The sequence below is a fragment of the Cryobacterium sp. TMS1-13-1 genome (assembly GCF_004403125.1).
In the GTDB taxonomy this organism is placed as follows: domain Bacteria; phylum Actinomycetota; class Actinomycetes; order Actinomycetales; family Microbacteriaceae; genus Cryobacterium; species Cryobacterium levicorallinum.
Window position 1 is genome coordinate 340,776 of sequence record NZ_SOGX01000010.1, and the last position, 113,207, is coordinate 453,982.

The 113,207-nt window shown below is 62.5% G+C and carries 109 protein-coding genes, 2 tRNA genes and 7 pseudogenes (2 of these 118 cut by a window edge); 71 read left to right on the forward strand and 47 right to left on the reverse strand.

What is annotated here, in order from left to right; translation table 11 throughout:
• From E3T31_RS10915 to E3T31_RS10935, 5 genes are all read left to right on the forward strand, one after another.
• A protein-coding gene (locus E3T31_RS10915) for a site-specific integrase (RefSeq protein ID WP_134468733.1) crosses the window boundary here: on the forward strand, positions 1–143 show its 3' portion. The gene continues 1,129 nt to the left of window position 1, outside the view; only the last 143 of its 1,272 coding nucleotides appear in the window; its start codon lies beyond the left edge, outside the window; the stop codon is at positions 141–143.
• A 121-nt stretch (positions 144–264) separates the two neighbouring features.
• Positions 265–339 (forward strand) — tRNA-OTHER (locus E3T31_RS10920).
• A 171-nt stretch (positions 340–510) separates the two neighbouring features.
• Positions 511–747, forward strand: coding sequence for a helix-turn-helix domain-containing protein (locus tag E3T31_RS10925; protein WP_134469262.1), 237 nt, complete (start codon positions 511–513; stop codon positions 745–747).
• 119 nt (positions 748–866) lie between these two features.
• A complete protein-coding gene (locus E3T31_RS10930) occupies positions 867–1,934 on the forward strand; it encodes a site-specific integrase (RefSeq protein ID WP_166788481.1) in 1,068 nt (355 codons plus the stop codon).
• Between the two features lie 363 nt (positions 1,935–2,297).
• On the forward strand, positions 2,298–3,125 hold the full coding sequence (locus E3T31_RS10935; RefSeq protein WP_134468735.1) for a GIY-YIG nuclease family protein: 828 nt from the start codon (positions 2,298–2,300) through the stop codon (positions 3,123–3,125).
• Between the two features lie 698 nt (positions 3,126–3,823).
• Here the strand turns inward: E3T31_RS10935 and E3T31_RS10940 are convergent.
• A complete protein-coding gene (locus E3T31_RS10940) occupies positions 3,824–4,231 on the reverse strand; it encodes a hypothetical protein (RefSeq protein WP_134468736.1) in 408 nt (135 codons plus the stop codon).
• Between the two features lie 42 nt (positions 4,232–4,273).
• Between E3T31_RS10940 and E3T31_RS10945 the strand changes: the two genes are divergently transcribed.
• The gene (locus tag E3T31_RS10945; RefSeq protein WP_370304479.1) at positions 4,274–4,684 is read left to right on the forward strand and encodes a thioredoxin family protein; all 411 of its coding nucleotides are present in this window, start codon (positions 4,274–4,276) and stop codon (positions 4,682–4,684) included.
• 289 nt (positions 4,685–4,973) lie between these two features.
• Here E3T31_RS10945 and E3T31_RS10950 read toward each other — a convergent pair whose 3' ends face one another.
• Positions 4,974–5,312, reverse strand: coding sequence for a hypothetical protein (locus E3T31_RS10950; protein WP_134468737.1), 339 nt, complete (start codon positions 5,310–5,312; stop codon positions 4,974–4,976).
• Between the two features lie 469 nt (positions 5,313–5,781).
• On the opposite strand from E3T31_RS10950, the gene E3T31_RS10955 reads away from it, so the two are divergent.
• The 3 genes from E3T31_RS10955 to E3T31_RS10965 all read left to right on the forward strand — a co-directional run bounded on the left by E3T31_RS10955 (position 5,782) and on the right by E3T31_RS10965 (position 8,337).
• Positions 5,782–6,660 (forward strand): hypothetical protein, encoded by an 879-nt coding sequence (locus E3T31_RS10955; protein WP_134468738.1) that lies wholly within the window; start codon positions 5,782–5,784, stop codon positions 6,658–6,660.
• Positions 6,661–7,168: 508 nt separating this feature from the next.
• Positions 7,169–7,555, forward strand: coding sequence for a hypothetical protein (locus E3T31_RS10960; RefSeq protein WP_166788451.1), 387 nt, complete (start codon positions 7,169–7,171; stop codon positions 7,553–7,555).
• 215 nt (positions 7,556–7,770) lie between these two features.
• On the forward strand, positions 7,771–8,337 hold the full coding sequence (locus E3T31_RS10965) for a DDE-type integrase/transposase/recombinase (protein ID WP_134468740.1): 567 nt from the start codon (positions 7,771–7,773) through the stop codon (positions 8,335–8,337).
• Here the strand turns inward: E3T31_RS10965 and E3T31_RS10970 are convergent.
• The 3 genes from E3T31_RS10970 to E3T31_RS10980 all read right to left on the reverse strand — a co-directional run bounded on the left by E3T31_RS10970 (position 8,276) and on the right by E3T31_RS10980 (position 11,277).
• Complete coding sequence (locus tag E3T31_RS10970; protein ID WP_134468741.1) at positions 8,276–9,829, reverse strand: IS1634 family transposase; 1,554 nt, start codon at positions 9,827–9,829, stop codon at positions 8,276–8,278. The two genes, E3T31_RS10965 and E3T31_RS10970, sit on opposite strands and share 62 nt — an antisense overlap.
• A gap of 283 nt (positions 9,830–10,112) precedes the next feature.
• On the reverse strand, positions 10,113–10,583 hold the full coding sequence (gene cynS, locus E3T31_RS10975; RefSeq protein WP_134468742.1) for a cyanase: 471 nt from the start codon (positions 10,581–10,583) through the stop codon (positions 10,113–10,115).
• 34 nt (positions 10,584–10,617) lie between these two features.
• Positions 10,618–11,277 carry a carbonic anhydrase gene (locus E3T31_RS10980; protein ID WP_134468743.1) on the reverse strand — a complete coding sequence of 220 codons (660 nt, stop codon included), beginning with the start codon at positions 11,275–11,277 and terminating at the stop codon, positions 10,618–10,620.
• A gap of 111 nt (positions 11,278–11,388) precedes the next feature.
• On the opposite strand from E3T31_RS10980, the gene cynR reads away from it, so the two are divergent.
• On the forward strand, positions 11,389–12,264 hold the full coding sequence (gene cynR, locus E3T31_RS10985) for a transcriptional regulator CynR (protein WP_134468744.1): 876 nt from the start codon (positions 11,389–11,391) through the stop codon (positions 12,262–12,264).
• 696 nt (positions 12,265–12,960) lie between these two features.
• Complete coding sequence (locus E3T31_RS17985; protein ID WP_206750316.1) at positions 12,961–14,259, forward strand: hypothetical protein; 1,299 nt, start codon at positions 12,961–12,963, stop codon at positions 14,257–14,259.
• 126 nt (positions 14,260–14,385) lie between these two features.
• Here E3T31_RS17985 and E3T31_RS17990 read toward each other — a convergent pair whose 3' ends face one another.
• The gene (locus tag E3T31_RS17990) at positions 14,386–15,081 is read right to left on the reverse strand and encodes a hypothetical protein (protein ID WP_174844874.1); all 696 of its coding nucleotides are present in this window, start codon (positions 15,079–15,081) and stop codon (positions 14,386–14,388) included.
• 231 nt (positions 15,082–15,312) lie between these two features.
• A complete protein-coding gene (locus E3T31_RS11000; protein WP_134468745.1) occupies positions 15,313–16,230 on the reverse strand; it encodes a LysR family transcriptional regulator in 918 nt (305 codons plus the stop codon).
• A 72-nt stretch (positions 16,231–16,302) separates the two neighbouring features.
• On the opposite strand from E3T31_RS11000, the gene hisD reads away from it, so the two are divergent.
• From hisD to E3T31_RS18725, 6 genes are all read left to right on the forward strand, one after another.
• Positions 16,303–17,640, forward strand: a complete 1,338-nt coding sequence (gene hisD / locus E3T31_RS11005; protein WP_134468746.1) for a histidinol dehydrogenase — start codon at positions 16,303–16,305, stop codon at positions 17,638–17,640.
• 83 nt (positions 17,641–17,723) lie between these two features.
• On the forward strand, positions 17,724–18,524 hold the full coding sequence (locus tag E3T31_RS11010; RefSeq protein WP_134468747.1) for an ABC transporter substrate-binding protein: 801 nt from the start codon (positions 17,724–17,726) through the stop codon (positions 18,522–18,524).
• Positions 18,525–18,613: 89 nt separating this feature from the next.
• The gene (locus E3T31_RS11015; RefSeq protein ID WP_134468748.1) at positions 18,614–19,267 is read left to right on the forward strand and encodes an amino acid ABC transporter permease; all 654 of its coding nucleotides are present in this window, start codon (positions 18,614–18,616) and stop codon (positions 19,265–19,267) included.
• A gap of 58 nt (positions 19,268–19,325) precedes the next feature.
• The gene (locus E3T31_RS11020) at positions 19,326–20,093 is read left to right on the forward strand and encodes an amino acid ABC transporter ATP-binding protein (RefSeq protein WP_134469266.1); all 768 of its coding nucleotides are present in this window, start codon (positions 19,326–19,328) and stop codon (positions 20,091–20,093) included.
• 8 nt (positions 20,094–20,101) lie between these two features.
• Positions 20,102–20,995, forward strand: a complete 894-nt coding sequence (locus tag E3T31_RS11025) for an acetamidase/formamidase family protein (protein ID WP_134468749.1) — start codon at positions 20,102–20,104, stop codon at positions 20,993–20,995.
• Positions 20,996–21,230: 235 nt separating this feature from the next.
• Positions 21,231–21,449, forward strand: coding sequence for a VOC family protein (locus E3T31_RS18725; RefSeq protein ID WP_370304600.1), 219 nt, complete (start codon positions 21,231–21,233; stop codon positions 21,447–21,449).
• Positions 21,450–21,808: 359 nt separating this feature from the next.
• Here the strand turns inward: E3T31_RS18725 and E3T31_RS11030 are convergent, their stop codons facing one another.
• Entirely contained in the window at positions 21,809–22,210 is a 402-nt protein-coding gene (locus tag E3T31_RS11030) for a hypothetical protein (protein WP_134468750.1), read from the reverse strand.
• 599 nt (positions 22,211–22,809) lie between these two features.
• Between E3T31_RS11030 and E3T31_RS11035 the strand changes: the two genes are divergently transcribed.
• Together E3T31_RS11035 and E3T31_RS11040 are read left to right on the forward strand one after the other, a co-directional pair.
• Complete coding sequence (locus E3T31_RS11035; RefSeq protein ID WP_134468751.1) at positions 22,810–23,163, forward strand: helix-turn-helix transcriptional regulator; 354 nt, start codon at positions 22,810–22,812, stop codon at positions 23,161–23,163.
• Entirely contained in the window at positions 23,160–23,846 is a 687-nt protein-coding gene (locus E3T31_RS11040) for a cation transporter (protein ID WP_134468752.1), read from the forward strand. Before E3T31_RS11035 ends, E3T31_RS11040 begins: the two co-directional genes overlap by 4 nt.
• 6 nt (positions 23,847–23,852) lie before the next feature.
• On the opposite strand, the pseudogene E3T31_RS11045 reads toward E3T31_RS11040, so the two are convergent.
• A pseudogene (locus E3T31_RS11045) lies at positions 23,853–24,383 on the reverse strand (SCO6880 family protein); the annotation flags it as partial.
• Positions 24,384–24,385: 2 nt separating this feature from the next.
• Positions 24,386–24,826 (reverse strand): annotated as a pseudogene (locus E3T31_RS11050) (conjugal transfer protein TrbL); the annotation flags it as partial.
• On the opposite strand from E3T31_RS11050, the gene E3T31_RS11055 reads away from it, so the two are divergent.
• The gene (locus tag E3T31_RS11055) at positions 24,825–25,127 is read left to right on the forward strand and encodes an XRE family transcriptional regulator (protein WP_134468753.1); all 303 of its coding nucleotides are present in this window, start codon (positions 24,825–24,827) and stop codon (positions 25,125–25,127) included. The pseudogene E3T31_RS11050 and the gene E3T31_RS11055 sit on opposite strands and share 2 nt — an antisense overlap.
• A 268-nt stretch (positions 25,128–25,395) precedes the next feature.
• Here E3T31_RS11055 and E3T31_RS11060 read toward each other — a convergent pair whose 3' ends face one another.
• Positions 25,396–25,626: a hypothetical protein gene (locus E3T31_RS11060; protein WP_134468754.1), complete on the reverse strand. Its 231-nt coding sequence runs from the start codon at positions 25,624–25,626 to the stop codon at positions 25,396–25,398.
• Positions 25,627–25,733: 107 nt separating this feature from the next.
• Between E3T31_RS11060 and E3T31_RS11065 the strand changes: the two genes are divergently transcribed.
• On the forward strand, positions 25,734–26,477 hold the full coding sequence (locus tag E3T31_RS11065) for a hypothetical protein (protein WP_134468755.1): 744 nt from the start codon (positions 25,734–25,736) through the stop codon (positions 26,475–26,477).
• A gap of 36 nt (positions 26,478–26,513) precedes the next feature.
• On the opposite strand, the pseudogene E3T31_RS11070 reads toward E3T31_RS11065, so the two are convergent.
• Positions 26,514–26,732: pseudogene (locus E3T31_RS11070) on the reverse strand (transposase); the annotation flags it as partial.
• Positions 26,733–27,192: 460 nt separating this feature from the next.
• On the opposite strand from E3T31_RS11070, the gene E3T31_RS11075 reads away from it, so the two are divergent.
• From E3T31_RS11075 to E3T31_RS18060, 3 genes and pseudogenes are all read left to right on the forward strand, one after another.
• Positions 27,193–27,450: a helix-turn-helix domain-containing protein gene (locus E3T31_RS11075; protein ID WP_134468757.1), complete on the forward strand. Its 258-nt coding sequence runs from the start codon at positions 27,193–27,195 to the stop codon at positions 27,448–27,450.
• A complete protein-coding gene (locus tag E3T31_RS11080) occupies positions 27,443–28,273 on the forward strand; it encodes a type II toxin-antitoxin system HipA family toxin (protein WP_198417004.1) in 831 nt (276 codons plus the stop codon). The genes E3T31_RS11075 and E3T31_RS11080 overlap by 8 nt, the downstream gene beginning before the upstream one ends.
• A 15-nt stretch (positions 28,274–28,288) precedes the next feature.
• Positions 28,289–28,687 (forward strand): annotated as a pseudogene (locus E3T31_RS18060) (HipA domain-containing protein); the annotation flags it as partial.
• Positions 28,688–29,251: 564 nt separating this feature from the next.
• On the opposite strand, the gene E3T31_RS11085 reads toward E3T31_RS18060, so the two are convergent.
• Both E3T31_RS11085 and E3T31_RS11090 read right to left on the reverse strand, forming a co-directional pair.
• Entirely contained in the window at positions 29,252–29,656 is a 405-nt protein-coding gene (locus E3T31_RS11085; protein ID WP_134469268.1) for a nuclear transport factor 2 family protein, read from the reverse strand.
• Between the two features lie 2 nt (positions 29,657–29,658).
• Positions 29,659–31,233: a cytosine permease gene (locus E3T31_RS11090; RefSeq protein WP_134468758.1), complete on the reverse strand. Its 1,575-nt coding sequence runs from the start codon at positions 31,231–31,233 to the stop codon at positions 29,659–29,661.
• A 97-nt stretch (positions 31,234–31,330) separates the two neighbouring features.
• Between E3T31_RS11090 and E3T31_RS11095 the strand changes: the two genes are divergently transcribed.
• From E3T31_RS11095 to E3T31_RS11115, 5 genes are all read left to right on the forward strand, one after another.
• Positions 31,331–31,999 carry a cyclase family protein gene (locus E3T31_RS11095; protein WP_134468759.1) on the forward strand — a complete coding sequence of 223 codons (669 nt, stop codon included), beginning with the start codon at positions 31,331–31,333 and terminating at the stop codon, positions 31,997–31,999.
• A gap of 70 nt (positions 32,000–32,069) precedes the next feature.
• Positions 32,070–33,008, forward strand: a complete 939-nt coding sequence (gene speB, locus E3T31_RS11100) for an agmatinase (protein WP_134468760.1) — start codon at positions 32,070–32,072, stop codon at positions 33,006–33,008.
• A gap of 112 nt (positions 33,009–33,120) precedes the next feature.
• A complete protein-coding gene (locus E3T31_RS11105) occupies positions 33,121–33,705 on the forward strand; it encodes a cupin domain-containing protein (protein ID WP_134468761.1) in 585 nt (194 codons plus the stop codon).
• A gap of 205 nt (positions 33,706–33,910) precedes the next feature.
• Complete coding sequence (locus E3T31_RS11110; protein WP_134468762.1) at positions 33,911–34,210, forward strand: hypothetical protein; 300 nt, start codon at positions 33,911–33,913, stop codon at positions 34,208–34,210.
• Between the two features lie 16 nt (positions 34,211–34,226).
• Positions 34,227–34,688, forward strand: a complete 462-nt coding sequence (locus E3T31_RS11115) for an SRPBCC domain-containing protein (protein WP_166788482.1) — start codon at positions 34,227–34,229, stop codon at positions 34,686–34,688.
• Between the two features lie 287 nt (positions 34,689–34,975).
• Here the strand turns inward: E3T31_RS11115 and E3T31_RS11120 are convergent, their stop codons facing one another.
• The gene (locus E3T31_RS11120; protein ID WP_134468764.1) at positions 34,976–35,494 is read right to left on the reverse strand and encodes a PLP-dependent transferase; all 519 of its coding nucleotides are present in this window, start codon (positions 35,492–35,494) and stop codon (positions 34,976–34,978) included.
• Positions 35,495–35,759: 265 nt separating this feature from the next.
• Here E3T31_RS11120 and E3T31_RS11125 point away from each other — a divergent pair, with 265 nt between their 5' ends.
• The 5 genes from E3T31_RS11125 (at position 35,760) to E3T31_RS11145 (ending at position 39,692) form a co-directional block, all read left to right on the forward strand.
• Complete coding sequence (locus tag E3T31_RS11125) at positions 35,760–36,347, forward strand: phosphatase PAP2 family protein (protein ID WP_166788483.1); 588 nt, start codon at positions 35,760–35,762, stop codon at positions 36,345–36,347.
• Positions 36,337–37,011, forward strand: a complete 675-nt coding sequence (locus E3T31_RS11130) for a response regulator transcription factor (protein WP_134468766.1) — start codon at positions 36,337–36,339, stop codon at positions 37,009–37,011. The genes E3T31_RS11125 and E3T31_RS11130 overlap by 11 nt, the downstream gene beginning before the upstream one ends.
• Complete coding sequence (locus tag E3T31_RS11135; protein ID WP_134468767.1) at positions 37,008–38,021, forward strand: sensor histidine kinase KdpD; 1,014 nt, start codon at positions 37,008–37,010, stop codon at positions 38,019–38,021. Before E3T31_RS11130 ends, E3T31_RS11135 begins: the two co-directional genes overlap by 4 nt.
• 135 nt (positions 38,022–38,156) lie before the next feature.
• A complete protein-coding gene (locus E3T31_RS11140) occupies positions 38,157–38,960 on the forward strand; it encodes a hypothetical protein (RefSeq protein ID WP_134468768.1) in 804 nt (267 codons plus the stop codon).
• A gap of 63 nt (positions 38,961–39,023) precedes the next feature.
• Positions 39,024–39,692, forward strand: a complete 669-nt coding sequence (locus E3T31_RS11145) for a DedA family protein (RefSeq protein WP_134468769.1) — start codon at positions 39,024–39,026, stop codon at positions 39,690–39,692.
• A gap of 35 nt (positions 39,693–39,727) precedes the next feature.
• Here the strand turns inward: E3T31_RS11145 and E3T31_RS11150 are convergent, their stop codons facing one another.
• Together E3T31_RS11150 and E3T31_RS11155 are read right to left on the reverse strand one after the other, a co-directional pair.
• Positions 39,728–42,226: a glycosyltransferase gene (locus E3T31_RS11150; RefSeq protein ID WP_134468770.1), complete on the reverse strand. Its 2,499-nt coding sequence runs from the start codon at positions 42,224–42,226 to the stop codon at positions 39,728–39,730.
• 350 nt (positions 42,227–42,576) lie between these two features.
• Positions 42,577–42,852: a hypothetical protein gene (locus E3T31_RS11155; protein ID WP_134468771.1), complete on the reverse strand. Its 276-nt coding sequence runs from the start codon at positions 42,850–42,852 to the stop codon at positions 42,577–42,579.
• Positions 42,853–43,045: 193 nt separating this feature from the next.
• Between E3T31_RS11155 and E3T31_RS11160 the strand changes: the two genes are divergently transcribed.
• From E3T31_RS11160 to E3T31_RS11170, 3 genes are all read left to right on the forward strand, one after another.
• Positions 43,046–45,565, forward strand: a complete 2,520-nt coding sequence (locus tag E3T31_RS11160; RefSeq protein ID WP_241977839.1) for a glycosyltransferase — start codon at positions 43,046–43,048, stop codon at positions 45,563–45,565.
• Between the two features lie 76 nt (positions 45,566–45,641).
• Positions 45,642–46,346: a response regulator transcription factor gene (locus E3T31_RS11165; RefSeq protein WP_134468772.1), complete on the forward strand. Its 705-nt coding sequence runs from the start codon at positions 45,642–45,644 to the stop codon at positions 46,344–46,346.
• A 229-nt stretch (positions 46,347–46,575) separates the two neighbouring features.
• Positions 46,576–47,730: a cell wall metabolism sensor histidine kinase WalK gene (locus E3T31_RS11170; RefSeq protein ID WP_166788484.1), complete on the forward strand. Its 1,155-nt coding sequence runs from the start codon at positions 46,576–46,578 to the stop codon at positions 47,728–47,730.
• Positions 47,731–47,758: 28 nt separating this feature from the next.
• On the opposite strand, the gene E3T31_RS11175 is transcribed toward E3T31_RS11170, so the two are convergent.
• Positions 47,759–49,006, reverse strand: a complete 1,248-nt coding sequence (locus tag E3T31_RS11175) for an acyltransferase (RefSeq protein WP_134468774.1) — start codon at positions 49,004–49,006, stop codon at positions 47,759–47,761.
• A gap of 142 nt (positions 49,007–49,148) precedes the next feature.
• Here E3T31_RS11175 and E3T31_RS11180 point away from each other — a divergent pair, with 142 nt between their 5' ends.
• The 7 genes from E3T31_RS11180 to E3T31_RS11210 all read left to right on the forward strand — a co-directional run bounded on the left by E3T31_RS11180 (position 49,149) and on the right by E3T31_RS11210 (position 54,388).
• Positions 49,149–49,883: an ABC transporter ATP-binding protein gene (locus E3T31_RS11180; protein WP_134468775.1), complete on the forward strand. Its 735-nt coding sequence runs from the start codon at positions 49,149–49,151 to the stop codon at positions 49,881–49,883.
• Complete coding sequence (locus E3T31_RS11185; protein WP_134468776.1) at positions 49,880–50,782, forward strand: ABC transporter permease; 903 nt, start codon at positions 49,880–49,882, stop codon at positions 50,780–50,782. Before E3T31_RS11180 ends, E3T31_RS11185 begins: the two co-directional genes overlap by 4 nt.
• Positions 50,775–51,746 (forward strand): ABC transporter permease, encoded by a 972-nt coding sequence (locus E3T31_RS11190; protein WP_134468777.1) that lies wholly within the window; start codon positions 50,775–50,777, stop codon positions 51,744–51,746. The genes E3T31_RS11185 and E3T31_RS11190 overlap by 8 nt, the downstream gene beginning before the upstream one ends.
• Positions 51,743–52,309, forward strand: a complete 567-nt coding sequence (locus tag E3T31_RS11195; RefSeq protein ID WP_134468778.1) for a hypothetical protein — start codon at positions 51,743–51,745, stop codon at positions 52,307–52,309. The genes E3T31_RS11190 and E3T31_RS11195 overlap by 4 nt, the downstream gene beginning before the upstream one ends.
• A 45-nt stretch (positions 52,310–52,354) precedes the next feature.
• The gene (locus E3T31_RS11200) at positions 52,355–53,035 is read left to right on the forward strand and encodes a response regulator transcription factor (RefSeq protein WP_134468779.1); all 681 of its coding nucleotides are present in this window, start codon (positions 52,355–52,357) and stop codon (positions 53,033–53,035) included.
• Entirely contained in the window at positions 53,035–53,982 is a 948-nt protein-coding gene (locus tag E3T31_RS11205; protein WP_134468780.1) for a cell wall metabolism sensor histidine kinase WalK, read from the forward strand. Before E3T31_RS11200 ends, E3T31_RS11205 begins: the two co-directional genes overlap by 1 nt.
• 103 nt (positions 53,983–54,085) lie before the next feature.
• Complete coding sequence (locus tag E3T31_RS11210) at positions 54,086–54,388, forward strand: hypothetical protein (RefSeq protein WP_134468781.1); 303 nt, start codon at positions 54,086–54,088, stop codon at positions 54,386–54,388.
• A gap of 514 nt (positions 54,389–54,902) precedes the next feature.
• Here the strand turns inward: E3T31_RS11210 and E3T31_RS11215 are convergent.
• The 3 genes and pseudogenes from E3T31_RS11215 to E3T31_RS11225 form a co-directional block, all read right to left on the reverse strand.
• Positions 54,903–55,697 (reverse strand): annotated as a pseudogene (locus tag E3T31_RS11215) (AAA family ATPase).
• A 2-nt stretch (positions 55,698–55,699) separates the two neighbouring features.
• The gene (locus E3T31_RS11220; RefSeq protein WP_134468782.1) at positions 55,700–56,311 is read right to left on the reverse strand and encodes a helix-turn-helix domain-containing protein; all 612 of its coding nucleotides are present in this window, start codon (positions 56,309–56,311) and stop codon (positions 55,700–55,702) included.
• A 6-nt stretch (positions 56,312–56,317) separates the two neighbouring features.
• Positions 56,318–56,914, reverse strand: a complete 597-nt coding sequence (locus E3T31_RS11225) for a recombinase family protein (protein ID WP_134468783.1) — start codon at positions 56,912–56,914, stop codon at positions 56,318–56,320.
• Positions 56,915–57,187: 273 nt separating this feature from the next.
• Between E3T31_RS11225 and E3T31_RS11230 the strand changes: the two genes are divergently transcribed.
• Positions 57,188–57,505, forward strand: coding sequence for a hypothetical protein (locus E3T31_RS11230; protein WP_174844875.1), 318 nt, complete (start codon positions 57,188–57,190; stop codon positions 57,503–57,505).
• Between the two features lie 262 nt (positions 57,506–57,767).
• Here the strand turns inward: E3T31_RS11230 and E3T31_RS11235 are convergent, their stop codons facing one another.
• Positions 57,768–58,448, reverse strand: coding sequence for a hypothetical protein (locus tag E3T31_RS11235; RefSeq protein WP_134468784.1), 681 nt, complete (start codon positions 58,446–58,448; stop codon positions 57,768–57,770).
• Positions 58,449–58,997: 549 nt separating this feature from the next.
• On the opposite strand from E3T31_RS11235, the gene E3T31_RS18730 reads away from it, so the two are divergent.
• Entirely contained in the window at positions 58,998–59,375 is a 378-nt protein-coding gene (locus E3T31_RS18730) for a type IV toxin-antitoxin system AbiEi family antitoxin domain-containing protein (RefSeq protein ID WP_370304601.1), read from the forward strand.
• Between the two features lie 146 nt (positions 59,376–59,521).
• Here the strand turns inward: E3T31_RS18730 and E3T31_RS11245 are convergent, their stop codons facing one another.
• Positions 59,522–60,349, reverse strand: coding sequence for an SDR family oxidoreductase (locus E3T31_RS11245; RefSeq protein WP_198417007.1), 828 nt, complete (start codon positions 60,347–60,349; stop codon positions 59,522–59,524).
• Between the two features lie 343 nt (positions 60,350–60,692).
• On the opposite strand from E3T31_RS11245, the gene E3T31_RS11250 reads away from it, so the two are divergent.
• Positions 60,693–61,367 (forward strand): haloacid dehalogenase type II, encoded by a 675-nt coding sequence (locus tag E3T31_RS11250; protein WP_134468786.1) that lies wholly within the window; start codon positions 60,693–60,695, stop codon positions 61,365–61,367.
• Between the two features lie 111 nt (positions 61,368–61,478).
• A complete protein-coding gene (locus E3T31_RS18735; protein ID WP_134469275.1) occupies positions 61,479–61,826 on the forward strand; it encodes a HipA N-terminal domain-containing protein in 348 nt (115 codons plus the stop codon).
• Here E3T31_RS18735 and fdhA read toward each other — a convergent pair.
• The 3 genes and pseudogenes from fdhA to E3T31_RS11270 form a co-directional block, all read right to left on the reverse strand.
• Positions 61,743–62,953: pseudogene (fdhA, locus tag E3T31_RS11260) on the reverse strand (formaldehyde dehydrogenase, glutathione-independent); the annotation flags it as partial. The gene E3T31_RS18735 and the pseudogene fdhA sit on opposite strands and share 84 nt — an antisense overlap.
• Positions 62,954–63,093: 140 nt before the next feature.
• Complete coding sequence (locus tag E3T31_RS11265; RefSeq protein ID WP_134468787.1) at positions 63,094–64,509, reverse strand: ferredoxin reductase; 1,416 nt, start codon at positions 64,507–64,509, stop codon at positions 63,094–63,096.
• On the reverse strand, positions 64,506–65,810 hold the full coding sequence (locus tag E3T31_RS11270; RefSeq protein ID WP_134468788.1) for an SRPBCC family protein: 1,305 nt from the start codon (positions 65,808–65,810) through the stop codon (positions 64,506–64,508). Before E3T31_RS11270 ends, E3T31_RS11265 begins: the two co-directional genes overlap by 4 nt.
• A 157-nt stretch (positions 65,811–65,967) precedes the next feature.
• On the opposite strand from E3T31_RS11270, the gene E3T31_RS11275 reads away from it, so the two are divergent.
• Positions 65,968–66,900 (forward strand): LysR family transcriptional regulator, encoded by a 933-nt coding sequence (locus tag E3T31_RS11275; protein ID WP_134468789.1) that lies wholly within the window; start codon positions 65,968–65,970, stop codon positions 66,898–66,900.
• A gap of 202 nt (positions 66,901–67,102) precedes the next feature.
• Here E3T31_RS11275 and E3T31_RS11280 read toward each other — a convergent pair whose 3' ends face one another.
• The 8 genes from E3T31_RS11280 to purU form a co-directional block, all read right to left on the reverse strand.
• Positions 67,103–68,083, reverse strand: coding sequence for an ABC transporter substrate-binding protein (locus E3T31_RS11280; protein ID WP_198417008.1), 981 nt, complete (start codon positions 68,081–68,083; stop codon positions 67,103–67,105).
• A 65-nt stretch (positions 68,084–68,148) separates the two neighbouring features.
• A complete protein-coding gene (locus E3T31_RS11285) occupies positions 68,149–70,194 on the reverse strand; it encodes a proline/glycine betaine ABC transporter permease (protein WP_134468790.1) in 2,046 nt (681 codons plus the stop codon).
• Positions 70,194–71,228, reverse strand: coding sequence for a glycine betaine/L-proline ABC transporter ATP-binding protein (locus E3T31_RS11290; RefSeq protein WP_134468791.1), 1,035 nt, complete (start codon positions 71,226–71,228; stop codon positions 70,194–70,196). Before E3T31_RS11290 ends, E3T31_RS11285 begins: the two co-directional genes overlap by 1 nt.
• A complete protein-coding gene (locus tag E3T31_RS11295; protein WP_134469279.1) occupies positions 71,225–72,715 on the reverse strand; it encodes an aldehyde dehydrogenase family protein in 1,491 nt (496 codons plus the stop codon). Before E3T31_RS11295 ends, E3T31_RS11290 begins: the two co-directional genes overlap by 4 nt.
• 62 nt (positions 72,716–72,777) lie before the next feature.
• A complete protein-coding gene (gene betA / locus E3T31_RS11300; RefSeq protein WP_134468792.1) occupies positions 72,778–74,475 on the reverse strand; it encodes a choline dehydrogenase in 1,698 nt (565 codons plus the stop codon).
• 494 nt (positions 74,476–74,969) lie between these two features.
• Positions 74,970–75,413, reverse strand: coding sequence for a hypothetical protein (locus E3T31_RS11305; protein WP_134468793.1), 444 nt, complete (start codon positions 75,411–75,413; stop codon positions 74,970–74,972).
• Positions 75,414–75,772: 359 nt separating this feature from the next.
• Positions 75,773–78,265, reverse strand: a complete 2,493-nt coding sequence (locus E3T31_RS11310; protein ID WP_134468794.1) for an FAD-dependent oxidoreductase — start codon at positions 78,263–78,265, stop codon at positions 75,773–75,775.
• A gap of 56 nt (positions 78,266–78,321) precedes the next feature.
• Entirely contained in the window at positions 78,322–79,236 is a 915-nt protein-coding gene (purU, locus tag E3T31_RS11315) for a formyltetrahydrofolate deformylase (RefSeq protein ID WP_134468795.1), read from the reverse strand.
• Between the two features lie 120 nt (positions 79,237–79,356).
• Between purU and E3T31_RS11320 the strand changes: the two genes are divergently transcribed.
• Positions 79,357–80,040 (forward strand): GntR family transcriptional regulator, encoded by a 684-nt coding sequence (locus E3T31_RS11320; protein WP_134468796.1) that lies wholly within the window; start codon positions 79,357–79,359, stop codon positions 80,038–80,040.
• 26 nt (positions 80,041–80,066) lie between these two features.
• Here the strand turns inward: E3T31_RS11320 and E3T31_RS11325 are convergent, their stop codons facing one another.
• The gene (locus tag E3T31_RS11325) at positions 80,067–80,729 is read right to left on the reverse strand and encodes a GntR family transcriptional regulator (RefSeq protein WP_134468797.1); all 663 of its coding nucleotides are present in this window, start codon (positions 80,727–80,729) and stop codon (positions 80,067–80,069) included.
• Between the two features lie 133 nt (positions 80,730–80,862).
• Between E3T31_RS11325 and glyA the strand changes: the two genes are divergently transcribed.
• Genes glyA through E3T31_RS11355 form a run of 6 tightly spaced genes read left to right on the forward strand, consistent with a single transcriptional unit; the run spans position 80,863 to position 88,752 of the window.
• Positions 80,863–82,191, forward strand: a complete 1,329-nt coding sequence (glyA, locus tag E3T31_RS11330) for a serine hydroxymethyltransferase (RefSeq protein WP_134468798.1) — start codon at positions 80,863–80,865, stop codon at positions 82,189–82,191.
• Positions 82,188–83,408, forward strand: a complete 1,221-nt coding sequence (locus E3T31_RS11335) for a sarcosine oxidase subunit beta family protein (RefSeq protein ID WP_134468799.1) — start codon at positions 82,188–82,190, stop codon at positions 83,406–83,408. The genes glyA and E3T31_RS11335 overlap by 4 nt, the downstream gene beginning before the upstream one ends.
• Positions 83,409–83,440: 32 nt before the next feature.
• The gene (locus E3T31_RS11340) at positions 83,441–83,788 is read left to right on the forward strand and encodes a sarcosine oxidase subunit delta (RefSeq protein ID WP_134468800.1); all 348 of its coding nucleotides are present in this window, start codon (positions 83,441–83,443) and stop codon (positions 83,786–83,788) included.
• A complete protein-coding gene (locus E3T31_RS11345; RefSeq protein ID WP_134468801.1) occupies positions 83,785–86,733 on the forward strand; it encodes a 2Fe-2S iron-sulfur cluster-binding protein in 2,949 nt (982 codons plus the stop codon). The genes E3T31_RS11340 and E3T31_RS11345 overlap by 4 nt, the downstream gene beginning before the upstream one ends.
• Complete coding sequence (locus tag E3T31_RS11350; RefSeq protein ID WP_134468802.1) at positions 86,726–87,388, forward strand: sarcosine oxidase subunit gamma; 663 nt, start codon at positions 86,726–86,728, stop codon at positions 87,386–87,388. The genes E3T31_RS11345 and E3T31_RS11350 overlap by 8 nt, the downstream gene beginning before the upstream one ends.
• Positions 87,379–88,752 (forward strand): L-serine ammonia-lyase, encoded by a 1,374-nt coding sequence (locus E3T31_RS11355; protein WP_134468803.1) that lies wholly within the window; start codon positions 87,379–87,381, stop codon positions 88,750–88,752. Before E3T31_RS11350 ends, E3T31_RS11355 begins: the two co-directional genes overlap by 10 nt.
• 911 nt (positions 88,753–89,663) lie before the next feature.
• Here the strand turns inward: E3T31_RS11355 and E3T31_RS11365 are convergent.
• The 3 genes from E3T31_RS11365 to E3T31_RS11375 are packed head-to-tail and all read right to left on the reverse strand — an operon-like array spanning position 89,664 to position 90,821.
• Positions 89,664–89,924, reverse strand: coding sequence for a Txe/YoeB family addiction module toxin (locus E3T31_RS11365; protein WP_134468804.1), 261 nt, complete (start codon positions 89,922–89,924; stop codon positions 89,664–89,666).
• On the reverse strand, positions 89,921–90,181 hold the full coding sequence (locus tag E3T31_RS11370; protein ID WP_134468805.1) for a type II toxin-antitoxin system Phd/YefM family antitoxin: 261 nt from the start codon (positions 90,179–90,181) through the stop codon (positions 89,921–89,923). The genes E3T31_RS11365 and E3T31_RS11370 overlap by 4 nt, the downstream gene beginning before the upstream one ends.
• Positions 90,105–90,821 carry a GNAT family N-acetyltransferase gene (locus E3T31_RS11375; RefSeq protein ID WP_241977852.1) on the reverse strand — a complete coding sequence of 239 codons (717 nt, stop codon included), beginning with the start codon at positions 90,819–90,821 and terminating at the stop codon, positions 90,105–90,107. The genes E3T31_RS11370 and E3T31_RS11375 overlap by 77 nt, the downstream gene beginning before the upstream one ends.
• 205 nt (positions 90,822–91,026) lie before the next feature.
• Between E3T31_RS11375 and E3T31_RS11380 the strand changes: the two genes are divergently transcribed.
• Positions 91,027–91,287, forward strand: a complete 261-nt coding sequence (locus tag E3T31_RS11380) for a hypothetical protein (protein ID WP_134468806.1) — start codon at positions 91,027–91,029, stop codon at positions 91,285–91,287.
• Positions 91,288–92,074: 787 nt separating this feature from the next.
• Here the strand turns inward: E3T31_RS11380 and E3T31_RS11385 are convergent.
• A complete protein-coding gene (locus tag E3T31_RS11385; RefSeq protein ID WP_134468807.1) occupies positions 92,075–92,479 on the reverse strand; it encodes a MerR family transcriptional regulator in 405 nt (134 codons plus the stop codon).
• A 54-nt stretch (positions 92,480–92,533) separates the two neighbouring features.
• Between E3T31_RS11385 and E3T31_RS11390 the strand changes: the two genes are divergently transcribed.
• Together E3T31_RS11390 and E3T31_RS11395 are read left to right on the forward strand one after the other, a co-directional pair.
• Positions 92,534–92,833, forward strand: coding sequence for a thioredoxin family protein (locus E3T31_RS11390; protein ID WP_134468808.1), 300 nt, complete (start codon positions 92,534–92,536; stop codon positions 92,831–92,833).
• The gene (locus E3T31_RS11395) at positions 92,830–94,191 is read left to right on the forward strand and encodes an NAD(P)/FAD-dependent oxidoreductase (RefSeq protein WP_241977853.1); all 1,362 of its coding nucleotides are present in this window, start codon (positions 92,830–92,832) and stop codon (positions 94,189–94,191) included. The genes E3T31_RS11390 and E3T31_RS11395 overlap by 4 nt, the downstream gene beginning before the upstream one ends.
• A 212-nt stretch (positions 94,192–94,403) precedes the next feature.
• Here the strand turns inward: E3T31_RS11395 and E3T31_RS18565 are convergent, their stop codons facing one another.
• Positions 94,404–94,958, reverse strand: coding sequence for a TetR/AcrR family transcriptional regulator (locus E3T31_RS18565; protein WP_134468809.1), 555 nt, complete (start codon positions 94,956–94,958; stop codon positions 94,404–94,406).
• A 71-nt stretch (positions 94,959–95,029) separates the two neighbouring features.
• Here E3T31_RS18565 and E3T31_RS11405 point away from each other — a divergent pair, with 71 nt between their 5' ends.
• From E3T31_RS11405 to E3T31_RS11440, 9 genes and pseudogenes are all read left to right on the forward strand, one after another.
• The gene (locus E3T31_RS11405) at positions 95,030–95,386 is read left to right on the forward strand and encodes a DsrE family protein (RefSeq protein WP_134468810.1); all 357 of its coding nucleotides are present in this window, start codon (positions 95,030–95,032) and stop codon (positions 95,384–95,386) included.
• Positions 95,387–95,420: 34 nt separating this feature from the next.
• Positions 95,421–95,714: a putative quinol monooxygenase gene (locus E3T31_RS11410; protein WP_134468811.1), complete on the forward strand. Its 294-nt coding sequence runs from the start codon at positions 95,421–95,423 to the stop codon at positions 95,712–95,714.
• A gap of 551 nt (positions 95,715–96,265) precedes the next feature.
• Positions 96,266–96,727: pseudogene (locus E3T31_RS11415) on the forward strand (recombinase family protein); the annotation flags it as partial.
• A gap of 142 nt (positions 96,728–96,869) precedes the next feature.
• Positions 96,870–97,262 carry an alpha/beta fold hydrolase gene (locus E3T31_RS17845; protein WP_166788452.1) on the forward strand — a complete coding sequence of 131 codons (393 nt, stop codon included), beginning with the start codon at positions 96,870–96,872 and terminating at the stop codon, positions 97,260–97,262.
• Positions 97,263–97,441: 179 nt separating this feature from the next.
• Complete coding sequence (locus E3T31_RS11420) at positions 97,442–98,383, forward strand: endonuclease/exonuclease/phosphatase family protein (protein ID WP_134468812.1); 942 nt, start codon at positions 97,442–97,444, stop codon at positions 98,381–98,383.
• A gap of 230 nt (positions 98,384–98,613) precedes the next feature.
• Positions 98,614–98,916, forward strand: coding sequence for a hypothetical protein (locus tag E3T31_RS11425; RefSeq protein WP_134468813.1), 303 nt, complete (start codon positions 98,614–98,616; stop codon positions 98,914–98,916).
• A gap of 263 nt (positions 98,917–99,179) precedes the next feature.
• Entirely contained in the window at positions 99,180–99,680 is a 501-nt protein-coding gene (locus tag E3T31_RS11430) for a hypothetical protein (protein ID WP_134468814.1), read from the forward strand.
• A 111-nt stretch (positions 99,681–99,791) separates the two neighbouring features.
• Positions 99,792–101,669, forward strand: coding sequence for a bifunctional 3'-5' exonuclease/DNA polymerase (locus E3T31_RS11435; RefSeq protein WP_241977854.1), 1,878 nt, complete (start codon positions 99,792–99,794; stop codon positions 101,667–101,669).
• Positions 101,670–102,286: 617 nt separating this feature from the next.
• The gene (locus E3T31_RS11440; RefSeq protein ID WP_134468815.1) at positions 102,287–102,808 is read left to right on the forward strand and encodes a DUF3145 domain-containing protein; all 522 of its coding nucleotides are present in this window, start codon (positions 102,287–102,289) and stop codon (positions 102,806–102,808) included.
• Between the two features lie 151 nt (positions 102,809–102,959).
• Here E3T31_RS11440 and E3T31_RS11445 read toward each other — a convergent pair whose 3' ends face one another.
• The 6 genes from E3T31_RS11445 to aceE all read right to left on the reverse strand — a co-directional run bounded on the left by E3T31_RS11445 (position 102,960) and on the right by aceE (position 110,593).
• On the reverse strand, positions 102,960–104,195 hold the full coding sequence (locus E3T31_RS11445; RefSeq protein ID WP_134468816.1) for a beta-ketoacyl synthase: 1,236 nt from the start codon (positions 104,193–104,195) through the stop codon (positions 102,960–102,962).
• 104 nt (positions 104,196–104,299) lie between these two features.
• Complete coding sequence (locus tag E3T31_RS11450) at positions 104,300–104,548, reverse strand: acyl carrier protein (RefSeq protein ID WP_092108059.1); 249 nt, start codon at positions 104,546–104,548, stop codon at positions 104,300–104,302.
• A gap of 59 nt (positions 104,549–104,607) precedes the next feature.
• Positions 104,608–105,612, reverse strand: a complete 1,005-nt coding sequence (locus E3T31_RS11455; RefSeq protein WP_134468817.1) for a beta-ketoacyl-ACP synthase III — start codon at positions 105,610–105,612, stop codon at positions 104,608–104,610.
• 17 nt (positions 105,613–105,629) lie between these two features.
• Positions 105,630–106,550: an ACP S-malonyltransferase gene (locus tag E3T31_RS11460; protein ID WP_134468818.1), complete on the reverse strand. Its 921-nt coding sequence runs from the start codon at positions 106,548–106,550 to the stop codon at positions 105,630–105,632.
• Positions 106,551–106,658: 108 nt separating this feature from the next.
• The gene (locus E3T31_RS11465) at positions 106,659–107,861 is read right to left on the reverse strand and encodes a CdaR family transcriptional regulator (protein ID WP_241977855.1); all 1,203 of its coding nucleotides are present in this window, start codon (positions 107,859–107,861) and stop codon (positions 106,659–106,661) included.
• A 5-nt stretch (positions 107,862–107,866) separates the two neighbouring features.
• On the reverse strand, positions 107,867–110,593 hold the full coding sequence (aceE, locus tag E3T31_RS11470; protein WP_134468819.1) for a pyruvate dehydrogenase (acetyl-transferring), homodimeric type: 2,727 nt from the start codon (positions 110,591–110,593) through the stop codon (positions 107,867–107,869).
• A gap of 265 nt (positions 110,594–110,858) precedes the next feature.
• Between aceE and E3T31_RS11475 the strand changes: the two genes are divergently transcribed.
• The 3 genes from E3T31_RS11475 (at position 110,859) to E3T31_RS11485 (ending at position 111,763) form a co-directional block, all read left to right on the forward strand.
• The gene (locus E3T31_RS11475; protein WP_092448732.1) at positions 110,859–111,329 is read left to right on the forward strand and encodes a peroxiredoxin; all 471 of its coding nucleotides are present in this window, start codon (positions 110,859–110,861) and stop codon (positions 111,327–111,329) included.
• Positions 111,330–111,368: 39 nt separating this feature from the next.
• A tRNA-Val gene (locus E3T31_RS11480) sits at positions 111,369–111,441 on the forward strand.
• 85 nt (positions 111,442–111,526) lie between these two features.
• Complete coding sequence (locus tag E3T31_RS11485; protein WP_166788453.1) at positions 111,527–111,763, forward strand: hypothetical protein; 237 nt, start codon at positions 111,527–111,529, stop codon at positions 111,761–111,763.
• A gap of 114 nt (positions 111,764–111,877) precedes the next feature.
• Here the strand turns inward: E3T31_RS11485 and E3T31_RS11490 are convergent, their stop codons facing one another.
• Positions 111,878–113,207, reverse strand: partial view of a PA domain-containing protein gene (locus E3T31_RS11490; RefSeq protein ID WP_134468821.1) — the 3' portion only. 542 nt of this gene lie beyond the right edge of the window; 1,330 of the gene's 1,872 nt are visible here — the last part of the coding sequence; the start codon falls outside the window, past its right edge; the stop codon is at positions 111,878–111,880.

A 113,207-nucleotide genomic window follows, 5' to 3' on the forward strand; every position in this document is an offset into this window, starting at 1 on the left:
ACATGCTTATTAGCGGCGCGCCTCTCGCCTCTGTAAGCGTTGCGGCCGGGCACCACAGTCAAGCGTTCACTGAACGCGTCTACGGCGGAAACCGTGACGTGATCGGCGATGGACTCGCCGCATTCGTGAGCGAGTCACCGTAGAAGGTTGGACACCTATGCGGACACCTAAGGTCCGCACACCCAGCAACAATGGGCTGCAAAATTATCCATCGAATCAAACGAACGCTGCGTAATTACGGGGTTCAACTACATCCAGCGACAAGGGGCGACAACCAGCATCTTTGTGAGCAGCGGACTCATAATCCGTCGGTCCCGGGTTCAAGTCCCGGTCGCCCTACTGTAATTTAGATCTGATCAGGGTTTCTTGTCTGTACCGAAAGGGCAAGACTAGATGCACTATCCGTTTATTGGTCTTTTATTCAAAAATATCCGCCACCTCCGGCCTCTAGTAGAGAAGGTACACGACCCGGTTCGAGTCATCTGGAATGACCTCGATCACCTATGGGTTATGGACAGCGAACGAAACTCCGGACTCGGCCTCGAGCCAGTTTTAACGACAAGCGAGCTCGCCGAGTACCTCGGCGTGCGGACGCAAGCGATCTACGATCTGCGAACCGACGGGCGTGGCCCCTCGGGCATTCGCGTGGGCCGGGAGATCCGCTTCCGTGTTTCCGACGTGGTGCGGTGGCTCGACGGGCTGCACGAGCCAGACACTTCCGTCGTCGACGAGGGAGCCAAGGGCTAATGGCCGGACGACCACGTCTGCCAGTCAGCACGTTCGGTGCCATCACGACTCAGCAAGTCGGACCGGGGATCTTCCGAGCGATTACTCGCTTCCGGGACTGGGATGGTCAAACGCGGAGGGTGACGGCGACCGGCCCGAGTCGTAACGCTGCGCAGTCATCCCTGAAGGCAGAACTAGCGGCCCGCTTGCGAGCGGGCGGTAGCGGCGACTCGCTGACCGCGAGCTCACCATTTCTGCTGCTCGCGGAGGCGTGGCTGGAGGACGTGATGCTCGATGTCGACCGTTCCCAGGGCACGAAGGACACCTATCAACGTCAGTTGCGCGTACTTGTGCTGCCCTACTTCGAGAACTTTGCGATTCGGGAGGTGACCGTCGGTCGTATAGAGCTCTTCCTCAGGGAGCAGCGAGTGCAGTCGTATGCGCGAGCAAAGCACTCTCGAACAATCCTGGGCATGATTCTGGCGTTTGCAACGCGGCGGGAGATCATTCCGCGAAATCCCATGAAGGAGACCTCGCGTATGAAGAGCCCGCCGCACACGCCGAAGGCGCTCACCCCCGACCAGATTGCCGCGATCCGCCTCGCAGCCCGTGAATGGCGCACGGAGGAGGGCAGGATGGGTCCGCGGTCTGATGGCCAGGTGCGCGACATCATCGAGGTGATGCTGGGCACCGCCACACGCATCGGAGAAGTGCTCGCCATTCGGCAGTGCGACGTCGACCTGGACGCGGACCCGCCGCGGGTGCACATCAACGGCACGCTCGTCGTGCACAACAAAGCCGGAGTGCACCGTCAGGAGCATCCCAAAACCCACGAGTCGAACCGGATCATCGGCATGCCGCAGTTCGCGGCCGAGGTTATCCGCCAGCGTTTGGCACTGCTCGATCCGGAGGATGCGGAGCACCTGATTTTCTACTCGAGGGTGGGCACCCCACTCGCGCCATACAACGTCAGGCGCACGTTCCGGGAGATACTCCGAAATGCCGGGCTTGACGGTCTGAACATCACTCCGCACTCGTTCCGACGAACGGGCGCGACGTTGCTCGCCAACGAGCTTGGCATGCAGGCGGCGGCCGACATGCTCGGGCACACGTCTACGTCGACGACGAAGGCGCACTATGCGGAGCCGGACCGCACTGTGAAGTCGGGGCCGGCGGAGGTGATGCAGCGGTTGGCTCCGCCACGTTAGGGGTTTTAGAAGAGAAACCCCCGACGGGAACCACCAACGAGATGGGTCGAAGATTGTGGCTACGACCAAATCCACGAGCTATCCATCCGCTCGCTTGTCGACGCTAAAGCGAGCAGGCGCTGTGACTATTTCGGGCCCAAAGATGCTCACCGCGCAGAAGCATTCTTCCCGGCGCAATACTGCTGCGCCCGAGTTTCCCGCCTTGTCGCGTGACCGCGTGATGGCCGCTTGAGAGTACCTTCACGCGACAACCATGGCACCCGCATCAGCCCGCAGCAAGAAGGTTTTGGCGCAGGGCGGGCTGGCCGTCAATCGAAGGCCAGCCTCATGTGCCCATGCGCCTGGCAGCATTAGCCTCTTATTATGGATCCGATCTTGCTCGCAACGCTGCTACCGCCAGACTTCGATCCGATCCAGTGCAAGCTTCACTGCGCGGTTTACAACGGTGAGGAATTTCCGATCGACGTCCTCGGTAACGACTCTGGTGAATGGCAACGGTGGAACTCGTGGCGCAATGTCAACGACGACTTCAATCGACACTTCATTTTCTCGCTCGCGCAGGACAGACATGACCCGACGCTTTGGCTGTTTGGTGGGATCTGGGAAGTCGTGGGGCGCCGTCCCGATCCGCGGCAACATTCGTACGACGTCGTCCTTCGAGAGGACCTCATGGGTCCGTTCATCAAGAGGCTTTATGTACGCTTGGCACTCGCGGGTCGCAACCGACGCCGGAACATGGGGGCGTGTCTAAACGACATGACCGTTTCGATGATTACTGAGGAGCCGTTCGACGGTGATCCGTTCCCGGGGCACGACCGCATCAATCACTCGCTAGCGGAGATCCAGGCGATAGTGAAGCAAGGGCGACCTGACTGGCGGATCGCCTTGGAGCAGATGAAGGGCGTCTACGTCATCCACGACGAGGCAACGGGCGAGCCCTACGTTGGCTCGGCGTATGGCGACACAGGGATCTGGCAACGCTGGTCCCACTACGCCCGCACGCTCCATGGTGACAACGTCGGCTTGAAGGTCCACCTCGCCGCGAAGGGCGAAGACTACTTCCGAAAGACGATGCGGTTCGCTCTGCTGGAGTTTTGGTCGATGCGAACCGACGACCAGCACGTAATTGACCGCGAGACCTATTGGAAGGAAGTCCTGATCTCCAGGTCGCTAGGCCACAACAGGAACTAGGACTTTCGCGACTTTGAGTCGACGCAAGGATCGCGACATAGTCGTCGAGTTGCCATCGATGCTGCACAACCATCACTGCATGCGAGTGTCCTCCCGGATTGTCATAGGACACACCATGGCGGAGTGACTGTCAGGCCAGTACGGAGGCCAGGCGTGCAGCCACGGAAATGAATCAACTTCTTGCGAAAGGCAAGGCGTAGGCGGCGCGTCTGTCAGTCGTTGAACGCCGACGGTACTTTCCCGACGTAACCAACTGTGTGACTGCACGGAAGCCGGTCCGCTTGCGGACGTCTGATGACTGCTCGCCTACTGCGCTGACCGTATTCCCGAGCGAACGCCTCCCGACGAAGCCCCCGTCTCGTTGCGGGTAGCGGGAGGCGTCGCGCCACTGCTAGGTTGCGTTCGTGCAAGCACCTAACTCAATCCCCGCAGTCGCCGAGCCCACGGTGATCTTCGTGATCAACCGGGAATGGTCCCCCGAGGCAAACGCGAGAGCCACGTACGATGCGACCCGCATGTACTGGCGCGTGGGCGCGGACACTCGGCAACGTGCGGTCTACGCGCTCGGTGTCGCAGGCGGTGTTGTCCGAGGCGCATATCGAATCCAATCCTGGCATTCCGGTGACGAAGAGGGACGGTGGGGCTTCGATGGAGTGCCTGCGCCGCGGCCGTGTGCATCCGCTCGGTTGCGACGTCTCTCACAGCGTGACCGTGCGCTGGGCCAGGCGCGTTGACCGCGGCGCGACCCAGATGTCGTCTCGGCGGGGCGTCGGCCGGGTAGGCGCCGGCTCCAGTACAGATTTAAGCGGATGCCACCGCAATAGCGACACGTACCGGTAGATCCTGCTGTAGGTCAGCGCGTACGGAGAGCCGTCATGCTCGATGATGTGGTCGGTCCGGCCGTCCGGGATACGGTCGTAGACGTACCCATTCTCGAGGGCGGCATCGGTCGTGGCCTCGCCGAGATCCCGGGGCTGCAGGTAGTCGAACGCAGCGGATGCTCCGCTTCGGTCGATCAGGCCGAGCACCGCGTCGGCCTCAGCTCCTTGGAGGAAGACGACGCTGATCCATCGAGATGTGCGGTTCTTCGATTCGTACCCAGGCATGCGTCGCTCCAATCACGATTCGCTTCGTCAGGGAGGTGCGCAGTGGGCTACGCGGCAGGGGACTGCGGTGACAGAATTGGGAAAGAGGTTCCGCGCCGGTCGTTCGATTCGGATCTGGATGCCCTGCAGAGAAAGAAACCCATGGCGACAATTGAGCTGCTCCACATCGCAGACTGTCCGAATTCGGAAGAAACCCTTCACCGCCTGCAGCGCGCGGTCGCGAACACGATGTTCTCGAACACATCAGTCACGTCGACGCTCATCGATTCTGCCGAGACGGCCGCACGATTGCCTTTTGCCGGATCGCCAACGATCCTCGTCAACGGTGTGGATCTCTTCCCGACGGACGGTCGCACCAGCGACCTCGCGTGCCGGATCTATCTCACCCCGAACGGCATGGCCGGATCTCCGACCCAGCAACAAATCGAAGCGGCGCTCGCCGCTCATGGATAACGCCACAGCACTCACGTGTTCCTGTTGCGGTCGCGTCTATCCGCGCCGCCGGTTACACGCCCTCAGCGACAACGTCTACATCTGCCGCCGATGCGGACTGTGGGTCGCACTCCGATTCACGTCCGATCCTCTCGGGTACGATCCGGACTGACCGACTTCACCGGGATCACAATTGCCTATTTGTGGCAGCTCGGCCCGCAATCAAATCTCAGTCGAGGCTCGTTGAAGGACATTCGACCATTGATTAGCCCATCGGGAGTGACCGCGCGTAGAAGCTGTTGGAGTGGACTTAGTCTGCCTCAACTCGTTCGGGTTCCTCCTCTTCGTCGCGTTGTTCGCCGTCCGCGCGCCGCCGGAGCGCTCCCTCGGCAATTCTGATGGCAAGCTTGTCCTTCACCGATCTAGCGCGGCCGAAGGTCTCGCTGCCGAAATCCATGGCTGCGCCGACGCCGTCAGTACATGTCTCAAGAACCTTGTCCCTGACCTCGCCCGCTGCGGCTCCCCATCGTCTGGCCTCTAACGACTGACGTCCACCCTCGATACCGAGGCGACCGTTGAAGTCGACGACACCGCTTGCGACTTGGTTGGTCGAATTCACAACTGCCCTGGACGCGGTCGGGTGCAGCATTACCTTGCGTTGGCGGCAGAAGCGGCCGCATCCATGCGCGCCAACAATGGCTCTGTGCTTCGGACAACGAGTGCCAACCGATTCTGGCGGGCAGCTCTGACAGCAAGGCCATGCCGGTCGAGCTCATCCGGAGAAGGATCCAGACACGATCGACTTCGAGCACAGCGAGTGCATCCCGCAGTTGGAAGCACCGCGCCAGGACCGCAAGCTATTCTTGAACCTTGGCCTCGGCGTCTTTGGGCCGCTCGAACGTGCAGCGAGGGACCGGGTGACCGTCGCGTTTGACTTGGGCATGGTCCTTCCACACCTCGTAGACGCACTTCGCCCGAGGTATTGTCGGTCGGATTGGGCTAGTGCGTTTGCGCCCCAACTGGATTCGGTGGGCTAGCCTCTAAATTGTCCTTGACTTTGCTGACTCGCCGTATCTCGCGGCGGCCGCTCAAGGGCTTTCTACGGGGGCGCTCAGCACATGCAATTTTCATTGAATCTAGTGGACTGGGACGTTGTCAGCTCAATTGCCGCAACCATCGCGACACTGCTAGCAACCGTCGGTATCGCCATCGCGTGGCAGGCCACAAACACTGCACGCCAGTCTGCCAATGTTGACAGGCGCACATATCTCGACGGCATGTTCGACAACATGATTGCCCGTATCGATGAATTCGATACGGCAGGGCTCGCCTACTGGGATATGGAGCCAGTCGAATCAAATATCAGGGCTGGAAACTATTCAACTACCCAGCAGAACGACACTTACCCGGTCTTTCACAACGCCTTCTCTCACGCACGGTCTTCTATTGAGCGAGTCTTCATGACTGGCCTAGGCGACCTGAAATCAAGATCAATCAACCATCTCGACGGCGACCTAGCGATTCTCAGAGCAGCTCTATGGGCCACCTACCACTGCCAGATCAATTTCTCTCCGAGAGAATGCAAATCGCGCTTTGACTCCAAAGGCACTGGAATATCGGATCAGACGTGGGAGAGCGCATGGGAAGAAGTCCGGCACTTCCTTGAATCCGATGGACAGCTTTCCGAAGAATCGGGGCTTTTGGAACGAGCCCGTTCGATGGCGGAAAAGAGTGAGCACATGGAAAACAATCCGCGTCAAACCCGGCTTCAACTTGCTGATCGAGTCTTGCGAATCGCACGGCAATCAGTTCGACAGGAGTATCGGGCCCTCACGGGTATACACGCGCCATGGCACGCACGGGAGGCCAAGATATCGAGTCTGTCCTATCGGCCAGACGAGCCCACGAAGCCCGGCAGTTGGACGCGCCTGTGGTCAGGATTTTCCAGGATACTTCCTCGCAGAAAGAAAGGTGTGAACGTGCAACAGGTCGGTTAGACAGGCGTAGCACGACCAGAGAAGCAACTCTTGTTGGTGCTGTCTCTTCAGCGCCTAACGGGCATATAGTGTGCCCGTAGATCACGCGACACAGTTTCATGATCGTGCAGGGTGCAGGGTGCAGTCACCCTGCACACAGCGCCTTGAGCCGGTGGTGTCGACGCTCTTTGAGAAGCAGTCTGTGTGCGCTGGCAGTTTCAAGCGGTCAATGCGAGAACGGCAGCGTTGAAGACCTCATGAGGAGTCTGCCAGTTCAATGCTAGGCGTGGTCGGTTGTTGAGCTCGGTCACGATCTCGTCGAGTCGGGTAGTGTTCGTCAGCTTGAAATCCGTGCTCTTTGGCAGGTTTTGGCGGAGCAGTCCGTGGTGTTTTCGTTGGTGCCCCCTCTCTGTCAACCTTGTGTAAGGCACCGGGATCGTCCCGAATAGTGTCGTAGAGGGCGGGGAAGAAGTTTCTCTTGACGAACGCAGTAATGACAGGAGTCAGCTCGACCGGGCAGGCTGTAGGGATGGAAGATGTTCCCGATCCCCAGGTTCCCGAGCGTGCTCGGCGGCGAACCTACACCGCCAAGTACAAACGAGACATTCTGACCGAGTACGAGAGCTTGAACCGGCAGGGCCGCGGGGCGCTGCTCCGCCGGGAAAAGCTGTATACCTCCTTGGTCAGTTCGTGGCGTGATCAGCGCGACAAGGGGGTGCTGGCTGCTTTGGCGCGGCCGGCGGGAGCGCCGCCGGCGAGTACGGCGGAGAAGGACGCGGCCCGGCTGCGGAAAGAGAATCTCCGGCTGTCGGGCGAGTTGGATACGGCGAGGCAGGTGATCGCGATCCAGGGAAAACTCTCGGCTCTGTTGGATCAACTCTCGACCAACAGCAGCGAGACGAACACCGAGAAATAATCGACGCCACCATCACCGCCCTTGTCCCGCTCGTGGGCACGCGGGACGCGTGCCTAGCCGTGGGCCGGTCCAGGGCGACGCACTACCGCCAACACCCGCGGTCACCACGGCCGCCGTCATCGCCGCGACCCCGGCCACAGCCGGCGAAGCAGCCGCGGGCACTGACCGAACTGGAGTGCGCCGCTGTTCTGGAGGTTCTCCGGTCCGAGCGGTTCGTGGACAAGGCGCCGGCGGAGATCCAGGCGATTCTCCTCGACGAGGGCACCTACCTCTGCTCCGTGGCGACGATGTATCGCCTGCTCCGCGCCCACGGCGAGAACGGTGAGCGTCGTGCTCAGGCCGAGCACCCGGCGCGCATTAAGTCCGAACTGATCGCGACGGGACCCAACATGACTTGGTCGTGGGACATTACGAAGTTGAAGGGTCCGGCCAAATGGTCGTACTTTCACTTGTATACGATTATCGACATTTACTCGCGGTACGTCGTCGGCTGGATGGTCGCGACTCGGGAGTCCGCCGAGCTGGCTGAGCGGCTCCTGTTCGACACGATCCAGAAGCAAAAGATTCGCCGAGACCAGCTGACGATCCACTCTGACAACGGCTCCTCGATGGCGTCGAAACCCGTCGCGTTCCTGCTCGCGGACCTGGGCGTGACCAAGTCGCACTCCCGCCCGCATACGAGTAATGACAATCCATTTTCGGATTATCCCGCGTCGGTGATTATGCCGAGTACGAATTTGCGTGGGCATGTTTGGGCTGGTCAGGAGGCTGCAGCAGCCTGACCTGCTCGGCATAATCACGTCGTCGTTGATGCTTACTCTGTACAGATTTTTCGTTCAGAGGAGGCAGAAATGAAGACACGAAAGTCGGCAGTGGACCTCGGTCCACTTTCGATATATGCGGAGGGGTTTCGGGAGTATCTGCAAGGCCGCGGTTACGCGCCGGACTCGACTCGGTGGAGGCTTCGACACGCTTGCCAAACACCTCGGTCTCCAACGCGAGGCGGGCGTCATCATCGACGGTGAATGTGAGCTGATGCGTGGCCGGCGTGGTGCCGGTTAGCTCCCAGGTCAGGACGCGGCGAACCCAGTAGTCGTGGGTGATCGACCGGATCTCCTCGGCGACTTGCTCGGTGCTGCGCCGGGTTTTCCCGCGCGCCAGCGTCGCGGCGAGTTCGGTCAGGAGCACCTCGGCTTTGCTGAGGGTTTGCACGAATCCGACGGCTTGTTTGTCGTGCAGGGTCGGGGAGTGCGTGAGAATCACCCGGCGTTCAGAGCCATAAACGGTTCGGCGGGTCTCGACCGCGCTCAGCCCGCCGAATCGGTCCTGATCGACGATGCGGCGGTCGTTCGCGGGCAGGGTAAGCAGATCAGCAACGACGGATGGTGGGATGGAACCCACGAAGGAGAGGCCGGTGGCGGTGATGCGAGCGAAGATGCTCAGGGAGTTTTGGCCGGCGTCGAAGACGACCGTCATCTCCGCTGGCGCCGCCCGGCCAGCCTGCGCGGCCAGGGCCGTGTGGCGGGCGCTGAGGAGGTCGATCATCAGCGGGAACTGGGTCACGTCGGTCCGGTTTCCGGGGTAGGCGTGGGCGACCAGAGGCACGCCGCCGTCACGGGTGACGACCAGACCCAGACCGACCAGGCGCAGGTCGGTGCGTTTCTGCTTCGCTTTGCCACGCTGAGCGATGGGCGCCTTGTCGTTGGCGGAATCGATATAGGTCGCGAAGTTGGTCATATCCAACGTCAACGCTGAGATGTTCAGGCTGAACGTGGTGATCATCGCCACCGCGAGTCGCTGCTCAATCTCGGCGAGCTGGTCCTCGGTGACTTTGTGCAGCGCGTCCCAGAACCGGCGATGATCCAACACGCTCGCCGGGACCTTCGTGAATCGGTCCGCGGCAGTGCTTTTCCACCAGTCCGCGAAGCCCAGTTCCGACGTCGGGGCGACAACCCGGTTCAGCGCAGCCAGCGCCAGATAGGTCCCCACCGACGTTCCAGCGTCACTGCGGCGCGCGCCGACGACATCGTCGATGATCCCGGCCACGTCGAGGCGGTTCAGAATCTCCCAGACCGCGGCCGTGTCTCCGAAGCCGAGGTGCTGCGACTTCGACGGCAACGATTCGGCCTCACGGGCATCATGCAACGCCTCGATATCGGCCGCCGACCCCAGATAGCGGTCGGAGACCATCTTGGGCTTGCCGTCGACACGGGCCATCTCCCGCAGGTACCAGTACGGCTTCCCGTTGATCGTTTCCTTATACAAACTAGCCATACTTTAGGTCAGACGCTCTCAAGGACCAAAAGTCACGCCACCACGCCGAAGAACGCCAGACCAGCACTGGAATTGACTTCAGCGCAATCTGGCGTTCCGGAAATAGCTAGGAAGCTCCCGCTAGGCGTGCAGGCGCAGGCGCAGACGATCTGCGATCTGCGTATCGACGGACGTGGGCCCTCCGGCAGGTTCGTTGGGCGGAGTACATGATTGGTTCTTGCCTGCGAGGCTGTTACAGGGGATAGGCGACGGCCCCGATCGCGAGGCCGCCGCCAGGCCTGGTTTAGAAGGGTTTGGTGGGCAAGTATTTTCCGTCGAGGGTGATCACGGCACGTGAACCGCCTTCGGGGTCTTCAACTTTCTTAATGTCTAGTTTGAAGTTGATGGCGCTGATGATGCCGTCACCGAACTGTTCGTGGACCAGGGCCTTCAAAGTGGAGCCGTAAACGTGCATCATTTCGTAAAACCGGTAAACGGTGGGGTCGGTCGGGATACCGCCGGGGTTGCTGCCGCGCAGCGGAATTGTCTGCAGCAGCATTGCGGCGTCCTTGCCCAGACCCAGCCGCTCAGCGACGATTTCCGCAGCGGTTTCGGGCAACGGATGCTGACCGAGCAGGGCGGCGGTGACGAAGACAAGGCTCAGGCCAGTGCCATCGGTCAGTTCCTGCCAGGAGAGGTCCTTGCGCATCTTGGCGTCGATGATGGCGGCGGTCAGTTCCTCGCGCGGAGCCTGGGTGTTCTGGGAATGAATCATGGTGTTTTCCTTTTCTTATGGTGATATGGGGTGGTTAGGCGGCCAGGCCGGAGACGGCTGGCGTGGCATGGTCCTGCGTATTGCCCGCAAGTGGGACAAAGTGGCCGGTGCCACCGTGCAGGGTGTCCATGGAGCCGGTTTCGATGTCGTAGACCCAGCCGTGGAGGGTTAGCCGGTTCTGATCCAGAGCCAAGGCGACGGAGGGATGGGTCCTGATGTTGGTCAGCTGGGCGATGACGTTGCCGCGGACCATGGCCTTCAACGACTCCTGGGCCGATCCGTGGGTGCGGGCAGCGTTGACGGCCTTCGCCGCGTCGGCGTGGGCAAGCCAGTTGGCCACAGCCGGCAAGTGGTCCAGGTTCGTGTCGGTCGCGATGGCAGTCATCGCTCCACAGTCGGAATGGCCACAGATGATGATGTCCGTGACGCCCAGGACGGCGACCGCGTACTCGACTGTCGCGGAGACACCACCGGGCTCCGGGCCGTACGCGGGCACAATGTTGCCGGCGTTGCGGATCACGAACAGGTCACCCGGTTCCTGTTGGGTCAGCAGCTCTGGCACGACCCGGCTATCCGAGCAAGCAATGAACAAGGCCTTCGGGTTCTGGGCGGTGGCCAGCTCCTTGAAGAGTTCGGAACGCGCAGGAAAGGCCTCTCGTTGGAATTTCAGAAAGCCTTCAATGATGTCGTGCATGGGCTGTCTCCTCGACGTTTTGGGGATGAGTCAAGGATGACGGACAGTCTCTATAGTGTCCAAGACCTCTTTATGATGGATTCGATAAGTAATTTCTATAGTTAGAGAATCATGATATTGCGCCACATTCGTTACCTGGCCGCGGTCGCGGAACACCAAAACTTCACTCGCGCGGCCGAGGCGCTCCATGTCTCCCAACCGACGCTGTCGCAACAGATCAAGCAACTGGAGAACTCGTTGCACGTCCAGCTCTTGGATCGCTCCGGACGGACCGTGCGGCTGACAGACGCTGGCGAGACCTTTTTGCGCTATACCCGCCGCGCCCTGCGTGACCTTGACGCCGGAACCCGGGCCATCCACGACGTGCAGGACCTGAGCCGTGGATCGCTCCGGTTGGCGATGACTCCCACTTTCACCGCATACCTGATCGGCCCACTGGTCGAACGCTTCGGCACCCGCTATCCCGGCATCACCCTGAGCCTGCAGGAGATGACCCAGGACCGCATCGAGGTGGCACTGGCCGAGGATACCCTCGATCTCGGCATCGCATTTGCCGAGGTGCGTTCGTCCGAGATTGAGGCCCAAGCGTTGTTCGTCGAAACCCTCGGCTTGGTTGTCGGCAACAACCACCCCCATGCCGGACAGCAGGCACCCATGACCCTGCGGGAGTTGGAACAGGAGCAGCTTGTGCTGCTCAGAAGCGATTTTGCGACTCGGGGCCACATCGACGGGTACTTCCGGAACCACGGGGTTGCCCCGCGCATCGCGATCGAAGTTGACTCCGTCAGCGCGATCATGGAAATCGTTCGCCGCGGCCAGCTCGCCACCATGCTGCCCGAAGCCATTGCCCGCGAACAGCACGGGCTCAACCCGGTTGCCGTACTGCCGGCCATTCCACACCGCACCGCAGCCCTGCTCAGACGAAAAGGCGCGTACATGAGCGCAACCAGCCGGGCCTTCACCGAGCTGATATCGACGTGGAGCTAGCCGCCTGACCCTGCCGCGGCCAACGCAGCTACCCTCAATTCACCTGTTTGACATCACCCATGCGTTGCATAACCAACGAGGGTGATGGGTAGCGCGAATCATCGTCGCGGGGGTTCTGCCGGTATCTACGCTCGCCTGGGCTCACCTGTTGGGGAACGCATCCGGGCGGCGAACCACACAAGTAGATGGTGACTTGACTCACACACTTATATTCATCGTTTATTGCTCCGAGACCCACCGAGTCCGGCCGAGATGTTGAGATAATGGTGACGACATCTCACGCAAGAAGCTCCTGATCACACCGAGATTAGTCGAGATCAACCGAGGCTTGAGTTCGCACGTGATCTTCGTAGAAAAGGTCTCGGCGCAAACCGTCGGTCCCGGGTTCAAGTCGCGGCCGCCCTACTGTAATTATGATCTGCTCAGGGTTTCTTGTCTTTACTGAAAGGGCGCGACTTGATACACCCATTGTTTATTCCAAAATTCCCGACCTTCGGGGGTTCCCATAGAGAAGGTGCACGACCCGGTTCGAGTCATCTGGGATGATCTCGATCCATTCGGCCTCGGCGTCGTGGGCGCTGAGGAGGTTTCAGTCTGCCATCGCTGTTTCACCACCCCGGCCTGAGCCGCTTCCGTCTCGTGCACTATTGCAATCTGCGTCGACGCAGCATCCTGTTCGCTGCCCGGAAGCGCGCGATGGGCTCGGTCGACCTGATAGTTGGTGCGCGCGAGGTCGTGGCCGACCTTCTCGGCGACGAACTCTTCGCCGTCGCGTTCGACCTGGAAGATGCGCACCTAGCCTTCGGCGACGACGACGTGGCCTTTGGTAAAACGGGGTGCCCGGTCCGCGGTGGCGCGGTAGGCGACGAGATTGTAAAGCGTCTGCTCGATGGCGGTAGTGCGATACAAGCTGCGGAATCTGTCCGGCCTGTTTCGTCTTCGATTCGAATGAAAATCAACTGTTTGCACGCACGCGCCTTTCCCGCCTGTCCTGGACGGCTACGTCCGCGACGGGCCAGCGGTGGGCGACGCTTCGAGGTCGGTGTTGCCGCGCGCAATAGACTCGGGAAGATGCGGCAACAAGGGAGACGAATGAGCGAGCTGGAGCATCACGTTCGGGCACTGTGGACGTTGTTTGAGCCGATCCACGCGGTGACGTATTTCTCCCCGGAGGCGAGGGAGGCGTTCGCGGATATCGGACTCACCCGTTACTGGGACGGATACTTCGCCGGTCGCGCCGCCCCGCTCGGGGCGGTGACGGCTGCTCCGGTGGTGGCGATTTTCAGTGGGTTCGCTCCGTTCTTGGTCGAGCGGGTGCTGCCGGCTGTGTGGTCGACGGTGACCGTAGAGCGGGTCCTCGACGCGCGGTCGCGGGGTGCAGCAGCGACGTTGCGAAACCTCGTGCCCGACGAACGATCTGTCGCCGAAGCGGCTGACGTACTTGCCGAAATAGCGGCTCGTGTCGACACCATTGGTCGACCTCTCGCGGCGGCGAACAGCGCGCTGGCGGTGGAGGCAGATCCGTATCGCCGGCTCTGGCAGGCCGCGGCCACGCTTCGCGAGCATCGCGGTGACGGTCATGTTATGGCACTGGTGGAGGGCGGGATCGCGGGCATCAGTACTATCGTGTTGCGCAGCGCTGTGGATATCGACGCGACGAGTGTGCGGAAGGCGCGTGGCTGGACAGAGGAAGAGTGGGCTGTCGAAGTCGAAGAGCTCATGACTCGTGGGCTGCTGACCGGCCAGGGCGAGATCAGCGAGAATGGCAGGGTGGCAGTGGAGCGCGCCGAGAACATGACCAACCAGCTGGCGGTCGGTCCGTGGCGCGGATTGAACGACGCTGAGATCGCACGTATCGCCCGAACGCTCGCGCCCATCGCGAGAGTGTGCCAAACGGTTTTTCCGTTTCCAAACCCGATCGGGATGCCCCGGCCCTGGGATCCGAATCTCGACCCGAACGCGTCCGCCGTCCCGGTGTCGCCGCGGGCGAGTTGAATGATTCCCCTGTGATATCGAGCAAGCCAACCGCGCCTCAGTAATTTGCCTGAAAGTGCGACGTCGGAGGTCCCGCTTGCGGGCCTGGATTGTGCTCGTTGGCGACGGAATACATCTGACGTATGACTACACCAGCCGGCGGGACGTGACCCCGGACTCGCGCTGCCTGGCCACGTGCTCAACGACAAACTGCACGAAATCTTCGTCGCGATCACCGATGACCACGTCCTCGACGGCGTCGGCCGGCGGTTCGCCCGGCCAAGCTGTCTGCCGAGTGGGTCGGTCGCGTTCCAGCCGAGTGCCCGAGATCGCGACCCAGTCGCTGAGCAAGTTCCAATTGATCGGATGCGGCGGCTCCGTCATGCGTGGCCCGTCAAGATCCTCTAACGAGATTTCTCGAAAGGCGTCATCGTGATCCTCGGATGCCCACTCGACGAGTGCCCCTGACATCGCAAGTTCACCGCCCCGAACTGGTGTGAGCCGATTCAGCCTCGTCTCAACTTCGGGACCAATGTCGGTGTCCGAGATGAAGCGATGGGTGCGGTCGACCTGATAGTTGGTGCGCGCGAGATCGTCGCCGATCTTCTTGGCGACAAAGCTGTCGCCTTTGGCGAAGCGGATTAGAGCCCGTTCGGCGGTGGCGCGGTAGGCGACGAGGCCATGGAACGTGGGCTCGAGCGCGGTGAAGCTGCCGCAGTATTCGCGGCGGAAGTGCGGCTGGCCGACGCGCACGTAGAAACGAATGTCGCCGTTCTCGGTGACCGAGTGCTGCGGGTCGGATGCGATGAAGCCGGACAGTGATTGCTGGGTGTGAAGTGTCATGGGACTTGGCCTCCTGTGGTTCGGGCGGACCATCTGGATCCGCGCTCTATAGAAGGTGCCAAGGGCTCCGCAGCCGTCGTGGGCGAACGAGACAGGTTTTGGCAGCGAAGAAGCCGACGCTTTGTGCAGAACCGGGCCCGCACTGCGCAACCGGCGGTTCTGTCGCTCGAGCTCGAGCAGTGGCGCGCACGCGCACTGGCAAGCCCAGCGCTTAGCAGGCCCTAGCCCGACTCAGGCCGGCTGCTGCACGATCTGCATCCGCGCTAGCAACGTCTTCTCGGCGAGCTCGGCGATCTTCAGTGTGGCGGGTGACAGATAGGTCGATTCCCGCTGGGCTAGCGCGATCGTGTCGTAGAGCGGTTCCTTGAAGGGAACCAGGTGGATATTCTTTGGAAACGATGAGCCCTCAGTGATGGTGCGGCACACGATGGTGTCCGCTGCCCCGGTCGATACCAGGCTCAGGGCCGTCTCCACGTGTTCCACCTCCATGACCGGGTCGATCGACAGCCCGCGCATCTGCGCCCGCTCCAGAATCTGCTTGCGCGTGGGATCGGTCCAGCCGGCGTAGGCGTCGTAGAGCACCAGCTGCGACTGTGCCATTTCGTCCATGGTCATCGGCCCCAGGGCCGGATCGCGCGTGGCCGACGCGTAGAGCACTTCGTCTTGGAACAGGGGCTTGATCAGCAACCCGGTCTCGAGCACGGGCAGCACTACCAGTCCGGCCTCGAGCTCGCCGCTGGCAATCGATTCCGCCACCAGGGCAGAATTCAGCCCGATCAGCCGCACTTTCACCTGGGGGTAGAGCACGTGGAAGCGCTGCACGAGGTCGGAGAGATCGTAGTAGCCTGCGTTGCGCAGCACGCCGAACGTGCACACCCCGCTCTCCAGTGCCGCCATCGAGCGCAGCGCCTCAAGCCCGTTGTCAATCGAGCGCACCGACTGCTCGGCGTGCCGCCGCAACTCGTCGGCCGCCGCCGTGGCGATCAGCCGCCGCCCGCCCCGAATGAACAAGCTCAGGCCCACAATCTCCTCTAGCCGGCGGATGAGTTCGGAGATCGACGCCTGGCTCGTGCCCAGATCGTTGGCCGCCGCGGTGAACGAGCCCAGTGTGTAGGCGGCCAGGAAGGCGCGCAGCTGAACGATTGTCATAGGGTAATCCTATAGTTTTGATCGTTTTATATCGGGTTGTGCGATAGCACGCGTATAACTTAGGTTTCGACTATGCAAATTAACGAGGCCGACAAGAAACACATCACGGGCACCTTCACCGTTCTCAAAGAACCGGCAATCGGCGGTGTTCCCGCCCAGCGTCTGCCCGAGGTGATCAAAACCGTCTCGGAGATGCTCAGCACCATCGAGAAGAACGGCATCGACGCCGTCATCAAGTACTCCCAGCAGCTCGACAAGTGGGAGGGCGCCGACATCGAGATCAGCCAGGCTGAGCTCGCCCGCACCGGCGACCAGCTCACTCCCGAGCTGCGCGAAGCCCTCGCGGCCGGCGCCGAACGCACCCGCGTGTTCGCCCTGGAACAGCGCAAGCACCTCACCGACTTCGAGATTGAGATCCTCCCCGGCGTCATCGCCGGCCAGAAGTACATTCCGGTTCCCCGCGTCGGCGCCTACCTCCCGGCCGGCCGCTTTCCCATTCTCGCCAGCGCCTTCATGACCGTCGGAGTGGCCAAGGCCGCCGGCGTGCAGAGCGTCATCGCCTGTTCCCCGCCCATGAGCCCCACCGCAGCACACCCCGCCGTGCTGCACTCCGCCTACCTTTCCGGCGTCGACCGCGCGTTTGCCGTCGGCGGCGTGCAGGCCCTGGCCGCCATGGCGTTCGGCCTGCTCGGCGAGCAGCCCGCCGACATCCTGGTCGGCGCCGGCAACGCCTACGTGACCGAAGCCAAACGCCAGCTGTTCGGCCGCGTGGGGATCGACCTGCTCGCCGGCCCCTCCGAGGTGGCGGTCATCGCCGACGACACAGCGGATGCCGAACTGGTCGCGGCCGACCTGCTGGGCCAGGCCGAGCATGGCCCGCAGTCCCCGGCGTGCCTGGTGACCACCTCCCGCCAGCTCGGCGAAGATGTCATCCGCCACATCGAGCGGATGCTCGAAACGCTGGCTACCAAGCACATCGCCGGCCCGGCCTGGCGCGACTTCGGCACCGTCTACGTGGCCGAGAACAAGGAGACCGCCGTCGAGCTGATGGACATGCTCGCGCCGGAGCATCTGGAAATCCAGACAGCCGATTACGACTACTATCAGGAAAGCCTTTCGAACTACGGTTCGCTGTTCCTTGGGGAATGGTCAACGGTTGCCTATTCCGACAAGGGAATCTCTGGAACAAACCATGTACTACCCACGGGTCGGGGTGCCCGTTCATCGGCCGGACTCTCGGTATCACGCTTTCTCAAGCCGCTCACCTGGCAGCGCGTCGAGAAGGCCGCTACCCCCATGCTGGCCAACCACGTCGCAACCATCTCAGCTTTCGAGGGGATGGAAGCACACAAGGCAACGGCCACCCTGCGGCTCGATCGCCTGGCGAGCTCGGTGCCGAGCCTCGTCTGAGGCCGCCACTGGCGGCCGCAGGCATCCGCTTTTCTCTTACCCGCACAGCACCGCACACACAGCAATCGAAAGATGGAAATCCAATGAATCCCTTCGCTAAACGCCTCAAGGTTCTGGTACCGATGGCACTGATCGGCGTACTCGCCCTCACCTCGTGTGCCGCTGACACAACGGATGCCGGTGCCGACGATGCAACGCGCACCATCACCATCGCCACGTCCAACGACGCGCCGTTCTCGTTCACCGACGCCACCACCGGTGAGCTCTCGGGCATTGACGGTGAGATGTTCCTCGCCATCGCCGAGCAGCAGGGCTGGAACGTGGAGGTCTTCGTGACCGACTTCAACACGCTCATTCCCGCACTGATGGCCGACAAGGCCGACGTGATCGTGGACGCCATGTACATCACAGACGCCCGCAAGGAACAGATCAACTTCACCGACCCGTGGTACATGCAGGGTGAGGGACTGCTGGTTCCGGCCGACAGTACCGTGAAGAACCGCGACGACGTGGCCGGCCTCGTGCTTGGCGCCCAGACCGGCACCGTGTTCCTCGACCTCATCGACACCCTGGGCGGCAGCGAGACCCAGTACTTCGACAGCCAGGCGGCGCTCATCACCGCCGTGGAGAACGGCCAGATCGACGCGGCCTTCACCGACAGTGCCGTACTCGCCTACAGCCTGGTGCAGAAGCCCAACCCGAAGATCAAGCTCGTCTCGCCCTACGAAGCGTACTTCCCGGGCACCATCGGCGCCGGACTGCGCATGGAAGACACCGAGCTGCTCGCAGACATCAACGCGGGCCTGGCCGACCTGAAGGCCACCCCGCAGTACCTCGAAATCCTGCAGAAGTACGGACTCGGCGAAGACAACCTCACGGAGTAGATACCGCTTCACCCGTGCTGGCCGTTCCGACTGAAAAGTCGGGGCGGCCAGCTCCGAACGTGGATCACCCTTCAAGTTAGGCGCACCAAATGGAATTCATCACCGACACGCTCGCCGTGTTCCCCGCCCTGTTCGGCGCGGTACCGATTGTTCTGCAGCTCGCTGCCGGAGCCATGGTGCTTGCCCTCGTACTCGGGCTGCTCACCGCCCTGGCGCGCATATCGCAGTTCAAGGTGTTGCGGGCCGTCGCGGTGTTCTTCGTGGAGGTGATTCGCGGTACCCCGCTGCTCGTGCAGCTGGTCTACATCTTCTTCGTGCTGCCGAGCATCGGCATCGCCATCGACCCGGTGCCCGCGGGCATTCTCGGGCTCGGCATCAACTACGCCGCCTACCTCTCTGAGGTGTTCCGTTCGGCCATTCTCTCTGTGGAGGCCGGGCAGACCGAGGCAGCGCTCTCGCTCGGCTACACGCCCACCAAGGCGCTCTGGCGCGTGGTTATACCGCAGTCGTTCGTGGTCTCGCTCGGCCCCATCGGCAACTACTTCATCGCCATGGTCAAAGATACGGCCCTCACCTCGGTGATCGCCGTCACCGAGATTCTCAAGACCGCGAACATTTTGAATAGCCAGACTTTTCAGACCACGGAAATCTACACTGCAGCGGCGATTCTCTACCTCATGCTCAGCCTTCCGCTTTCTCGAATTGTCGTACTCCTGGAACGAAAGGCGCGGTCTCGTGGCTGACAACATCATCAATGTGCAGGAAGTGCACAAGACCTTCGTCTCCGAAGACAAGCAGTCCCTGTGGGATCGTTTTCGCGGCCGCACGCACGAAGCCCGCCGGGTGGAAGTGCTTAAGGGGGTCAACCTTCAGGTGACCCAGAGCGAGACCGTGGTCATCCTCGGTTCCAGCGGCTCGGGCAAGAGCACGCTGCTGCGCTGCATCAACAAACTCGAGACCATCGATTCCGGCCGCATCTACGTGCACGGCCACCTGGTGGGCTACCGCGAACAGAACGGCGAGCTCGTCGCCGAGCGCGCCTCGATCACCGCCAAGAAGCGCACCGACGTGGGCATGGTGTTTCAGCACTTCAACCTCTTTCTCAACAAAACCGCGCTGGGCAACGTCATGGCGCCCCTGCGCGATGTGAAGAAAATGTCGGCAGCGGATGCCCGCACCAAGGCCGTGCACCACCTCGAGATGGTGGGGCTCGGCGACAAACTCGACAACTACCCCACCAAGCTCTCCGGCGGTCAGAAGCAGCGCGTGGCCATTGCCCGCGCCCTGGCCATGGAACCGGCCGTGATGCTCTTCGACGAGCCAACCTCGGCGCTCGACCCCGAACTGGTGGGTGAGGTGCTCGCGGTGATCAAGCGCATCGCCGAGGAGGGCACCACCATGGTGATCGTCACCCACGAGATGCAGTTCGCCCGCGAGATCGCCACCCGCATCGTGGTGATGGACCAGGGCCTCATCGTGGAAGAGGGCCCGCCCGAGACGATCTTCACCAATCCCCAGCACGACAAGACCCGGGCCCTGCTGAGCCGGTCGCAGACTTCCCCCAACTGAGCACGCCCATGCGTGTGTTCCGCGACCAGATCTACGCGCTCTCCCCCGAGCGGGCACTGTCGAACACGGTCAGCGCCGGTGAGGTGTTCTCCTGCGTCACGCTCGACGCGTCCGGCAACCAGATCGCCGAGGGCAGGAACCACGCCGACCTCGACCCCGCCCGGGTTTTTCCCGTGAACGGAGCCCTGGGCCTTGCAGAAGTGCGGGTGGGCGATGCCGTGGGTATCAGCATCCGCTCGATCACGGCGTCGCCGTGGGGCCACACCTGGACCCGGCCGGGCCTCGGTGTGAACGCGCCACCGGAGTCCCACGTGCGGCGGCTGTCGTCGCAGCACCCCATCATCGACTGGGGTTCGGGGGCGCCGATCAGCGTGCCACCGCAGCTACACATTGGCACCATCGGGCTCCTGCCCGACACGGAGCGGCTGCCGCGCACCCTGGGACGCTACGGCGGCAACCTCGACTCTGTGCTGGCGCGGGCCGGTTCCACCGTGTGGATCACAGCGCAGGTGCCCGGCGGTGGCCTCTTTCTGGGCGATGTGCACGCGGCCATGGGCGACGCCGAGGTGTGCGGCACCGGCATCGAGGTTGCGGCCGAGGTGGAGCTCAGCGTGAGCGTGCAAACCGACTGGGCGCCGCGCTTCGCCACGATTGACAGCGACGAAAAGTACTCCATCATCGTGACCGGCGACACCTTCGACGACGCCCTCAGCCGCGGCGTGGGCGAATGCACCCGCCTGCTCGCTGCACACGCCGGCATGAGCACCGCCGACGCATACCTGGCTGTGGGACTGCTGCTCGAAGTGCGCGTGTGCCAGGTGGTGAACCCCCGCCGTAGCTTGGCGCTCTCGCTCCTGGGTGGAGCGGATGCTGCGCTCGGCCCGCCGTCCGCCGCGCGTTAACTCGGTGCCGTCACGGTCTCAGTCACAGCACCGCAACACCTTCGGTGCTCATCGGATCGGATTGGTGGAGCGAGCGGCTGAAGACGCGGGGCGCACATTGGCCAGCGCGAGGTGCCGGGGACTGTTCCGACCGACCTGGAGGCCAAGGTATTCATGCGTGCATGAGCCTCGAGCGATCTACGGGGATACCGGGCCGATCGCCGCGATGATTTTCAGCTGCACGGATCCGCCGGCGGTGGCCCGGTTCTGGAACTCGGCGCTGGACTGGACCTTGGATGAGTCCACCCACGAGCTGGCGCGGCTGAGGTGGGCCGCGGGGGCGGTCCATCTAGATTTCGTTCGCGTGCCTGAGATTACCGTGTGGCCCCGCGTTCACCTCGACCTGCGCCGTAGCTCGGTGATGACCAAGCGGCCGAGGTGCCTCGGTTACGAACGCTGGGCGCGGCCGATGTAGATATTGGGCAGGCCGACGTGCCGTGTGCGGTGCACACTGACCCCGCGGGCGACGAGATCTGAATCCTCACGCCGGGGTTTCCACGTGTTGGGCGCGCGCATCAGGGCTTCGATTTCCCGGCGGTTCGCGCGGAGCGCCGTTGTGCGGGACCTGCCTCGCCGGCCTTGGGTAGATAGGCGCCCGATCGCGCTTCGTCCCGCTCGGCATGCCAGAGCGTGCGGGTGGCGAGGGACGTGGCCTTCTGCGCATCCGCTTCGATCCTTGCCGCCTCGCGCCGTTGGGCCCGGCGGTCGCGGCGCAGCTCGCCGCGCGGTTCGACCAGCGCGGCTGTGTGTGCATCCGCTCGGTTGCGGTGTCTTTCACAGCGTGACCGTGCGCTCGGCCTGGCGCGTCGACCTCGGGGCGGCCCAGACGTCGTCTCGATGGGGAGCCGGCCGTGCCGACTGCATTTCAGATTCAAGCGGATGCCACCGCACCGGCGAAACGTACCGGTACGTCGTGCTGTAGGTCAGCGCGTACGGAGAGCCGTCATGCTCGATGATGTGGTCGGTCCGGCCGGCCGGGATGCGGTCGTAGACGTACTCATTATCGAGGGCGGCATCGGTTGTCGCCTCGCCGAGATCCCGTGGCTGCAGGTAATCGAAGGCAGCGGATGCTCCGCTCCGGTCGATCAGGTCGACCACAGCGTCGGCCTCAGCTCCTTGCAGGAAGACGACACTGATCCATCGAGCTGTGTGGTTCCTCGATTCGTACCCAGGCATGCGCGACTCCAATCACGATTTGGTTCGTCTTGGAGGTGCGCAGGGGACTACGCGGCACGGGACTGCGGTGACAGAATTGTGTACAGCGGCGTCGTGCCCGTCCGAGGGATCCCGATGCCCCCTTCGGAGGAAGAAACTCACGGCGACAATCGAGCTGCTTCACATCGCAGACTGTCCGAACTCGGAAGAACCCCTTCACCGCCTGCAGTGCGCGGTCGCGAACACGATGTCCTCGAACACATCAGTCAAGTCGACGCTGATGGATGCCGAGACGGCCGCACGTTTGCCCTTAGCCGGATCGCCGACGATCCTCGTCGACGGAATCGATCTCTTCCCCACAGGCGGCCGCACCAGCGCCCTCGCCTGCCGGAGCTCCGACCCAGCAGCAAATCGAAGCAGCGCTCGGGGCTCATGGATGACGCCTCAGAAATCACCTGCTCGTGTTGCGGTCGAATCTATCTGCGCCGCAGGATGCACGCACTCAGTGACACCGTCTTCATCTGCCGCCGATGCGGACTGTGGGTCGCGCTGCGGCTGCGGCCCGATCCGGTTGGGCACGATCAGGCCTAACTGGTCAGCTCCTGCTGTAATGTCAGTGCATGCTGACTATTGCTTCGCGAGTGGACGTCATGAACCGGTTGGGCCGAGCGATGGCAGATCCCACCCGGTCCCGGATATTGCTGTCCCTGCTCGATGGGCCGGGATATCCGGGTGCGCTGGCGCGTGAGCTGCAGTTGACGCGGTCGAACGTGTCCAACCATCTGTCGTGCCTGCGAGGCTGCGGAATCGTGGCCGCCGTTCCGGAGGGACGCTCGACTCGCTATGAGATTGCGGATCCTCACGTGACGAAGGCGCTCGTCGCCCTGATGGATGTCGTGCTCGCTGTCGATGACGGTGTCGGCTGCGTCGATGAGGCTTGCGACGTGCCGCTCTGTTGCGGGACCGACGCATGAGTCTCTCCGCTGACGACCAGGTGGTTGAGGCTCAGCGTGACCGAACGCAGATCCTCCGTCGTCGAATCCGTTGGATTGTCGCGGCGACCATCGCCTACAACGTTGTCGAAGCGATCATTGCGATCGCGGCTGGCAGTGTGGCGTCGTCAGCGGCCCTCATCGGGTTTGGCCTGGACTCCATCGTTGAAGTCCTCTCCGCTGCTGCGGTCGCTTGGCAGTTCGCAGCGCCTGATCCAGAGAAGCGGGAAAAGACCGCGCTGCAAGTCATTGCGTGGGCGTTCTTCGGACTCGCCGCGTATGTGACCGTCGATGCCGGGCTGTCCCTGTTCGGTGTTCGGGAAGCGGAACACAGCACGGTCGGCATTGTGCTGGCCGCGGTCAGCCTGCTGGTGATGCCCTTTCTGAGCTTCGCCGAACGCCGCGCGGGCCGGGAGCTGGGCTCAGCCACGGCGGTCGCTGATTCGAAACAAACCCTGATCTGCTCCTACCTGTCCGCGGCCCTGCTGGTTGGGCTGCTGCTGAATACCCTTTTCGGTTGGGCGTGGGCGGACTCGGTCGCGGCCCTCGTGATCGTGGTCTTCGCCGTCAGGGAAGGCCTCGAGGCGTGGCGCGGCGACGCCTGCAAAGTGCCCGTGGCTGCTCTGACCGGGGAACGCGACGTCGACCACGAAGACTGCTGCTGAAACACGTCACACGCGGCGACACAACGGAAGCGCCGCCGCCGTAAACGCCTGCGCCTGCTGGCCCACGAGCCGGCGCGTCTCACAGGACGCCTGAATCGCGGCCTGCTCGATCGACGCGACAGCAGCATCGAGCTCGTTAACACTCGGCGCGGTCACGCAGATGAGTCCAGTGGTGCGCAGCACGCCGTGGCCGGCGGTGAGGTCGGCTTCCTGGTGCAGGTGGTCGTCGTATTCGGCGGTGGCGGAGGCATCCTCTATTTGGCCGATGCGTGTGCGTTGGTGGGCGTCGCTGATCAGCTCAGTCTTCTTCTTGCGCAGGTCGCGCGCGGCCTGATCGGCGCGCACGGGCAGGTAGTGCAGCGACACCGTGCGCAGGATGCCGTTCGTGAAAACGAGAGGCGACAGGAAACCGGGGAACACCTGCGACCTCGGCCATTCGCTGATCCACAGCACCGCGTGAAACGCGCTGTCGGTGCGGAGATGATCCCAGCTCTCGGCGACCGCGACCGGCCCGGCCGTGGCGAGAGACCGCCCGATCAGACGAGCACGAGCTTGGAGAGGATGAGAGCGATAACGAATGCAACCCGTTTGGAGAACCAGCCTTTGGCGGCATCCCAGGTGGCGCAGGCGAGGGCGATCGGTCCGAAGACGATGGCCACCAGGAGTAGCGCTTTGCGGATGAGGAGGGAGAACCAGACGATGGCCGCGCCGCTGATGGCGAGGCCGGTCAGGAAGATCGTGAGGATGGCGCCGACGCCGGGTGTGCCGGGGCTGATCGCGGTGAGGCCTAGGGCGAGGAGCGCGATGCGGTCGCCCATGCCTTCCATCGTGTTGCCGCTGGCCTGCACAACGCCGATGGAGAGCTGGTCGGTGATTTCGAGAAGTAGGCCGGTGATAGTGATGATGACGAAGGATCCGAGCACCGATTTGTTGACGCCGATCGCGGCGCGGGAGAGCGCGGCGGGGTCGCGGTGTACGATGACCAGCCTTGACGACATGCTCGCCCGGCGCCCGGTAGATCGGGCCGCTGTCAACGCGCACAAAAAACGGATGCTCGACGAGGTGCGCGCCTATCGCCTCCGTGAGCTCCGCGAAGCGAACGACCTCACCCAGGTCGAACTTGCTGCCTTGCTGCACGTCACGCAGAATCGGATCTCACGCATCGAGAATGGTGACATCGAACGAACCCAGGTCGACACGCTCCGGAAGTATGTTGAGGCGGTCGGTGGCCGGCTCAAAGTTGAGGTCGAGATTGGCGATGAAACATACCAGATCGCCTGACCGGTTAAGCGTCCGAACAGATGCGAAGTACAGTCGCGGAAACGATCGTGAGCCGTCGCGGCGGGTTGGATGGCAGCATCCATTTGGGCAGTCACCGAAATTTTGGGGAAAGCCGCACTCCTCGTTTCGGCGCCCCGAGAGCGGCGAAACCTGTCGCTGAGCAGACGTGAGCCATGGCGTGTGGCCGATCCGCTCGATGACTGTCACTCGCCGTGGCGGGCTAGTGCGGGCCGCGAGTATGGAAAACTCGAAGGGTGAAGCCCAACCTTCAGTTCGCGACGTAATACCGCTGGGACTGGTGGCCCAGGCGGCGTTGCAGCTCGTAGGGGTCGTGGCCGGTCTCGGCGGCCAGGCCGTACCCTGCCGTGCGTTCGCGCGACGCGGTGTTTCGCCCCCAGTTCAGTGGAGGCTCTGAACTTTGGGCTCCGACGGTAGTCAGGGCGGGATTGTGTCGGTAGTAGATGTCTTGGTGCTCGACCGGTGGGATGAGGCCGATCAAGGTCAATCGCTATGCGGGTGCCGCGGGTCGCGCCAACCCGTCTAGCAGGATCAGTAACCTCGTTCCCCACACCTTGCCACACGGAACAGATTGCAAAGAGGAGGGCCGTGGCCACGAACGCAAGCCCAACGGACCGCGGCGCCCGGTTCTTGGCACTTGTCTCGGCAATTACTGCCGTGGTCGCGGTCTTCCTCGCTTGGTCTGATGGCGAGACTAGTCGCGAAGCCGTTCGCCATGCGCGCGTCGCCGTCGAGCAGGCACAGACGGCAAATAGGATCGCGAACGAGGCGAACGATGTCGCCGATGGCGCCAACGAACTCGCAAGCAAGGCGCTAGAGCAAGCGGATCTCGCCAACGAGTTGGCGCGCGAGGCAAACGACCTAGTGGGTGACGGAAATGACATCGCCGATTTCCTCGCCGACCGAGAAAAGCAAGAGTACGCGCGAGACTTTCAGGTCGTCGATCTTGGCTCATCCTTGCAGATACGAGGCGGACCGGATTCGGGCGGAGTAACGAACGTCCAGCTCGTAGTGCTGCACTGGAAGGCTGATGGGGCGGAGCCCGTCCTAGACTTCAACAACCCGGACCAAATCGACGTGTGGACTGCTCCAGTCTTTGCGTCATGCCAGTCCTCAACGGTCCCGGTGACCGCACCTCTGGCGTCCAATTTATACGTTCTTCGCTTTACGGATAAAGCCGGAGTCCAGTGGTCCAGATCACCCTGGGAACTTAGCGAGTGCCCAACGACGCCAAGCGCACAGGAGGAACTTGAAGCTTTTTTCGCCGACAACCCCGGCTCGGATCGAGCCTTAGCATTGCAGGAACTGGACGTCCCAGGTTGCACAGATTGATCGCCGCGATGATCCCATACACCCGGGGACAGCGTGTCAGTGCCGCGCAGCAGCAGCCGGTTCGCTCACGCGGGGTCGACCAGGCGCCCGCGAAGCCCCCTTTTGCTCGCGGACCAGGCGATGACGGACCGCGGGCAGCGCGTCGTAACCAAGCTTGACCAGGTGGAACGTGTCGACGCTGACCGCGGCCCACGGAAGGTGCGTGAGCACGGCCTTGCGGAACGCGGCGGACAGATCGATCGCGACGACCTCGACCCCGAAGAGCCCCATGTGGCTGAGTCGGTCGCGTGACTTGACAGATCCAGGCCGCGGATACTGGCAACTCCGGCGAGTACGCGCCCGCGAGCGTCGGGGCGAGCCGCGTCCACCCTAAGACCAGCGTTGCTGCGGGCGAGTCGGGCGCAGGTATGACGGAGGTCGTTCGGACGAGTAATCTTTGCCACATGATCGCCGGGGCTCGCCCAGCGAGGGAAAAGCAGTATGCACTATTTCGGTGCGACTCGCCACGGGTCTTTCGTCTGTCCTCACCAATGACGTGGCTGATGAGAACGTGGCTTCGGTACACAATGCGGGCCTGTCGAGAACCACATATTTTCCGCGAGGAGTGCACGTTCACCCACTGGCGACTTGATGGCAGTAACGCCTTCGCACGGCTTGACGGCGATATTGCCATCAGCTAACCTGAAGGGAATAAGACCGTCGCAAGGAGTTTGTCATGGCTGCCCGTGGAGAAGTGAAGGGCCCGGAGGGTCTTGGTCGGATGCTGCAGCAGGGCCGTCTCGTGAGCGGTTTGACGCAGCGCGATCTCGCGGAGAAGTTGGAGACCGACCAGAAGTACATCTGGGGCTTGGAGTCCGGCAAGAACACCATCGTGCTCGAGCGCATCTTCGCGATCATGCGGGAGACCGGTATCCGAATGTACATGGAGGTCGATGAGCCCCGCGACGACAGTTGGGAAGCGCCCCGTGAGTGACTTGCGCGTGGAACTCTACGGCGAGCTGGTCGGGCATCTGGTCGGCACGGGCCGTCGTACTTTTGATTTCGTTACGGCGAAGAATGCCGTCGATACTTTTGGACTCGGCAGCACGAATCTCTCCGCATCGGTGCCGTTCGACCTCATCAGTAGCCGCAGCAGGGCGGCTCGTCGACGCAACTTCTTCGCCGAACTTCTGCCCGAGGGCACCGCTTTGGACAACCTCGCCGCCGAGATCCGAGCCTCCACCGACGACACCATTGCGCTGTTGGCCCAATTCGGCCGAGACGTCGCCGGGGCCATTCAGATTTACGATCTCGAGGCGCAGGGGGAGCCGCGCACGCCAGCCATCGCGCTGGTTGACGGGGTCGAAGTGGGCCGGATGCTCACCAATACTCAAACCGCTCCTCTCGGAAACCGTCCGAGATCTGGCCGCACGTCCCTGGCCGGTGTGCAAGACAAGATCGTGCTCGCTCGACAGGACAGCCACTGGTTTCAGGTCCTCGAAGGGTATCCGTCGACCCACATCATCAAGCCGCCGTCCGTGCGCTTCCCGACTATCACCTTCGACGCGGAATACGGCTTCCGCGCGGCTAAAGCTGCCGGCCTCACCACGCTCCACACCTGGATCGAGGACTTCGGCGGAGTCCCTGGCCTTGTCATCGAGCGCTATGACCGTTCACCGCCCGTGCCGCAGGGACGCATTCACCAGGAAGACATGAACCAGGCTCTTGGCGCGTCGAAGAACGAGAAGTATCAAGAGTACGGCGGCAATGTCTCCCTCAAGTGCATAGCGGATGTCCTCGGTCGCGACGGCGACTGAGCTTCCGTCGAGCAGCTCCTTCGGCTCCTGACCGTTTCGCAGGCCGTGGGTAATCTCGATATGCACGCCAAGAACATCAGCATGCCCCACCTCCCGGACGGCGGCACGAGGATCACCCCGGCCTACGATGTCGTTCCGCAAACACACCTCGATAGCGACGGCAAGATGGCACTAGCGATCAACCGAAAATACAGCCATGCCGCCATCACTATCGATGACCTCATCGTCGAAGCCGAGGCGTGGAACGTGCGCGCTCCCCGGTCGATCATCACCTCAGCGCTCGAAGCCGTGGACGCTTTTGTCCGTTCAGAGAGCCCCGTTCAGCAGGCCTACGCCGAATTGCAGGACGACATTGCGCTGTTCACCAAGAATCTCCTCAATGGACGCCCCACGGGCAGTAGCGCCCGCACGTGAAGACTTGACGCACACACTTTTATTCAACGTTTATTGCCTGAGACTGACCGAGATGGGACGAGCGGTTGAGATAATGGTGAAGACATCTCACGCAAGAACCTCCTGATCAGGTCCAGATGCGTCGAGATCAACCGAGGCATCAGTCCGCACTTGGCCTGGTCCGAAAAGCGCCGGCGCAAACCGTCGGTCCCGGGTTCAAGTCCCGACCGTCCTACTATAAATTCGATCTGATCAGGCATTTTATTCGGATAAAATCGCCGAGAATTGATGATAGGAACATCGGTCCCGGGGTCAAATCTCGGGAGCCTCGTCAAAACGACACCTGATCAGGTCTTCTCTTCACCGGCGAACGTGTCACATTCGGAGTATTTCCATTAGTTCTGGGTTCGAGTCTCAATACCGAGATTGGAATTCCAGTGATCAGGAATTTCCAGCCCGCACAGATGCATGACACCCGATGCTGTCAACGTTTATTCCGGAAAGCTGCCTATTGTTGGCGCTGGCGCAAAAGATGCTCGAGTCATCTTGAGTTACTAAGAGCGACCGCGATCGCCGACGGGGGAGTTAGTCGGCGGCACTGTTGGTGCGCAGGGACAGGTGCTCATGGATACCGAGCCAGGTTCCGCCTGTGAGTGAAAGCACAATGGTCTCAGATTCCTGACTTGTCGACCGTTCGCCCGCCACTTCGGAGACTGTCTCGACATCGTGGGTGAACACGGCGACGGAGCCAACCAGCTGAATGCGGCGGTTCGTAGACGTGCATGAGATGACCGTGAATCCGTCTGATTCCCATTCCAGCCAGAGCTGCTCATACTCTTCCCGCGACTCCAGGCGCCGCCCGACGTTGTGGAACATGAAGGTTGCCTGCGGGCTGAACCGGGCGAAATAGGCGTCACGGTGGTGATGGCCGAAGTCCTCGATGATCTGGTCTGCTGCGGCCAACGCATCCGCTGAAACTGCTTCGGACATGCTCACGCTGCGGATCCGACTCGGCGTGCTGCGACCTTGGCGGCGGTGGACGAATGGTCGGTTTCGATGGCAGGGATAGTCGAGTCTCTGGTTGGTACGCCGCGTGCGCCTTGATCACCAAACACGAATCGGGGCTCGGGAAAGATCCAAAGCGCTCCAAGATAGAGAACGGCCGCCGAGATCACGGCGATCGCGAGGCTGAGATCGACGCCGCCGCCCAGATTGATGAAGGGTCCAACGATGATGGGCGGGTAGTTCGCAAAGAGCAGTCCGAGGGTAGCTGCTCCGATCCAAGCGACCATTCCGCGCCAGTTGACTCCGTTGTTGAACCAGTAGGCGCCGCCGATTTCACCTCGGTTGAAAACCTGGAGATCGCGCGGGCGAAAGCTGCCTCGGCGCACGATGTAGCCAATGGCCATGATGACCATCCACGGGGTGGTCGTGACGATGATGGCGCCGACGAAAGCGTTCACGGCGCCGAGCAGGTCGAAGAATATGCGGCCGGTCAGGATGAAGAGGAAGGCGACGATGCCGATACCGATGGTGGCCTGGGCGCGGGTGAACCGAGGAAAGACCGAAGAGAAGTCGAGGCCCGTGCCGTAGAGGGAGGTCGTGCCCGTCGACAGTCCGCCGATGAAGGCCACTCCCATGAGGAGTACCGCGTACCAGATGGGCGATGCCTGGATGAGGGCGACGACGTAGTCGCTCTCGCCAGCGACGATCGTTGCGGTCGCCACACCGAATAGGAAGGGAATGAGGGTGAGGGACTGACCGATCAGTGTTGCGCCGAGGATCTTGCGAGGCGGGGTGGTGCGGGGGATGTAGCGGGACCAATCTCCGAGGAACGCCCCGAACGAGATGGGGTTGGAGGCCACGATGAGCGCGGCGGCGACGAATGTCGGCCAGAAGGAGCCGAGCGCAAAGGCCGCGGGTCCGGGATTGTAGGAGCTGTCAAACACACCGTTGAACGCGACGATAGCCAGAAGGATGAGGATCGTGTTGGCGATGACCGCGGTCTTGTTCACCAGCAGCATGAACTGATAACCGAACACCACCACGACGATGACGATCACTCCGATCACTCCGTAGACCAGGGTGCGAAGTCCGATTGAGTCCGGTATGCCTCCAAGCCGGGTGAGCGCACCCACGAGTGCGTCGCCACTGACCCACACCGAGATGGAGTAGAAGGCGATGGCGGTGAGAAGGGAGAGGAACGAGCCGACCACTCGCCCGCGCACGCCGAAGAATGCAGCGGATGACACCGCGTTGTTGGTGCCTGTTTTCGGGCCGAATAGTCCCATCGGCATCAGGAAGAACGTGCCGACGAGCACTCCGCAGATCGTTGCGAGGGCGGCTTGCCAGAAGGATAGGCCAAGGACGATCGGGAAGGTGCCGAGCAGAACGGTGGCAAACGTGTTCGCGCCGCCAAACTGGATGCGGAGGAGGTCGAGCCAGGTCGAGGTACGGTCGGCGTCGGGAATGGTGTCGACGCCGAGGGTTTCAACCTCGGTGATTTTTGGCCGCGCGTTTAGCTCGACGGCGGGCGCGGTGTGATGAACGCCATTGTTGTCACTCATGGGTTTGCCTTTGACTCGTGGAGGGGGGGGCCGGCGGAGGCGGCAGGTTTTGATTGACACTAGCGGGATGTTGTCTCCTGTGCAATAGTTTTTGACTATGAAGACAAACAAGGTCGTGGATCTCTCCCTCCTGGTGAACGCAGACACCCAGGTCTATCCGGGAGATCCTGTGCCACGATTTGACCCGCACAGCACGATCGATCGCGACGGCTTTAACCTTCTCTCGGTGTCCATGGGGTCACAAACGGGCACCCACGTTGACGCTCCGTACCACTTTGATGATGCGGCCAAGAAAATCGATGAGTTGCCGCTGGACCGGTTCGTCGGCACAGGTGTACTCGTCGACGCCCGTGCCGCGGGCGCGCGCGGTCGCATCACATGGTCGTACTTCAAGCCCGTCGAGGCGCAACTTCTACCGGGAGCTATCGTGCTTCTCCACACGGGATGGAGCGCGCACTGCGGCTCACCGACCTACTTCGACAATCCATTCCTCGACGCCGATGCCTGCGCCAAACTCATTGCCCTGGGCATTCGCACCTTCGGGATCGACGCGATCAACATCGATGAGACACCGGACTCCACCCATCACGGTGAGGGCTTTCCCGTGCATCACCTCATTGCAGACGTCGACGGCGTGATCTGCGAGAACCTCACGAATCTTGCGTCGGTCGACTTCGATGAGCCCTTCATCTCCCTGCTGCCCATCGCCTTCGACGCGGCGGATGGAGCGCCCGTGCGGGCTGTCGCGCTGCAACTTACGCCATAGGCAGGCCGCACTCCCTGTCACCACCGGCTCGCAGATCACTCTTCCACCGATTCCCTCCAAGAAAGCTCCCATGAACAATCCGATCGGCCCATCCGACGCCAGCATTTCACCCCGCTATGCCGGCATCGCCACCTTCGCCCGACTTCCCCGCATCGAAGACGTGCCCAACGCAGACATAGCCGTTGTGGGTGTGCCGTTTGACAGCGGGGTCAGCTATCGCCCGGGAGCCCGCTTCGGCCCGGCCCACGTGCGCGAGGCCTCCCGGCTGCTCCGGCCCTACAACCCCGTGCAGGATGTAGAGCCATTCTCCGCCCAGCAGGTCGTCGACGCAGGAGATATTGCGGCGAACCCCTTCAATATCGACGAGGCAGTCGCTCAGATTGAGGCAGAGGCAACCCGTCTCGGCGCTGGAGGAACACGACTGATGACGATTGGGGGGGACCACACGATCGCCCTTCCCCTGCTGCGGGCGGTCACCAAGGTGACGGGTCCGGTCGCGGTGCTGCACTTCGACGCTCACCTCGACACGTGGGACACCTACTTCGGCGCACCTGTGACCCACGGCACGCCCTTTCGCCGCGCATCCGAGGAGGGTTTAATCGACCTCGAAGCCAGCCTGCACATCGGTATTCGTGGCCCGCTCTACGGCCGCAAGGACCTCACCGATGACGCCCGCTTGGGCTTCGCCGTCATTGCCGCCCACGAAGTCGAGACAGAGGGCGTTGCCGGAGTCGTAAAGCGGATGCTGGCCCGCCTCGGCAACCGCCCGGTATACGTGTCCGTCGATATCGACGTTCTCGACCCCGCTCACGCTCCCGGAACCGGCACCCCGGAGGCGGGCGGGCTGACGAGCAGAGAATTGCTGGCCATCATCCGTGCGCTGAGCGCCGTGCGGATCGTCGGAGCCGACGTCGTCGAAGTCGCCCCCGCCTACGACCATGCGCAGATCACGGCCGTTGCCGCCTCCCATGTCGCCTACGAAATCCTTTCGGCCATGACACCGCGCTAAGCCCGGCCGCGGCGACACCGGCCGTGCGTATGGCGGGGAGCGGCGAGAGATCGCGAGATACTGGGAAACAGTCCCACGTCAGGTCGAAACGCGTTAAGAAAGGCAAGGCACTGTGCGAGCTCTCAACCCGGCACCATCGGGCGCACCGCTCGCGATCGGAGCGAAACTCCGGGCAACGCGGCTAGCCCAGGCCTTGACGATCGCGGACGTAGCCGCGGCAAGTAACCTCAGCACCGGCTTCATCAGCAGAGTGGAGCGAGACGAGACCTCGCCCAGCGTGTCTTCGCTCGTGGCACTGTGCCAGGTGCTTTCCCTTCAGCTAGGCTCGCTCTTCGAAGCGCCCGATAACGAGGTCATAGCCCTCGCCGATGCGGCACTCATCAACATGGGCGGAAAGGGCGCGATCGAAAAGCTGCTCACCCCACGGGGCGAGTCTCGGGTGCAAGTACTCCGCTCGACCCTCGCCCCCGGAGCCTCAGGGGGAGACGAGCTTTACACGATCAACTGCGATGTCGAGGTGTTGCACGTGTTATCCGGGAGCCTCGTCCTTCGGCTGGTAGGCGGCGAAGTTGAGGTATCGGAGGGGGACACGATGACCGTCGCGGGGCGCCAACCCCACTCTTGGGACAACCGCAGTGGGGGACAGACCGAGCTTCTCTGGACCATCGTTCCGGCCGCATGGAGCGGCTCGTCCTGACGGTTCCCACAGTTCGGAACAACGGTTTGAGCGCGATCCGGTGCAGGAAGATTCCTCTGGAAAATGGTGTGCGCGAGACTTTCGCCGGCCGACATCCGGTTCTAAAATAATCGTAGGCAGCTTCTTTTATGCCCCGTCGCTCGTTGCGATGGCATGACTCTCCGTCTTTCAGGTTCTTGTTGCCGAACATCTGAAAGGCCGCGCCATGTTCGAACTCATTCTGGCCGCCACCTCCCGCACCTATTCTTTCTTGCGCCGGTTCATGCCGGCCGCCATCGTGATCGACGCGATTAACACGCGGCGCGGGCTGAAGTGGGGCGTGCCGGCGATGCTGCTCGCCGTTCCGTGGGCGCTTGCAGCTATCTATTGCCGAGCACACATCCGCCTTCACGGCGCTCTCCCGGCCGTGAACAGACACGCAATCATGGGTAGGCTCGACGAGATGCGTTTGCAGAACTTGTTGACGTTCCGCTCGGTGGGCAATGTCCCGTCGCGCTCGGCTTGAATGTGAAGGAAACACCGTGTCTGATCACGCAAGAATCAAGGGGCACACCGTGACCCGCACCGTGCACATCGAGGCCTCCCGCGCGCGCGTCTGGAAGGCGCTGACCGACCCCGAGGTGATGGTCAAGTGGTTTGGCGACGGTGTGGGCTTCGCCGCGCTCGAGCCCGGTGCTACTGGCAGCATCGACTGGGATGACTACGGCAGCTTCCCGATCGAAATCACCGAGGTCGTGCCCGACGGCTCGTTCGGCTTCCGTTGGTCGGGCATCCCCGCCGAACAGCTCGACGAGTACTCGACGCAAGTGCGTTTCACCCTCGCCGATGCTGGTTCCGGGACGGATGTCACGGTGATCGAATCGGGCTTCGACACTCTCCCCGGCGGCACCCGCTACCGTCGCGAACGTCTTGAGCAGAACCGAGAGGGCTGGGACGTCGAACTCGACGAGCTCGCGATGCTATTCGAGGGTGTCACTGAGTAGTTCACGCTCACGGGGGAGTCGCTCGACGAGTTGGCCACGTTGCTCGGCCGGTGGAGGACTATTTGGCGGAGCTCAGAGATTGTGCGTGAAAGCTCCCAAAATCTGCCCAGGGCGCGGTTCGTAAGAGGTTTCGCGTGCCTCGGAAAGCTTTAGGTTTCAAGGCGTCCGAAGGTCGAGTTGATCGATGTACGGCCGCACAGCTGTGTGGGACAACCCTCACCTCACCTGACGCGGCGTGACTCAACCGGTCGTTGGCTCGTAACGCTTCCAGCCACTGCGCGTCTACGTCATCCGGTGGGCGCGTTATGGGTCCTCGGTGCCCCAGTGATCTCGGTTCGGTCGAGGGCGATGCGGAGGTCGGCGATCAGGTCGTCGCCGTCTTCTAGCCCTACGGACATGCGGAGGTGTCCGTAGGTGCGGAACGAGTCGGGGTAGCTCTCGCGGGCTTCGGGGCCGACGTGCACGATCAGGGTCTCGTCGTGGCCGAGGGACACGGCCGAGGTGATGACGCGCAGGTTGCTGACAAACCGGTTCTGGGTGGCTGAGTCCCCGTCGATGGCGAACGCCATCATCGCCCCGAACCCGCGACCTTTGAACTGCACGGCAGCGAGGTCGTGCAGGGGGTGCGACGGCCGGCCTGGGTACTCCACGAACGCGATCCGCGGGTCAGCGTCCAGGAACCGGGCCACTTGTTCTGCGGAGGCCAGGTGTTGCCCGCCATCGCAGGCCCGCAGGCCGCTGCGAATGCGGCTGTCCACCTGGTTTCCCGCGGCCAGTTCGCCGGGAGGTGCACTGCTTGTGTTCATCGCGTCGTTCGGTGAACTGCTCCGGGTAGGTGTTGAAGGAACCAACTCCTCGGGAGCGGGACTGAATCGTCAGTGAGAGCCCGTCCCGGCAGAAACAATTCTTAGACGGTTCTGTGACGTGACGGGTAAGTCTGGGGGGATGAGCTCAGAAACCCGACCACTCCACAGGTTCGTTCGGACCGCTCTTCCCGCGGCTGGAGTCATTCTCACCGTCATAGCCACTGGGTTCGTGCTGACTGGGTCGGCGGGGTGGACGGCCGGGGAAATGAATGTTCTCCGGCAGGTAAACGCTGACCACAGCGCGCCTCTGGACGCGGTGGCCCTCGGCATTGACTGGCTGTTCAGCCCCGCAGTGGGCGTAGTACTGGTCTTGTTGGCAGCCGGGTCGGTGCTGCTGTTGACCCGGCGACCCGGCGCGGCGATCCGCTTCGTGCTGCTGGTGATGATTCCCACGCTGGGCGCCGACGTGATCAAACTCCTGGTGCAGCGGGCGCGACCTGACATACCGTCGCTGCCGCACATCCTGCTGCTTGAACCGGGCGGTCTCAGCTTTCCGAGCGGACACACCAGCTTCGCCGCCTGCTTCCTGCTAGGGGTCGTCCTCGTCACGGCCGGTCACCGATGGCATCCGTTTGTGATTGGAACGGCCGCGGTGGTGGTGCTCGCCACGGCTGCGTCCCGGGTCTATTTGGGGGTGCATTACCCGTCGGATGTGGTGGCGTCGATCGTGTACTCGCTTGCTGCCGTTGCGCTGGTGAACGCCGCCTCGGTGCTACTACTGGCACACTGGAGCGAACGTCGATCCGGCCTCCACGCTGGACCCGTGCACGGAGGAGTCTGGAATGCCCGCTGAGAGCACAGCTCGCCCCCGGCTGTTGTTGATCGAAGATGATGCCAAGCTCGGCCCGATGATCCGCGACGTGCTCACGGAAAACTACGATGTCACCCTGGTCGCCGACGGCGCGGAGGGACTCGCGGCCGGTCTCGCCAGCGAGTTCGAGGTCATGGTGATCGACCGGCGCCTGCCGACGCTGGACGGCCTCGGAGTGGTTGAAGCGCTCCGCCGCAAACTGGTGACCACTCCCATCCTGCTCCTCACTGCGCTGGGAACGACGGGGGACAAGGTGGCCGGGCTGGACATCGGCGCCAACGATTACCTGGTCAAACCGTTCGAATTCGATGAGCTCTTCGCCCGGCTCCGGGCCATCCGCCGGGTGTTTACCGGGGAGGGCCGCACGGTGCTGGTGGGCGCCTGGGAGTACTACCCCGACAGTCGCACCATCTATTCCCCGTATGACGGGCGCATCCTGCTGACGGTGAAGGAGAACGAACTGCTCAAATTGTTAGCGGATGCCCCACAACGCACGTTCTCCCGCCAGCAGATTTTGCAGACCGTGTTCAGCGCCGCGGACACCGCCGGAACGGTGGACACCTATGTGCACTATCTTCGCCGCAAGACCGACACCGACATTGTCCTCACCGTGCGCGGTGAGGGTTACCGCCTGGGACAGCCATGATCCGAAGCAGCACCCGCATCGTTGACAGCGACACCCTCGCCATCCGTCGGGCCTCCCGACTCGTCGGGACCCGCATCGCGATCGCGTGCGCCGCGGTTGTCGCGGTGGTCATCGTGGCCGTCTACGTTTACATCCTGTCCGAGATCTCGCCCGGTGAGCTGTTCGAACCGGTGCCCGACACCGACAATCTGCAGGTCAGCGCAGTCAACCTGCTGCGGGCCGCGGGAGTGTTGGGCGTGGCATTGATCATTCTGGCCGGAGTGTTGAGCTTTCTGGTCACCCGCCGGGCCGTGCAACCGCTCGGTGATGTGCTGCGCATCCAACGGGCGTTTGTCGCTGACGCCAGCCATGAACTCCGAACCCCGCTTGCGGTGCTTGATGCTCGCCTGCAAATTCTGCAGCGCACCCTCCCCGCCGATGACCCGTCGTCCTCGGTCGTTGCGGAGCTCCGCAGCGATGCGAAGGACCTCATCCACATCGTCAACGACTTGCTCGAATCTGCTGAAGTCGGCGGCGCGGCCGTGCACGACACCGTCGTCGTCGACCTGGTCGCTGCCGTCGATGCCGCCGTGCAATCGATGGCACTGATCGCCGTCGACAAAAACATCACCATTGAAATGGATGCGGCCCAGCCCGCGCCGGTGCGCGTGCCCGCCTCCAGCATCACCCGATGCGCGGTCGCGCTGTTGGATAACGCTGTGCGCTTCGCCCCCAGTGGGTCGATCGTCGCGGTGGGCGTGGCCGTGACTAAGAAGACGGTGGTGGTCACCGTGCGCGATCGCGGCCCCGGCATTCAAGGCATCGACCCCGCCCGCATCTTTGATCGGTTCGCGCACTCCGGCGTGGCCGTGGACGGTGGCGGGGACGCCCGAACGGGGTTTGGTATCGGCCTGTCCTTGGTGCGGGAAATTGCGGTGCGCTACAGCGGAGCCGTGCACGTCGTCGACAGCTCTACCGCAGGCACAGCGATCAGCCTCACCCTCCCGCGCGCGAAGCCAGCCGCGGCCTGATCCTTCGCCGGCGAGTAGAACACCACTCGCCGGGCACGTAAATGTCGATCTCGAGCGGTGGGTGGTCGCTTCTGTGAGAAGTCTTAGACGCCACCGTGTTCGCTGGTGTTACCGACCCCATCCCAGGAGGAACACATGTCCACGACCTCGACCATCTCCACGACCGTTTCGCCCGTCCGGAACATCCTCACCAAGGTGCCCGAGGTCACCCTCATCTTCTGGGTGATCAAGGTACTCGCGACAACAGTGGGGGAGACCGCCGCGGACTTCCTCAACGTCGACCTCGACCTGGGACTGACGATCACGTCGATCATTATGGCGGCCCTGCTGGTCGCCGCGCTGATCGTGCAATTCAGATTGCAGAAATACACCCCGGCGGTTTACTGGCTGGCCGTGGTGCTCATCAGCGTCGTGGGAACTCTGATCACCGATAACCTCACCGACAGCCTCGGCGTTCCCCTGTGGGTGACGACGGTCGTTTTCGCCATCGCACTGGCCGCGACCTTCACCGTCTGGGCCATCTCGGAGAAGACCCTGTCCATCCACTCCATCTTCACGACTCGGCGGGAGTCGTTCTACTGGCTGGCCGTGTTGTTCACGTTCGCCCTCGGGACTGCGGCGGGCGACCTCGTCGCCGAAGGACTCAACCTGGGCTTCTTCGTCGCGCTGCTCGTCTTCGCCGCCGCCATCGCGCTGGTCGCTGTGGCGTACTTCGTCTTCCACTTGAACGCTGTGCTGGCCTTCTGGATCGCCTACATCCTGACCCGCCCGCTGGGCGCATCCACCGGCGATCTGCTGTCTCAGCCTGTCGCTGATGGCGGCCTGGGGCTGGGGACCACGGGAACGAGTGTGCTGTTCCTGACGGTGATTCTCATCTTGGTGGTCGTACTCACCCGCCGCGCCCGCACCACGAACGCCCAACTGACGGCCACCGCCTAAACACCTCGCGCAGCAGCGGATGCCCGGATCGCCTTCAGAAAACTCAGAGAAAGTCCCTGCAGCATGAACACCATGATCGCCACCGCACTACCCACGTCCGGTTTTCTGGATCCGCAATCTGTGATCGCCGGCGCCGGCGTCTGGGGCCTCGTGGTCGTCTGCGCGATCGTGTTCGTGGAGACGGGCCTGCTCGTCGGGTTCTTCCTGCCCGGCGATACCCTGCTGTTCTTCACCGGCGTGCTCGTCCTCAGCGGGGTGATCAGCCAGCCGCTCTGGATCGTCATCCCGGCCATCGCCCTATCGGCGGTGCTGGGCGACCAACTCGGGTACATTATCGGGCGCACGACGGGCCGACGCATTTTCGACCGGCGCGACTCCGGCCTGTTCAGCCGAAAGAGCGTCATCCGAACGCAGGGGTTCTTTGATCGGTTCGGCCCGGCGGCCGTCACCATCGCCCGCTTCGTACCGGTCGTGCGCACCTTTGCCCCCGTCGCGGCCGGCGTCGGCAAAATGCGCCGGCGGGTGTTCACACTGTTCAACATCATCGGCGCCGTGCTCTGGACGACCGCGGTGGTGCTCCTGGGCTTCGGGCTGGCACACATCCCGGGCGTCGCCGATTTCGCCGCACGCTACATCGATCTCGTGCTGATCGGCATCGTCATCGTGTCGATCGTGCCCGTATTGATCAGGGCCGTCATCGCTCGTCGAGAACTTTCTCTCGCGCGGCGGTAGCGAGTTTGGGTCCCATCCACTGTCGCGGACGGTAGTCAGGTCGGTGCGACCTCGGCGCCGATTGCACGGTAGAACTGGTCGACGGCCATGCTGCTGTACTCGGCGTGATCGAATTTGCCTGATTCTACGTCGCCGGTGAGAAAGGCGTCGAGCCCCGTGGCGAGATCCTCATCGGTTTGCGGTACGACCAGGCCGAAGCCCGATGGGAGCGCGTTTTGAACGGATTCGAATTCGACAGTGACGATAGGCAGGCCCAGCACTAGCGCTTCTAGGATGACCATGGGCTGACCTTCATAGTCGCTGGAGAGTGCGAAACAGTCCGAAGCAGCCAGGACTGTGTACGGGTTGTGCTGCTCACCGGTGAGAATCACCGCCTCCTCGAGCCCGAGGGTCTTAACCAGAGATTCCAATGCGGTACGGAGCGGACCATCTCCAACAAGCACGAGTCGCGTTGTCGGCGTTTCCTTATGGACAATGTTGAACGCGCGGATCAGGCGAGCCTGATTTTTCTCAGGTGAGAGCCTCCCCACCGTAACAAAAGTCGTGATGTCGTTGGTCGAGAGGAGGGCATCGACCCACTCTGGGGTAATTCCGGTTTCTAGGTCCCGAGCCGTTTCGCGAAGGTCCTCGGAGGCGGCGCCTAGGATGTGTTCGGCATCGGCCGAGTTGAGCGCGAACGTAAATTTTGCTGGTTCCGCGTACGGGGCGAGGTGGCGCCCGTTGATTTGAGACAGCGTGGGTGAGACGGACACGAGGTGTTCGTATTGCGCATAGAGTGTGAAAATTTGGGTGAGGCTGTGCAGCATGCCTTTTTTGCCTTTGACCTTGCGGTGGGCGTCGGCGGCCAGATCATTGTGGAGCCAGATGGAGCGAATCGAGCGGGGAGAGTGCAGGAGGAGCACGGCCCAGAACGGTCCATAGCCGCTGAAGTCGACGACGAAGTCGAAGACGCTATCGCCGAAACATCGTGTCCATTCGTCGTCCCAGAGTGCTTTTTGTCTGGGCCGATCTTGGTGTTGGCTAATTTTTCCTCGCCGGAAGTCCAGACGCCGGGCCAACTGATCCGGCGCCGAGCCGTTCATCCCACCAACGCGGGGAAACTGACGCACAGCAGGATGAATCGCGAGTTGATTTTCTATCGCTGCGGGCGCTTTGCTCTGGCCGAAGCAGGCTGACACGTCGAATCGGGAGTGATCGATGTTTTGGAGCAGGTTCAGCGCGGAGGTGGTTATACCGTTTGAGCGCATACCGCCCAGGTAGATCAATATGGATGGGCGGTGCTCGGATGCCACCGGGTGCACGTTGTACGGTTGCACGTTGCCTCGAAAGACGACGTCGATAATTCGTTCGCTGGCACGCCCGTCGTCTCGACCACAAAAGACCTGCTGGCTGTTGCGGTGACGCGCGGCTGACTCCTGCGACAGTTCGCCGGTTTCGAGAATATCAGCGAGTTGATCTGCCAATTCGTCGGTGGTCCGGCAGATCGGACCCGGCCACTCCTCGGGCTCGAAATAGAGTCCTCGTGTACCGGAATAGTCGTCCAGGTCGGGGGTGAAAAAGAGGATCGGCCGCCCCGTGGCCAGAAAATCAAAGAAAATGCTCGAGTAGTCCGTAATGAGGACCCCGGTCAGGCCAAGGATGACGTTGCTGGGCATGTCGTTGGGCACGAGAAAGCGCGAGATTTCGGGCCGCGACGCGGCAAGGGAATGAACGATCTGATGCGTTTTGAGAAGTACGACGTACTTGCTGGTGTCGATTCGCGCTGTGAGTCGGGTGACGTGATCGAGTAGCTGGTCGATATCGTCAGCGGGGCGCGCGAAGGACTTACCCTTCCAGGTCGGTGCGTACAGGATAATCGTGCGATCACCCAGAGCGATGCCCGCAGCGGTCAAGCGTGCTCGCGCAGCCTCTGCAGCGGCGGGGCTGAGGGTTTGCCGGTCGATCCTGGGAGACCCCTCCTCGATGATCAGGCTGCGGGATATACCGCTGAGTTTGTATGCTTTTTCATACATTTGCTCGGCCATGAATGGGTTGGCGGCGAGCAGATAATCGGCGGCAACAAAGTTGCGGAGAATATTTGCTGTTGCGAGTGCGCCACCGTCGATGTCGTAGCCCATGCGTTTTAGTGGCGTGCCATGCCAGGTATTGAGGTAGGTCTGACCGGCTCGTTTGCTGAATTGGGGTGGGAACGTGGCGTTGTTGATGAGATATTCGCTGGTCGCGAGGGCGCGGTAATACGACGATGTTCCGTGACGCACGAACGAAACGTTGGGAACGCCGGCGAACTCCGTTAACGTCGCACGGTGCTGGCGCGGGTCTGATAGCACCCAAATGTGCTGGAGCTGTGCCAGATCAGGAGTTGCCAGGATTTGGCGGAAGATGGCCTCCGGGTTGCAGAGCATTCCGTTGCCCGCGAACGACTCATAGAGCACTGTGCCGGTTTCAATGGGGGCGGTGCGCCAATGGGCGTGAAATTGTGATTGGGCGAAACGTTTGGCACGTGATGCAAGCCGCTTGATCTGTAAAAGTTTCATGTCCCGCATTGCCTCATTGGTGCTGTTCGTAATCAGTTTCGTCGTGTGTTCCGGTGCTCTGCCGGCTGGTCATCGTCCACGTCACTGTTCGCTTGCTGCTGGGCAAGTTCAGATGGAAGGACAATGAGTCCCCACATCGCTGTTGCTCCGATGACAGCGGCCGCACCGACCGCAAGGAGGCGCCAATCCATGTGGATTCCTTAGTCCTGGTGACTCGATTAGTGTAGACGGACGCGGGTGAATCCCGACCGCCTCGCTGTCGACACGGTCGTCGCGAGGCAGCGCGTTGACGAGGTAACGGAGTGGCCATGACCAAGCCGACGCTGCCGGCCATGGCCACTCTTTCGACGTTACTTCTCGTCGGCTCCGCCTTCGTGGTTGACGTCGACGCCCTCGGGATCGGCGTGTCCACCGTCGTTGCCGTCATCCGGGGTGGCAGCTTCGGAACCCGGAGTCTCGACCGCCGACTCGGATTCGGGTGCTTCCGTGGTACCGGGAGTGGATGGGTCAACTACCGCGGCGGTCGCCGTCGGCGCTACGGGCGTCGCTGCTAGGGCGGCGCCGCTACCGATGCCGGTCAGGGCAAGAACAATGATTCCAGCGGCAATGATCTTTTTCTTGTTCATGTGGTGCTCCTTGAGGGGTTGAGTGGGTGAACAATGACGACTCTCGCACCCCGGGGTAAGACGTCGGTAAGTGCGGCTGGCAAGAAGCTGAGCCGACCCCGGAGGCTGCGGAGAGCTGCAGCTTGCGACGTCATTGATACGCGGGGGCAGAGAAGGCGCTCCGTGGACGGGACAGGCTGGTTAGCATGAAGGAATGCAGATTCTGCCGCGGACAATGCGTACTCGTTATAAACGGCTCCTCAACAGGCTTCGTCGAGCAGCAGCATCCGAGGTGTACGCCTTCTGGCGTCGCCAGCCGATCGATCCGCGTGTTGTACTTTACGAATCCTTCTCGGGTAACGGCATGTTGTGCAACCCCGAGGCAATTTTTCGAGGCGTGCGTGCGGCGCCTGATTTCACCCACCTGAATCATGTGTGGGTGCTGGCGAACGAGCGCGCGAACCGGAGCGTTGTTCACGAATTTGCGCATGATCCATCCGTGAGGTTCGTTCGACCGAATTCAGTGGGCTATTACCGGGCTTTAGCGACCAGTGCATATCTGGTCAATAACGCAACCTTTCCCGAGCAGTTCAGCAAGCGAGCGGGTCAGACCTACCTCAATACCTGGCATGGCACGCCGCTGAAACGCATGGGCTACGACATCGGAGATCGCGCGTCTCGGGTCGGCAACGTGATTCGGAATTTTCTAGCCGCCGACTATCTGCTAGCGGCAAACCGGTTCATGACGGAGCAGATGTATGAGCGGGCCCATCTTCTGCACAATATCTATCGAGGCCAGATCATCGAAGAAGGATATCCGCGGATTGACTACCAATTCGCTGACTCGCGTGGTGTCCTGGCTATAGTCCGCAACCTCGAAGCGAACGGCTTACCTATCGATGGGCGAAAGATCATTCTCTACGCGCCGACGTGGAAGGGGGAATCCTTTGCCAGGCCGACCGACGACGCGGACGAGCTGATCAAACGGGTCACCGAGCTGGAAGCGTCGATCGACACCGACCACTATGTCGTGCTTTTGAAAGTGCATCAGGTGGTCCACAAATTCGCCGCGGATCGCAAAGAATTTCGGGGGCGGCTGATACCCAACGACATCCCCACGAACGCTGTCCTCGCCGCGACCGCAGTCCTGGTAACGGACTACTCCAGTATTTTCTTCGATTTTCTGGCGACAGGGCGACCCATTGCCTTTCTGACACCGGACATCGACGATTACGCCGGATATCGGGGCCTTTATCTGGAGCCGACCGAATGGCCCGGACCTGTCGTTCGAACCGTAAGCGAACTCGCCGTGGAGCTGAACATCATCGCGGCGTCCGGGCAGCGACCGGAAATTGCCCAGAAGTATCTCGCTATGCAGAACAAGTACTCGGCTCAGGAGGATGGTGGCGCCACCGGTCGAATTATTGACATCGTCTTTCGGGGCAAGCGAGAGGGCTACTCAGTGCGACCGGTGCACCGGGACGGGCGACCCTCGATGCTTATTCATGTCGGCAGCCTGCGGCAGAGCGCAATTACGACGTCGGCGTTGAACCTTCTGGCTGCCCTCGATCATGACCGGTACGACGTTTCTGTCGTATTCTCAAACAGCCGCATCCCGGTTGTCCTGCATAACCAGCAACAAATTCACTCCTCCGTGCGTCAATTTGTTCGAGTTGGCGGGATGAATGGTTCCAAGGTCGCCCACTTCAGGAGGCGGCTCGACTGGTATCGCGGTGACTTCAGCGCACATCTGCACCAGCAGCAGCGACTCTGGGATGAAGAATGGATGCGGTGCTTCGGTACCAGCCGATTCGACTACGCCATCGACTTCAGCGGAATCGGACCGCTCTGGGCAACACTCATGTTGCATGCGCCGGTTGCCCAGAAATCAATCTGGTTGCGAAACGAGTCGGCCACAAAGAACATTCACGCCGATGACGGGACCGCCCAGCCGGTGACGAGCATTTCGTCGCTGTATGGGGAGTACGACAACCTGGTCTCCGTTTCCGCCGAACTCGCACAGCGTAATGCCATCGATCTTGCCCGTGTTGCCACGCCAGAGAATTTTGTGTCAGCGCGCAACGTCGTAAATGCCGCTCAGATCCGCAGTGCTGCCGCAATCGATATCCGGCGCGCCGTCCTTGGGAACACACCGGACGACGTGCCCTGGTGGGTAATCGGCCTCGCGTCAGAGTCCGCGCTGGTCAACTTTGTTACCGTCGGGCAGCTCTCGGCCGAAAATGACCATGCGCTCCTCATCCGTGCATTTGCTGACGTGCACTCGCAGCGTCAGGACACCCGACTGGTGATCATTGGCACCGGACCGCTCCGAGCGCGCTTGCACGATCTGATCTGTGAACTGGGCGTCGACGAATCGGTGATCCTCACCGGGCATCAAGCGAACCCATATTCCATCATGGCCGCGGCCGACTGTCTCGTGCTCGCGAGCGATCACGAGGAACAGACAATGGTGCTCGTCGAAGGGCGCATTCTGGACCTCCCCGTCATCAGCGTCGCGTTCGACTCAGCACGGGACTTCCGCCGCGACGAGAGTGGGCTGGTCGCCACAGCCACAGGCATAGATCCGGAAGTCGCAGCCGGCATGCGCGCCTATCTGGCCGGGTCCGTTCCGACGGTGAAATTCAACGAATACGACTACAACGCCGAGTCGGTAGCTCAATTCTTGAATGCCATCGGGGCGACAGCGGCGAGGCAAGTATCGGACCGGGCTTAGCGTGTGCTTACCTAATGGTGGGATGCTGGCGTGGGGATCGCAGAGAGATCCCTGTCTCGTTCGATGAGGGAGAACAATGAAAGTACTTCTCGTCGACGACGAATCTGCGATGGTGGACGCGCTCGAGCGTGGTTTGACAGCGGAGGGCTTTGTGACGGAAGCCGCGATGAACGGTATCGACGGTCTCTGGATGGCCGAGGAAAATGACTTCGACGTCATCATTCTTGACATTATGCTCCCGGGGTTGTCGGGCTATGAGGTGTGTCGAAGATTGCGCGCGGGCGGATCGACAGTACCCATCTTGATGTTGACTGCCAAGGATGGTGAATTTGATGAGGCTGATGCTCTAGATCTCGGAGCCGACGATTTTCTGTCGAAGCCCTTCTCGTTTGTCGTCTTGCTCGCGCGACTTCGAGCGCTTCTACGACGGGCACCCGTTGATCGAGAGCCGATGCTCACAGCGGGAAGTATTCGCTTGGATCCGGCGTCTCGTCGATGCTGGCGGGGGGAAGATGAGGTCGCTCTCACCACGCGCGAATTCTCACTTGCCGAATTCATGATCCGCCGCAAGGGCAACGTGCTGAGCCGCAATACGATCGCCGAGCATGTGTGGAATTCGGAGTTGGATATCGACTCCAATGTCGTTGAGGTTTATATCGGCTATCTCCGGCGCAAACTCGACGACGGCCGAACGCGGGGCGTCATCGAAACGGTCCGCGGGATCGGATACAGGCTCATAGAGACTGTCGAGGGGAAAAACGATGCCGCCTCATCGATCTGAAACGAGGCGGCGATATTCCGGCATCCGATCTCGCATTACCCTCACGGCATCGTCATTGGTTGCGCTCGCATTGTTGGCCGCTGGTGTCACTCTCGTTGTGCTCCTGCATCAATCCCTGATCGCCAGCCTCGATGCTGTTGCGTCGGATCGGGCGCAGGCCGTGGCATCGCTCGCGGTCAGAGGGGCTCTGGGCGCGACCGTAACGAATACTGGGTCCGAGAGTTCGTTGGTGCAGGTCGTTGACTCGGGCAATGTGGTCATTTCGGCCACCAGCAATATCGACGGTCAGGAGCCCATTCTGGCGCGGCCGCCGACCACGACAGCGGCCACGGTGATCAGTGTGGACCGGTTACCCGCTGGCGACGGTCCGTTTCGAGTCGTCGCGCTGCCGTTGCCGACAGGGAGCGGTTGGGTTTACGTTGCCACTTCGACTGTGCAGGTCGATGCGGCGGTGCAAAATTTGGCTGGCCTCTTCGGCGTGGGACTGCCGCTGGTCCTGATCATTGTGGTGTGGGCTTTATGGCGAGCAGTTGGTCAGGTCCTTCGACCCGTTGACGCAATTCGGCACCGTGCGTCGGTGATCGGGGCGGAAGACCTGTCCCAACGCGTCCCGGTGCCGGACAGTTCTGATGAGATCGCAAGCTTGGCTATAACAATGAACGCAATGCTTGAACGACTTGAGGCAGCGGCGCTTCGGCAACGTCAATTCGTAGGCGACGCGTCTCATGAACTTCGCAGCCCGCTGGCGGCACTTCAAGTTCAGCTGGAAGTCGCCCTGACTCATCCAGAAGATCCTCACTCGGCACTGAATCTGGCCAGCGTTAACGGTCAAGTCATCAGAATGTCGGAACTGATCGACGATCTGCTCTTCCTGGCGCGTGCCGCGGAGGGCGTGGCACGATCGACGACGACGCTCGTCGATCTTGACGATCTCGTGTTGGCAGAAGTGCACAGATTGCGTGAACTGGGCGGCCGGGAGATAGAAATACGTGGAGTTCGAGCGGCGCGGGTCGAAGGCTCGGCACGGGACCTGGCCCGACTGCTCCGCAACCTGGGCGACAATGCGCGTGAGCATGCCCGTTCGCACGTCGCAATCCAGTTGGCTACGACCGAGGATTCGGCCAAAATATCCATCACAGATGACGGCGACGGCATCCAGCCAGAGGACCGTGACAGAGTATTCGAGCGCTTCACCCGACTGGATCACGCCCGCAGCCGCACGGCGCACGGCGGCGGCGCCGGCGTCGGCTTATCCATCGTCAAGCAGATCGTGCAGGACCACGACGGCAGAATCACGATTGAAGGCCGGTCGGACGGACGTAGCGGTGCGGTCTTTGTCGTCTGGCTTTCCCTCGCCTCCGCCGACGGTGCTGAGCGCCCTTAGCTCGACGACCTGCACGTGGTGATCATGATCATCGGGTTGTCCCGGCGACAATTTTGGCGGCAATCCCGGATACGACTTGACCGGTTCGTCGGGCCAGCCTGTGGGAAGGACGTTCGACGGCCAGGTGGAATGCGCATGCGGCGAGGAGTGCCAGGGGGATGGTAAGCACCGCCACGAGCCACCACCTATCGTCACCAAGCAGGAAAGTCAGCGTGGCCAGTATCGGCACGTGAATGAGGTAGAGGCTGAAGGAAATACGTCCGAGCCACTGGCTCGGGCGGGAGTCCAACACTCGGCGCATAGACGGTACGGTAATAGCGGCTAGGACGAGGCCGGCGGCACCGAGTACAGCCAACTGCGTGAAAATCCGGCCGGGGAGCGTACCCGAATCGGCGATCGGTTGTGCCAACCAGTGGGCGATCACGAGCACGAGTGAGCCGACGACCACAACAATTCCCCACCGCCTCGCGTGCGGGCGCCGAAGCCGCCGTCGTGTCCACTCCTGGATCGAGTCCAATCTCACGGCCATGAGCGTTCCGATAAAGAACACCGGAAGATAGCGGAGTGCATCAATGTTCGTGAGGAGCCCCATTAGGCTCATGACGAAAACGACCGACACGGCGATCCACCAGCGGCGTCGGGCCACGACGGCGACGGCAATGAATAGTGGCAGCAAAAGAGCGAAAGCGAGCTCCCACCGGAGGGACCAGAGCACATTGTTGATGTCATACGATGCGGCGGTCAGGCTCATCTGGGAGAGTAAATCTGCCGCGGTCGTTGATGTTGCGTTCGAATTGGCTACCCACGAACCGCGCGACACCGCCAGAGGATCACGTGGCACGAGCCAGACCAAGGCGGTGCCGATTGCCAGAGCAGCCCACACCGGCACGTAGATCCGAACAATCCGGCCGCCTAAGAACCCCGACCACGAAAAGTGAGGTTTGCGCAGCGCGGGCAAGGCAACGACGAGTCCGCTGAGAACAAAGAAGACCAACACGGCTTCTGAACCTGCCGTCAGGAGCTTCAAAGGGGTCGCGGACAGCCACCAGAAGACGCTTCCCGGTTCTGATCCACCCCAGCTTCGCAGTGCGGGCGCCGCAACCAAGTACACGTGATGCAACATCACGACGAGAGCCGCGACACCCCGCAAACCGTCCAGAGCCGACAGGCGATCGGTCGACGCGGCCAGTGTCGACGCCGGTCGGGCCTCTGCGGTCTGAAATATCACCTGAGTGAAGTTACCTGCTTTTTCTGGGCGTTTCGTGGAGCCTTGCATGAGGCGGCTCTGATGAACGCTTCAACGCGAGCGACCAAATCGACTTTACAGAATTGCGCAACTTCCGCGACGTGGTTCATGCGCGCGGCAATACTGACCTCTCTCATCGTGGTCTCACGGTGGGGTCAATAATCTCGGGGTTATGACAACATCCGCTATCTCAACCGCAGCCTTGACGCGCAGCTTCGGCCCGCATCAGGCCCTCGCAGATCTCACCCTTGACGTACCGCAGGGTGAAGTCTTCGGTCTCCTCGGCCATAATGGGGCGGGTAAGACCACGACCGTGAATCTGCTCACCACCCTGCTCGAACCCACCGCGGGCGACGCGATAATCAACGGTCACAGCGTGAAAACGGATGCCACGGGGGTGCGTCAGTCCATCGGCTATCTGCCCGAGAACGTGCAGTTCTACGATAATCTGACGCTGCTGGAAAATCTGCGGTTCTTCGCCCGGTTGTCGGGGCTGCGCCGTCCGGACGCTCGTATCCGCGACGTTTTGACCTTTCTGGATTTCACCGGTCATGACAATCAGCGCGTGGGGACCTTCAGCAAGGGAATGCGCCAGCGGGTGGGCATCGCCCAGGCCGTGCTGCATGCACCAGCCGTTTTGTTCCTGGACGAGCCCACGTCGGGGTTGGACCCGGAAGGCGTCCGCACCCTGCGGGAAACGATAGTTCGCCTGAACCACGAATTCGGCATGACGATCTTCATGAACACACACTTGTTGTCTGAGGTGACGAAGACGTGCACGAGCATTGGAATCCTCAATCACGGGCGTCTGGTGCACCACGACTCGATGAGCAACACGCTCGCCGCGTTCCCCGCCGACGAATCCCTGGAAGATATCTACTTTCAGCTCGATTCGGCCGCCGCATGAACACGATCTTCACCAGCGCTCGGCACGAAATCCTCTGCACCCTCCGTGCCCGGGTCGCGCTGTTGCTGCTGGTGGTTTTTCTCGGGATGGTGTCGCTGTCCTCACTCATCGGCTGGATCACCAACACAACGGTCACGCGGGTGTACGAGAAGATCCTCGCCGATGGGCGCACCACGGCGCCGAACCCGTTCGCGGCGGTGTCTGCGTTGTACTACTCACGCAACTCGGTGATTTATGTCGTGCTGATCGGCGCCCTCCTGGCGATTATCCTCGGCGTGCAGGCCACCCTGCGCGATCGCAAGTTCGCCACGGCCGATCTGGTGCTGAGCCGGCCGGTCAACACCGTGCAACGGCTGATCGGCCAGTTCCTGGGGCTGGGCGCGGTGATCGCGGCCGTCTTGGCTGCCAGCACCGTCATCAGCTGGGCCTCCATCAGTGTCATCATGGGTGCGCTGCTCGATTTTGACCCCGCGGTACGGCTGATCGGCTTTGCAGCGTTGTCCTGGGCGCTGATGATGATTTTCGCGCTGCTTGGCATGCTCACCGGGCTCTACAGTCGCAAGGAGACGACGGCGTTGCTGGTGCCGTTCGTGATCTGGAGTGCCGTCGCGTTCGTGCTCCCACAAATCGGTACAGCTGCGCGTCCGGTGGCTTTGTTGAATCCCGTTCCCGCTCTGGTGTCGCCGGGAAGCGGTTCGTTCGACCTGATCGGTGCGGTCACAGGCCCGTTTGCTATTACCGAGCAGTTCAAACGAGCCGCGAGCATCGTTCTGCGCGATGACAGCGTTACCGGCAGTCCCTGGCTCAGCATCCTGCTGCTGGTGGCCGCTTTCCTTGCACTGACCTGGATAGTGGTCGTCACACCACGCCGCACACTGAGGAGTGGTCTGAATGACTAGTACCTGGATTGTCGCCGAGAAGGAGCTGCTGGACCTGCGGCGTGATCGTTTGTTCGCGATCCTGATCGGGTTCCTGGCCGTCGCCACGCTGATTTCTGTCGCCGTTGCTTCGGCCGACTTCCGAAATCAGCTGGATGCCTACAACCTGTATGTCGCCAATCTGGCCAATAGCGGCAGCACCGTTGCGGCGGCCGCTCCGCAGCTCTTCCCATTGAAGTTGCTGCGCGGCGGAATCGAGTACCTCGAAATTCTCGGCGCCCTGTTCGCCATCGTCCTCGGCTATGGCACCATCGCCAAGGAGAAGCACCGCGGAACGCTTCAATTGTTTCTCAGCCGCCCGGTCGGTCGATTCGCGTTCGCCGGCGGCAAAGTGCTCGGCCTGTCGATCGTGTGGCTCGGTGTCGTCGTCGCCCTCACCGCGGTCTCACTCGTCGCGGTGGTCACGCTTGGTCATGCCCCGATCGAGGGCATCGACGTGGCCCGGCTCCTCATCGCCGGCGGCTTTGCCTGGCTCTATCTGCTGTTCTGGACGGCGCTGGCCGTGGGCCTCACCGCGCTGTCCACCCGGCTCAGTACCGGACTGATCGTGGCACTGGTGATCTGGCTCGCTTTCGTGCTGATCATTCCCCAGATCGGCGACACGATGGACCCGGACAACCAGGTTCCCGGCGGACTGTTCGCCACGCTGCAGATCCAGAAGCCCGATGAACTGGCCGTTCTGGCCCAGTTCTCAGCGTTCGACGGTGTTCGCAACGGCCTCGAAGTGTCGTCAGTGACCAAACACTTCGAACGGCTCACCTTCGCCTTCCTGGGCATCAAAGACCAGTACAACCAACAACCCCTCAGCCTGGTCTGGGCGGCAATGCTGCCCTACGCCATCACCCTCACCGCGGCAACCCTTGCCGCCGTGGTCTTCGCCGCCCTCGCAACGACGAGGCGCACTCTGCAAAGGAAGCAATCATGAAGTTGAAATTCATCATCATCCCCGTCGCCCTGGTATCTCTCGTCGCCGCTGGCGGAATCGCCCTGTCCCAGCTGAACGCACCCGTCACCCCGGCGGCAACGACCTCCGCCAACGCCGCGGCCGGAACGGTCTTGCCCGTGACGTCGAATCCGATCACCAACACGAGCACCACCCCGGGCCTGACCGTCGTGTCCGCCCTCGCTGAAGACAACGTCGACGGCTCCGGGACAGCGATCACCGACCGGCTCCAGGTCACCGTCGGGAACACCACCAGCAACCCATTGACCAATCTGGAGACCTACTATGTGATGACGGATGTCACCACCGGAGCCAGCGAGGCCTACTACCCTCCACTGGACGGAGTGATCCTGGCACCGAACACGGAGACGACACTCTCCTTTGACAACGAAACCGGCGCCGGGCACTTTCCGGAAAACACGTTCAGCCTGTACCGCAGTTCCACCAACCAAATCGATTTCACCATCCAGGTCAGCGCCGACGGCGTGCAGATCGCCAACGGCACCGCAACCAAGGGAGCAGGAACCGGTGAACAAGCCGACTAACCACCCGGCCAACGCTCTGGTCAACGCGCTCGGGTCGGGCGGCGCGTGAAGATACTCGTTGTCGAGGATGACGTCCGCATCGCGGACGTCATCCGTCGTACCCTCACCGAATCCGGCTACGCCGTCGATGTCGCCCACACCGCGCCCGAGGGCGTGCAGGCCTTCGAAATCGACAACTACGATCTGGTCGTACTGGACCTGATGCTCCCGGGACTGCCGGGTGGAGGGATGGACGTGTGCCGACGCATCCGCTTGATCAATAGCGACGTACCCGTGCTGATGCTGACCGCACTGGATTCGATGCGCACCAAGGTTGAAGGGCTCGACGCCGGCGCCGACGACTACATCGTCAAACCGTTCCACCTGGTCGAGCTGTTGGCCCGCGTGCGGGCGCTCCTTCGGCGTTCTCCGCGGGCGCACGCACCCGTACTGCAGGCGCAAGGGGTCTCCCTCGATCCCGCCACCCGCACCGCGGTGCGGGCCGGGCGCACCATTGTGTTGACGGCGAAGGAATTCGCTGTGCTGGAATACCTGATGCGCAACGCCGGCACCATCATTAGTGCCACCGAGCTGATCGACCATGCGTGGGACAGCAACTATGAGGGGTTCAGCAACGTCGTGCAAACCTATATCCGCTACCTGCGGCAAAAACTGACCTTGCCCGGCGAGACCGACATCATCGAGACCCGGCGCGGCGCCGGCTACCTCATCAACGCGGACAGCTGATGTTTCGCCGCGCGCTGGTTCGACTCACCGTCACCTACACGATCGTGCAACTGGTGCTGTTCGCCGCGTTCGCCGTCGGTCTCTACATTTTCGTCACCGGAACCTTCGACTTCGACGCCGCCGAATCGGACGGTGCCGGCGCCCTCAACGCGGCCGAACAGGGCTTCGCCAATCTCCGCACCGGACTCATCGTGCTCTACGCCGTACTCCTGGTGCTGATCCCGATCGCGAGTTTTCTCATGGCCCGCGCCGCACTCGCACCGTTGCAGAAAAGCTACGAGCTGCAGCAACGCTTCGTCGACGGCGCCTCCCACGAGATGCGCAGCCCGCTCAGTGTCATTCAGGGCGAACTCGAACTCGCCCTGCTCAGCATCCGCACCCCGGCCGAGTATGAGCGGGCGATGCAGACCGCGCTCGACGCCGTCGGCGGCCTCACCCAGCTCACCAATGACCTCCTGCTGCTATCGCGCGGCGCGGGAGCCGAGCTGAAGAAAACGTACGAACTCGTCGACCTGAATGACCTTGTCCGCCTCGACATCGACGCGCGCGCGAGTAGCCCAGTGGATGCCGCCCGGCTGGACGTTCACCTGGGGCGGGCCGCGGCCGTTCTGGGCTCCCCGGCCCTGCTCGCTCGAGCGATCGCGAACGTCATCGACAACGCGTTGAAATTCACCCCGCCGACGGGCGTCATCACCGTCAGCACTGACGTCCACGACAGCACCGGCACCGTCACCGTGCGGGACACCGGCATCGGCATGGACAACAACGACCTGAAACACGCCTTCGACCGGTTCTGGCGATCGGACCGGGCGCGATCACAGCCCGGGCACGGCATCGGGCTCAGCCTGGTGGAGCAGATCATCCACGCGCACGACGGCCGCATCACGCTCACCTCACAGGTCGGCATCGGCACCACCGTGACAGTGAATCTTCCCCTCCGCCCCTAAAGTGACTCAGTAGCTCTGGCTCTCACGCTCATCTCACGTGCCCCTCTTTAGCTTGGAAGTATGACCCCGCAGTCGCGGAGCTCACTCACGAAAGGCACACACCATGCAGAAGAAGACGAAAATCGCCGGTGGCGCAGCAGTCGCCCTGGCTCTGGCCCTCGTCGGCGGCATCACCCTCACCGCCGGCGCTCAGACCACTCTCGCCAGCCCCTCATCGTCCACCTCGCACGTGGAACCGGGCGTCACGTCGGCCGACACGGACAACGTTCAGGACGAGGTCGAAGACGGCACCAACGACGGCGAAACCGCCGACGAGTCCGGCACCGAGTCCGGTACCGAAACCGACACCGAGAACACGAGCGACGACATCAACGGTGTCGCCGTCGAAGACGGCACACAGGACTGACCCCTAATTAGGGATGGCCGGGGCACACATGCGCCTCGGCCATCCCTCCGTCAGCATCGGGTTTCGCCCAATGCTTCGGGCGTCCACAGAGTCGTCCACTGTCCCGTGCTGTGCGTGGCAACATTTTGGCAACACTTGAACGAAATCGCATCGGTTTCACGGGTGTTCAAAAGATTGAAAAACCCTGTAATCCTGCGGATCTGGGCGCGGTCCGCCGTCTGATTAGGGACGCTCTAGTTTTCGAATCCCACCGGTAAGGTGGAGACCACGTCTCACAAGCTGGCGGCTGACGCCACGATGGGACAGGTCGACGTTGCGCGATAGTGACGAGCGCCACGGTCTACATCCTTCTCGGTGATCGGGTTGTGGGCATCGCAGTCTGAAGGCAACGTACGAAGCGGCGTGTCTCGCATCGTTTGTCAACAATATGCAGGTAGGCAAGGACGGTTGCGAGACATCGGGAGGCTGTGAACTTCGGCGCTCTTTGGCGGCGTTCTGTGATCGCTCTCTGTCGCTAATTCCCGATGACGCGGATGCTGGCGGCGGCTTCGATGACGTCGTCGGTGATGGTCTCAAGTTGGTTGATCTTGAGTACTCGGTTGATTTGGGGGAAGAGGCGTTCGAGGAGGCGAAAGTTGCCGCGCGTGATGCGTTCGATCGCGGCGATGGCTTGCGCGTCGGGGTCGAGGATTCGGCCGAGGCGTTTCCAGTGGCGGTCGAGCACGAAGAGGAGCTCATCGCGGCCGAGGGCACGGTAGTGGTGGGAGAAGCCGAGGCGACTGAACAGCTGGGGATAGTGGCGGAAGCGCTGGTCGAACCCGGGCATGCCGATGAGGATCATCGCGAGGTGGGTTCGGTCGTGCCGGTCGCGGAGGAGCTCAAGCGCGACAGGGGTGAGACGTTCGGCTTCGTCGATGATCAGCAGTTCCACCAAGTGTGCAGCTCTGCCCGGTTTGAGTGGTACGGGGTCGAGCGTTCGGAGGTGTTCGTCGGCGCAAATACCGACCCTGGCCTGCCAGTGGTCGACCTCGTCCATAAGTGTCTTGGGCCTACAGATGACCTCGGGTGTGTAGAAGACCGTGCGGGATCGGTTGGCGAGAGCGTAGTGCTTCGCGTCGTGATCACCGCGTGGTCCCCATTCGGTTAGGTAGGGCTCGAGGGCGTCCCAGTTGGCGTATCGGCGGGCAGAGTTGGTTTTGCCAACGCCGGCGTCACCGTGGCAGATCCCGATGGTCTTCTATTTCCGGACGGCATTGGCGAACTCCGTGAAACGGCGGTGCTCCTTGGTGACGATGAAGTCCTGATTCATTGCTAGTCCTCTTCATACGTGCGCAGCCGTCGCCGGTGCGGTGCAGGATCTACGGCCCGGGTTTCCTCGCGAGCGGCGACCGACGGGATGCCGTCTCGCTGCACTGTTCGGCTTTTGGGGACGGTGAGCAGGAGTCCGTCGAGTTCCTCGAGACTGTCAGGCATCCGAGGCAGCCACCCTCCAGCAACCCGGGCGTCATGTGGGGAGGTGCCGAGTTCGCTGTAAATTCGGGCATTGTAGGTAGCGATAAACCCTCCGATCGCTCGATCGAGATCGGGGAGGTTCAGTTCGGGTTCCGGCATCCGGCTGCCGGGACCGAGGTGTCCTGGGAGGGCAGTGAGCAGCTCGGTGTTGATGGTGCCGAAGAACCGCTCGATCTTGCCCCGGCCCTGTGGTCGGCCGACGATGGAGTGGATGAGGCGGATGTGCAGTTCGATGGCGGTGCGTTCGAGGTGGTGGCTGGTGAAGTCGGATCCGATGCCGCCACCCCGGTAGAGCTGGTGCCAGCGTTGCAACGTGCGCGCGCTGATCCCGGTGTCGCGGGCGAGAGCCGCAAGGGGCACCTGGTCCTCGACGTGAAGTCGAAGGACCCGCCACCGCTCGTCGCCATCCACGGCTGATTACATCAACTGGCCGTCGCGGGCGGCGAGGGCGTGTTGGTGGCGGTAGAGGGTCGCGCGGCTCCATCCGACGAGGTGGGCGGCATCGGCGGCAGTGCGTCCGCCCTTCCGGGCGGCGTTGACGATCCCGAGCTTGTCGGCGATCACTGCCGGGTTCACGGCTGGGCGGCCGAAGCGGGTGCCGGCAGTGCGTGCGGCCGCGATGCCAGCATTGACGCGTTCGACGATGAGTTCGCGCTCATACTCTGCCAGTGTCGCGAGCATATTCAGCATCAGCCGACCGTTCGTCGTTGCGGGGTCGATCCCATCCGAGATCGAGCGGACGAGCACACCACGCTCCCGCAGCAGGTTCACCGTGTTGAGGACATCGATGAGGGACCGGCCGAGCCGGTCCACCCGCCACACAACAATAGTGTCGCCAGGTTCGGCGTAACCGAGGAGCTTCTTCATCCCTGGACGCTCAATGACCGTCTTGCTCCCCGAGGTGATATCCGCAAACACGTCACGCTTCTGCACCCCGGCGACAACCAGAGCATCGAGCTGCAACTGCGCATCCTGACTCGCCGTACTCACTCGCGTGTAACCCAGCATCCTCATAAATTTATGCTGCCTCACAAAGTCCGTTCCGGGCGAGTGAGACACTAGGAATGGCGAGACGACTTTCCGAGACAAAATCGGCGCCTACACTTCCGCGTTTTCCTGCACTTCGTCCACGACTCAATTTGGGCAGGTTTCGTGTCTCGTAAACCTGTACCTTTCCGAGACCCTTGGACCGATGCCGTATTAAGGTCACGTAGTGATTCCCGTGGCGCCCCGATTGCCGGCGGGACGCCCTGCGAATCCATAACGCCGGCTTGTATGGTTATGAGCATGCGGCCAATCGAAACAGTTCACGCGGAACCGCGCGATTCCGTCGAATCACCCGACTATCGCGTGAACTTTTGGCAGCAATCCGGGGAGGCCTGGGCGCTGGACGCTTACGCGCTCACTGAAGTCGAGGACATCACGGAGGTGCTTCGATGGGTGGACGAGCACGCTTCTGGACGCCGTTTCGAGGTATTCGCCGAGATGGACGACGAACCGGAGCGCTCGTACCAAAGTCCGCGAAAGACTGGACTTATCCGCCTGCTCGGAACCAACCCCAACGTGGGTGTAACCGTTGAGATCGGACGCTTCGTCAAGATATAAGTGACTGCTATTCATTGTGACCTGACGACCGGCTACGCCTAACTTCGCCGTTAAAACCATCCGCCGCTCCAGGGAGCGCGCTGCGCCCGCCGAACACGTCCCAATCGCCCGACATCAGCAATAGATGACGGCAGGTGGCAGGCAATGAAAGAGGGAATAGAAGATCATTTCTTCTATCCCCTCTCGCATCACAGGGCGGCTACCTCCCTACAGCAGGAGGATTGTGTCCTTACTCGGTGAACGAGTTGCGATCGTCTCGCCGTCAGTCGGCTAGATCGGAGCGGACGAAGGTGACGGTTGTGGTCTCGCTACTGGGCGATTCGCTGTTCACGGCGATGCGTTGCGAGACTCCGCAAGCGACTCCCGTGTTGTTGCCGTATTTGCTGGAGGTAGCGGGGCCAACAAGCGTGTAGCCGGGAGGTGGACTAATTACACCCTGCGCCCAGCCCTGGAAATTGCCTGGTCCCGCGCTGCAAGAAACCGCTCTGTTGTTCTGGAGAGTTTTCTGGCCCGCGTTCGACTTCGACCCTGCACCCCACTGGGTGTAGTTGGGAGACACCCGGATCAACGAATAGTGCAACGTCAGGCTGCCCGCGGCCGCCGTGCAGGAGATCACGGCGACGCCGTTGATCGTGCCCGAGACATGCGTCGAGCCGTGCACATTCTGAACATTTAGATTGCATGAGATCGACGCCGCCAGAACACATAGCCGAGCCTCGGAAGGCTGACGCCCGGTGGACGGAAGGATGGTCAACTGCGACTGTTCTGTATTGAACACCGTGCTTCCGTCGGCCTTGGTGACGCCGGTGGTCTCGGACGTTGACTCAGCTGCCCCGCCCCCGCTGTCGGCCGGCTGTTCGGCGGCCACGGCAGGCGCCGCGAATGTCAGGAGTGCGAGCGTGAGCGCAGCGATGCGCATTCCCACTTTGTTTCCTGCTTTCATGATTCCCCACTTCGTGTCGCCTCCGTTGGCGGCTGCAAATGGAGGTTATCTGGGGGTGAGCCTCCGAGGAGAGGCCCCAAAACAGGGCGACGACTCCAGAACGAACTGCGCCGCGGGGACTTGTCTGTGCAGCACGTCTCGTCGGCTGGACCCGCGACGCTCTAGCGTCACCTGCAAGCCGTCGCGATTCGGCAGAGCACAACCATGTCATTGAAGTCGCCGCGAGCATCCTCGTTTGCGACACCAAGCGATCAAAGAATGCCGCCACGGAGCGCTGAACTTCACACGGGAGGCGTCAATGACGAAGCTTATTGGGTCTGCGCGGGTATTGACCAGGAGCGAGACAACGGATCAGCAATTCAGCGATCCGCTCGCTGCTGGCGTTCGCCGCAACGGCGTCGATGTCGATCACGGTGTAAGTGGAGGGCGCGTTCGGAGGCCGGAATTCGATATGGTCTTGGACGCGCTGCAGGTGGCGACACTTTCGTCGTCACGTGGATCGACCGGTGGGGCCGGTCGACGGTCACCATGCTGGAACTCGCTGGATCGATGCCCCAGGCCCGTGGTCTGGGAGTTACGCCAGCGCAGCTGGCTCGGCTTGCCGAGCATGGTGCTCTGGCACGGCTGCAGCATGGCGTGTATGTGGTTGCCGGGGTGCCGTTCGATCGGCATCGCGGGCTGCAGTTAGCGTGGCTTTCCCTTGACCCCCGGCCGACAGCGTACGAGCGCCTCGTGTCACCCGAGCTGGCGGTTGTTTCTCACGAGTCCGCCGCTGCGCTGCACGGCATCGGAAACCTGGATGCCGACGTTTACGAGTTCACCTTAGAGGGCCACAGAACAGTTCGCCCAGGACCGAGCCCTGGACCTCCTGCGCCAGCTAACGCGCAGCGCGACTTGACCGTGAACCCGCCAGGGATGCTTGGATAAGAGGATGCGTGAGCCCCGGTACGCCACGCCCGCCGCGTTTCAGCGCGCAGAATCCCACTTCGGGTCTGGACGTCGGCCTTTGAGGCAAAATTGGATCCGCTTGAGGTTGCGGTGTTCTTCACGTGGTGGTCTCGTAGTTTGGGCCGCTAGATGCTGCGGTGGTCGCGCACCGCGAGTTCGAGGGCTTCGAGGCCGGGAGCCAGTGCGGCATCCACGGCCAAGGGGTCGGTGAGGTTGAGTTCCTGCATTGCTCGGCGACCCTCGGGTGCGGTGTTGATTTCATGCTCACCTGCCTGCAACGCACCGATCAGATCGGTGATGACGTCGTTCAGGCTGCGGCGGCCCCAGCCGAGTTCGGCGCCGGCGTTCTGCGAGGTCATCATGGCGGTATCGGTGGCCCCCGGGTAGACGGTCGCAACGTGCACGCCCGTTCCGATCAATTCCCGGCGCAGCGATTCGCCGAACTGGGCTAAACCTGATTTCGTGGCCGCGTAGATCGAATAGAACGGCATCCCGACCAGGGCTATCCCGCTGGAAACGTTCAGGAGGATGCTTCCACGGCCCTCGCCACTCTGACGAAGCGCCGGCAGGAGGGCTTTGGTGAGCAGGATCGGAGCGGTGAGGTTCAGATCGATCATTGAATGGACATCCGCATCGCTGGTGAGCTCGAGCCGACCCGCGCGTACATTGCCGGCATTGTTGACGAGCAGGTCAACCGTGCTCCACGGTGCGACGGTGTCGGCGATCCGTTCAACAGCGCCAGGCTGGGTCAGGTCTGTGACCAGGATCTCTGTTGTTCCGCCCGCGGCGGCGACGAGGCGGGCGGTTTCGGTGAGTGTGGCCAGTTGGCGGCCGACCAGCAGGAGGTGACCACCGCGTCGACCAAACTCGAGGGCGATGGCCTGGCCGATGCCTTGTCCTGCGCCCGTGATGATTCCGCGGCGATTGGCGAGATCCAATTTGTTGAGGTCCATGGTGATCTTCTTTCCGTTGAGTTGAGCGCCGGTCCGTCGGGCGGCATTACACCCGCCGATTCCGATGCGTCTAGAAGACAACCATGAGGCAGGGGAGGAATTCCCGGCGGTGCATCCCACGCCTCACAGGATCAGTTTTAGGGCGCGGGCGAGGTTTTCGTAGACTGGAGGTCCGTGGATCCGCGGATCGAATCGTGTTCGCTGCCGTGACTCTGTTTATTGGGGGGAAGGGTTCGACCACATCGTTTGTCCGACTTCGTGTTTGAGTCGAGGCACGACCGGCGTGAACAGACGCCGTCGGTTTCCGATCTCGGGCACGTTGATCAATCTTAAGGAGCCCATCATGAATGCAGCCGCGTCAGTAATCGTTTTCGATGTCAATGAAACCCTCTCGGACATGTCACCAATGAAGAATCGTTTCGTGGAGGTCGGTGCCCCGGGTTATCTGGCCCGGATCTGGTTCGCATCCTTGCTTCGGGACGGATTCGCCCTTGCCGCGTCTGGCGACAGTGCGAGATTCTCCGTGATAGGCACCGCGATCCTGCATGATCTGTTCCGCGGCATCGCCCTGACGCGCACTGTCGATGAGGCCGTATCCCATGTCTTGGAGGGCCTCGGGACGCTGAACCTGCACCCGGACGTCGCAGACGGGGTCAGGGCGTTGAAAGCCTCGGGATACCGCCTCGCGACTTTGTCCAACGGGTCGGCACAGTTGGCACAAGCCATGCTGTCCGAGGCGGGGATTCGAGATAACTTTGACGCCCTTCTCACCGTCGAGAACGCACCGGCGTGGAAACCTGTCGGTTCCGCCTATCACTACGCCGCGAATGCTCTGGGGGTTCAGCCGGCCGACATGCTCCTGGTCGCCGTGCACCCCTGGGACATCCACGGGGCAGCCCAAGCGGGCCTCAGCACCGCTTGGATCAACCGAGGCGATGCCCCTTATCCGAGCTACTTCGCGCAACCGGACTACACCGTTCCCACCCTCCACGAGTTGGCTGCACGCCTAAACGCCTAGGCAGCTGTGTGTTTGGGGCTCGGCAGCACGATCCTCTCCGCCTCGGGGCCGTTCGACCTCGTCAGTAACCGCAGCCGGGCGGCGTGAAGACGCAACTTCTTCGCAGAACTTTTGCCGGAAGGCACCGCCCTGGACAACCTCGCTGCCGAGATCAGAGTCTCCAGCGACGACGCTATTGCGTTGCTGGCCCAGTTCGGCCGCGACGTAGCCGGTGCCATTCAGACCCACGTCATCAAGCCACCGTGCCGACATCGGCATAACATTCAGCTGATCCGCAACACGTTCAAGCGCCTCGAAGACGGATTGGGCGGTGCACCGCCCGCACGATATGGGTGGTGCGCCGACTGGTCTAACCTGCCTGTCGGACCATTTGCTGAGGTAGCCATTCGGGTCCAGGACATACTTCGTGGCGGCGCCCGCATCGAATTCCGCGTACCCCCGCGGGGCATCCTGGAGTGAAATGGCTGTGGCGTTGACCGCCTTGGCGATCTGGATCCTGTCATGCAGGATCGCCATCATCAGCTGCCGGTTGTACTTCATGACCGGACACTGGCCGGTAGCAAAGGATAGGGACTTCGCCCAGCCGGTGCCCAGGGACAGTGACAGGCTGCCCTTCTGGGCCGCCTCGCCCGCGGCGCCCGGATCCCCGGTGACATACAGGCCAGGAATGCCCAGGGACCCGCCGGCGGCGGTGAGATCCATCAGTGAATTGAGCACGGTGGCCGGCGCCTCCTGGGCCCGGCGCCATGTCCGTGTCCGCGGGCCTCGAAACCGACCGCGTCGATACCGGCATCGACCTCCCGGACCCCGAGAAGCTGCTCGATCTGGTCAGCCGGGTCCCCGTTGGCAACATTAACGGTTTCGCAGCCAAAGGATCGGGCCTGGGCCAGGCGATCCTCATTCAGATCCCCCACGATGACCACCGCAGCCCCCAGCAGTTGGGCGCTGGCTGCCGCGGCCAGCCCCACGGGACCGGCCCCTGCAACATTAGACGGTGGACCCGACGCCAACACCTGCAGTAACGGCCCCGTGGAAACCGGTCGGGAGGATGTTCGAGAGCATGGTCAGGTCCATGATCTTCTCCAGGGCCTGGTCCCGATCGGGGAACCGCAGCAGGTTCCAGTCCGCGTAGGGGACCAGGACGAAATCCGCCTGCCCGCCGACCCATCCGCCCATGTCGACATAGCCGTAGGCGGAACCGGGACGGTCTGGGTTCACGTTCAGGCAGATTCCGGTCTTGCCTTCCTTGCAATTCCGGCAACGTCCGCAGGATATGTTGAAGGGGACCGAGACGATGTCCCCGATCTTGATGAACTCGACGTCGGGCCCGGTCTCGATGACTTCCCCGGTGATCTCGTGCCCGGGACGAGACCGGCCGGGGCGGTCGTGCGGCCACGAACCATGTGCTGATCCGACCCGCAGATGTTGGTACTCACGGTGCGCCGGATGACCCCGTGCGGGATCTTCCGGCCGACATTGAGGGGATTGACGCCTGGGCCGGCTTGCAGTTCAAAGGTGGGATACGGGGTATCGACGATTTCCACGATCCCCGGCGCCTTGTATGCAACGGCTTTATTATCTGACATTTTATGGCTCCTATGGGTTGGCGATCGAACCGTCACGGTGATGCTGGTCGCATCAGACTGCCTGTGTGGACGTTGTTGTCACTTTCGTAAAGCAAATTGGGTCTATTGATACGCTCCCGGCGGGGAGAAGCTGGAGGCGGCTAGGCATCGATCACTAAATCAGTGAGCGCGGTCGAGCAGCAGGGCAGGAACTTGCCTGCATCGATTTCCCGAGCCCGGATCCCGCCCTGGTGGTTCATGTCGACTTCCCCGGAAAGCTTGACCACCTTGCAGGAGCCGCACATGCCTTCCCTGCAGTTCGCGCCGATCCTGACGCCCGCACGCTGGGCCACCCCGAGGATGTGTTCCGCGGGGTCGATGCGCACGTTGATGCCGGTGCGCAAGAAGGAAAGGGTGAGACTTCCGGTGCCGACCGTGTCGAAGCTCGAGACATCGGTGGACCCGGCCTCCGGCCCCACATCCGGACTGGCGTCGGGGGCTTCGGAACAGGGCGAGTCCGGGTCGACGGTTTCCAGCGGCAGCCCCGTGGCCTCCAGAGTTCCCTCGGCATCGTAGCCGGGCTCGTAGAGCCCGAATGCTGCGGGCTGGCTTTCGTAGTAGTCCTCGGCGGAATCGGCGATTTCCTCGGCGATTTCCTCCGCAATGTCCACTGCAAGCGCGACCTCCGCCTGGTATTCAAGAATGGTCTGGCGGTCTCCCGAGAAGAATTCCACGTGGATGGAGGTGTCGTCGACGCCGACTTTCTCAAGGAGCTCGGTGGCTGCGTTCAGGTAACCCTCGGGGCCGCAGGCATAAACCTGGCGGCCGTTGGCATCGGGGGCTACCTGGTCGAGCATGGCCGCCGTTAGCCTTCCGGTGAGCCCTTGCCACCCCTCGGGTTCGCTGCGGTCGCCCAGGGAGTAGAAGACCTTGACGCGTGAGTCCACGGAGGCGATGTAGTTCAATTCCTGGTGGAAGGCAAAGCCTCCAGCCTCCGCTCCGTGGAAGAGCAGCACGACATCGGCCTGTCCGGGCAGGGAGTGGATGGTCCGCACCATCGACATGATGGGGGTGATGCCGGAGCCGGCCGCCAGTAAGAGGTACCGTGCCCGCCGGTCGACGTCGGGTAGGTGGAAGGCCCCGACCGGCCCGAGCATCTCGAGGACGGTGCCGGGTTTGACGTTCGCGTGCACCCACGGCGAGACCTGCCCCGTGGGGTCGCATTTGACTGTTATCTCAAAGGTCCACGGCTTGGTGGGCGAACTGGACAGCGAGTAGCTGCGGTCCACGGCGTCCTGGTCCTCGCCGTTCACGGGAAAGGCGACATTCACGTACTGCCCCGGACGGAACGCCAGGGGCGCCCCGTCGGAGCGGCGGAACACGAAGGTCATCATGCCGCCCGCCTCGGGAACGGTCTCGACACATTCGGCCATAAGCTCCTGCGGATTCCAGGGTCCCAATGCGCGGGCCGCACCGGCGGGTCCATCGGTGCTCCCCAGCACCCTGTTCCACGGCATCTCCAGGCCGCGAATGCGCTGTGGCTCCTGGATGGCCGTGACGGTGCCGAGTTCAATCATGCCAAGTGCTCCTGCACGCGCTGTACATACCAGTTGATGAACGCCTCGACCTGGTATTCGCTCTTCATGTACGGGCCGGGCTCGTAGGCGGGGCTGCTGGCGCCCTTCTGGCACAACTCCACGAACGCCTTGTCCTGCAGATTGGTCTGCTTCCAGGTGTGGGTGAGCTTCTCCAGGTCATAATCGACGCCTTCCACGGCGTCGTCAGCCACCAGCCAGGTGGTGCGTACCAGTGTCTGGTGCTCGTTTACGGGGAAGACGGCGAACGTGATGATGTGGTCCGCGACGAAATGGAACCAGCTGTTGGGCTGCAGGTGCATCGAGCAGCGGCCAAGGCGGAAGTCGCGCAAGTCGCCGAGCAGCTTCTTAGAGAGTCTGCGCCCGTCGGGCGAGAACGATTCGCCGTCGCCGTCGAGAGCGTCTCGCGAGATGCGGATTCCCCCTACGCGGGTGTCGAGTTCCTCAACGACCTCATAGGGAAGGCCATAACGGCGGCAACGGTACTCGAGCGAGGACTGTGCTTCCTTGTTTCGGCCCCACACCTCCTCAAGATGGAGCGGGATCAGGCCCTCCGTCAGGCCCCAGGTGGGAAAGAGGGAGCAGGCGAGTTCCGGGTGGCCGTCGCAGTGGTAGCACTCACGGTTGTTCTCCATGACGAGCTTCCAGTTGCCCTCCTCGACGATGTTCTGCTGGTAAGCGATTTTCGTCTTCGATAGATCGTGGGGCGCGAGGTAGGGTTCGAAGATCTTTCCGGTTTCGTCGAAGTCAGTTGGCGGTTCGTCCGCAATGCAGACGAAGATGAGTCCTGCGAACACGCGACTGTGGGCGCGCTTGAGACCGAAACAGCCCTTGTCGAACTGCGTTTCCCCCGGTGCCGAGGCATGGACCAAATCGCCGCGGGGGGAGTAGGTCCACGAGTGATAGCCGCAGACCAGGTTGCCCGTGGTCCCCGAAGCTTCGGTCAGGACGCGGGCGCCCCGGTGGCGGCACACGTTGTGCAGCACGTTCACGCCGCCGTCGTCGTCGCGCAGCACGATCAGGGAATAGGGGCCGTAATCGACAGTGACGTAGTCTCCTGGTTCCGGGAGCTCGGCGATGCTGGCGGCAAAGATCCAATGCTGGCCAAAAATGGCCTTCATGTCAATGTTGAAAATTGTCGGATCGGTGTAGAAGGGGGCATCGAGGGAATATCCCACCCGCCGAAAATCAAACAACTCGGTAATTTCCGCCATCTGCTCGGCTGGCAAGGATGAAGCGAGTCTTCCACGTGAATTGAGGGGCATGTGTACTGGAGCAGACATGGGTTTCCTCCCGAGAGGGTTGGATGAGTGTGCGATGAGTGAGACCCGGAGTTGGGGGGGCAACCGGCGTTGTCGAAAACGGCTAATCCTGAGATTAGGGAGCATAGATCTGCAACAAAAGCGCAAGATTTAGCAAATAACAGTGCAGAATAAGTGCATGATCGATCCACGGCTCATAACACTTCGGGTACTAGGCCGGTGCGGCACCGTTGGGGCTACGGCGGCGCTCACGGGTTATTCTCCCTCCGCGGTCTCCGCGCAATTGCGGGAGCTCCAGCGTGTGCTCGGAATGCAGCTGCTAACGAAGGACGGCCGAGGGGTACGGCTAACCGCCACGGGCCGCTATCTCGTGGCGGGCTCGGACGCGCTCATTGCGGAATGGGAGAGCCTGCGCGCCGCGGCCATGGAGGCCGGCGACCAGGTGCCGTCCCGTTTGGGGCTCGGCGGATTCTCCACGGCGGCTGCCCAGCTGCTCGCGCCGCTGGCCGCCACGCTGCGCTCGACACGTCCCCTGCTGGAGGTACAGGTGCTCGAGGCCAACCCGGCTCGCTGCTTCGACTTGTTGGTTGCCGAGCGAATCGACCTCGCGGTCATCGTCGCCATGCAGTCCGACACCCCTGTTGAGGATGATGCGCGCTTCGAACAGACTGTTCTGCTCGACGATCCCCTGGACGTGATCATTCCCGCCGACCATCCGTTGGCATCACGGGAAACGGTGACGCTCGAGGAGCTGGCCACGGAACCCTGGATCACCGAGGCCGCCGGTTCCACTTACCATGCCCTATTTACGGCGGCGTTCACGGCAGTCGGGGTGACACCGCGAATTGCCCATGAGGCCGTCGAATGGGAAACCCAGATCGCCTTCGTTGGTGCTGGGCTGGGCTTGGGACTGCTGCCGCGACTGGCGCCGCTGCGCGGTGCCGAAAACGTGGTTCGACTGCGCATTGCCGGCAAGGGCAAACCCTCGCGCCGCATTGTCGCTGCGGTGCGCAAGGGCAGCATCACATCGCCCCTGATCCAGGAGTCGCTCGGCATTTTGCAGGTCAGCGCCAATCGGATCCTCACCGCCCGACCCGAAGACGATCTCTGAGAGCGGATGCCCACGATTCGTCGCAGACAGGGCCAGCAGATCCGCATGGTGGCGACACGTCCGCGCGGCCCGAACAAGGAGTTGAAAACAAGTCACCCACCCACCCACGGATTTCCGGTGGGTGGGTGGGTCTACTGTCCCGGCTGAGACAAGTGAGACAGCCCCGGGAGGACTCGCCGTCGCATAAATTGAACGATCTGGCCTAGTTGAGCCAGGCGTTCACAGCATCCTCGTTGGCATCCACCCATTTCTTGGCCGCCTCCTCGGGCATCATGCCACCCTGGATGTCCGTAGCAACCGCATTCTGGTCCTCATTGGTCCAGTTGAATGATTTCGCGAGCTTGGCTGCGGGCGATCCACTGTCCGCAAACTTTTTCGAAATAATCTTGTTGAGCTTGTATTCCGGGTAGTCACAGGCTACTTCTTCCGCGTTCGCGTCGCAGCCCTCGGTCCACGCCGGCAGGTTGACTTTCTTGAGCGGAACCTGGGCCAGGAACCACTGCGGCTCGTAGAAATAGCCCAGGATCGGCGTCTTGTTCTGCTCCGCTGTGCGGAATGACTGGATCAGGGCGGCCTCCGAACCGGAGAACACCACCTTGTAGTCCAGGTTGAGGTTCTTCACCAGGGCCTCGTCATTGGTGACGAAGGCGGGATCGCCGTCGAGTAGCTGCCCTTTGCCTCCGGATTCGGACGTGGCGAGCATCGAGGCATACTTGTTCAGGTTTTCCCACTCCGTGATGTCCGGGTACTTCTCGGCCATCCAGGGCGCCACGTACCAGCCGATGTAGCCCACGTTACCGGTGGCGCCGGCGTCGACGGCCACTTTCTGATCGGTGATGTACTGCTTGGCGAGATCATCGTGGCCCCAGTTCTCGATCACGATGTCCACCTCGCCGGAGGCAAAGCCCTGCCACGAAATCTGCTCGTTCAGGTCCTTCTGCACCACAGTGCAGCCCAACTCGTTCTTCGCCACATAGCTGTACACGGCGGCATTGGCCGTATACCCCACCCAGGCGTTCATCGCGACGTTGACCGTTCCGCAGGCCGCCGCGCCAGCGGCAGCCGGGTCAGCAGCCGACTGATTGACGGAGGCACCGCCGCAGCCTGCGAACAGCATGATCGCGGCGGCAGCTCCAGCCACTGCAGGGACAGTTCGATTCAGCAGCAATCTAGCTTTTTTCATTATCTGATCTCCTTATTGAGGGGAATGCGGGGGTCCACCGCGCCGGGCGCAGGGCGATCATGCGGTCAGGTTGTCGATGTTTTGGGCGAAGGGATTTTTCGCGCCGGTGTGGCTGCGGCGGCCTGGGTCATCCTGTCCAGCAGGATGCCGAGGAAGACGATGGCAAGGCCTGCAGCGAGGCCCTTGCCGAAGAGCGCGCTTTGCACGAAGCCGGCAACGACGTCGTACCCGAGGCCGCCTGCGCCCACGAGCGCACCCACCACCACCATGGCCAGGACATAGATCAGGCCCTGGTTCGCGGCGAGGGCCAGGGTCTGCCTGGCCATCGGAAGCTGGACTTTGGTGATGACCTGCCAGGGGGTGGAGCCGCTGGATACGGCGGCTTCGACAACGGTGGGGGAGATCGCCGCGATGCCGTCGGCCGTGATCTTGATGGCCACGGGGGCTGCGTAGATGATTCCGGCGATGATCGCTGTAAAACGGGTGGCGCCGAAGAGGCCCAGGAACGGGACCAGGTAGACAAAGGCGGGCATGGTCTGGCCCGCGTCCAGCATGGGCCGCATAATTTGGTCCACCCGAGCGGAGCGTCCCATGGCGACGCCGAAGACTATACCCAGGACCATGACCACTGTGGTTGCTACCAGCGTTGCGGCCAGGGTGACCATGGAGTCGCTCCAGAGGCCGAGGTAGATGATAACGCCCAGGCAGGCAGTGGTCAGGGCCGAGAGCTTCCAGCCGCCCAGGGCGTAGGCGGCTAGGGCAATAGCGGCCACCAGTATGTAGAAGGGTGTCTCGGTGAGCAGCGACTGGAATGGATTGAGGATTCCGGTGGTGACGGCCTCCCGGAAGGATACGGTGAAGAGGGATAGGTTGGCCTGCGTCCATTCGCTGGCCGAGCCCACGGCTTGGACGATCACCCGGCCGATGTCAAGGTTGGTCGGGAATGCGGCGGCCCACAGTAAGGTCCGGGAGAACTGCACCATTACCAGGGCCAGCACTAGGGTGATGCCCAGGAGGATGTATCTGGTCCTGCGGGAGACCCTGCGGTTGCGGGCCGCCCCCGGTTCCGCGCGGCGGCTTGCGGCGGTGGTCACCCGGTCCAGCATGATCGCCAGCAGGACAATGGAGAGTCCAGCGTTGACGGCCGTGCCGACGTCCAGCGACTGCAGCGCCCGGACCACCACCTGACCGAGCCCGGGGGCTGCGATCAGGGCGGCGATGGTGACCATGGACAGGGCAGCCATGGTGCTCTGGTTGATTCCCATGACGATGGTGCGGCGGGCCATGGGAAGCTGCAGGGTAAGGAGCCGCTGCAGACCAGTTGTGCCCAGTGAGTCGGATGCTTCGCGGGTGTTCTCGGGGATGCCGCGGATGCCGTGCGCCGTGAGGCGGATCACGGGCGGAGCCGCGTAGATCACTGTGGCGATAACGGCTGATGCCGGGCCGATGAGGAAGATCAAAGCCAGGGGGGCCAGGTACACGAACGTTGGCAGCGTCTGCATGAAGTCCAGTACCGGCGTGATCAACTTGGCGACGCGGCCGTACACGCCGGCCAGGACACCGAGTGGGATACCAACCAGAAGGGTCAGCAGCACAGCGGTGACGACCAGGGCGAACGTGTAGGTGGCCTCGAGGAACAGGCCCTGGAAGCCAAAGAATATAAAGATGGTCACCGTCAACAGTGCGACCCGGGCATTTCCGATCGCCAACGCGACCCACCCCAGCAAGCCCACCGTTCCGAGCCAGCCGATCTCCGGCAGACGAAGGCCCGTGGAACTCGCCGCAAAGGTTGTGACGAACAGGTTGGCCACGGCGTCGACGCCGGCACGCAAGGGCGTTAAGACGTACAGGAAGACGGGGTTGTTCGCGCGGTTTGCCGCTACCCAAACGTTGAACTGGTTGAGGGAGCGGTGCAGGTCCGTCAGCTCCGAGGCCGGCAGCGTCAGGGTGGAGGTTCCATGCAGGAAAACGAATCCCAGGATCCAGACGACGACTGCGCTGGCCAACAGGATGGTGCGCATGCTGGGCCTGCGGCGCGGTTCGCGGGTACGGGAGGGGGAGGGGAACGGTGCGGGCTGCGCCGTGGCCCGATCCCGGACGAGGACGGACACTAGGCCGCTGCTTCCGAGCGCTGTAGCACCGACAGGATGCTGTCACGGTCGATCTGCCCGGTGATCCGGCCGGAATCCTCCACCAGGATGGGGCAGGGGGACTGCATGACCGCCGAGATGGCATCGCGGATGATCATCCGTGAACTGAGAACGGGCGCGTCAGCCGGTGTTGCGGCCGCAACGGGCCGGGTGATCCACTTCAGGGTCAGGACGTCCGCGCGGAGGACTTCGGACACGAAGTCCTCAATGTATTTGTCCGCCGGGGACCCCACCAGCTCATCTCCCGTGCCGCACTGGACCGTCTCTCCGTTTCGCATGATCAGGATGCGGTCGCCGAGCTTGAGCGCCTCGGAGAGGTCGTGGGTCACGAAAACCATGGTCTTGCCCATTTCCTTGTGCAGCCGGATGACTTCGGCCTGCATGTCACGGCGAATGAGCGGATCCAGGGCGGAGAAGGGCTCGTCGAAGAGGATGGTGTCCGGATCCCCGGCGAGGGCCCGTCCCAGGCCCACCCGCTGCTGCATCCCGCCGGACAGCTGGTCCGGGTAGTGCTGTTCGTAGCCCTTGAGGCCCACGAGTTCGATGATCTCCCGGGCCCGGGTGAAGCGTTCGTTTTTGGCCGCCCCGCGGATCTGCAGCCCGTAGGAGACGTTGTCGAGCACGGTGCGGTGCGGGAGGAGGCCGAAGTGCTGGAACACCATGGACATCTTCCGCCGGCGCAGTTCGCGGAGCTCGGCCATGCCTGCCTGGAGGACATCCTTGCCGTCCACCAGGACCTGCCCGGAAGTGGGTTCGATCAGCCGGGTCAGGCACCGGATCAGGGTGGACTTGCCGGATCCGGAAAGTCCCATGACCACGAAGACCTCGCCTTTGGCGACGTCGAAACTCAGGTCACGGACGGCAGCGTTGCAGCCGGTGCGTTCCAGCAGTTCCGCTGAGTTGAGGCTTGAGAGTTCGGGGTTTCCGGGAATCTGGTCACCCCCCGGTCCGAAGACCTTCCAAAGGTTGCGCACTGAGATGTCGGGACTGTTCATTGCTGTACTCCTGCCGGTGGAGACTCGAACCAGTGGCTGGGCTGGGGGTTGATGTTTTGCCAGATGTGTTTGGTTTCTCGGTACTCCGCGAGACCCTGGAGCCCAAGTTCGCGGCCGTTTCCCGACTTGCCGAACCCACCCCACTCAGCTTGGGGAAGGTAGGGGTGGTAGTCGTTGATCCACACCGTTCCGTGCCGGAGGGATCCGGCAACGCGCTGGGCGCGGGAACCGTCATTCGTCCAGACGGCGCCAGCCAACCCGTAGGCGGTGTCGTTCGCCAGCATGATGGCTTCCTGCTCAGTGCTGAAGGTCTCCACGGTCAGGACCGGTCCAAACGACTCTTCCTGGACCGCGTTCATGGACGTGTGGCAGTCATCCAGGACGGTGGGAGGGTAGTAGCTGCCGATTGCCAGCGCGCCGGTGTCCGGGATATATCCGCCGCACAGCAGCGTGGCTCCTTCCGCGATGCCGGCCTGGACATAGGCGTGGACCCTGTCACGGTGCGCGGCCGAAATCAGCGGGCCGGTTTCCGCGCGCTCGTCGAAGGGACCGCCAAGCCGGATGGACTGGGCGCGCCGCACCAGTTCGGCCATGAACTCGTCGTGGATCGATTCCTCAATAATGAGCCTCGTGCCGGCCGAGCACACCTGCCCGGAATGCAGGAACACCGCAGTGAGGGCATTATCCAAAGCCGCCTCGCGGTCGGCGTCAGCGAAGACAATGTTCGGATTCTTCCCGCCCAGTTCCAGGGCGACCCGTTTCACGGTGTCGGCCGCGGCCTTCATAATGCTGATCCCGGTGGCCAGGCCACCGGTGAAGGAGACCAGGTCAACGTCCGGGCTTTCGCTCAGGACGGCGCCGACCTCGGGGCCCGTGCCGGTGACGAGGTTTGCGACGCCGGGCGGCAACCCGGCTTCCAGGAGCGTTTCCATCAGCAGGATGGACGTGGAGGGAGTCAGTTCGCTGGGTTTCAGGACGAAGGTATTGCCGGCCAGCAGGGCCGGGGCCACCTTCCAGGAGGCCTGCAGGAGGGGGTAGTTCCATGGCGTGATGAGCGCGCAAACCCCGACCGGTGCGTGGACAACGCGGCTGATGCTGCCGGGATTTCCGGTGTCGATCACACGTCCGGCGTCCGTCCCGGCGATGCCGCCGTAGTACCTGAAGCAGGCGGCGATATCGTCGATGTCGTATTCCGCTTCGACGTAGCGCTTGCCCGTGTCGCGGGCCTCGGCCCGGGCATACAGGGCTTTGTCGCGCTCCAGCAATTCGGCAGTGCGGAGCAGGACCTGGCCACGCGCCTTCTCGCTGGTTCCCGGCCACGCTCCGCTGTCGAACGCGCGGCGGGCGCTGGCGACGGCTTCCCCGGCGTCGGCGGCCGTGCATTCGGCAACCTCGGCGACCTGTTCACCGTCCGCCGGGCAGCGGATGACCCGGGTGCACCCGGCGGCCGTTTCAGTCCACCGGCCGTCCGCAAACAGCCCCGGCACCGGTGCGGCATCGGGGACCGTGACGGTTCCAACGCCGGTCAGCTGAACACCCTGAACGCGGTTCATGCGAGACCCACACTGGGCGCGGCCTCGGTAGTAGCTGCAGGTGCGTGTCGGTAGAAGTCGGCGTGCTGGGGTGCCAGTGGCGTACGGTCCAGGATGAGGTCCGCAGCCTTTTCGGCGAGCATTATGACCGGTGCGTAGATGTTGCCGTTGGTCACATAGGGCATCGCGGAGGCGTCAGCCACGCGGAGCCCCGAGGTCCCGTGGACCTTCATGGTGAGCGGGTCCACCACCGCCAGGGGGTCAGAGGCAGGGCCCATCTTGGCGGTGCAGGAGGGGTGGAGCGCCGTTTCGGCGTCCCGAGCCACCCAGTCCAGGATTTCCTCGTCCGTCTGCACGGACGGGCCGGGCGAGAGTTCGCCGCCGCTGTAGGGAGCCAGGGCCGGCCGGCCGAGAATGTCGCGGGTAACCCGGATGGCTTCGACCCATTCGCGCCGGTCCTGGTCCGTGGACAGATAGTTGAACTGCAGGGACGGGTGCGTGGCCGGGTTCGTGGAGATGATCTTCAGACTGCCCCTGGTGTCGGAGTACATGGGGCCGACGTGCACCTGATAGCCGTGTTTGGCATCGGCCTTCTGGCCGTCGTAGCGCACAGCCACCGGCAGGAAGTGAAACATCAAGTTGGGGTAGGCGACGTCATCGTTGGAGCGAACGAATCCGCCTCCTTCGAAATGGTTGGTGGCAGCCGGGCCCTTGCGGCTCAGCAGCCACTGGAGTCCGATCATTGGGTAGCGCCAGAGGCTGAGGCTAGGCTGCATGGACACGGGCTGCGTGCAGGAGTGCTGGACATAGACCTCCAGGTGGTCTTGCAGGTTTTCTCCGACACCGGGCAGAGCCACGACAGTCGTGATGCCCAGCGACGACAGGTGGGCCGAATCACCAATGCCGGACAGTTGCAGCAACTGGGGCGTGTTGATGGCCCCGCCGCACAGCACCACCTCCTTGGCGGTGACGGTGTGCAGCCTCCCGTTCCGGCGGTAGCTGACCCCCGTTGCCGTTGTGCCGTCGAAGTTGACCCTGGCCACCAGCGCGCGGGTGCGGACCGTCAGGTTCCGACGGCCCTTGTTGGGGCGAAGGTAAGCCCGGGAAGCCGACAGCCGCTGGCCCTTGTGGATGTTGCGGTCGAACGGGCCGAAGCCTTCCTGCCTGTACCCGTTGACGTCATCGGTGCGTTTGTGGCCCGCTTCCTCGGCGGCGCGGAAGAAGGCCTGGAACAGGGGATTGCGGGCGGGCCCGCGCTCCAGGACCAGAGGTCCGTCATGGCCGCGCAAGTCATCGTCCGGAGCTGCGGCCAGCGTGGTTTCCATGCGTTTGAAGTAGGGCAGACAGTGCGCGAAGTCCCAGGTCTCCATGCCGGCGTCCGCTCCCCAGCGTTCGTAGTCCAGGGGGTTACCGCGCTGGAAGATCATCCCGTTGATGGAGCTGGAGCCGCCGAGCACTTTGCCGCGGGCGTGGGCGATCTTCCGACCGTGCATGCGGGGTTCGGGGTCGGATTCGTATTGCCAGTCGTAGAACCTGTTGCCGCTGGGGAAGGTGAGGGCCGCCGGCATCTGGATGAAAAGGTCCCACGGGTAGTCGCTGCGCCCCGCTTCAAGGACCAGTACCGTGTGCTGTCCGTCGGCGCTCAGCCTGTCTGCGAGGACCGATCCGGCGCTTCCGCCGCCGACGATCACGTAATCGAAGCTCTCGTTCGTCATAAGGTAAATCTCCTTGGGCATGATCTGGGAGTCATTTTGCAGGGCCAGCAACGGTAAGGACGAACGGACAGGATCTGCCGGTTGCTGAGCCGTGTGTGGATGCGGTATTCGCGGATATGGTCCATTGCGCGTCGCTGTCGAAACAGTTCCGACAATGCGGCCGGGCGCCAAGGACTATTAATCAGGGCGCGGGACGCCGCCGCAGTCAACGAGGACCGAGGTCACTGTCAACATACGAGCCCGGGCGGTTCCCGTGCTCGTGTTGGCAATTGCAGCCGCCATCCAGTTGCAGCTGAACAGTGACTGGATTTGAGCACTCCAACTGGATATCCACGAACTCCTTACCTGCGCTGTTAATCCGTAGAGTCTCTTGTTGGTCTCGGAGCTGGGACATGTAGATACCCTTGCTATGCGTTGGGGGTCGGTGTGCCTGGGCGGCATGGGCCGGAACAAGCCGGTTGCCGCCAAGGTGGACTGGTATTGAAGGTGCGAAGCTATTTTCTGTCCGGGTCCGGGTCCGGGTCCGGGTTGGGATGCTGGGGCTCGAGGGTTGGAATACTGCCCGTCGACGTGGCGGACAGGCTGTCGCGTCCCACGAAGCCCCAGACAACAAAGGCAATGGCGATGACGCCGGTGATTCCGAACGTGATCTTGTCGAGGACGAGCTTGTGGTTCCGGCGATCCGCAACTGCCTGTTCGGTCTTGGCATGGCGCAACTCTTCAAGGATTTGCTCGTTCTCGACGTCCGGCAAGGGGTGTGCGCCTCCTTCGTCCGGATCGAGGACAGCGAGGTTTCTGTCTACTTCGCCGGATGCACTAATGAATGCTTTACTCTTGCCGACACTTTCAAGTTCTTCGTTGCGCGTAGTTTCTGCCACATCTTTGTTAGCAGGCAAGTCCTTGGGTGTATGGGATTTCAGGTCACTACTAGAGTGCATAAGCGTGTCCTTTGTTCGGTGTGGCAGGGGCCTGCGGTTAGATATGGCCCTTGGTAGTCAGATCGGGCAGAAGGTTGAGGACCTCGTCCGATTCGATGATCATGATGCTGCCTTCGACGACTGATATGCCTCAATCACCATTTCAGATATATCAGAAGCAGCGTATTGCAGAACCGGATGCGTGTCCAGAGATTTCTTAGCGCCCGCATATCACGGCTGAGCGCTTCAGCCCGAGCCGCCAGTAGATTTAGCTCCCCGCGGACGGCTAGGTGATGGTCTTCGTCCCGAGCTTGCGGACACCGCGCATCGACTCACAGATGTGCGCGTACTCAACAACCTGGATGGCCCCCGGCGGGGCGTTAGCCGCGCAGCCTGGACATCGTGGGGTCGTAGAGCGGATCTGCGGTGATCGTGGCCTGAATGCGCCGGCCGAAGTACTCGATCTCAACAGAGTCCCCGACAGTGACAGCCGCCGGAAGGTACGCGTAGGCGATCGGTTTAGCGACGGTGTAGCCGTAGGCGGCGCTGGTGACGTAGCCAACCGCCTGGTCCTTGTAAAACACCGGTTCCTTGCCCAGGACGATACTCCGGCCGTCGTCGACCGTCAGGCAGCACAGGTTCCGTTCGGAGTTTTCCTCGCTACGGCCTTCCAGCGCTTTTTTTCCGACGAAGGATGCCTTGGCCATCTTCACGGCGAATCCCAGTCCGGCTTCCAGGGGGTCGTGCTCGGTCGTCATGTCCGTGCCCCAGGATCGGTAACCCTTTTCAAGACGCAGCGCACCAAAAGCTGCACGGCCCGCCGCTATGACACCGTGAGGCTGGCCGGCCTTCCAGAGCGCATCCCAGAGGCGCTGACCGTTGTCGGCACTTGTGTAGAGTTCCCAGCCCAGTTCGCCGACGTAGGACAAGCGCATGGCCGTTACGTTGACGCCGCCGATGACTACCTTCTTGGCGCGGAAGTATTTGAGACCTTCATTGCTGAAATCATCGCTGCTGACGGTGCTGATCAGGTCCCGAGCGAGGGGCCCCCAGAGGCCAATGCAGCACGTGCCGCCCGTCGTGTCGCGCACCTGTACCCAGTCGCTGGCGCTCCCGCTTTCAGTTTGATGGCGGGCTGCCCTCTCAAAGTAGGCAGTGTCGATGTTTCCGTTGGCTCCGAGCTGGAAGGTGTCTTCGCTCAACCGGGCCACGGTGATGTCGCTTCGGATGCCGCCGGCGTCGTCCAGTAGGAGGGTGTACGTGACTGCACCGGGCTTCTTGGCCAGGTCCGCGGTGGTGAGTTCCTGCAGCAGCTTCAGAGCGCCCGGGCCGGAGACCTCGAGGCGCTTGAGCGGAGTCATGTCGTACATGGCAACTGCCGTGCGGGTCTTCCAGGCTTCCGCGGCAGCAATGGGCGAGCTGAACATCCCCGACCACGCGTCGCGAGCTGGCGGCAGCCAGCTGTCCGGCATCTCCTTCAACAGCTCCGCGTTTGCTTCAAACCAGTAGGGGCGTTCCCATCCGCCGCTCTCCAGGAAGAACCCGCCCAACTGCTTGTGGCGCGCGTGGAACGGACTCACGCGGAGGTTGCGGGGGGACAGCTTGGACTGGAGTGGGTGGAGGACGTCGTAGATTTCGACGAAATTCTGCTGTGATGTTTCGCTGACGTATTCCGGGGTTAACTGGACCTCTTCAAAGCGGTGAATATCACAATCACCCAGATCGATCTCCGACCTTCCGGTGGTCAGCAGCTGGGCAACGGCGCGGGCGATACCGGCAGAGTGGGTCACCCACACGGCTTCGGCAACGAAGAAGCCGTCCAACTCCTTGGACTCGCCCACCAGGGATCCGCCGTCGGGGGTGAAGGAGAAAATGCCATTGAAGCCATCCTCTATATTGCTTTCCGAAAGCGCGGGCAGGATCCGCTTGGTGGCCTCCCAGGCCGGAAGGAAGTCATCCACGGTGAAGTCCAGCCGGGAGGGCATGTTGTGTTCGCTGATCGTGGCGGGCTCAAAGGTGCCGAGTTCGTCGAGGTCCACGGGCATTGGGCGGTGGGCGTAGGAACCGATGCCGTAGCGCTCGCCGTGCTCGCGGTAGTACAGGTCCTGGTCCTGGTGTCGCAGGATGGGTAAGGAGGCCCCGTTGGGCAGGCTGTTCTTGCCCTTCAATGCTGGTACCGGAGTGGTCGTGACGTACTGGTGGGCCAAGGGTAGAAGAGGAACGGACATGCCGATCATTTCGCCGATCTTGGCCCCCCAAAAGCCTGCGCAGGAAACCACGATGTCCGCGGGTATAACACCGTCGGACGTCTGGACACCTGTGACGCGCCGGCTGGACTGTTCGATACCCGTGACCGTGGTGTTGCCCAGGTACTGGACGCCCGCGGCTTCCGTGCGCTTGATCAGCAACTGAACGGCGCGGGCGGCGTTGGCCAGGCCGTCGCTGGGAACATGAAGTCCACCGAGGATATCTTCCTCGTTCAGGAGCGGGTAGAGCTCCATGCACTCTTCACGTGAAAGAATTTTTCCGGTAATTCCATACGATGCTGCGTACCCGAGCTTTCGCTTCAGGTCAGCGAGACGGGTCTCGGTGGTGGCAACTTCGAGGCCGCCGACCTGGTTGAAGCAGTTGACGCCGTCTTCGGTCAAGGAGAGTAGCTTCTCCACCGTGTATTTGGCGAAGAGTGCCATGGATTTCGAGGCGTTTGTCTGGAAGACGAGACCGGGGGCGTGGGACGTTGAGCCCCCGGGCATGTGCAGCGGCCCTTGGTCCAGCACAGTGATGTTGTTCCAACCCCGGGTGACGAGTTCATCGGCCAGGTTCGTTCCGACTATTCCAGCTCCGATAATGACAATGCTTGGCGTCGATGCCATGTGGTTTCTCCTCCTGATTTTTGTGTGTCAATACCTGCTGGTTTGGTGGCTTCTACTTACCGGAACACGACGGTGCTGTTCCGATCCAGAAGTACACGGTGTTCGCAGTGCCAGCGCACGGCCCGGGAGAGTGCCAGTGCTTCGGCGTCCCGTCCGACTGTTGAAAGAGCGGTCGGCCCATAGCTGTGGTCGACCCTGATGACTTCCTGTTCGATGATTGGCCCCTCATCGAGTTCCGCAGTGACGTAGTGGGCCGTGGCGCCCACCAGCTTTACGCCACGGTCGTAGGCCTGGTGGTACGGGCGTGCGCCCTTGAATCCCGGGAGAAAGGAATGGTGGATGTTAATAGCGCGGCCTTCCAGCGAGCGGCAGAGGTCATCGGACAGAACCTGCATGTACCGGGCAAGCACGACGAGGTCGATTTTCTGCTCCTCCACCAGTTCCAGTAGGCGCCGCTCGGCGTCCAATTTGGTCGCGGGGGTCACCGGGAGGTAGATGAAGGGGACGCCGGCGGCCTCAACCATTGCCCGGTGGGTTTCATGATTGGAAACCACAAGGGCAATGTCGCCGTGGAGGCTTCCGCCCCGCCAGCGAAAGAGCAAGTCGTTCAGGCAGTGCCCGAACTTGGACACCATGACCAGGATGCGTTGCTTCGTCTCGTCATGAAAGCTAAATTTCATGTCGAAGCGGGCAGCAATCGATCGGAATTCTTCCTCGAGACCGTCCGGGGTGTAAGTAGAAGCGCCCGAGAATGCGGTGCGGAGATGCAGAGTCTCTCGGAGGCCGTCATCGAACTGCTGGTGTTCTTCAATGTTGAAGCCACGCTCGAACAGGAACGTGGTGACCCCGTGGACGATGCCTGCGCGTTCGACGCACGACAATGTGAGGACGAACTTCTTCGCCTGCTCTTGCCCAAGAACCTCCGATTGAGGCAGTGTGCTGGTAGATGAGTCTGTCGCCATTAGCGTCATGTCTCCGCCCTTATATATATTAGCAGTACCTTTACTGATATATCTGATTTGGTGATCAGCGTATACTGGCGACTGAGATAGGTCAATAGCCTTCTTGCTCGATTTGAAAGGGGTCAGCGAATGGCGGTTGAAGCTTGGGTGAGTGCTGGTGCTGATGCCGCACGGAGGTCGTTGGCGGATATAGCCTACGAACGCGTTCGCGATCGGCTGCTGACTCTGGACATCAAGCCTGGTGATCTACTTAGTGATGGCGAGCTCGCCAAAGACTTGGGCGTCGGGCGCACGCCGGTGCGCGAAGCCCTGAAACGGCTGGAGCTCGATCGCCTCGTTGTGTCCTACCCGCGGAGAGGAACTTTCGCGACCCGCGTGGACGTTACTGACCTTGCGTTCATTTCCGAAATCCGCACGCAGCTGGAACCCCTTGCCGCTTCCCGGGCTGCCCGCGTGGCCACGGTGTCTGCCAGGGAACAGTTGCGGGAGGTCATGCGCGCCGTCGAGGGATTCGACGCGAGCGCAGCGTCCGTCGTCAAAACACTGCGGTTGGACGCCAGCGTGCACCGCGGCATTTATGCGGCGGCCGCCAATCCCCACCTCGAAGATGTCCTGATCCGCTACGACAATCTTGCGACACGCATCTGGTGCATGGTCCTGGATCGCCTGCCCGACCTGTCCCGGCATGTCCATGAGCATGTGGACCTGCTCCGTGCCGTTATCGACGGAGATGAGGCAGGTGCCGCCGAACTCGCGCGGATCCACGTGAGTGGCTTCGAGCAGGCGGTCCGCGAAGCTCTTTTCGCCGCCTGAGGCAGGCGCCGCCCACCAGGAACCGTTTAAAGGGCGGTGCGGATGGTCTTCTCAAAGTTGGTCACGTGCTCGAGGGCCAGCCCAGCGGAAAGTTCGCCGTCACCGTCGGCGATGGCCTGGAGCAGCTTGACATGCTCGGTGATGTGCCCGGCCACGGACGGGATCTTGTCGAGCACCAGACACCAGATGCGCGTTGCCAGGTTGTCGTACCGGATCAGCACGTCTTCCAGATGCGCATTGCCGGCTGCGGCATAGATCTGCCGGTGTACTTTGATGTCAAAGCGCATCAGGTCATGCTGGTCCGAGTCGCCAGGTTCTGAACGGGCAATATTAGCGGCTAAATCTCGGAATTTTGCGCGCATTGGCGCCGTGGCGTTCCGCGCCGCACGTCGGGCCGCGAGTGGCTCCAGTAATTGGCGGATCTCCGAAATGTCTGCCAACTCGGTGAAGTCGACGCGAGTGGCAAAAGTTCCGCGGCGCGGGTACGAGACGACGAGGTGATCGCTCTCGAGTCGCTTGAGCGCCTCGCGCACGGGGGTGCGCCCAATACCGAGGCTCGCCGCCAGGGCCGAATCGTTGATGGCATCGCCCGGGCGTATCTCCAGCATGATCAGCTGGTCGCGCAGACTGCGGTAGGCATGCTCTGACAACGACAGATCTGGCTCAGCCGCTGCTGTAGCGTTCGTCATGGTTTCTCCTCGGGTCGCTTGCCCCAGAGGAAGTCCTTGACGTCGAACTGGCCGCACTATATTGTTGCACTTAATCTAATATATCAATTGGCTAATAGTTACGTATTAGCGGCGATTTGCAAGGAGCTAACCCATGGCCGATGTGCTCACCGGTACTCTGTCCAGCGTAGATGCCGAGGTCGGCGAGGCCATCACTCGAGAACTGGCTCGTCAGCAATCGACACTGGAAATGATCGCCTCTGAAAATTTCGCCCCCGCAGCCGTCATGGAAGCACAGGGCTCGGTACTGACCAACAAGTACGCGGAGGGTTACCCGGGCAAGCGCTATTACGGTGGCTGCGAGCACATTGACGTGATTGAACAGCTTGCGATCGACCGAGTGAAGGCACTCTTTGGTGCCGAGGCCGCCAACGTGCAGCCACACTCGGGCGCGCAGGCGAACGCTGCCGCCATGGCGGCGCTCCTAAACCCAGGCGACACCATCCTGGGATTGGACCTGTCCCACGGCGGGCACCTGACTCACGGCATGCGGCTGAATTTCTCCGGCAAGTTGTACAACGCCATTGCGTACCACGTGCGCGAATCAGACATGACCGTGGATATGGCCGAACTGGAAGCGCTGACATTGGAACACCAACCCAAGCTGATCGTGGCCGGGTGGTCCGCATACACCCGACAGCTCGATTTTGCGGAGTTCCGCCGCATCGCAGACCTCGCCGGCGCATATCTCATGGTGGATATGGCGCACTTCGCCGGGCTGGTAGCTGCTGGTCTGCACTCGAACCCGGTTCCGTACGCCGACGTCGTCACCACGACGACACACAAGACCCTGGGTGGCCCTCGGGGCGGAGTGATCCTCAGCCGTGAGTTTCTGGCACGAAAGATCAACAGCGCGGTGTTTCCCGGTCAGCAGGGCGGCCCGTTGGAACACGTCATCGCCGCGAAGGCGGTCGCCTTCAAAATTGCCGCCACGCAAGCTTTCCGCGAGCGCCAGGAACGCACCCTCGAGGGTGCCAAAATCCTCGCCGAACGTCTGCTCGCCCCGGAAGTCGCGGAATACGGAATCTCTGTGGTGGGCGGCGGCACGGACGTGCACCTCGTGTTGGTCGACCTGCGCAACTCCGCCCTTGACGGCCAGCAAGGCGAGGATCGGCTGCACCGCATCGGCATTACCGTGAACCGTAACGCCGTTCCGTTCGACCCGAGGCCGCCCATGATTTCCTCCGGGCTGCGGATCGGCACACCGGCACTGGCCACCCGCGGATTTGGCCGTGCCGAATTCACCGAGGTCGCTGACATTATCGCGGCCGCCATTTCGGGTGACCTGAGTGAGGATTCCGCGATCCTGTTGCGCGAGCGGGTTCGGAAGCTGACAGAGAAATTTCCGCTGTATCCGCAGCTGTCCGCGCCGGTATCGTCCGAAGAACCAATCGTGGCCGTGCTGAGCGGAGTCGCCCAGTGAGTACCCAACAGCTGAAGGAGCACCCGGAGTTCCTGTGGCACAACCCCGATCCCAAGAAGTCGTACGACGCCGTGATCATCGGTGGCGGCGGTCACGGGTTGGCGACGGCGTATTACCTGGCGAAGAATCACGGGATGACGAACATCGCGATCCTGGAGAAGGGCTGGCTGGCGGGCGGGAATATGGCCCGCAATACCACCATCATCCGCTCTAACTACCTGTGGGATGAGAGCGCAGCCATCTACGAGCAATCGCTCAAACTCTGGGAGATCCTGCCGGAAGAACTCGAATACGACTTTCTCTTCAGCCAGCGTGGCGTCATGAACCTCGCCCATACTCTTGGGGACGTTCGTGAAAGCATCCGTCGGGTCGGCGCCAACCAACTCAACGGGGTCGACGCCGAATGGCTCGACCCGAAGCAGGTGAAGGAACTCTGCCCGATCCTGAACATCAGCGACAACATCCGTTACCCGGTCATGGGTGCCACCTACCAACCCCGGGCTGGCATCGCCAAGCATGATCACGTGGCGTGGGCGTTTGCCCGCAAATGCGACGAGCTGGGGGTCGACATCATCCAGAACTGTGAGGTCACCGGCTTCATCAAAGACGGCGAGCGGGTCACCGGCGTGGAAACCAGCCGTGGCACCATCAGCACCGGCAAAGTGGGACTGTGCGCGGCCGGACACAGTTCGTTGCTCGCCGAAATGGCGGGGTTTCGGCTGCCGATCCAGTCCCACCCGCTGCAGGCATTGGTGTCCGAGCTGCACGAACCCGTGCACCCGACGGTGGTGATGTCGAACCAAGTGCACGTGTATGTCTCCCAGGCCCATAAGGGCGAACTGGTGATGGGGGCCGGAGTCGACTCCTACAACGGCTATGGCCAGCGAGGATCCTTCCACGTCATCGAAGAGCAGATGGCCGCCGCCGTCGAGCTTTTTCCGATCTTCGCCCGGGCGCATGTGCTGCGCACCTGGGGCGGCATCGTCGACACCACAATGGATGCCTCACCCATCATCGGGACCACGCCGGTTGAAAATATGTTCGTGAACTGCGGGTGGGGAACCGGCGGATTCAAGGGAACACCGGCAGCCGGCCTGACCTTCGCCCACACCATCGCCACCGGGGCCCCGCACGCCCTGAACAAGCCGTTCTCTCTGGAACGTTTCGAAACTGGCGCCCTGATCGACGAGCACGGCGCCGCCGCCGTGGCTCACTAGAAATCGACCCCTCAGAACGTAAGGAGCACGCCATGCTGCTGTTTCCATGCCCCAACTGCGGGCCGCGCAACGAAACCGAATTTCACTATGGGGGACAAGCCCACGTGGCCTACCCCGAGCATCCGGCAGAACTCACCGACCGGGAGTGGGCGGAGTACCTCTTCTACCGCCAGAACACGAAAGGGCTCTTTGCGGAGCGATGGGTGCACAGTGCGGGATGCCGAAAGTGGTTCAATATGCTCCGGGACACCGTGAGCTATGACATCACGGCCGTCTATCGCATTGGCCAGGAGCCGCCTGCCCTGCGGACGTCGCAACCCCCGACCGGTCTCGCCAGGAGTAGCATCCGCCAAGCAGCACCGGAAGGAGTCCAGCTATGACCGGTCAGCACACTCAATCCAATCGGCTCAGCCATGGCGGACGAATTGACCGCGGTACGGTCTTCAACTTCACCGTGGACGGCGTCGGGTACGCTGGCCATCCTGGCGATACTCTGGCCTCCGCGCTGCTCGCCGCAGGCCGCGTGTCGGTTGGCAATTCTCTGTATGGGAACCGACCGCGCGGCATCATGTCCGCCGGCGTGGAGGAGTCCAATGCGCTGGTCAAGGTGGCGGGACGATTCCCCGGCCACGTCGCCGAATCTATGCTCCCAACCACGACCGTGGAGCTGGTTGACGGTCTTGAGGCTGAATTCCTGTCCGGTCTGGGTCAGCTCGACCCGAGCGATGACAAAGCGGTGTACGACAAGAAGTATGTTCACGCCGACGTTCTTGTGGTCGGCGGCGGTCCAGCCGGGCTGGCAGCGGCACGGGAGGCGGCCCGCACTGGCGCCCGCATAATCCTCATCGACGACCAGCCCGAGCTGGGCGGAGCACTGCTTTCCGGCCGTGATGAGCAGGTAGCCGGCGTCGATGCCCTCGAGTGGGTCGCCGACATCAGAGCCGAACTTGCCAGCATCCCCGAGTGCACGATCCTGTGCCGCACCACGGTGTTCGGCTCCTACGACAGCAACTTTCTCATCGCCGTCGAGAACCGTACCGACCATCTGCAGACGGCCCCGGCCGACGGCGTCTCGCACCTCCGCATCTGGCACATCCGTGCGAACCAGGTGGTGCTGGCGACCGGCGCGCACGAACGACCGATCGTCTTCGAAAACAACGACCGCCCCGGCATCATGCTGGCGTCTGCTGCCCGCACGTACCTCAACCGGTACGGTGTGGCAGCGGGCTCCCGCGTCGTGATCGGGACCACAAACGACAGCGCATACCTGCTCGCGTCCGACCTGTGTGCGGTGGGTATAGAGGTGGCAGCGGTAGTCGACGCTCGGCCAGCGCCGTCGGCGCTCGCAGCGCTCGTGACGGCCAAAACGGGCGTACGCGTTCTCTACGGCAGTGCTGTGGTTGACACCGTGGGTGAGCAGCGCCTGGCGCGGGTCTCGGTCGCCGGGATCGACGACGACGGTGCGCCGGTGGGTGGCATTGAGGAATTCGAGGCTGACCTACTGGCAATCTCCGGCGGTTGGAGCCCCGTGGTACACCTGCACAGTCAGGCCCAGGGCAAGGTGCGTTGGGACCAGGATCTCGTCGGATTCGTACCGTCGACGGTGGTTCGCGACCAGCAGGTCGTCGGCGCAGCGCGGGGGAGCTATGCACTGGCCGACTGTATCGCCGAGGGTGTATCCGCGGGAGCGATTGCCGCTGTCAACGCCGGATTCTCCACGGGAGCGGCCGTAGCTGCTGCCATCGCCACGTTGGCCCGTCCCGCTCGTCCGGCGCAGCCCGTCGCGCCGACCCGTGCCCTCTGGCTGGTCGGCGGAACCAAAGGGACGACGTCAGACTGGATCCATCACTTCGTCGATTTTCAACGCGACCAAAGCGTGGCCGATGTCTGGCGGTCTACGGGGGCGGGGCTCCGCAGCGTGGAGCACATCAAGCGCTATACCTCTATCAGCACCGCCAATGACCAGGGAAAGACCTCTGGTGTGAACGCGATCGGCGTCATTGCTGCTGCTTTTCGCCGACAGGGCACCGCCGTTGACGCCGACATCGGCTCGATCGGCACCACGACGTACCGTGCTCCGTTCACGCCGGTGTCGTTCGTGGCCTTGGCCGGTCGAAAGCGCGGGGACCTGTTTGACGCCGCTCGCCGGACGTCCATCCACACCTGGCATGAACAGCGCGGTGCGCTGTTCGAGGACGTCGGCCAGTGGAAACGTCCGTGGTACTACCCGCTTGCGGGCGAGGACATGGACGCTGCCGTGCTGCGCGAATGCGCGGCTGTGCGCGACTCTGTGGGCTACATGGATGCCACGACTCTGGGCAAGATTGAAATCCGCGGCACCGGAGCGGGGGAGTTTCTCAACCGCATTTACACCAATGCCTTCAAGAAGCTCGCGCCCGGCTCGGCCCGTTACGGCGTCATGTGCACCCCCGACGGCATGATCTTCGACGACGGCGTGACGCTTCGACTGGATGACGACCGCTACTTCATGACCACCACAACCGGCGGTGCAGCGAAGGTGCTGGACTGGCTCGAGGAATGGCTGCAGACCGAGTGGCCGGATCTGGACGTGAGCTGCACGTCAGTGACGGAGCAATGGACCACGATCGCCGTCGTCGGGCCGAAGTCCCGTGCGGTGCTCGGCAAGCTGGCGCCGGGGCTTGATCTGTCTACCGAGGCCTTCCCTTTTATGACGTTCCGCGAAACGGTGCTCGCCTCCGGCGTTGCCGCTCGGATCTGCCGAATCTCCTTCTCCGGCGAGCTGGCTTACGAGATCAACGTTCCGGCCTGGTACGGGCTGCAGTCTTGGGAAGACGTGACCGAGGCCGGCGCAGAGTTCAAGATCACCCCATACGGTACGGAAACCATGCACGTGTTGCGCGCAGAAAAGGGATACCCGATCGTCGGCCAGGACACCGACGGTACCGTCACCCCGCAGGACGCGGGCATGGAGTGGGTGGTGTCCAAGGTCAAGGACTTCATCGGCAAACGCTCATACGAGCGTGCCGGTGTGCGCTCGGAGGGCCGGAAACACCTGGTGAGCGTAATGCCCACGGATGGGACGATCCGGTTGCCGGAAGGTACCCAACTCGTCGACCACGGTGTGCCCATCACCCCCGCAGTCGGACCCGTTCCGATGCAGGGTTTTGTGACGTCGAGTTATCACAGTGCTGCTCTGGGCCGGTCCTTCGGGCTCGCGCTGATCACGAACGGTCGAGACCGGATCGGGGAACACCTGGTGGCCGTCTTCGGAACAGAGCTCGTGGATGTCGTCGTTGGGGAAACAGTACTTTTTGATGCCGAAGGGAAGCGCCGAGATGGTTAACACGATTGAAAGCACGGATGCTCAAATAACGGATGTCCACCAAACGCACCTGACGGCGCGTCGCCACAGTCCCGCGGAACATCTTTGGGCGGAATTCGCTGAAACCGCGTCGGCCGAGGCTCGGGTCTCCCTCCGGGAGATCCCGTTCCAAGTCATGGTGGGCATCCGTGTCGACCCGCTCTCCGAGGGTGGTCGCCGCATCGGCGCCGTCACCGGAGGGCTGCCGACCGCGTGTGGGCAGGTGACCACAGGGGTCGACGGAATGGCCGTGCTGTGGCTGGGGCCGGACGAGTTTCTGCTGGTTGCCGAGGAGGAGGCACTTGACGGCACACTCGCTGCCGAGCTAGTGGCGGCCCTCGGCGATGGAGCCGGACAAACCGTCGATCTCTCCAGCAACCGCACGACGTTCGAACTGGCCGGACCCTCCGCCCGGGCAGTGTTGGAGAAGAGCTGCGCGGCCGACTTGCATCCCCGCGCCTTCTCGACCGGCGTGGCAATCGCCACCGTGATCGGCAACGTTCCGGTCGTCCTGTGGAAAACTGACAACGAAACGTTCCGCGTATTCCCTCGGGCATCATTTGCCGACTACCTGGGACGCTGGCTCCTGGACGGTATGCGCGAGTTCACGGCAGCGGAGAGCACGACATGGCATTGAGCGTGTTGGACCTTTTTTCCGTGGGCATCGGGCCCTCGTCCTCCCACACGGTGGGTCCGATGCGCGCGGCGAAACGCTTCGCCGAGGGTCTGGCTCGGGACGGTCTGCTCGACGGAATCGTGCGGGTTCAGGCAGAGCTGTTCGGCTCGCTGGGTGCGACCGGCCGTGGCCATGGCTCGGACAAGGCTGTGGTTCTAGGGCTCCAGGGCCAGGACCCAGAAACGGTGGACACGGCAACGGCCGACGACCAGGTGGCGGCGGCCGCACTCGACGCACGGTTGATGCTGGCCGGTCGGCACGGCATCGACTTCAACTTCACCGAGGACGTGCTCCTACATCGGCGCAAATCATTGCCCGCACACCCGAACGGCATGATCTTTCGGGTCATGAGCCACGATGGTGGCGTGGTGCGGGAGCGCACCTACTACTCCGTCGGTGGAGGCTTCGTCGTGGATGAGGATGCCGTGGGTGCGGATCGCGTGGTTGTGGACGAAACCGTCCTGCCGCATCCGTTTACGACGGCCGATGAACTGCTGGCAATCTGCGCCCGGGAGGGACTCGGCATCTCCGACGTGATGCTGGCCAACGAGCGCACCTGGCACACGGAGATCGAGCTACGCACGAAGCTGCTGAACATTTGGTCCGTCATGCAGACGTGCGTGGCCAACGGATGCGCTGCCGACGGTATTCTGCCTGGTGGCCTGCAGGTCACGCGCCGGGCACCGGGGCTGTTCCGCGCGCTGCAGGCGCCGGAGGACACCACCGACCCCCTGCGGGCGATGGAATGGGTGAATCTTTTTGCGCTGGCCGTCAACGAGGAAAATGCGGCCGGTGGGCGGATCGTCACGGCGCCCACCAACGGGGCGGCCGGGATCATCCCAGCCGTGCTGCACTACTACGTAAAGTTCGTCCCGGGGGCCGACGACGACAGTGTCGTGCGTTTCCTGCTGACGGCCGCGGCGATCGGAATCCTGTTCAAGCTAAATGCGTCCATCTCAGGCGCTGAAGTCGGGTGCCAGGGCGAAGTTGGCGCGGCCTGCTCCATGGCCGCCGGCGCCCTTTGCGAAGCGCTGGGAGGAACTCCCATCCAGGCGGAGAACGCTGCGGAAATCGGAATCGAACACAATTTGGGCCTGACCTGCGATCCCGTGGGCGGGCTCGTGCAGATCCCGTGCATCGAGCGCAACGCTATTGCCAGTGTGAAAGCCATCAACGCTGCCCGCCTCGCCCTGCACGGAGACGGCAGCCACAAGGTATCACTCGACAAAGCGATCAAGACCATGCGGGACACCGGTGCCGACATGATGACCAAGTACAAGGAGACGTCCCGAGGTGGCCTCGCCGTGAACGTGATCGAGTGCTGAAGGAGCATCCTCGCCGCCCGTTGCCGATCCCGACGCTGACGGGCACCGTGCCGGTATGCTGCACAGTGATTTGAGCGACGCGATGGCGCTCGTCTCGATCGAGGTACATGTACGAGCGCGGTGATCGAGTCGACTCCGGCGAGGGTGCGGTCAGGGCTGGCGCTGATCCGCTGTCGGCTGTCGGTTGCCAGCTGCCAGCTGCCAGCTGGCGACTGTCGGCCATGAGGCGAAGGCCATCCCTGTCAGTTTCATACTCGGATCGGCCGTCTCGCGTCATTCCATCGCGGATAGCGTTCGGTCAACCGTCGAGGCCACGGCGGTGACACTCGACGGCGCCCGGGCGAATAGTGCGCTCGCCACGGATGAGTGCGAGCCTGTGTCGGGAGCGCGGGCCAGCATCCGCTCTGAAATTGCACGCGCGGAATTTCGCGCCATTGACCACGCGCGCCGTCGAAACGATAGTGGGTCATGGCCACCGCGCTGAGATCGCCCTCGTCCAAAGACTTCCGCGCGTGCCTGGCGGAAATCCCGCGAACCGTTTCAACGGCATCGGGACCGGTTGAGTTCGCCGAGCGAGGCGGGGGCGAGCTGATTCTCGCCATCTACGGCACCCTCGGCGGGTGGGATCAAGGGCTCGTGGTGGTCGAGTACCTGCGCGTGAACGGGTTCCGAATCATCGCTCCGAGCAGGCCTGGGTACCTGGGAACACCGCTTTCGACGGGGCAGACCTTTTGCGCAGCAGGGCGACGCCATGGCAGCGCTGGTCGATGCGCTCGAGATCGACCGCATCATCGTGTTGTCGGGCCAGGCAACTCAGCAACGGGAGAACCGAACCCAGAGACCGGCAGCAGTCATTCCGATGGCCGAGCCGTGTCACAGGGGGACCTCTTGCAGGACACGTAGACCTCGGGTCAGTAGCGGTCGCGAGCTTGCAGGATGATGATGTGGTCATCCGTGACGTAGTAGACCAGCCGTTTCGTGTCGTCGATGCGGCGGGACCACGCGCCGGCAAGGATGTGCTTGAGGGGCTCAGGTTTGCCGATCCCGGCGAACGGATCGCTCAACGCGTCGCTGACTAGCTGGTTGATGCGCCTCAGAGTCTTGCGGTCCTGGGTGTGCCAGTAGATGTAGTCGTCCCACCCATTCGGGTCGAAGGCGACAGTCCGACTCACTCGGTTGTCAGGTCGTGCTGCTCGAACTCTCCGCGCCGCACCCGCTCGATCGCCGTGAGCAGCCGCTCGGCCTTCGCAGGGTTCCGAAACAGGTAGGCGGTTTCGGTTATCGCGTCGTAGTCGTCTTTCGACATGATCACCGCGTTTCCGTGCCGGGAGGCGACCTCGACAACGGTGTGGTCATCGTTGACCTGCTGGATGAGCCTTGAAGGCGGCTGTGTGCTCGAAGCACTCCTCGACCTGCCACACCAGCGGATCGCTCGTCGGGGTGACGTTAAACGAACGGCATCCCGGTTCGGCGCGGGTCAGGGCAAGGTGCAGTGGTAGGTGATCCCGGACCGTGTTCGCCTGGTCCTGGGTGTGGCAGACAAGCTGCCCGCTCAGGCACACCGCGCTGTCGAGGAGCTTCTTTTTCATCTTGTAATTGGTCAGCGACACGCCGCCCATCACCGGGTGCTGTTCTACCTCGACGGTGAATCCGTGGCGCTCGAAGAAGGGGCGGGCTGTGATGCTGACGTCGGCTATCAGTTCTGTCAGCTGCGCCTGACGCGGGTGGACCTCAACGCGTCCGATCAGTTGTCGTGCTACCCCTTGTCGCTGGTATCGAGGGGCAACGAACAGCATGTCGATATACCCAGCAGGGTTCACATCGGAGAAGCCTGCTGGTTCGCCATCCACGGTGGCCACATAACTGTTCCGCTCCTGCATCGACGCATGCCAGGTGGGCAGATCTCGCGCTTCTGGCCGACCCCACGCCTGAATCTGCTCCGGCGAGTAGTCGGCGGCAGCGGTCTCGGTCACCGCAGCAAGGAATATTGCCAATGTGTCTGCGGCATCCGCTTGACCATAGGGGCGGATGAAAACGGCTTGCGCATCGGTGCTCTGGTTCAATTCCACAGAACTAGCATCTCATCGTGACTGGCCCGACCGCGCGGCACATACTGTGTCCCGGTAGCCGAACCTCGACCGGGACACAAGTAGTGGCTGTTGCTCAACCGATACTCTGAGGCTCATGCTTCAAAGAGTCTTCGTCGACTCCGATGTCTTGCCGAGTCGAACGACGCGTGACTGGCTCTTCCTAGTACGCAACAAGACGCAGCAGATGTTCCAGCTCCACGCAACGATTGACGTCGTCACCAAAATAGTTCGTGCTCGACAGGGCTTGAAGCCTGAACTCGACGGAAACATCACCCGTCGTTTCGACGATGACCTCATCGAGAACCTTGACGAGATCATCGCCGACTTTGACGGGTCCATCGCGTTCCACGGCTCTGATGCCCACGACCGGCACGTCCATGCCGCCGCAACTGCAGCGGCCTCCAATTTCTTGCTCACCAGTAACGGCAGCGACCGGCCGAATTGAGTGCGTTCTTTGCCCGGTACAAGACTTACTGCCTCACACGGTCTTCTGACGTTCGCGTGCGGTGTGACACTGATCAAGCTCTAGTCCCAGGGGATGAACTTGCCTTTAGCTAGTCTGTAGCCTCGCGAACCTGGGTCCGACAGATCCCACGCTGCTTCCTGGAGCAAGACCGAAAACAGACGGAAGGCCCTTACTCGAAGTGAGACCGGAGCCGGATCGTCTACCGCGGATGAAAGTAGCTCACTGTATAGCGATGAGAACTCACTAGCGGAAATCAAGACCGGCGATGGTTCACTGGCGTCCGGCGCTGAAACGGACACGACAGTGAGCGAACGATTGGCGCTAAAGATGGGCGGACTGAACTCGTCGAGGTAGTAAAAAAGCTCATCAAGGAGTTCAGTGCTCGAGACGGAAGTTGGCATGATGTCTAACTCTAAGCTCGAGAAGTGTATGAGGTCACCATGACCCAGTCGCTTGTGCGCGCTGACACTCGGTTCTGATAAGTCTTCTGAAGGGTCCCGTTGTTCCAAATCTGAACCGGCGCTTGGTACAGGTAAGTGGCGTTGGACTTTTGATACGTCGCACTCGACGGAGAACCAAGAGTTTGCCCGATGCACCACTTCGCGAAAGTGTCCCAGCTCTTGCCCGAGGGAGCACCAATTTTGCTGTAGTCCCCCTTGTGTCCCTCGGCAATGTGCCGAAGACAGTCCGCAGGTTCCGCGTCTGAATTGCAGCGCTAAATGGCGGTGAATTCGCATCGCTTAATGGCGTGAATGAAAGTTGTGGGCTAATGGTGAGCTTGGGTGAAGAGGTGACAGACACTGCCCGCTTCGCAATCGCCCGGATCGAGATGCTGGGTCCCGTCAATGAGGTGTTGCAGCTCTGTTTCAAGAAGTAAAAGTTCTTGTTGGCGGCGGTGCACATTCGCAAGCTTCGCCGCGAGAAGGTCTAAGACGTGCCCGCACGGCACCTCGCCTGCTTCTCTCACCGTGATGATGCTGCCAATTTCGGACAAGGTTAAACCAGCCGTCTTGGCAGACCGAATGAACCGCAGGCGCGAGAGGGCCGCTTCGTTGTATCGGCGGTAACCGTTTCCCGCACGTTCGGCGGGATCCAACAGGCCGCGCCGCTCATAAAACCGTATGGTCTGTGCGGTTGCGCCGCTCGCGATGGCCAGGTCTCTAATCTGCATAGTCTCATTCCACCACTTGACCTTGCACCATGGTGCAACGTCTACGGTAAGGGCATGGATATTACGTTGCAGTACTTCGATGGGTGCCCGAACTGGAAAATTGCCGCTGAGCGGCTAGCGGTGATCGCAGTCGAACACCCCGGCACCGTCGTGACCCGGCGGTTGGTCGAGAATCTGGAAGACGCAGAGGCAATGCTCTTTCGGGGATCCCCGAGCATCCTGGTGGGGGGAACAGACCTTTTTCCTGACCCGGCAGCACCGGTGGGAATGGCCTGCCGCATCTACATGACCCCGACAGGATTGGCCGGCGCGCCCACTCTGGGGCAATTGCGCGATGCGATCACCACAGCATGAGCGACATGTTTGATGAATACGACCTGTTTGTTATCGGCGCTGGAATGGCCGGCACCACAGCAGCCAACAGGTGCGCTGCACAGGGATGGCGCGTGGGCATCGTTGACGCCCTGCCTTATGGCGGCACGTGTGCCCTGCGCGGGTGTGACCCGAAAAAGATTCTCCGACGTGGAGCGGAAATAATCGACGCCGCCCATCTGATGCAGGGCAAAGGTATCAGCGAAAATGAGCTCACACTGGACTGGGCGGCGCTGATGCGTCACAAGCGCGGCTTCACCGACGGTGTGCCCCAGAGTATGGAAGACGAACTCCTGCGCAACGGTGTGAGCACTTTTCACGGTGCCGCCCACTTCACGGGACCTCATCACCTCGACATTAGTGGCGTGCAGCACCAGGCGAAGCGGTTTCTCATCGCGACCGGTGCCCGACCGCGCCCCCTCGAGTTCCCCGGGCACGAGCACCTCATCGACAGCACCGACTTTCTCAACCTCGAGGAGCTTCCCGGCCGAATCGTATTCGTCGGTGGCGGGTTCGTCTCCTTCGAGTTCGCCCACATCGCAGCCCGCGCTGGTGTGGACTGCGTGGTCATCGATCACGGCACGCGCCCGTTACGGGCGTTCGACCCCGATCTCGTCGATCTGCTCGTGCAGCGCAGTGAGCAAACCGGCATCCGCGTGAATCGCAGCACCTCGGTCAGTGCAGTGGCGCGCACCGCCACGGGCTTTCAAGTGAGCGTGGAGCAGCACGGCGTCACGACCGTCGTCGAGACAGATCTGGTGGTGCACGGCGCTGGCCGGGTGCCCAACATCGACGGCCTGAATCTGGCGGCGGCGAACATTGCCTGGGGCCCGAAGGGGATCGATGTGTTTGGACACCTGCAAAGCCGCAGCAATCCGTCGGTCTTCGCCGCCGGCGACGCTGCCGACACCCCCGGAGAACGCCTCACGCCCGTCGCCGTTTTCGAGGGCAAGGTGGCAGCATCCAACATGCTCAAGGGCACGATGACCGTGCCGGACTATGCCGGCGTCCCCACCACAGTGTTCACGATCCCGGAGCTGAACCGCGTCGGCATGCTCGAGCACGAAGCTGTTCGTGATGGCCGTGATATCGCTGTGCGCTATAACGACACCAGCAGTTGGTACGCCAATTACCGAGTCGGCGAGACCATCGCGGCGACGAAGGTCATCATTGATACAGCAACCGATCAGATCCTCGGCGCACATTTGCTCGGCCCCGGCTACTCGGAAGTGATCAACATCTTCGGCCTCGCAATCAAGCTGGGCCTAACCACCCGACAACTAAAATCGGCGACCGCGACATATCCGTCCGTCGGTTCCGACCTTGGCTCCATGCTCTGACCCAGGTGTCCGCAGACGACCGTCCATGGAGCACCCACGCCCATCGATGCGTGTATGTGGTCTTTGGCGCTATTTGGCGGCGTTCTGAGGTCGCTTTCTCCCAGCGTTGGTCGGGCGCCACCCGGGAGGGCGGGTGCACCGGTCGGGTGTCGAGCTCGAATGCCCGCAACGTAGCTGATGTCTTCATTGATCGCTTCCCTGGAAGCTGAGTTTTAGACGAGTTCTTGTGCCATGGTGCTGGCCTGGCGCACTAGTCCAGCGTCGCGGCCCACTTTAGCGGCCGTGATGGCCGCGTCGTAGAGCAGAAAGAGGCGAGACACCAAGGTGGAGGTTGGGTCCTCGCCGGCGATGGAAGCGAGGTGGGCGCGAACGACTTCACGGTAGTGTTCGGCTACCCGGCGCACGCTGACGCACTCGGGCAGCTCGATCACCGCGTTGGTGAACGGGCAGCCGTGAAAGGTGTGGGTTTCGACTGAGACCGCCAGCGCTTCGAACAGGGCAGCCACGCGCTCCGGGCGCGCGCCGGACGGGTCGTCCAGGGAGCGCGAGTGCTGAACCCAGCCGTCCAACTCTTGTTCCAGATAGGCGACGACGAGCGCTTCCTTGCTCGCGAAGTTGTTGTACAGGCTGGCCTTTGCTACTCCTGCGTTGCGAACGACGAGGTCTATTCCGGTCGCGTTGATGCCGCGTTCCTGAAACAGCTGAGCCGCGGATGCCAGCAGGCGCTCCCGGGCGCTGCGTGTCGCAGTGGTAGTCGTGGATCCCATGATTGGACAATACCAGACAGATCGGTATAGTTGAAAGTGGCCAGATCGGTCTACCTAGGAGGTACATGTTTATGTCTGAACTCAAGATCGCCGTTGTCATCTACGAGCCCATCGGCTCCGACACCTCACGCGTTTACCGCGGCCTCAAGACCGCCCTCGAATTCAAGCAGGCCGGCGACGAGGTCGTGGTGGTCTTCGACGGCTCCGGCGTCGAATCCCTGGCCGCCATCTCCGACCCCAAGCACAAGATGAACCCGCTCGCCGTCGCACTTCAGGACAACATCCTGGGTGCCTGCGGTTTCTGCGTCAGCTCCCACGGGGTCTCCGACCCGATCGAAACCGGCGGATGGCCATTACTCACCGACTACAAGGGCGAAGCGAGCACACGCAACCTGGTCGTTCAGGGCTACCAGATCCTCAGCTTCTAGACGCTAACGCTAACCCCACCTGATCGGAGCATCCATGACACTCACCGTTCTACTCGACCTTCGTCTGAAAGCAGAGGCTGTCGCCAATGCACCGGCCATGCTGAGAGACATCCTCACCAGCACCCGGGCATTTGACGGCTGCCTCGGTGTCGACGTCCTAGTCGATGCCGAAGATCCCTCCCACCTGATCCTGCTGGAGCGATGGGCCTCGGCCGAAGCCGACTCGGCCTACCGTGCCTGGCGCGCCGGCGCGGGTGCGACCGAACTCGGCTCACTCCTCGTCAGCGCCCCGCAGGTCTCGCAGTTCGAGATCGCCACCGACATCTAAATCACGCCATGCGGCGCAGACCTGAGGCAGACCTCGGCTCTGCGCCGTTGTGTGTCGCGTGTCACGGACGTGGAGCCTGCAGGGTGCCGACGCCTGATGCAGGCGCGAGTCCAAGGGCAGAGACCCCGAGCATGCTCAGGACTTGTTGGCCTAGTGGCCGTTGCGGCGAGCCTGTAACGGGCAGCGTGCAGGCGGTCAAGGCTTTGTGATGGCCGGCCCTGCTGGCTGGACCACCGCGATCACGTTCCTCGTATGCACTGCCGGTGCATCCGTTGATAGAGCCCTTACCGCCATCGGAAATACGAGTACGCGCCCCTTAGCCGCACCGGGACGCCAGGGCATTCCCGGCTAAGCGTCCGCAAGACGTTCCCCATACGGGATGACAGCGACGGTCGATGCCGGCAGGATGACCAGTGCAAACGAGTACTGAAATTTGTGCAGCCGAGTACGGAAAATGACACCCACACGCATGGTTCCGCGGACGCCCGATTCCCGTAACACCCGCCCGAGAAAATGGTCGGTCAAGGGGGTAAACGGTGCATTCCAGAAGCATGTCCGGCATGCTAACAGGCTATGCGCGCGTATCCACCAACGACCAAGACCTCACCGCCCAGCGAAACGCCCGGGCCGTTCTTGGTGTGACGCCAGAGAAGACGTTCACCGACCAAGGCCTGACCGGCGCCAACCGGGCACGACCCGGACTCAGGGAAGCACTAGCCGCCTGCCGGGACGGTGACACCCTGGTCGTGACCAAACTCGACCGACTGGCCCGATCCCTGCGCGACGCAAAGGACATTGTCGACGAACTCACCCGCTGCGAAGTCAAGCTCAGCATCGGAGGCTCCATTCACGACCCCACCGATTCCGTCGGCCGGCTCCTCTTTAACGTCCTGGCCATGGTCGCGGAATTCGAAGCCGACCTGATCCGCGCACAAACCCGGGAAGGGATGGCCGTCGCCAAAGCCAAGGGCCGCCTACGAGGGAAACGGTCCAAGCTTTCCAAAGCACAGGAGAAGCCCAAATTCGCAGAGGGCGGCGCGCCTAAACGTGAATTTCCGTACCGATCCTCCTCAGACCCCGTGTACTCCGGGCCCGATTTCGACGTTGGCGGCGCGCCTTGCAGCCCGGGACACCCTCACCAGGGCGCCGATCTGGGTGCTGACCCACGCGACCAGTCCGACGCTCACTGCACTGTTCCTCGTATTGGGCAGCCAAACCAAGGCGGTCGCGTCCGATCGTGCTGCGCTGCTCGCGGCGGTCCCCGGCCGCACAGCGCAGTTGGAGGCGACGCTTCGCGCGTCGCTCGGTGCGAAACGACGTCGGCGGGGCTTGGAGAACGACTTCCGTCCGTTCACTCCGGCATCGCTGGATCGCGTCACGTGCCCGGCGCTGATCGTGCACGCGCGCTCGGATAACACGTTGCCGCCGTCCAGCGCCGAGCATGCCCATGCGCATATTGCCGGCTCCGAGCTGTATTGGATGGATGGATCGGTCCTCGCGTTCGCTCTCGAGGCCGCCGACACGGCTCCGGAGTATGTCCTGAACTGACTGCGCAATGCCGGCTAGTGGTGCGCAGATGCGGTCGCCACCAGTTCGATAAAGTACCGTTCCCGGCGGCGGCCGCTACCTTACGTACGTGAGTGTGCGGAGATATGATCTTTTCAGATTTCCATTACTGAGTTCCGTACGGCCCATCCGTGTGGGCGGGGCAGTTTGGTTCACAAATCATGACGACGACGATGCCGCCCGACGTGGCGGAAAACCTGATCGCTTTCAGAGCAGCGCTGGCCGCAGTGGTGCCGCCGAAGCACCCCGCCGATCTACTGATCGCGACCTGGAACCTTCGGGCATTGGGGGATCTGACAGCCAAGTGGCACGCCGAACCGGGGGATACTCCCAAGCGGGACTGGTACTCCCTCGCGTGCATCGCTGCGGTCGTGGCCTGCTTTGATGTGATCGCAGTTCAAGAAGTGCGTCGCAACACAACCGCCTTGCAATTTCTGCTCGAGTTGCTCGGAGATGACTGGAGAGTGGTCGTCTCCGACGTCACCGAGGGCGGTCCAGGAAACGGAGAACGGTTGACGTTTCTGTATGACTCGACTCGGGTGCAGCCTTCGGGACTGGTGGGTGAGATCGTGCTGCCAGCACAGGTCGAGGGGCCAGCCGAACAGTTCGCCCGAACGCCGTACGCCGCCAGTTTTGTGCGCGGCTCAGCGGAATTCACATTGACCACCGTGCACGTCATCTGGGGGGCTGACCCGACTGCGCGACTGCCGGAGATCACGGCGTTCGCGGAGTGGATGCGTGCCTGGGCGGATCGGACCGACCGATGGAACCAAAACCTTCTCGTGCTGGGCGATTTCAACCTCGACCGCATTGGTGACCCGCTGTTTGAAGCATTTGTATCGACAGGGCTGTGGCCTCCGACCGAGCTGAATGACATCCCACGAACGGTGTTCGACAACGACACCTCGAGGCACTTCTATGACCAGATCGCATGGTTCTCGGACCCAGACGGAAAATCCCTGCTGACCTCCCTGACCTACACCCTGCGGGCGGGTTCGTTCGACTTTCTGCCACACCTGCTCGGCAGCCTGACACGCACCGAGGTCTCCTGGCGGATCTCTGACCACTTTCCCTTGTGGGTTGAATTCCAGCTGGCTCCATGAGCCACCTTCTCTCAGCGTGTGCAAAACCGGGGAGCGAGCTCAGGCATTCCACGATCAGAATCCTCTCTTTGACGCATCGGCGATCTGCTCGGGTCGGCGCGCCAGGCGACGAGAACGCCGAGGCCCGGCGTCGTATTGGATCGAAGAAGTTGACCAGCCCGGATGCAGCGCCTACATCCGCTTTCACCCGCCTAAATTGGGGGCATAGATCTGCTGGCGAAAGGAAGACCATGAGCACCACCTGCAGCAAAGAAAAAAGCTGCCCAGCAAAAGCAGCACAGGCGGGCGACGATCTGGAGGCCGCGTGCCGTGCAGCGATCGCGCAGATGACCGGCACGGGCCGACTCACCTCGCGCCGCTTTCATGCGCGGCATTTGGTAAAACTTGTCCCTGTTTATTCTGGTGGAAACATCAGAAACGATTCGCGGCACGTTCCTGCGATGGCTGAAAGCGCCGCTGTCACATCAAGCGAATGCTTCTGCCGGACGCACATCTCGACGAGGTCGACTTCTGGCCGATCTCCTCTGCCGTGACCAATCTGACCGCTGCCGAACAGGACCAACTTGTGGCACTTCGGGAAAGGGCCGTCAGGTTATCGGCACACCCGCGTTCCTATGTCGGCGCAGACTGCAAGATTGCAGCCTGATATCGATTCAGTGGATATGCTCTGCCGGGCTGAACCAATCGGCATGGCATCTCGTTCTAATTCAAGTAGCCCCTCGTTACGCACCACGTGATCACGCACCGCTCAATCACGCACCATTTCAAAGCAGTGCACCGAGAAAAGGAAGCAATCATGAACAGCAAAATATGGCTCAAGGTCGGGCCCGTCGTCGGGGCGCTGGCGATCAGCGTCCTCGCACTGACCGGATGCTCGCAGGGCACGACGCCGCCAGCGGCAGACGAGTCGAGCTCGTCAAGCGAAGTAGCCGAACCGGCCGCCGACGCGACACTCGCAACGGCCGACAGCGACCTCGGCACGATCGTCGTCGACAGCGCCGGAATGACCCTGTACGTGTTCGACAAGGACGTCGCCGACTCCGGTGAGAGTAACTGCGAGGGTGACTGTCTCGTTAAGTGGCCGCCGGTCGTCGCGGAATCGGACACCCCGACGGTCGACGGAGTCACCGGTACCGTTGGCGTGATCACCCGAACGGATGGCACCAAGCAGGTCACCCTGAACGGTCTCCCGCTGTACTACTGGGCTGGCGATGCGGCGGCCGGTGACACCACCGGTCAGGCTGTCGGCGACGTCTGGTGGGTGGTGGCACCCAGCGGCGACAAGATCGCCGGCTAGGCGGCACGCACAACCCCCGTACCCATCGGCACCACGAAGCCGATGGGTACGTTGCCGTTCTGCCCGGTGCCGCGAACAGGTCAGCCACGCTGAATCGGGCAGAATAGACGGGTGTATGTACTGGTGCGGCAGGCGGGCGGTGGCGACCTGGTCGTCGAACCCCGCGATGAGGCCGGAGCTTCGCTGCAACCGCCGCGCCGGCTGAGTCTGGACGAATTTCGAACGTTTGTGGCCGCCAAGGAATCCTGGGCTCTTGATGGCCGCCCGCGCTGGGTCTGGGACGACACCGGCCACACTTATCCGCTGCTGCTCAGTGCCGGAATCCGGGTGGAGCGCTGCCACGATCTGCGCCTGTGCCACGTGATCCTCAAGAATTCAGCCCTGACCCAGTTGAGCGAACTGGCCCTCGCCGCGCCGGATCGCTGGGACACAGCGAGCGCGGTGACAGCCGACCAGATCGAGCTCCGGGCGACCCTGTTCGAGTTTGATGTCGACGATGACTATGACGATGGCGGTGACGATCTCGCCGACCACGCGGCTGACGGCACCGGCGATTCTGGCGGCACCGAGCCTGGCCCCGATTCTCGCGCCCCCGAATCGACGTCCGGGCGTGAGTTCCGCCGGCAACTCGAGGCCGTGGCATCCGCTGCCGAACCGGGCCGGTTGCGCCTGCTGCTCGCTGCGGAATCGGCGGGCGCTCTCGTGGCCGCCGAAATGCGCTTCGCCGGGCTTCCGTGGCGCACCGACGTGCACAATCATCTGCTGACGCGGGAGCTGGGACCCCGCGCCCTGCCAGGTGTGCGACCGGACCGTCTTGAGCTGCTCGCCCAGCGGATCCGGCTGGAACTGGATGATGATGCCCTCAACCCGGACTCGCCGCAGGAACTGTTCAAGGCCCTGCAACGCGCGGGACTGGCCGTGACCTCGACCAGGGGCTGGGAGTTGAAGAAGCTCGAGCATCCGGTTATTGAGCCCTTGTTGCAGTACAAGAAGCTTTCCCGATTGCTCAGCGCCAACGGCTGGACCTGGATGGACTCCTGGGTCGTCAACGGTCGATTCCACCCCGACTACGTGCCTGGAGGCGTGGTGACCGGCCGCTGGGCGACACGCGGCGGGGGAGCGTTGCAGCTGCCCAGGCAGATTCGCGGCGCGGTGGTCGCCGATGACGGCTGGAAACTCGTCGTCGCCGATGCCGCCCAGTTGGAGCCGCGCATCCTCGCCGCGTTGGCCCAGGACGAGCGAATGGCCACAGCCGGGCGTGGAACCGACCTCTATGCCGGAATCGTCGCGAGCGGCGTCGTGGAGACGCGCGATCATGCCAAGGTCGCCATGCTCGGAGCCATGTATGGCGCCACGACGGGGGAGAGCGGTCGGCTGATGCCGCGCCTGGCGCGTGCCTACCCTCGGGCGATCGCCCTGACGGAGTTTGCGGCCCGGGCCGGCGAGCGAGGTGAAGTCGTCACCACCCGGCTGGGGCGGTCGTCGCCGGTACCCGGGCTGGGTTGGCATGAGGTGCAAGCTCAGGCGTACGATCCGGCGGCCACAGCGACCGACGAGCGCCGGGCCCGCAGCCAGGCGAGGGACTGGGGCCGCTTCACCCGAAACTTCATCGTTCAGGGCAGCGCCGCGGAATGGGCGCTGTGCTGGATGGCCGAGATTCGCCGAGAACTTGCCGCCCTCCCGGCGTCCGGTGTCGGTGCCGGTGCGACCAGCGCACTCAGACGAGCGGATGCTGGGCCCGGCCTGGCTGCGTCGGCCGCGCGTCCCGCGGCACCAGGGCAGGCACGCGCGCCCTTCGATTACGCGCCGCACCTGGTGTTCTTTCTGCATGACGAGGTCATCGTGCACACGTTGGCAGCCCAGGCGGAGGTCGTGGCGAAGATCATCGTCACGGCCGCCGAAACCGCCGGTCGGCTTCTCTTCGGCGACTTTCCGGTCGATTTCATGCTCACGGTTGCGACCGTCGACAACTACGCCCAGGCCAAATAGGGCGAGATCACCAGCGCGCCGACGTGACCAGGCCCGCGGGACGCGCCCATCCCGTCGGTCGACATCTCGACAGGCTCGATCCAAGCCCGGCATACGAGGCCAGGTCGATCAATGCAACCGATCTGCGGGGGAGGCACGCAAAAGGGCGGGCCCCGCGGGCTGTGTGCACGTGGGGCCCGCCTGGTTTCCTGCAAGGGAATTCTTGGTGCGAGCTAGCCGGGGGGTGAGTCCTGCGGCTTAGGCGCCCTTCCGGATGGTGACGGCGGCGCCGTCGGTGAAGAAATTGCCGAAGTGATGGAGACGGCAGAAGGAGTGGAACGAACATTCTTGAAGGACATGGTTCACATCTCGTGTCGTGCACAGGTTCGGCCCGAGTTCGAGTACGAGGCCGGAGGCGGATCTGCCACTCGCGATCATCAGGTCGTGATGCCCGCGCCCGCTTGTCAATCCACAGCTCCCTGGGGCATAATTGCGCTATCGACTGCACGGGATCTCCATTGGGGTGAACGCGACTGCCGCACAATTTCACATCCACCATCGTGCTCACAGCCTCAGGTTGGGAGTCCGGTCGTTCCGAGGTCGTTGGGGAAGACGCACCTACAGAACGGAGAAACGCGATGGACGCAACACAGAACCGTCGGGCGCCGATCGCGCGGGGGGTGCTTTTCGTGCACTCTTCTCCGCGCGCCTTGTGTCCACACGTCGAGTGGGCCGCTGGGCGTGCGCTCGGCGAGGCGGTGAACTTCGACTGGTCTGAGCAGCCCGCGCTGCTCGGTTCCCAGCGGGCTGAATATTACTGGCAGGGCGCCCCGGGTACCGGCGCTGTTCTCGCTTCTAGCCTGAGAGGCTGGGACCACCTGCGCTTCGAAGTGACCGAAGATGCCGGGCGGGGAACGGATGGCGGCCGTTGGCTGCACACACCGGGTCTGGGCATTTTTCATGCCCAGACGGACAGCGTGGGCAACGTTGTCGTGCCGGAGGACCGCATCCGCTCTGCTATGGACAACGCCGGCGCCAATGCGATCGACCTGCACCGCGAGTTGCGGCTCGCCCTCGGGCAATCCTGGGACGACGAGTTGGAACCATTCCGGCAGGCGAGCGACCTGAACGCGGTGGTCTGGCTGCACCAGGTGGGTTGAACCGCCAGGCCGCGCAACGTGCGGTTCGCCGGTAGTGGCGCGGCCTGTCGACCGGTGACTTTACCCGGCGGCAAGATAACGAAGTCACCTGAACCGCCCGACAGAAATGACCCCGTCCAGCTGGACGGGGTCATTCTCTATTCGCGCAAAACTAGACCGAGCGGAACGCGACGACGGCGTTGTGACCGCCGAAGCCGAAGGAGTTGCTCAGGGCGAGCAGGTCTCCGGCCGGCAGTGCGCGCGGCGTCGTCACGACGTCGAGCGGAATTTCCGGGTCCTGCGACGTGAGGTTGATCGTCGGCGGCGCGGTGCGCTCAGCGAGGGCCTTGACCGTGAAGAACGCCTCGAGGGCGCCGGCACCACCGAGCAGGTGACCGGTCGACGCCTTGGTGGCCGACACCGGGATGCCGTCGAGCAGATCTCCGAAGACCCGCTTGAGGGCGTTGTATTCGGCGATGTCGCCGACCGGGGTGCTGGTGGCGTGGGCGTTGATGTGCGATACGTCGGCGAGCGAGGCGCCGGCGTTCTGAACGGTCGACACCATCGCGCGGGCGGCTGCGGTTCCCTCGGGGTCTGGCGCGGTCACGTGGTAGGCATCGCTGTTGACGACGCCGCCGAGTAGTTCGGCGTAAATGTGTGCACCACGCGCTTTGGCGTGCTCTTCGGTTTCGATGACGAGTGCGGCAGCGCCCTCACCGAGCACGAAACCGTCGCGGGTGACGTCGTAGGGGCGGCTCGCCGTCGCCGGGTCGTCATTGCGCGTCGACAGCGCGTGCATGGCTGCGAAAGACGCGATCGGCAGCGGGTGAATTGCGGCCTCAGAGCCGCCGGCGATGACGATGTCAGCCAATCCGGCCTGCAGACGGTTGTAGGCGTTGACCAAAGCCTCGGTGCTGGAGGCACAGGCGGAGACCACGGTGGTGATGCCGGCACGGGCGTGCAGGTCCATTCCGATGGCCGCTCCCGGACCGTTCGGCATGAGCATCGGCACGGTCATCGGCAGCACGCGACGGGGGCCGCGTTCGCGCAGGGTGTCCCAGGCGTCGAGCAGGGTCCAGACTCCACCGATTCCGGTGGCCCAGTCCACGGCCAGGCGTTCCGGCTCCACCTCGGGGGCGCCGGCATCCGCCCAGGCTTCGCGACCGGCGATCAGTGCGAACTGGCTGGACGGGTCAAGGCGTTTTACCTCAAAGCGCTGCAGCACGTCCGTGGTCTTCACGCGGGCCTGTGCGGCAAAAGTTACGGGGATCGCCGTTTCGGCGACCCAGGCCTGTTCGAGGGTGGTAGCGCCCGATTCGCCGGCCAGAAGGGCCGTCCAGGTGTCGACCGCCGTGCCGCCCAGCGGCGTAGTGGCACCGATTCCGGTGATAACGATTTTCTTGGTCATAAGTCAACTCTCCATGGAACGACAAACGAGTGGGCCGGCGCGATCTGCCACCAGCCCAATGAACAGGTCGGCCGATTTCCGGCCGACCTGGTTCAGGATCGGGCCTAGTCCTGTGCCTTCACGATGAACTCAACGGCGTCGCCAACGGTCTTGAGGTTCTTGACCTCTTCGTCGGGGATCTTCACGTCGAACTTCTCTTCTGCGTTGACGACAATGGTCATCATCGAGATAGAGTCGATGTCCAAATCATCGGTGAACGATTTGCCGAGTTCAACCGTGTCGGTTGCAATCCCGGTCTCGTCATTGATGAGCTCGGCCAGGCCGGTCAGAACTTCTTCGGTGGACAATGCCATGTTTTTTCTCCTTGAGGGGTGTCTCGGTTGACCGAGACCTAGTTTAGAGGGTGGGTTGGTTAGGGCAGCACAACGACTTGCGCGCCGAACACGAGTCCGGCACCGAAGCCGATCTGCAGTGCCAGGCCGCCGCTGAGCTCTGGATGTTCCTCGAGCAGGCGGTGGGTGGCGAGGGGGATCGAGGCCGATGAGGTGTTACCGGTTGTGGCGACATCGCGGGCGATGACGACGGATTCGGGCAGCTTGAGCTGCTTGGCGAACTCGTCGATGATGCGCATGTTGGCCTGGTGGGGAATGAACGCGGCAAGGTCGGCGCTCTCGATTCCGGCTACTTCGAGGGCTTTCTTGGCCACCTTGGCCATGTCCCAGACGGCCCAACGAAAGACGGTTTGCCCTTGCTGACGCAGGGTGGGCCAGTCGGCTTCGCCGCGACGGTACTCCTGAAGGGTGTGATCCATGGTGATCGCGTCTGCTTTGGAGCCGTCCGAGCCCCACACTGTGGTAGAGATTCCGGGGTAGTCACTCGGACCGATCACAACAGCGCCAGCACCGTCGCCGAGCAGGAATGAGATGCTGCGGTCCGCGGGGTCAACGAGGTCGGAGAGCTTCTCAGCGCCCACGACGAGTGCGTAGTGGGCAGCCCCCGTGCGAATGAGCGCATCGGCCTGGGCAATGGCGTACGCATATCCGGCGCAGGCTGCATTGATGTCGTAGGCGGCGGCAGGATTGCTGCCAACACGGTCGGCCAAAACGGCGGCCATTGATGGTGTCTGGCGTCCGTTGCTGATGGTGGCCACGATCACGGCATCAATCAGCGCCGGGTCAATGCCACTTTTTTCGATGGCTTCGCGGGCGGCGTCCGTTGCCATGTCGACAGCGTCGATGTCCTGGCTGGCCCGCGTGCGGGTGATGATGCCGGTACGCTGCTGAATCCACTCGTCGGAGGAGTCGATCGCAGCGACAAGTTCGTCATTGGGTACGACGAGGTCACCGCGGGCGGCGCCGATCGAAAGGATGCGGGTGTACTGCGCCCCGTGGGACTGCTTCAGTGTTGGCTTGGTCATTGTCTCTCTCATAACATTCAGGACTGCTGGTCGATCATGGCCCAGGCGGCGGGCAGGTCGTCCGGGGTCTTGATGGCGACACTCGGGACGCCTTTCAGGCCGCGTTTGGCGAGACCGACGAGGGCGCCAGCGGGTGCGAGCTCGATGATTCCGGTGACTCCCGCCGCAGCGAAAGACTCCATGCACTTGTCCCACCGTACCGGCGAGGACACTTGACCGACGAGTAGCTTCACAAAACGGATGCCCTCACTCACCCGGTCGCCGTCGCGGTTGGTCCAGATCGGGAGGGTCGGATTGGTGGGGCTGAGCGAGTCGGCGACTACGGTCATCCGCTCGACGGCCGGTTGCATATAGCGAGTGTGGAATGCACCGGCGACCTGAAGCGGGATGACCCTGGCGCGGTGCGGGGGAGTCTCGGCGAGGGCGTCGAGGGCGTCGAGGGCACCGGCGATGACGATTTGGCCGCTGCCGTTGAAGTTGGCCGGTTCCAGACCGAGCTCGGCGACCCGGGCCAGCAGCTCGGTTTCGTCGGCCCCGATGACGGCGCTCATGCCCGTGGGTACCAGCGCGGAAGCCGCCTGCATGGCCAGGCCGCGTTCCCGGACAAAGCGCACCGCCTCGGCGTTGCTGAGGATGCCGGCGCCGGCAGCCGCGGTGAGTTCGCCGACCGAGTGTCCGGCGATACCGGCAATGCGGTCGCGGCGTCCATCCGTGAGCAGGGCCTCGAGGGTAAGGATGCCGGCGGCGACGATCAGCGGCTGGGCGATCGCAGTGTCGCGGATCGTGTCGGCGTCACTGACGGTGCCGTGGGCGACGAGGTCGAGTCCAGCGTCTTCGGAAATTTGGCGGAGGCCGGCACTGAAGGCCGGCATGGCGAGCCAGGGTTCGAGGAATCCAGGGGTTTGGGAGCCCTGACCCGGGCAGACGACAACGATCACTTAATTAGTCTTCCAATCTGGCAGCGCGAATGAGTGTGCAGATCACACTAAGTATTCATGAAACCTTTGTTTACAGCAGCACATTTGGCCGGTGAACGCGGGTGGCGGTCAGCGGCGGCGGGTGGAACCGTCGTGGTCGCTGATCGAGCCGATAATCAGGGCGGACTGCAAAATGAGCGCCTCGCGGGCTCCGGTGGCGTCGTAGCCGATGACTTCGGAGACCCGTTTGAGGCGGTAGCGCACGGTGTTGGGGTGCACGAAAAGTTCCCGGGCGGTCGCCTCGAGTGAGCGCCCATTGTCGAGGTAACACCACAGCGTGGTGAGCAACTCGGTGGAATGCGCCTGCAACGGCCGGTAAATCCGATGGATGAGCGTGGCTCGGGCGAGCGGATCGCCAGCCAGGGCGCGCTCGGGCAGCAGGTCGTCGGCTTGCACCGGGCGCGGCGCATTCCGCCACGACCGAGCAACGGCAAAACCGGCCAGCGCCGCTTTGGCACTCTTGGACGCGTCGACCAGGTTGGGCACCTCGTGCCCGAGCACCAAATGTCCCGGCCCGAAGATGGGCTCGAGCGCCATGGCGATCTCCATGAAGGTCAGCGCTGCCGCTGTGCCGACGTCCTCACTGTCGACCGGCGCCGGGCGGGCACGCCCGATCACGAGCACCAGCCGATTGCCCTGCACACCGATGAGCACGTCGGCCGCCATGTGGCGCGCGGCGCGGCGCAACTGGTCGACATCGAGCATCTGCGGTGTGGTGCCGACGAGCACACAGACCTCGCCGTGGCCGTGCCAGCCGAGGGCCGCGATGCGACTGGGCAGCTCATCGTCGTATTCCCCGCTGAGAATGGAATCGACGACGAGGGCTTCGAGGCGGGCGTCCCAGAGACCGCGCGCCTCGGCGGCGCGCGCGTAGACATCCGCTGCCCCGAAGGCAATTTCGCGTGAGTAGAGCAGGATCGCTTCCCGGAGAGACTCTCCACCGTCCTTGACGCGTTCCTCGACGACCTCGACGGTCACTCGAATGAGCTGCAGCGTTTGCTGCAGGCTCACCGAGCGCAGCAGCTCGCGCGGAGCGGCGCCGAAGACGTCTGCGGCGATCCACGGGGTTGACCGCGGGTCGTCGAACCACGAAATGAAACTCGTAATTCCGGCCTGGGCGACCAGGCCGACAGCGGACCGCCGCCCTGGTGGCATATCGCCATACCAGGACAGCGTGTCTTCGAGTCGTTTCAGCGTCTGCGTGGACAACTCACCGGAGATGGTGCGCAACCAGTTGAGAGTCTGCTCTTTCGTCTTGGGCGCCGGTGCCACTGCTTTTAGCTCTCGCCCCCGGCGGAGCCGGTGGTGCCCGCGCTTACGTCGTGCAGGCGATATTTGGCGATGGCCTGGCCGGCCAGGCTCCGGTCGACCTCGCCGCGGCGGGCGAGCAGCTCGAGAGTGCGCACCACCATCGACGGGCCGTCGATCTTGAAGAATCGACGCGCTGCCGGGCGGGTGTCCGAGAAGCCGAAGCTGTCGGCGCCGAGGGTGGCGAAGTCGCTCGGCACGAACTGGCGAATCTGGTCGGGAACGGCGTGCATAAAGTCCGACACGGCCACGAACGGGCCGGCAGCTCCCTCGAACTTCGAGGTGATATACGGAATGCGCGGCTCGTCGTCGGGATTGAGAAAGTTGTGCTCCTCGGCGGCCAGGCCATCGCGACGCAGCTCCGTCCACGACGTGACCGACCAGACATCGGCCGAAACGCCCCAGTCGTCGGCGAGAAGCTTCGCAGCTTCCAGCGCCCACGGAACGGCAACACCCGAGGCCAGCAACTGGGCCTTCGGTCCGCTGACCGTCGACGCGCTCACCCGGTGGATACCGCGCAGAATGCCGTCAACGTCGACATTTTCGGGCTCGACCGGCTGCACGGCCGGCTCGTTGTAGACGGTGATGTAGTACATGACGTTCGGGTCGGTGTGGGCGCCGCCATACATGCGCTCGAGGCCGGCGCGCACGATGTGGCCGATCTCGTACCCGTAGGCGGGGTCATACGAGACGACGGCCGGGTTGGTCGACGCGAGAAGGGGAGAGTGCCCGTCAGCGTGCTGCAGACCCTCACCGGTCAACGTCGTGCGCCCAGCCGTAGCGCCAATGATGAACCCGCGGGTCATCATGTCACCGGCTGCCCACAGGGCGTCGCCCGTGCGCTGGAATCCGAACATGGAGTAGAAGACGTACACCGGAATGAGCGGTTCACCCTGGGTGGAATACGACGTACCGACGTTGGTGAATGCGGCGGCGGCGCCGGCCTCGTTGATGCCCACGTGCAGGATCTGGCCCTGCGGGCTCTCCTTGTAAGACAGCAGCTGGGCGTGGTCAACGGACGTGTAGTGCTGGCCGTTGGGGTTGTAGATCTTGGCGGTCGGGAAGAACGCGTCGATACCAAAGGTGCGTGCCTCGTCGGGGATGATCGGCACGATGCGATTGCCAAAGTCCTTGGCCCGCACGAGCTCCTTGAGGAGCCGCACGAACGACATCGTCGTAGCGATCTCCTGGGTGCCTGAACCCTTCTTGGCGACCTTGTAGGTGTCGTCGCCGGGAAGGTTCAGCTTGACGTGCTTCGTGCGACGTTCGGGCAGGTAACCACCGAGCGCACGACGACGCTCGTGCATATACTCGATCGCCTCGTCCTTGTCGCCGGGGGTGTAGTACGGCGGAAGGTACGGGTTTTCCTCGAGCTGGGCATCCGTGATCGGCACGTGCATGCTGTCTCGGAACGACTTGAGGTTGTCGAGGGTCATCTTCTTCATCTGGTGGGTCGCGTTGCGGCCCTCGAAGCTCGGACCGAGGCCGTAGCCCTTAATCGTCTTCGCCAGGATGACGGTGGGCTGGCCCTGGTGCTCGGACGCTGCCTTGAACGCGGCGTACACCTTGCGGTAATCGTGGCCGCCGCGCTTGAGGTTCCAGACCTCGTCGTCGCTCAAATGTTCGACGAGCTTGAGCGCACGCGGATCGCGACCGAAGAAGTTCTCACGCACGTAGGCGCCGCTCTCGGCCTTGTAGGTCTGGTAGTCGCCGTCGGGCGTGACGTTCATCAGGTTGATCAGGGCGCCGTCGACGTCGTTCTTGAGCAGGTTGTCCCACTCGCGACCCCAAACGACCTTGATGACGTTCCAACCGGCACCGCGGAAGAAGCTTTCCAGCTCCTGGATGATCTTGCCGTTACCGCGCACCGGGCCGTCGAGTCGCTGCAGGTTGCAGTTGATCACGAAATTGAGGTTGTCGAGGCCCTCGTTGGCGGCGACCTGCAGCTGGCCGCGGCTTTCGACCTCGTCCATTTCGCCGTCGCCGAGGAACGCCCAGACCTGCTGGTCGCTCGCATCCTTGATGCCGCGGTTGGTCAGGTAGCGGTTCAGCTGCGCCTGGTAGATCGCGTTGATCGGGCCGAGGCCCATCGACACGGTGGGGAACTGCCAGAATTCCGGCATCAGACGCGGGTGAGGGTACGAGGAGATGCCGTCGGGTGCATGCGACTTTTCCTGGCGGAAACCGTCGAGTTGGTTCTCGGTCAGGCGGCCCTCGAGGAAGGCACGCGCGTAAGTGCCGGGGGAGGCGTGGCCCTGGATGAAGATCTGGTCGCCGCCGCCCGGGTGGTCCTGGCCGCGGAAGAAGTGGTTGAAACCGACCTCGTAGAGGGCAGCGGATGACGCGTACGTCGCGATGTGCCCGCCGACGGCGATGCCGGGGCGCTGGGCCCGGTGCACCAGAACGGCAGCGTTCCAGCGGATCCAGGCACGGTAGCGGCGCTCGATGTCTTCGTCGCCGGGAAAATCGGGTTCGTTCTCCGTAGCAATGGTGTTGATGTAGTCCGTCGTTGGAACCATCGGCACGCCGAGGTGCAGCTCCTTCGACCGCTTCAACAGGCTCAGCATGATCTCGCGCCCGCGTTCGTGGCCGTGTTCGGCAACGAGCGAATCGAGGGATTGCGACCACTCAGCAGTCTCCTCCGGATCTGAGTCGGCGTTGTTCGTCGAATACGGGTCCTGGTCGTTGACCGTCACAGTCGACCTCTCCTCTGTGGTTGATGCAGCCTGGGGTATATGCAGCGATGATGCCCCGCGGCTTGAACACAACGGTGGCAGGTGCCGTAACAGAGCAGGTTGGATTGCAACCGGCGGCACCACGTAAGCCTACAGATTTCGCAACTTGTCCGTGCGCGGGCGTGGCAGAACCAAAATGCGCGTCTGCTGTGACACCGGACATATTGCAGAGCTAGAGTGTGTCACCGGCCAATCCATGCGCCCGGCACCGAGGAAAGAAGCTCTCATCGCTCTCGAAAATGACACCCAGGCCCCCGATTTCAAGCTCATCAATCAGTTTGGTGAAACCGTTCAGTTGAGCCAGTATCGGGGGATCAAATCCGTCGCTCTGGTATTCTTCCCGCTGGCGTTCTCCGGCATCTGCAGTGGCGAACTGTGTGAACTGCGTGACAACCTGGCCCTGTTTGAAGACGGCGGAGTCGAGCTCATCGGAATTTCGGTCGATTCCCGTCATGCACTGCGGGCCTTCGGTGAGCAGGAAAAATACACCTTCGACCTCGTGGCCGATTTCTGGCCGCACGGCGCCGTTGCGAAAGAATACGGCGTCTTTCTCGAGGACAAGGGCTTCGCTAACCGCGCCACGTTCCTGATCGATCCGAGCGGCATCATTCGGGCCAGTTTCATCACAGCACCGGGCGAAGCTCGTCCGATCGACGCCTACCGGGCAGCCCTTGGACAGCTCGTACCCGCCCTCTGACCTATACTGAACAGACCCGGTGACCTTGAGTCGTCGTCGGGGCCTTTAGCTCAGTTGGTAGAGCGCCACGTTTACACCGTGGATGTCATCGGTTCGAGCCCGGTAGGGCCCACAGGTAAAATAGCTGATCAGAGAAAATATCTGCGCAATACGCAGTCCCCGCGACGCTCAGCTTGTCGTGGTCCGACTTGGCGTTCATGTTGTGGCCATTGGCGATGATCCGCGTTTTGTGGGACGGCGGCGCCTCGCTGACCGCCACCGAGCAGCACAGCAGCAACGAGCCCGATCTCGTGCGTCAGATCAGCGACACGCTCGCACCGACCGTGGGTCGTCTGGTCTTCAACGGCTCCCCGACGGGGGTTCGGGTGTCATGGGCTCAGCACCACGACACGATTCCACGTCACATCGACGGCGCCCTGGTGCTGCCCCGCTGACCCGGCGGGGCGAGATGGCCTGGCGCGTCCTGCGGCGCACCGGGACGCACGAAATCGCTCCTGAGGGGTTCTCAGGAGCGATTTCGTGTGGGTAATTCAGATCAGGCTGTCGGCTCAGTTTCCCGTGTATCGGAAGATGTAGAGCCCGAAATCACGGTCGCTGGCGGCAACGTATTCGACGCCGTTGTTCTCGAACACGTCCACACCCCAGAAGTTGTTGCCGCCCTCGTCAATGAAGCGACCGGTCTCGACGAGTTTGTCGTCGATGATTTTGGTCACTCGAAAACCTCCCGCGTAATACGAGAAATACGCCAGGTCGGCCCGCTGCTTGGACGTGGCCACCTCGTGAACCGAGAGGTCGCCGAAGCCCGCAGCGTAGGCCGGGTCCATGGCTTCGGGAATTGCATAGGTGTCCAGCTCGGACATTTTTCCCGTCGAGTTGTCGAAGAGGTGCACATAACCCCAACCGTCGAAGAACGCGCGCACGGAAACGAGGTCTCCGACAGTGCCCAGACTCAGGCCGGGAATCAGGCTGGCAGCACCGGCGAGGCAGGCCGCGTTATCGTACGAGGCCTCGAGGTCGAAGAAACCGAATCCGGTTTGACGGTCGACCGAAGAGGTCGGGATGTTGCCGGCAACGCTCATCCCGAACGCGCCGCATCCGTCGGTACCCTCGCGGTTGATGATGACGATTCCCTCATAGCCGCCAGCCGCTTCAACGTTCGCCACCTTCTCGGTGAACGCGCAGAGGCCACGGGTGACGATCGCGATCTGGCTGCCGCTTGCGGTGACCGGCGCCGGTAGTACAACCGGATCAACGGAACATGCCCGTCCTGCGTAGACGGCATCACCGGTCAGTGACTCCCCGCCTTGCAGCTGCGGTGTGTCGCTGCCCTGCGAGATCTGAAACGGCGTCGCGGAGTCATCCGTGGTGCCCTCCGCGCCGTTGGGCGCGAAGTCCTCGTCGGCACCGATTACGAACCTGTTGTCGAGGGTGAACTCGCCCTGGTGGCCGTTGCCTTCGGGCTTCTCGATCAGGCCTGCCGACTCTTGAAGCTGCGGGTCGGGGTTGGTGAAGTCCGTATCGCCGACATAGCTCGGGTTATGCACGTCGGTCATGTCGACGGTGACGTATCCGGCGTCCCAGTAGGACAACAGCATCACCTGTTTTCCGGCGATCTGCTTGACGACGAGGTCGTGCAGAAACACCTCGGTCAGGTTAGACGGTGCGTTTTGGAGGATCTGCGGGAAGGTCTTGTCCAGATCGTATTCGGCGGTGAGGAACGGCTTCTTCGGGTTGGTGATGTCCATGATGTCGACATCGGTGCCCTCTTCGTTGTCAACAATGACCGCGTATGCCTTGTCGCCGGCATCCCAGGCGAAGACACTGTGGGTCTGGTTGGAGGTCTTCTTACCCTGACCATCGGCTGTTGAATCGCCAATG

What these genes read in the sequence shown, in the direction of transcription:
- E3T31_RS11350 (WP_134468802.1), top strand. Translation starts at nt 86,726, where the DNA reads ATGGTTAACACGATTGAAAGCACGGATGCTCAAATAACGGATGTCCAC.
- E3T31_RS10955 (WP_134468738.1), top strand. Translation starts at nt 5,782, where the DNA reads ATGCAATTTTCATTGAATCTAGTGGACTGGGACGTTGTCAGCTCAATT.
- E3T31_RS11180 (WP_134468775.1), top strand. Translation starts at nt 49,149, where the DNA reads ATGACAACATCCGCTATCTCAACCGCAGCCTTGACGCGCAGCTTCGGC.
- E3T31_RS11150 (WP_134468770.1), bottom strand. Translation starts at nt 42,226, where the DNA reads ATGAAACTTTTACAGATCAAGCGGCTTGCATCACGTGCCAAACGTTTC.
- E3T31_RS11275 (WP_134468789.1), top strand. Translation starts at nt 65,968, where the DNA reads ATGATCGATCCACGGCTCATAACACTTCGGGTACTAGGCCGGTGCGGC.
- E3T31_RS11245 (WP_198417007.1), bottom strand. Translation starts at nt 60,349, where the DNA reads ATGGACCTCAACAAATTGGATCTCGCCAATCGCCGCGGAATCATCACG.
- E3T31_RS11135 (WP_134468767.1), top strand. Translation starts at nt 37,008, where the DNA reads ATGATCCGAAGCAGCACCCGCATCGTTGACAGCGACACCCTCGCCATC.
- E3T31_RS11010 (WP_134468747.1), top strand. Translation starts at nt 17,724, where the DNA reads ATGAATCCCTTCGCTAAACGCCTCAAGGTTCTGGTACCGATGGCACTG.
- E3T31_RS11035 (WP_134468751.1), top strand. Translation starts at nt 22,810, where the DNA reads ATGCTGACTATTGCTTCGCGAGTGGACGTCATGAACCGGTTGGGCCGA.
- E3T31_RS11175 (WP_134468774.1), bottom strand. Translation starts at nt 49,006, where the DNA reads ATGCAAGGCTCCACGAAACGCCCAGAAAAAGCAGGTAACTTCACTCAG.
- E3T31_RS11380 (WP_134468806.1), top strand. Translation starts at nt 91,027, where the DNA reads ATGTTCCAGCTCCACGCAACGATTGACGTCGTCACCAAAATAGTTCGT.
- E3T31_RS11290 (WP_134468791.1), bottom strand. Translation starts at nt 71,228, where the DNA reads ATGAACAGTCCCGACATCTCAGTGCGCAACCTTTGGAAGGTCTTCGGA.
- E3T31_RS11420 (WP_134468812.1), top strand. Translation starts at nt 97,442, where the DNA reads ATGACGACGACGATGCCGCCCGACGTGGCGGAAAACCTGATCGCTTTC.
- E3T31_RS11445 (WP_134468816.1), bottom strand. Translation starts at nt 104,195, where the DNA reads ATGACCAAGAAAATCGTTATCACCGGAATCGGTGCCACTACGCCGCTG.
- E3T31_RS11440 (WP_134468815.1), top strand. Translation starts at nt 102,287, where the DNA reads ATGGACGCAACACAGAACCGTCGGGCGCCGATCGCGCGGGGGGTGCTT.
- E3T31_RS11195 (WP_134468778.1), top strand. Translation starts at nt 51,743, where the DNA reads ATGAAGTTGAAATTCATCATCATCCCCGTCGCCCTGGTATCTCTCGTC.
- E3T31_RS11425 (WP_134468813.1), top strand. Translation starts at nt 98,614, where the DNA reads ATGAGCACCACCTGCAGCAAAGAAAAAAGCTGCCCAGCAAAAGCAGCA.
- E3T31_RS11015 (WP_134468748.1), top strand. Translation starts at nt 18,614, where the DNA reads ATGGAATTCATCACCGACACGCTCGCCGTGTTCCCCGCCCTGTTCGGC.
- E3T31_RS10970 (WP_134468741.1), bottom strand. Translation starts at nt 9,829, where the DNA reads ATGGCTAGTTTGTATAAGGAAACGATCAACGGGAAGCCGTACTGGTAC.
- E3T31_RS11155 (WP_134468771.1), bottom strand. Translation starts at nt 42,852, where the DNA reads ATGAACAAGAAAAAGATCATTGCCGCTGGAATCATTGTTCTTGCCCTG.
- E3T31_RS11205 (WP_134468780.1), top strand. Translation starts at nt 53,035, where the DNA reads ATGTTTCGCCGCGCGCTGGTTCGACTCACCGTCACCTACACGATCGTG.
- E3T31_RS11270 (WP_134468788.1), bottom strand. Translation starts at nt 65,810, where the DNA reads ATGTCTGCTCCAGTACACATGCCCCTCAATTCACGTGGAAGACTCGCT.
- E3T31_RS10935 (WP_134468735.1), top strand. Translation starts at nt 2,298, where the DNA reads ATGGATCCGATCTTGCTCGCAACGCTGCTACCGCCAGACTTCGATCCG.
- E3T31_RS11235 (WP_134468784.1), bottom strand. Translation starts at nt 58,448, where the DNA reads ATGAAAGCAGGAAACAAAGTGGGAATGCGCATCGCTGCGCTCACGCTC.
- E3T31_RS10925 (WP_134469262.1), top strand. Translation starts at nt 511, where the DNA reads ATGGACAGCGAACGAAACTCCGGACTCGGCCTCGAGCCAGTTTTAACG.
- E3T31_RS11345 (WP_134468801.1), top strand. Translation starts at nt 83,785, where the DNA reads ATGACCGGTCAGCACACTCAATCCAATCGGCTCAGCCATGGCGGACGA.
- E3T31_RS11160 (WP_241977839.1), top strand. Translation starts at nt 43,046, where the DNA reads ATGCAGATTCTGCCGCGGACAATGCGTACTCGTTATAAACGGCTCCTC.
- E3T31_RS11405 (WP_134468810.1), top strand. Translation starts at nt 95,030, where the DNA reads ATGTCTGAACTCAAGATCGCCGTTGTCATCTACGAGCCCATCGGCTCC.
- E3T31_RS11280 (WP_198417008.1), bottom strand. Translation starts at nt 68,083, where the DNA reads ATGAAAAAAGCTAGATTGCTGCTGAATCGAACTGTCCCTGCAGTGGCT.
- E3T31_RS11040 (WP_134468752.1), top strand. Translation starts at nt 23,160, where the DNA reads ATGAGTCTCTCCGCTGACGACCAGGTGGTTGAGGCTCAGCGTGACCGA.
- E3T31_RS11340 (WP_134468800.1), top strand. Translation starts at nt 83,441, where the DNA reads ATGCTGCTGTTTCCATGCCCCAACTGCGGGCCGCGCAACGAAACCGAA.
- purU (WP_134468795.1), bottom strand. Translation starts at nt 79,236, where the DNA reads ATGACGCTAATGGCGACAGACTCATCTACCAGCACACTGCCTCAATCG.
- E3T31_RS11225 (WP_134468783.1), bottom strand. Translation starts at nt 56,914, where the DNA reads ATGAGGATGCTGGGTTACACGCGAGTGAGTACGGCGAGTCAGGATGCG.
- E3T31_RS10950 (WP_134468737.1), bottom strand. Translation starts at nt 5,312, where the DNA reads ATGCTGCACCCGACCGCGTCCAGGGCAGTTGTGAATTCGACCAACCAA.
- E3T31_RS11430 (WP_134468814.1), top strand. Translation starts at nt 99,180, where the DNA reads ATGAACAGCAAAATATGGCTCAAGGTCGGGCCCGTCGTCGGGGCGCTG.
- E3T31_RS11095 (WP_134468759.1), top strand. Translation starts at nt 31,331, where the DNA reads ATGAAGACAAACAAGGTCGTGGATCTCTCCCTCCTGGTGAACGCAGAC.
- E3T31_RS11025 (WP_134468749.1), top strand. Translation starts at nt 20,102, where the DNA reads ATGCGTGTGTTCCGCGACCAGATCTACGCGCTCTCCCCCGAGCGGGCA.
- E3T31_RS11190 (WP_134468777.1), top strand. Translation starts at nt 50,775, where the DNA reads ATGACTAGTACCTGGATTGTCGCCGAGAAGGAGCTGCTGGACCTGCGG.
- E3T31_RS11230 (WP_174844875.1), top strand. Translation starts at nt 57,188, where the DNA reads ATGCGGCCAATCGAAACAGTTCACGCGGAACCGCGCGATTCCGTCGAA.
- E3T31_RS11165 (WP_134468772.1), top strand. Translation starts at nt 45,642, where the DNA reads ATGAAAGTACTTCTCGTCGACGACGAATCTGCGATGGTGGACGCGCTC.
- E3T31_RS11085 (WP_134469268.1), bottom strand. Translation starts at nt 29,656, where the DNA reads ATGTCCGAAGCAGTTTCAGCGGATGCGTTGGCCGCAGCAGACCAGATC.
- E3T31_RS11450 (WP_092108059.1), bottom strand. Translation starts at nt 104,548, where the DNA reads ATGGCATTGTCCACCGAAGAAGTTCTGACCGGCCTGGCCGAGCTCATC.
- E3T31_RS10960 (WP_166788451.1), top strand. Translation starts at nt 7,169, where the DNA reads ATGGAAGATGTTCCCGATCCCCAGGTTCCCGAGCGTGCTCGGCGGCGA.
- E3T31_RS11125 (WP_166788483.1), top strand. Translation starts at nt 35,760, where the DNA reads ATGAATGTTCTCCGGCAGGTAAACGCTGACCACAGCGCGCCTCTGGAC.
- E3T31_RS18730 (WP_370304601.1), top strand. Translation starts at nt 58,998, where the DNA reads ATGCCCCAGGCCCGTGGTCTGGGAGTTACGCCAGCGCAGCTGGCTCGG.
- E3T31_RS11110 (WP_134468762.1), top strand. Translation starts at nt 33,911, where the DNA reads ATGTTCGAACTCATTCTGGCCGCCACCTCCCGCACCTATTCTTTCTTG.
- E3T31_RS11320 (WP_134468796.1), top strand. Translation starts at nt 79,357, where the DNA reads ATGGCGGTTGAAGCTTGGGTGAGTGCTGGTGCTGATGCCGCACGGAGG.
- E3T31_RS11145 (WP_134468769.1), top strand. Translation starts at nt 39,024, where the DNA reads ATGAACACCATGATCGCCACCGCACTACCCACGTCCGGTTTTCTGGAT.
- E3T31_RS17990 (WP_174844874.1), bottom strand. Translation starts at nt 15,081, where the DNA reads ATGACACTTCACACCCAGCAATCACTGTCCGGCTTCATCGCATCCGAC.
- glyA (WP_134468798.1), top strand. Translation starts at nt 80,863, where the DNA reads ATGGCCGATGTGCTCACCGGTACTCTGTCCAGCGTAGATGCCGAGGTC.
- E3T31_RS11355 (WP_134468803.1), top strand. Translation starts at nt 87,379, where the DNA reads ATGGCATTGAGCGTGTTGGACCTTTTTTCCGTGGGCATCGGGCCCTCG.
- E3T31_RS11000 (WP_134468745.1), bottom strand. Translation starts at nt 16,230, where the DNA reads ATGACAATCGTTCAGCTGCGCGCCTTCCTGGCCGCCTACACACTGGGC.
- cynS (WP_134468742.1), bottom strand. Translation starts at nt 10,583, where the DNA reads ATGATTCATTCCCAGAACACCCAGGCTCCGCGCGAGGAACTGACCGCC.
- E3T31_RS11390 (WP_134468808.1), top strand. Translation starts at nt 92,534, where the DNA reads ATGGATATTACGTTGCAGTACTTCGATGGGTGCCCGAACTGGAAAATT.
- speB (WP_134468760.1), top strand. Translation starts at nt 32,070, where the DNA reads ATGAACAATCCGATCGGCCCATCCGACGCCAGCATTTCACCCCGCTAT.
- E3T31_RS11310 (WP_134468794.1), bottom strand. Translation starts at nt 78,265, where the DNA reads ATGGCATCGACGCCAAGCATTGTCATTATCGGAGCTGGAATAGTCGGA.
- E3T31_RS11455 (WP_134468817.1), bottom strand. Translation starts at nt 105,612, where the DNA reads ATGACCAAGCCAACACTGAAGCAGTCCCACGGGGCGCAGTACACCCGC.
- E3T31_RS11395 (WP_241977853.1), top strand. Translation starts at nt 92,830, where the DNA reads ATGAGCGACATGTTTGATGAATACGACCTGTTTGTTATCGGCGCTGGA.
- cynR (WP_134468744.1), top strand. Translation starts at nt 11,389, where the DNA reads ATGATATTGCGCCACATTCGTTACCTGGCCGCGGTCGCGGAACACCAA.
- E3T31_RS11485 (WP_166788453.1), top strand. Translation starts at nt 111,527, where the DNA reads ATGTTGTGGCCATTGGCGATGATCCGCGTTTTGTGGGACGGCGGCGCC.
- E3T31_RS11075 (WP_134468757.1), top strand. Translation starts at nt 27,193, where the DNA reads ATGGCTGCCCGTGGAGAAGTGAAGGGCCCGGAGGGTCTTGGTCGGATG.
- E3T31_RS11305 (WP_134468793.1), bottom strand. Translation starts at nt 75,413, where the DNA reads ATGCACTCTAGTAGTGACCTGAAATCCCATACACCCAAGGACTTGCCT.
- E3T31_RS17985 (WP_206750316.1), top strand. Translation starts at nt 12,961, where the DNA reads ATGGGCTCGGTCGACCTGATAGTTGGTGCGCGCGAGGTCGTGGCCGAC.
- betA (WP_134468792.1), bottom strand. Translation starts at nt 74,475, where the DNA reads ATGACGAACGAGAGCTTCGATTACGTGATCGTCGGCGGCGGAAGCGCC.
- E3T31_RS11410 (WP_134468811.1), top strand. Translation starts at nt 95,421, where the DNA reads ATGACACTCACCGTTCTACTCGACCTTCGTCTGAAAGCAGAGGCTGTC.
- E3T31_RS10980 (WP_134468743.1), bottom strand. Translation starts at nt 11,277, where the DNA reads ATGCACGACATCATTGAAGGCTTTCTGAAATTCCAACGAGAGGCCTTT.
- E3T31_RS11055 (WP_134468753.1), top strand. Translation starts at nt 24,825, where the DNA reads ATGACCAGCCTTGACGACATGCTCGCCCGGCGCCCGGTAGATCGGGCC.
- E3T31_RS11210 (WP_134468781.1), top strand. Translation starts at nt 54,086, where the DNA reads ATGCAGAAGAAGACGAAAATCGCCGGTGGCGCAGCAGTCGCCCTGGCT.
- E3T31_RS11250 (WP_134468786.1), top strand. Translation starts at nt 60,693, where the DNA reads ATGAATGCAGCCGCGTCAGTAATCGTTTTCGATGTCAATGAAACCCTC.
- E3T31_RS18565 (WP_134468809.1), bottom strand. Translation starts at nt 94,958, where the DNA reads ATGGGATCCACGACTACCACTGCGACACGCAGCGCCCGGGAGCGCCTG.
- E3T31_RS11090 (WP_134468758.1), bottom strand. Translation starts at nt 31,233, where the DNA reads ATGAGTGACAACAATGGCGTTCATCACACCGCGCCCGCCGTCGAGCTA.
- E3T31_RS11140 (WP_134468768.1), top strand. Translation starts at nt 38,157, where the DNA reads ATGTCCACGACCTCGACCATCTCCACGACCGTTTCGCCCGTCCGGAAC.
- E3T31_RS11325 (WP_134468797.1), bottom strand. Translation starts at nt 80,729, where the DNA reads ATGACGAACGCTACAGCAGCGGCTGAGCCAGATCTGTCGTTGTCAGAG.
- hisD (WP_134468746.1), top strand. Translation starts at nt 16,303, where the DNA reads ATGCAAATTAACGAGGCCGACAAGAAACACATCACGGGCACCTTCACC.
- E3T31_RS11185 (WP_134468776.1), top strand. Translation starts at nt 49,880, where the DNA reads ATGAACACGATCTTCACCAGCGCTCGGCACGAAATCCTCTGCACCCTC.
- E3T31_RS11265 (WP_134468787.1), bottom strand. Translation starts at nt 64,509, where the DNA reads ATGATTGAACTCGGCACCGTCACGGCCATCCAGGAGCCACAGCGCATT.
- E3T31_RS11385 (WP_134468807.1), bottom strand. Translation starts at nt 92,479, where the DNA reads ATGCAGATTAGAGACCTGGCCATCGCGAGCGGCGCAACCGCACAGACC.
- E3T31_RS11120 (WP_134468764.1), bottom strand. Translation starts at nt 35,494, where the DNA reads ATGAACACAAGCAGTGCACCTCCCGGCGAACTGGCCGCGGGAAACCAG.
- E3T31_RS10940 (WP_134468736.1), bottom strand. Translation starts at nt 4,231, where the DNA reads ATGCCTGGGTACGAATCGAAGAACCGCACATCTCGATGGATCAGCGTC.
- E3T31_RS11130 (WP_134468766.1), top strand. Translation starts at nt 36,337, where the DNA reads ATGCCCGCTGAGAGCACAGCTCGCCCCCGGCTGTTGTTGATCGAAGAT.
- E3T31_RS11030 (WP_134468750.1), bottom strand. Translation starts at nt 22,210, where the DNA reads ATGCCTGGGTACGAATCGAGGAACCACACAGCTCGATGGATCAGTGTC.